The organism is Actinophytocola sp. NPDC049390, from assembly GCF_044466355.1.
Classification (GTDB): domain Bacteria; phylum Actinomycetota; class Actinomycetes; order Mycobacteriales; family Pseudonocardiaceae; genus Actinophytocola.
Genome location: NZ_JBITMQ010000010.1, coordinates 113,045 through 227,348, shown reverse-complemented (window position 1 = coordinate 227,348; position 114,304 = coordinate 113,045). Strand labels below are relative to the sequence as shown.

The window sequence follows — 114,304 nt, the reverse complement described above, 5'->3', positions numbered from 1 at the left end:
TTCGGTGAACCGGGCGACGGCCGCGGCGACCTGCTCGGGGTCGGTCACGTCGGCCCGCTCGTACTGGCACACCACCCCGGCCGCGGTCATCCTGGCCAGGTTGGCCGAGATCTCCTCGTCGTCGGCGGGGGCGTCCCGGCCGACGAGCGCGAGCTTCGCACCCGAGTCCAGCGCCATGACCAGCGCGCACTCCGCGGTGATGCCCTTGGCGCCGCCGGTGACCAGCAGCACGTCGGAGCTGTCCAGCGGCGTGCCGGCGACCTCCTCGGCGGGCGGCTGGAGCACGGTCAGCACCGGCGTCGTCCGCTGCCCCTCCTCGGTGTAGCGGACCTCGCTGAACGTCGTCGTCGCGGCGGCCTCGGTGATCACACGGCGCACCGCGTCGTCGATCTCGGCGGCCGTCGACGGGGCGAGGTCGGGCAGCGACACGATGGTCGTCGGGGCCTCGGCCGCCTCCAGGAACGCGGTCCTGACCAGGCCGGACGCGCCGTAGCGGTTCTGCACGGCCACGAACCGGGTGCCGGGCGCCGCGGCGACGGCCGCCTTGCCCGCCGCCAGGATCAGGTCGACGTGCTGCTCACCGCTGTCCGGCAGGACCAGCAGCACACCGTCGCCGATGCCCGCCTCCTCGATCGCGACCCGCAGCCGCTCGGCGAGCGGGTGACCCGCAGGGGCGTACACCTCCCAGGAGCCCGCCGGGCCGGTGCCGACGTCGACCCTCGGCGTCCTCGCGGGCACGTAGTCGACCGAGAACGGCCGCACCCACTGGCCGACCCCGGCCACCTCGTTGCCGCCGCCCGACTCCGAGCCGTCGGCGGACGCGCCCATCTCGTCGATCAGCTCGGCCAGCTCGCCGAGCGTGACGGTCGCGAAGTTGGTCGTCGCCTCCAGCGTCGGCAGGCCGAGCTGGCGGGTGACGTCGTTGACGAGCTGGCCGACCGTGATCGAGCTGAGGTGCAGGTCGTCCAGCGGGTGGGTGGCCGCGGTGACGGTCTCCAGCGGCAGCTCGACGCGCTCGGCGGCGAGCTTGCGCAGCAGGTCCAGCGTGGACGGGCCGTCGCCGTCGGACTGCTCGGACTGCTCGGCCGAGGCTGAGACCGGGGATGCCTCCAGGGCGCCGAACTCGCTGATCCCGACCGACAGGTCCGGTGCCGCCTCGCACGGGCTCGCCAGGAACGTGAACCCGCCGTCCAGCGGCAGCGGGCGCACGACCCGGTCGGTGAACAGCGCGGCGGTGTCGACCTTCGCGCCGAGCGCGAACGCGGCGCCGACCACCGACAGCAGCGGGGTGAGCGAGGCGTTGTCGGTGTCGACCGACAGCACCGGCGTGCCGGGTGCGATGTCGCGCAGCAGGCCGGCGAGCACCCGGCCCGGCCCGACCTCCACCGCGAGGTCCGCGCCCTCGGCGGCCTTGGCGGCCGCCTCGTGGAACCGCACCGGGAACAGCACCTGGTCGCGCAGCAGCACGCGCAGGTCGGTCGCTGGGTCCAGCAGGTCGCCCGTCACCGTCGACGCCACCGCGCGGGAGGGCGGGGTGAAGTCGAACTCGGCCAGCCGTTCGGTCATCGCGATGGACGCGGGCTCGACCAGGGGCGAGTGGAAGGCGTGCGAGACGTTCAGCCGGTTCGCGGTGATGCCCGCGGCCCTGGCCCGCTCGCACACGCGGTCCACCGCGCCGGCGTCACCGGCGATGACCGTCTGCTTCGGCCCGTTGTACCCGGCGATGACCACCGGGTCGTCGCCGAACAGCTCCTCGGCCTTGGCGGGCGTGGTGGCGAGTCCCGCCATCGCGCCGCCGCCCTGGCTCGCGTTGGCCATGACCTCGCCGCGTGCCTTTGCCAGCCGCAGCACGTCCTCGTCGGACAGCGCGCCCGCCCACGACAGGGCGGTCAGCTCGCCGAGGCTGTGCCCGACCGCGACGTCCGCGTCGACGCCGAGCGTGCGCAGCACCCGCAGCGCGGCGACGGACCCGGCGACGATGCGTGGCTGCGCCACCTGGGTCGCGACCTGGTCGCCGCCGACGGGCACGCCCGCCGTCGCGAACACGTCCTCCGCGGCGGGGAACCGGCGGCGGATCGCGCCGATGGCGCCCCGCCCGGAACCCTGGCCGGGGAACAGGTAGGCGATCTTCGGCGCGGTGGTCCCCTGGTCCAGGTACACCCCGTCCGCGGTGGCCAGCTTCTCCTCGCCGTCGTCGATCGCCGCGACCAGCCGCTCCAGCTTCGCGACGGCGTCCTCCGGGCTGGTGGTCACGACCGCGGCGCGGACCGGACCGCCGGACAGCTGCCCGGACAGTTCCGCCGCCAGGTCGGCGACCTCGGCGAACGACACCTTGGCCACCACGTCGGCAAGGTCCGCGACCCGCTCGCGCAGCGCGGCGTGGTCGACGGCGTCGAACAGCAGCAGCTCGGCGTCCTGCCGCCCGCTGTGCAGCGTCCCGGCCTCGGCGGGCAGCGCGGTGCGCCGCTTCGTGCCCGGTGCCTGCTCCAGCGCGATGTGGGTGTTGATGCCACCGAAGCCCATCGCGGACACACCCGCGCGGACGGGAGCGTCGGTGGGCCACAGCTCCGGGGAGCTCGGCACGTACAACGCCGGGTCCTCGCCGGTCAGCTTCGGGTGCGGGTCGTAGTGCCCGGTGCCCGGCGGGATCACCTGGTGGTGCACCGCCAGCGCGGCCTTGATCAGGCCGCCGACGCCCGCCGCGGCCTTGGTGTGGCCGATGTTGCCCTTCAGCGAGCTGATCGCGGCGGCGGGAGCCTGCGGGTCGGAGTTGCGGCGGGCCGAGCCGATCGCCTCCAACTCGGTGGCGTCGCCGAGCGCGGTGCCGGTCCCGTGGCCCTCGAAGTAGCCGACGGTCTCCACGCCGTAGCCCGCACGCGTGTAGGCGCGGCTGATCGCGAGCCGGTGGCCGGCGGCCTCCGGGCGGGTGATGCCGCCCTTGCCGTCCGACGACATGCCCCAGCCGGTGATCGACGCGTAGATCCGCAGACCGCGGGCGATCGCGTCCTCCTCGCGCATCAGCACGACCACGCCGGAGCCCTCACCGGGCCAGAAGCCGTTGGAGTCGGCGTCGTAGACCTTCATCTCGCCCGACGCCAGCGCCCCGGTCTTCGCGAACCCGATCACCTCGAACGGGTCGATCGACAGGTCGACGCCACCGGCGAGGCAGACGTCGAGGTCGCCGCCGGTCAGCGCCTTGGCCGCGGTCGCGATGGAGATCAGCGAGGACGAGCACGCGCCGTCCACGGTGTAGCCACCGCCGCCGAGGTCGAAGTAGTTGCAGATGCGGCCCGCGATGGTGTTCGCGAGCCCGCCCGCGAGGGTGTCCTCGTCGATCGCCGGGAACGGCGCCTTGTACACCGGTTCCAGGTCACGGAGGAACGCGCTGGTCTCGTCGTCGTCCCAGCCCTTGGCGGCCAGCGCCGCGGCGAGCGTGCGCCGCACGTACGGCCAGCGCAGCCGCATGAGGTTCGCCCTGGAGAACTCGCCGGTGAGGCTGTTGCCGAAGACCACACCCGTGGACTGGCGGGGCAGCCCCTCCGCCTCCGGGAAGCCCGCGTCGGCCAGTGCCGTCGCGGCGACGTCCAGCGCGAGCCAGTGCGTGAGGTCGGTCGACCGGTAGGTGCTGCCCGCCACCTTGTACTTGAGCCGGTCGAACTCGAAGTCCCGCAGCACCGCCGCCTTCTTGGAATAGAAGCGATCCGGTGCTTTCTGGTCCGGCGAATAGTAGTCAGCCTGGTTCATCCGCTGGTCGGGCAGCCTGCGGAAGGCGCGGCGCCCGGCCAGGACGTTCTCCCAGAGATCTTCCGTACTGGAGGCGTCGGGGTAACGAAGTCCGATGCCAACGATCGCGATCCGCTCGGTGCTCAACCTGTACCGCCTATTCTCGACGACCACTCGACCCGAATCGGCGCGAAAAATTGCGCCGCGCCGCACACGCGGCAATGAAGCCGAGTTCGGCGACAGTCCTCGACACGCGTTCATATGCCTTGTCAAGGTTGCCAAAGTGGTGTGCTGCCTGCCATCTCCTCGTGTGCCGTCCACGAGTGCCGGAAAAGCGTGACAGCGCATCGGCGGAGATGCGCGGTGCCGACAGCGCGCCCGACTCTGGTTGACAGAGAAATCACGGCATCGTTTTGCTGATGGTTAGGGGATGGCACTTGAGCAGTTCATGGCGGGCGCTGCGGCGGCGCCTTCTCACACCCAACGTCGTCGAGACGAGTCTCGACAAGCGCGGCTTCCACAAGAAATCTCCTGCCGCGCAGGAACGACTGGAGACCGTCGGCAAGACATTTCTCACCGGTTACGCCCACGCCGTGGAGGCACGCACGCCCGCCGACGCGGAGGCGCGGATCGAGCAGCTGCCGGGCTGGCTGCGCGGCTTCGCCTACGAGGGCGCGGGCATGGGCCTCGCGATGCTCGACGGCCTGCCCTTCGGCCGGTCGGACAACGCGCGCCGGTTCTTCGAGACCGAGAAGGGCGAGACGTACAAATACCTCGCCTACGTCGGGATCGGCTGGGCGATGGCACGGCTGCCGCGGTTCCGCTGGCCGAAGCCGTCCGCCCTGGACCCGGTGCTGGTGCCGCTGGTGCTCGACGGCTACGGCTTCCACCAGGCGTACTTCCACACCGCCCGCTACATCGACGGCAAGTACCAGAACCCGGACTTCCCCTGGCCCGGCGGCCCGCACGGGTACTACGCGAACAACGCCATCGACCAGGGCATCGGGCGCGCGTCGTGGTTCGTCCGCGGCACCGACCCGGTCCTGGTCGCCGACCTGCTCGACACGTTCCCGGAGCGGCGGCGCCCGGACCTGTGGGCGGGCGTCGGCCTCGCGGCCACCTACGCGGGCGGCGGTGCCGACCCGGCCACGGCGGAGCAGGAGCTGCGGACCCTAGCGACCCGTGCCGGTGACTACCGCGGCAACCTCGCGCAGGGCAGCGCGTTCGCCGCGAACGCACGGGTGCGCGCCGGCATCGTCCCGGCCCACTCCGAACTCGCCACCCAGGTGCTCTGCGGCACCACCCCACAGGAGGCGGCACGGCTCGCCGACGAGCTCCGCCCCGAACACCAGGCGGCCGGCGACAAGCCGGCGTACGAGGTCTGGCGGCAGCGGATCGCCGACGCATTCGTTTCCCTTGGAGGTGTGAACACATGACCCGGGTATTCGGCATGCTGCGCAGGCAGCTCACCGGTGTCATCGCGCTCGTGGTCGTCGTCGCTTTCTACTTCGTGGTCACGCTGCCGCAGAGCTCGGCGGACACCAGGAACGCGATGGCGGACGACTACGCGTTCGCCGAGCACAGCGTCGCGCTGCCCGCGTCGGACAAGCAGCAGTCGATCCGCCAGGTCAACCAGGCGTACAAGCACATCGACGCGTGGATGTCCTCGGTGGGCGCCGCGGTCGCGATGAACGACCTGGACGGCGACGGCCTGCCCAACGACCTGTGCGTGGTGGACCCGCGCACCGACCAGGTGATCGTCACGCCGGTGCCGGACGCACGCGGTGACCGGTACCAGCCGTTCGAGCTGACGCCGGACCCGTTGCCCGTCAACGACGTGATGGCGCCGATGGGCTGTGTGCCCGCCGACCTGAACGAGGACGGCAGACTGGACCTGCTGATCTACATGTGGGGCCGGACCCCGGTGATCCACCTGCAGACCGCCGACCACGACGGGTTCTCGGCGGCCGCGTTCGTCGCGGCCGAGGCCGTGCCCGGCGACAACGCCGACGGCGACGGGAAGTACGACGGTCCACAGTGGAACTCCAACGCGGCGACCGTCGCGGACTTCGACGGTGACGGCCACGACGACGTGTTCGTCGGCAACTACTTCCCCGACAGCCCGATCCTCGACGCGAGCAAGGACGGGGGGGTGGAGATGAACCACTCCCTGTCGCACGCGCAGAACGGCGGCGGCAAGCACATCCTGCTGAACAAGGGTGCCACGGCGGGCGCGGACCCGACCGTCGACCTCGCCGCGGCGCCGGAGGACGCGCTGCCAGAGGAGGCCCGCCACGGCTGGACGCTCGCGGTCAGCGCCAACGACCTCGACGGCGACCTGCTGCCGGAGCTGTACATCGCCAACGACTTCGGCCAGGACCGGTTGCTGTACAACCGGTCCAAGCCGGGCAAGCCGAGCTTCAGCAACGTCGAGACGACCCGCACCCCCGGCACACCGAAGTCGAAGCGGATCGGCGAGGACTCGTTCAAGGGCATGGGCGTCGACTTCGGCGACACCAACCACGACGGCCTGTACGACGCGTTCGTGTCGAACCTGACCGTCACGTGGGGCATCGTCGAGAGCAACTTCCACTACGTCAACCAGGCCAAGGACAAGGCCGACCTGCGGGCGCAGCTGCGGGACGGCGAGGCGCCGTTCACCGACGTCAGCGGGCAGAACGGCACGGCGTGGTCCGGCTGGTCGTGGGACAACAAGCTCGCCGACTTCGCCAACCGGGGTGAGCTGGACATCGCCGTGACCAACGGGTTCATCCGTGGCTCGACGAACCGGTGGCCGCAGCTGCAGGAGCTGGCGATGGCCAACGACGCGCTCGTGTCCAACCCGTTCTTCTGGCCCAACGCCAACGCGGGCGACGACATCGCCGGCAGTGAGACGCTGCGGTTCTTCGCCAAGGGTGAGGACGGCCGCTACGTCGACCTGGCGCCCGAGCTGGGGCTCGCCGTGCCGATCCCGACCCGCGGCATCGCCACCGGTGACGCGGACGGCGACGGGCGGCTCGACTTCGCGGTGGCCCGCCAGTACGGCGAGCCGGTGTACTACCACAACGAGGCGCCGGACCCGGGTGGCTACCTGAACCTGGAGCTCGTCCACGAGCAGGCCGAGGTCGTCGGGGACGCGCCCGTCGCGGGCTCGCCCGCCACCGGTGCCCAGGTCACGGTCACCACGGCGGACGGCAAGAAGTACGTCCAGCGCGTCGACGGCGGCAGCGGCCACGGCGGCAAGCGCAGCACCGAGGTCCACATCGGACTCGGTGACGCGCGTGGGCCCGTGACGGTGTGGCTCGAGTGGCGTGACCGCCAGGGCGAGACCCACAAGCAGGAGTTCCAGCTGAGCCAGGGCAAGCACCAGTTCGTGCTCGGCGACACGGCCGAGGAGGAGTGACGGAAATGGTCGTCCAGGAAGCGAAGCCAGGTGGCGGGAACCCGCCCTCGGGTGAGCCGCCGAAGCTGCGTGAACCCAAGCACATCACCGCGCTGCGCAGGTTCGCCATCTCGATCACGCTCTTCAACATCGCCGGTTACATCTTCCTCGGGTTCGAGCAGCCGTGGATCTGGCCGTTCGTCGCCATCGCCACCGGCTACACGGTCGAGCTGGTGCTGGAGAAGATCGGCGCCCGGGTCGAGGGCCGCGAGCCCCGGTACGCGGGCAACGGGTTCAAGGGACTGATGGAGTTCCTGTTCCCCGCCCACATCACCAGCATCGCGCTGAACATGCTGATCTACGTCAACGACCGGATCTGGGTGATGATGTTCGCGGTCACCCTGGCGGTGGCGGCGAAGTGGATCCTGCGCGCTCCGGTGCGCGGCAAGCTGAAGCACTACATGAACCCCTCCAACTTCGGGATCCTCATGGTGCTCGTGCTGTTCCCGTGGGGCAGCATCGCACCGCCGTACCACTTCACCGAGGGCCTGAACGACTGGGGCAGCTGGATCCTGCCGGGAATCATCATCATCACCGGCACGATGCTGAACGCGAAGCTGACCGAACGGATGTGGCTGATCGCCGGCTGGCTGAGCTTCTTCGCGCTCCAGGCGATCCTGCGCGGCATCCTGTTCGACACGGCCATCCCCGGCGCGCTGGCGGTCATGACCGGTGTCGCCTTCATCCTCTACACCAACTACATGGTGACCGACCCGGGCACCACGCCGTCCAGGCCGGGCGCGCAGTTCGCGTTCGGCGCGGGCGTCGCGCTCTTCTACGGCCTGTTCATGGTCATGCACATCGCCTACGGCCTGTTCCTCGCCACGGCGATCGTGTGCCTGATCCGCGGCATGTTCCTGTGGAGCCTGCACTTCGTGAACAAGGCGGCCGCGCAGAAGGCCGAGGCCGAGAAGCAGAAGGCGGCCCCGCCGCTCGCGGCGGTCGCCGATGACGGCGGGCCGGCGGCCCGCCCGGCGGCGGCATGACCGCGAGCGGTGGCCGCGTACCCCCAGGGCCGCCCCGGCGGGCGGCCCTGGGGATCCTCCGCAAACTCCGTGCGGACCGCCTCGGCCTGATGGGCGAGGCGGTCCGGGAGTACGGCGACGCGGTACGGGTGGCGATCGGACCGAAGACGCTCTACATCTTCAACCACCCGGACCACGCGAAGCACGTGCTCGCCGACAACGCGGCCAACTACCACAAGGGCATCGGCTACACGGAGGCCAAACGCGCGCTCGGCGACGGGCTGCTGACCAGCGAGGGCGCGCTGTGGAAGGAACAGCGGCGCGCCATCCAGCCGGTGTTCCAGCACAAGCGCATCGCCGCGCAGGCGGACGTGATCATCGACGAGGCGCTCGGCCTGGTCGACCGGCTGCGCGCCCACACGGGCGCGGACGCGCCCGCCGACGTGCTGACCGAGGTCACCGCACTGACCCTCGGCGTGCTCGGTGCCACCCTGCTGGACATCGACCTCGGTGCGTACGACGGGGTCGGGCACTCCTTCGAGGCCGTGCAGGACCAGGCCATGTTCGAGATGGAGACGCTCGGGCTGGTGCCGAGGTGGCTGCCGCTGAAGGGGCAGCGGGCGTTTCGTTCCGCGCGGTCCCACCTCCAGGAGGTCGTCGGCATCCTCGTGGAGTACCGGAAGGCCAACCCGTCCTCGGCGGGCGACGACGTGCTGACCCGGCTCATCGCGTCCACCGCCAAGGAGGACGACAAGCGGGTCGCCGACCGCCGCATGCGCGACGAGCTGGTGACGCTGCTGCTCGCCGGGCACGAGACGACGGCGAGCACGGTCGGGTGGACCCTTGACCTCGTCAGCAAGCACCCGGAGGTCCGGGCCCGGCTGCACGAGGAGGCGGTGGCCGTCTACGGCGACCGTCGTCCGGCCTACGAGGACCTGACCCGGCTCCGGTACACGCACATGGTGCTGCAGGAGGCGATGCGGCTGCACCCTCCCGTGTGGATCCTGCCGCGCCGCGCCGTCGCCGAGGACGAGGTCGGCGGCTACCACGTGCCCGCCGGCGCCGAGGTCCTGATCTGTCCGTACACCCTGCACCGGCACCCGAGGTACTGGCCGGAGCCGGACAGCTTCGACCCGGAGCGGTTCGACCCGGACACCCCGGTGAAGCGGCCCCGTTACGCGCACATCCCGTTCGGCGCCGGACCCCGGTTCTGCGTCGGCAACCACCTCGGGATGATGGAGGCCACCTTCATCATCTCCACGCTGATGCGTGACCTGGAGCTCGCGCGAGTGCCCGGTTTCCGGGTCAAACCCGAGCCGATGATGTCGCTGCGGCTCGGCGGCGGCCTCCCCATGTTCGTCCGCGACTGGTCCACTCCGGCCCGCCGCGCGGCCTGATCGTTTCCGAAAGTCGGTGAACGCCATGTCCAACCTCGATCACCCCAAGGCGGCGGAGTTCGCAGAACTGCGTGCCGCCATCGCCGACGAGCGGGTCCGAGAGCTGTTCCCGTACCGCTTCCTGGCGGCGAACGACACGTTCGCGCGGCTCGTGGACGCGACCGCGCACGGCATCCTGGACTCGATCGGCGCACTGCCGACGAACGCGGGAACCTCCGTCCAGCTCGCCAAACGACAGCTGTCGATCCCGTGGCGCCGCACCATCCCGCTGACCTTCCTCTACGAACGGCTGTCGGACTCCGGGATCCTCGAACGGGAGAACGGCAAGTACTATCCCGGCCCCGCCCGCCCGGACGACTTCGCCGCGGTGGCGGCGGAGCTGGCGTCCCGTGAACCGGGCGCGGCGGTCGCCGCGGACATTCTGCGCACGCTCGTCGACGAGGCGAAGCGGTTCTTCTCCGGCGAGGCGACGGGCGACGAGATCCTGTTCGCGCCGGACAAGCTGCCGCTGTGGCTGAAGTACTTCCACAACGACAACCCGCTGTACGCCATCAACAACACCGTCGGCGCGGAGGCGTTGTCCCGGCTCGTGCCCGAGGACGGCGGTCCGTTCGAGATCCTGGAGATCGGCGGCGGGTGCGGGAGCGCCGCGGAGTACGCGCTGCGCAAGCTCGGCCCCGCCGTCACCCGCTACCGGTTCACCGAGGTGGCGGAGACCTTCGCGCGCCACGGGGACAAGGCGGCGCGGGCCGCGGCGGCACCGTCGACGGTCGTGGAGACGGCACGGCTGGACATGACCCTGCCGTGGGAGGAACAGGGCGTCGAGCCGGGCACGTTCGACGCGGTCTACTCGGTGAACTGCTTCCACGTGGCACCCGAACTCGACTTCGTCATCGGCGAGGCGGTCCGGGCGCTCAAGCCAGGCGGCACGGTCGTGGTGTCGGAGTGCGTGCGGCCGACGAAGCTGGCGCGGCCCATCCACGCCGAGATCATCTTCGACTTCCTCGACAGCTTCACCGACGTCGCCACCGACCCGGTGAAGCGCCCGACGCACGGCTTCCTCACGCCGGCGGCGTGGCGGGCCACGTTCGAGGCGGCCGGTCTCGACGAGGTGACGATCCTGCCCGACGTGGACGCGATCGCCGAGAAGTACCCGGACTTCGTGGTGGGTGCCGTGCTGGCCCGCGCGACCCCGTCGACCTGAGGAGCGCCGGATGGTTGCGAAGCTCGTCCGGTTCGCGGTGCGCCGGTCGCTGAACGACACCCGCCACGTGCGGGTCGTCAAGCGCAGGCACGCCACGGGACTGGTGGCCGAGGTGTACCGGCAGGTGGAGCGGGACTTCAAGATGCTCGCACCACCGGTCGCACTGCACTCCGCGGCACCGGACACGCTCGCCGCGGCGTGGATGGTGCTGCGGGAAACCCTGCTGGCACAAGGGGTCGCCGACCGTGCCGCCAAGGAGGCGGTGGCCACCGGCGTCTCGTTGGCGAACGCGTGCCCGTACTGCGCCGACGTCCACGGGATGACGCTCGCCGCCATCCCGGACGCCGGTGACCGGACCGGCTACGAGGAGTGGGCCCGTGCGTCGGCCACGGGTCCGGTGCCCGCACCGTTCCCGGCCCCGCAGGCCGCGGAGCTGGTCGGGGTGGCGGTGGCGTTCCACCACTACAACCGCATGGTGAACGTGTTCCTGAGCGAGTCGCCGTTCCCGTCACACGTGCCGGAGTCGGCGAAACCCAAGGCACGGCAGGTGCTCGGCGGCGTGCTGCGGCCGGGGCCGGACGGTGCCGCACCGGGCACGTCGGTGGACCTGCTGCCCGCCGTGCCGGTGCCGGACGAGCTCGCGTGGGCGCGGGGGAACCCGGTCGTCGCCGACGCGTTCGCCCGCGCCTACGCGGCGGTCGACGCGGCCGGGGCCCGGTCGGTGCCGCCGAACGTGCGTGGCGTCGTCCGCGCCCGGCTGTCCACGTGGGACGGCCGTCCGCCGGGGCTGAGCCGGTCGTGGGTGGAGGACGAGGTGGCCGGTCTCCCTTCGGAGGACCGGCCCGCGGGGCGACTCGCGCTGGTGATCGCGTTGTCGAGCTTCCAGCTCGACGACAGCCTGGTCGAGGACTACCGGCGGACCGCACCCGGCGACGACACGCTCGTCGAGCTGGCGGCATGGTCGAGCATGACCGCCGCCCGGCGGATCAGCACGTGGCTCGCCGCCCCCGGGGAGTCGTCCGCCGCGGCCTGACTCACACCGTCCGCACCGTCGCCATCATCGCCATGTCCTCGTGTTCCAGGTTGTGGCAGTGCATGACGAAACGGCCGGTGTAGTCGGTGAAGCGGACCGCGATGTCGACCACCTCCGCGGGCTGGATGTCCACTGTGTCCTTCCAGCCGACGTCCAGTGCGCCCGGCGGCTTGCCGTCGCGGCGCAGCACCTGGAACGGGTCGAGGTGGACGTGCACGGGGTGGTGCACGTCGGTGACCAGCCGCCAGATCTCCACCTCGCCCAGCCGGGTGTCGGCCAGTGAGTCGCCGGGCGCGAAGGACCGGCCGTTGATGGTCCAGCCGCGGTGGTCGCCGGTGCTGCCCCGGCTGAACTGGAACGTGCGCGTCCGTGCCCCGGTGGGCGGGACCAGCGGCTCGACCTCCGCGAGCCGGTCGGGGACGCGGCTGTCGTCGCGGGCACGGCGGACGACGTGGAACCGCATGACGTCCGCCGTGCCGCCGCTGCCCAGGCCGTTGACCATGGTGACCTTCGTGCCCACCGGCACCCGTGAGAAGTCCACGACCACGTCGAACCGTTCGCCGGGCGCGATCTCGATCGCCTGGTGCGGCACGGGTTTCTCGAGCAGGCCGCCGTCGGAGCCGATCTGCGTCAGTGGCAGGTCCGGTCCGGTCGGGACGGTCAGCGCGAGCCGGTACCTGCGGGCGTTGGAGGCGTTGAGCAGGCGCAGCCGGTAGCGGGCCGCGTCGACCTCGTGCTCCGGCCACGGCGCGCCGTTGACCAGGACCACGTCGCCCAGCACGCCTTCCATCCACTCGTCCCGCACCCCGGCGACCGACCGCATCTCCTGGTCCAGTCCCGGATACGCGAACGCACCGTCCTCGTCGAACGACCGGTCGCAGATCATCAGCGGCAGCTCACGGTCGCCGCGTGGCAGGGGGAGCGCGTCCTCCTCGTCGTCGCGGACCAGGTGGAAGCCCGCCAGCCCGCGGTACACGGCCGGGCCGGTGAAGTCCATGCGGTGGTCGTGGTACCAGAGCGTGGCCGCGCGCTGGTTCATGGGGTAGCGGTAGTCCCGCTCGCCGTCGCTGGTGTCGCCGGTGCCGTGGTGGCCGGTCCACTCGCGACGGTCACCGACCGGCAGCACCAGGTCCAGCGGCCACCCGTCGTGTTCGTGCGGGGTGTGCCCGCCGTGCAGGTGCACGACCGTGGGCACGGTCAGCTCGTTGCGGTGCCGGACGGTCACCGGCCTGCCCCGCCGGGTCTCGATCGTGGGGCCGGGGAAGATCCCGTCGTAGCCCAGGATCGGGGTGCGCAGGCCCGGCAGGATCTCCATCTCCGCCATGCGCTGGGTGATCCGGTACAGGTCGGTGCCGACGGGCCGGGCCACCGGCGGTACCGGCAGCGGCACGCGGAACGGCTTCGGCAGCCGTGCCGTGCTGACGAGCCGTTCACCGGTCTGCCCGGTGCCCGACAGCCCGCACCCGGCGAGGGCCGCGCCCGCGGCGACGCCGGACAGCAGCCCGAGGAACGACCGCCGCCTCACCGCGCACCCCCGCGCGGGCGGGCGGCGGACGGGGACCACACCCAGACGGCGATCAGCACCGAGGCCGTCACGATCGCGACGCCGAGGGGGATGTGCGCGCCGAGCGAGCGGGAGTGCCCCAGCCCGATCTGGAACCCGACGGCGAGGAACAGCGCCACCATCACCGGCAGCACCCACAGCCTGCCGCGGCGCAGCACGTAGAGGAGGGTCGTCCCGATCAGGGCGAGCGAGACCGCGGCCAGGACGGACCCGATGAGGCCGTGCATGGTGATCGCGTCGACGTTCCCGGTGAGGAACATGCCCGCGAGCACGGGCTGTGCCAGCACCATCACGAGGTGCACCGTGGCCACCACACGCAGCAGCCACAACGAGAGACGGGGCCTGCGGTCTGTCCCCGCCGGCCGGACAAGAGTGTTCACGTGCCGGACGCTATGTGTAGGCAGACTACTGATACATCGGGGATGTCCCTGATTGTGACCCGGGCCGCGTTACGTAGAATCCCTACCTGTGCGACCCGCAGCCGTACGTGGCCACCTCGACGCCCTGATCCTCGCCGTGCTCGAGGACGGCCCCAGGCACGGCTACGCGATCATCGAGGCGCTGCAGGCCCGCAGCGGCGGCGCGCTGGACCTGCCGACGGGCACCGTGTACCCGGCCCTGCGCAGGCTGGAGCGGGCCGCGCTGCTGTCCGGTTCGTGGAGCAGCGTGGGCGGCCGCGACCGGCGCACGTACACGTTGACCCGCGCGGGCAGGCACATGCTCGCGCGCCAGCGGGCGGAGTGGGCCGAGTTCACGACGGTCGTCGACGCGGTGCTGCGACCCGCGGGCGGTGCCGCATGACCACCGCCGACCGCACCACCGACCCAATCGCCGAGTACGTCGTCGCGCTCGGCCGCGCGCTCCACGGCCCGCGCCGCACCCGCCGCAGCATGGTCGCGGAGGCCCGCGAGGGTCTGGTCGACGCGGCGGAGGCCTACCGCGCCAGAGGTATGCCCCCCGAACGCGCCGCGGTGCTGGCGGTACGGGACTTCGGCGCGGTGCCCGAGGTCGCACCGTCCTACCAGGACGAACTGACCGCGCGGCAGGGCCGCTGGTCGGCGGTGCTGTTCACGCTGGTGTTCCCCGCGATGCTGCTGGGCTGGAACCTGCTGTGGCAGAGCGGTGCGGTGCGCCGGATGCCGGGCCCGGCGCCTGAGCTGGTGCGGGAGCTCGCCCTGGTGCAGGACGTGCTGACCGTGGTGGTCGCCGTGGCCGCGCTGGTGCTGCTCGTGACGACGTTCCGCCGCACGGTGTCGCCCCGGCGCCTGACGAACGCGATCGGGCTGACGGGTGCCGTTGGCGCGGTGCTGTGCGGTGGCACGTCGGTGGCGATGAACGTCGCGGGCGGACGGTCCACCGTGGACCTGCTCGCCGCCAACCCGGCCGCGGTCGCGGCGTTCGCCGTCAGCGCGGCGGTGATGGCCCTGCTCATCTGGCAGGGGATCCGTACGCTGGCCATCGCCCGCGCCGCGGACTGAGCCGCCGCCGGTTTCAGCGTCGGTTTCAGCGTCGGTTTCATCGCCGTGAAAGGGCCGGGAAAGCGCGGCACGGCAACATCTGCTCCACCACGCAGGGGATGAAAGGGGAGCAGTATGAGACGGTTGTTCGTCACGCTCGCGGTCGCCGCCGCGATGCTGACCGGGGGAGTCGCCTTCACCACCGCGACGGCGTCGGCGGCGACGTCCGTCGGCTGGTGCGACGGGGTGAAGGCGGTCAAGGTCAGCACGTCGGGCCACTACGTCCGGCAGCCCTACCACAGGGCCACGGGCAGCAGGAACTGCACGCTCGCCGAGGGGGCGTCCGGCGGCGCGGTCGTTCAGCTCCAGACGGCGTTGAAGTCGTGCAACTACGCGACCAACCTCGACATCGACGGCGACTTCGGGCCGGCCACCAAGAAGGCCGTGGCGTACGCCCAGTACCGGCGCGGCATCTCCTCGGACGGCATCTACGGCCCGGACAGCCGCCAGGCGTTCTACTGGCCGGCGTACTACTCGTCCGGCAACCCGACCGGGAAGTGCGTGCGTACCAACTGATCGCGCGGGTCACGGCCGCGGCGGGGTGAGCCACCTCGTCGCGGCCGTGACCGCCGTCGCCGTCCACTCGCGACTGGCCGCCACCGCCTTCTCCGATGATCGCAGGGGGATCGTCGGGGTCGGCGGAGCCGTGGACGAACGGCACCGGCAGCGCGGCGCCCGCGCACTCGAGGGCTACCCGGTGGTCACCCAACCGGGCAAGGAGATCACCTGGGGCGAACTGAACGTCGGCGCCCGGCAGGTCTTCGAAGAGGCAGGGGTCACCGAGGTCAGCCACCCCACGCCGCGTCGTCATGCGCGTCGACTTCGAGGCCGCTCGGCGCGGGCCCGACGTCCGCGGGTGAGCAGCACCCCGCCCGCCACCAGCACGACAAGCACGACGACGAGAGGCAGCGGGCCGATCGCGTCCACCCACTCCACGAGCGTCGACTGGACCGCACGCGCCGCGCCGACCACCGGGTCGGCCGCGTCGCCGCCGCCGTGGAACAGGCGCAGTTCGTAGAAACCGTAGTAGCCCACGTACGCGCCGGTCGCCAGCAGGAGCACGCCGCCGATCCTCGGCACGTACGGCAGCACGCGCCGGACACCGCTCGCCACCGCGGTGCTCGCCAGCGCGGCCGCGACGGCCAGCACCGCGACCACGAGGCCCATACCCAGCGCGTACGCGACGAACGTGGTGAGCCCCGTGGTGAGGTCGCCGCCGCGAAGCGCGATGCCGGTCGCGGCGAGGAACGGGCCGATCGTGCACGACAGCGACGCGATCGCGAACGCCACGCCGTACCCGGCCATCGACACGAGCCGGGTCGACGGCGCCCCACGCGCCGGTTTCGGCAGGAGCAGGGTGAGCTGTCGGCCCGCGAGCAGCAGCACCCCGACGACGACCATGACGACCCCGATCACCATCGTCACGATCGGCAGGTACTGCTGCAGCACGCCCCGCAGCGGGAGGCTGAGCAGCCCGAAGATCCCGAACACGGCGACGAACCCGGCGGTCATCAGCGCGCCCGCCGCGAGCGCCCGGCCGACACGCGCGACGCGGGTCGCGTCGTCGTTCCCCGCGACCACCATCGTCAGGTAGCCGGGCAGCATCGCGAAGCCGCACGGGTTGACCGTGGCGAGCATCCCCGCGGTGAGCGCGAAGAGCAGGTCGTCCATCAGCTCAGGGCGTCGACGCGGGCGAGCAGCTCGTCCTTCTCGAGCTGGCTCGTCTCCGTCTCGACCGTGCCGTCCGCGCTGACGAACGCGTACGCGGGCTGGTAGGTGACACCGAACCGCTGCCACACCGCCGCGTCGGTGTCGGCGATGTGCGTGAACGAGCCGAGGTCGTACTTCCGCACGAAGTCCCGCATCGCGCCCACCTCGTCCTGCGCGGCGACCCCCACGAACTCGACGTCACCGGCGGATCGCGCCGCCTCCGCGATGGTCGGCGCCTCGGCCTGGCAGTTCGGGCACCACGGCGCCCAGAACCACAGGACGGCGGCCTTCCCGGCGAGCGACTCACCGGAGAAGTCCTCGCCGTCGACCGTCTTGGCCGTGAACCGCAGCTGCTCCGGCACGGCCGGCTTCGCCTCCGGTGCCTCGGTCGTGGCGGCCGTGGCGCTCACCGGCGTGGTGGTCGCAGTGGTCGCAGTGGTCGGTGTGCCGCCACTGCGCGCCGCCTGGTCGGCACCGCAACCAGCCAGCACGAGTCCCGCACCGATCGCCAGCACCGACACCGCACGCAACCGTGCCATCAAGGTCCTCCTGTCCGTTTCGTCCACCGCATCATGCCGTGTGGACGAGCCGGAAAACCCTTACGAACCGGTGACGTGTGCCTCCCGCGCCGCCTCGACGACCGCCGCGGGCTTGCCGGCCAGGGAACGGCCGACGAGCCGGTCCACGCCGGGCACCCCGGACAGCGCCAGGACCGCGCGCCGGACCCGCAGCTGCGCGGGGGAGCGGGGAAGGAACCAGCGTGCCCCCTTGCGTGCGGTCAGCTGCTTCTCCGCCACCACCGGACGCCACCGCCGCTCGTAGGCGTCGAGTCCGGCGAGCCCGGACCGGTGCAGTTCCTCGGCGAGCAGCCAGGCGCCCGCGATGCCCAGCGACGCGCCCTGCCCGGCGAGCAGGGAGACGGCCGCGCACGCGTCTCCCGCGAGCACCACCCGGCCGCGGTGCCAGCTCGGCGCCTCGACCTGCGCGACGTGGTCGTAGTACACCGAGTCGCCGGGTGGGCACTGCGCCAGCACGTCCGGCACGACCCAGCCCAGCGAGCCGTACTCGGCACGCAACGCGGCCCTGGTGTCGGCGGGCAGCACGCGGTCGGTGGTGCGGTGGACCGCGAACGCGGCGACCCGGCCGTTCCGCAGCCCGTACAGGCCGATCTGCCGGTCCACCGAGTCGGTGAGGCAGAACCGGTCGCCGATCCGCGCGCGGATGGCCGGGTCGTGGAACGTCCACGCGGCGGTGTGGAAACCGAGGTGCCGCAGGAACGCGCGCTCCTCGCCGAACACCATCCCGCGCACCGCCGAGTGGATGCCGTCCGCGCCGACGAGCACGTCGGCGTCGAGCACCTCGCCGCCGGTCAACGTGATCCGCACGCGGTCGGCGCCGTTCTCGACGTGCGCCGGGCGGGTCGAGAACCGCAGGTCCACGTCGGCGGGCAGGCTCTCCCGCAGTGCCGTCTCCAGGTCGGGGCGCATGATGCTGATCAGCCGGCCGTGCACCGTGCTGGCGAACCGCTTGAAGCCCAGGCGCGCCCGGGCCCTGCCGTCGGTGTCGACGAACCGGGCCTCCTCCAGCACGTACCCGAGTTCGCGCAGCCGGGGCAGGAGCCCCATCGCCTCGGCGGCGTCGTAGCCGGCGCCGAAGAAGTCGATCATGTAGCCCTGGGCGCGCGGGCCGGGCGCCTTCTCCAGCACCACGACCTCCCAGCCGAGCACCGACAGCCGCTGCGCCAGCGCCAACCCGGTGATCCCGGCCCCGCAGATCACGACCTTCATCACTGTCCTCCCATCAAACGCGTCAGTACGGGGGTGATCGCCGCGGACGTCAACCCGGGGTCGAGCGCGCGTTGCAGCACCAGACCGTCGACGGCCGCGCCGACCACCGCGGCCGTCGCCTCGGGCGCGGCCACGCCGTGGGCCCCGAGCCAGGCGGCGAGCCGGGCCCGGAAGTCCACGATCACCTCGGCGACCGCGGCCCGCAGTGCCGGGTCGCGCGTGGCGGCCAGGTAGGTCTCGGTGAACAGCAGCGACGTCGGGTCGTCGCCCGTGTAGGGGTCGAGTGCCGACGCCAGCGCGGCCATCGCCTCCGCCGGGGTGCCCGCCCGCGCCAGCGCGGGTTCGAGCACCGCGCCGACCTCGCGCATCGCACCGACCGCGGCCTCGGACAGCAGCGCCTGGACCGACGAGAAGTGGTAGTGCACGAGGCCGGGCGCGACCCCGGCCCGTTCCGCCACCACCCGGGTGCTCACCGCACCCCACCCGCGTTCGCTGATCAGCGCCACCGCCGCGTCGAGCAGCTTGCGCCGCACCTCCCTGCCCCGCTCCGCCGCTGTCGGCGACATGTCCACCCCGTGTTGGTCGATTGCCTTGGACGATCGCCCAACTGTAGCACGGCGCGGATCAGCCGATCGCGAAGCTCGGGTGCGGGGGCTGGTTGTAGCCGGAGTTCTGCCACGCGACGGCCAGCCGGTACTGCCGGTCCTGCATGAGCGACGGGCGGCTGATGCTCGTCGGGTCCGTGGTCGAGTAGATCCGCAGCGCCCGGTTGTCGCTCGTGCGCCAGACGACCTCCTCGCGCCAGTCGCCGAGGATGTCGGCCTGCAGCGCCGGGGTGGCCTTCGTGCCGTTGTTCGACGAGACGCCCGACCCGGTCAGCAGCCGGGTGTCGCCGCCGGTGCCGTACTCGTCGATGTGCGTGCCGTCGAGCAGTTCGCGCTGCGCGTCCCCGTCCCACCAGATCACGAAGTTCGTCGAGCCCGGTTTGCGGGACGCGACCTGGTTCCCGGTGCTGCCACCGCGCAGGCCGGCGACCGCCGACGACCACGCCTCCGCGCCCGGGCTGCCCGACCAGATGTCCGCCGCCACGCCGCGGCCGTTGTCGCAGCCGCACGGCGGGGCGCTCCAGATGATCTGGCCGGTGCGCGCGTCACCCATCCAGTGCGCGGGGTCGCCGCCCGACTCGGACGGCTTGAACACCTCGAGGCCCGCGCGGGACGGGATCAGGTCGCCGACGTGGTAGGCGTCGCCGTGGTGGGTGTTGTTCTGCCACAGGCCGTAGCCGTTGTCGTCGATCGCCATCGAGCCGTACATGATCTCGTCACGGCCGTCGCCGTCCACGTCGGCCACCGACAGCTGGTGGTTGCCCTTGCCGGTCCACGCGGAGCCGTTCGTGGACGAGCTGGAGTCGAACGTCCACCGCCGGGTCAGCGCGCCGTTGCGGAAGTCCCACGCGGACACGACCGAGCGCGTGTAGTAGCCGCGGGCCATGACGATGCTGGGCCGCGCACCGTCCACATAGGCCGTCCCGGCGAGGAACCGGTCGACGCGGTTGCCGTAGCTGTCGCCCCAGGACGGGACGTTGCCGCGCGGGGGCACGTAGTTCTCCGTGTCGAGCACGGCGCCGTCGGTACCGCGGAACACCGACAGGAACTCGGGGCCCGCCAGCACGTAGCCCGACGAGTTGCGGTGGTCGGCACTCGCGCTGCCGATGACCTGGCCGGTGCCCGACCGGGTGCCGTCGGCGGTCTTCACCGCGACCTCGGCACGGCCGTCGCCGTCGTAGTCGAACACCTGGAACTGCGTGTAGTGCGCGCCGGAACGGATGTTGCGGCCCATGTCGACGCGCCACAGGCGGGTACCGTTCAGCCGGTACGCGTCCAGGTAGGTGTTGCCGGTGTAGCCGGACTGCGAGTTGTCCTTGGCGTTGGACGGTTCCCACTTCAGCACGATCTCGTACTGCCCGTCGCCGTCCAGGTCGCCGACGCTCGCGTCGTTGGCGTTGTAGGTGTACCGCTCGCCGGACGGCGTCGTGCCGCCGGGCGGGATCTGCAGCGGCACGTCCGTCGAGGTCGCGAGGAACGACATCGACTCGCGCGAGGCCCGTCCTTCCACGCCGCCCCGCACCGGGCGCACCGTGTACGTCGCGCCCGCCGGTGCGTCCGCGTCGACGAAGTTCGTGCCCACCGGGGCGGCGTTGACCTTCCGGCCGTCGCGGTAGACGTTGAACCGCAGACCGTCCGCGTCGCCCGCGAGCTGGCGCCAGCTGACGAAGTTCCCGTCGCCGGACCGGACGCTCACCACTCCTCGCGGTTCCGTCGCGTCCGCGTCGGCGGCCGCCTGGGGCAGGTGTGCGGGTGCGCCGACGACGACGGCGCCGAGCAGGGCGACAACCGCGCCGAACGCGACCGTCCTGGCTGTTCTGGGCATGGCACAACTCCGAGTCCGTCGAGAGGGTGATGGTTTTGGGAGCGCTCCAGTGTGCCCGTCCAAAATTCGTAGCACCGATCCCGGGGAAGTGTCAACGCAGGTCGGAAGCGGTGTCGACGGCTCAGGGTTTCCTTGCGACCGACTCCGCGTGGTGGGCCGTGGACGTGGTGGTGAGTTCGAGGTGCACCCGGTCGTGCACCGTCTCGGGGTCCGGGGACGGCGATGACGTCGAGCGAGACGGGTTCACCTGGACCGGTCGCAACGCCACGCGCCGACCCCTACCGAGGTCAGCCGTCCGTCGCGGCCGCCTTGATCTGTTCGAAGTGGGCGCCCATCTGGCGGGCCACCGCCTCCGCGGCGCGCAGAGGTCGCACCATCACCATCAGCTCGACGATCTTCCCGTCGGCGTCGTAGCGCAGGAAGTCCGCGCCGGTGACGTCGAGGCCCTCCACCGTCGCCTCGAAGACCAGCACGTGGTCGGCGCCGTCGTGGAGTTCACGCACGTACCGGAAACCCTCGAACACCTCGACCACGGCGCGCAGGATCGCGGCGGTGATCGCCTTGCCTGCGTACGGCCGGTGCGCGACGGGGCTGCGGAACACCACGTCGTCGGCCAGCATCGCCTCGATCGCGGTCAGGTCGCGCGCGTCGACGGCCTCGCGGAACGTGGTCACGCCTCAGGCCTCCGGTCGCATGATCAGACACGTGGTGGTGCCGTGGGCGACCAGCTTGCCCTGCTCGTCGAGGACCCTGCCCTCCGCGGTCGCGGTGCGGCGGCCCGCGTGGACCACGGTGCCCTCGGCGGTCAGGGTGCGCCCGTCGGTCCGCGCGGTGCGGATGTAGTTCACCTTCAGTTCCAGGGTCGTGTAGCCGACACCCGCGGGCAGGGTCGTGTGCACGGCACAGCCCATCACCGAGTCGAGCATGGTCGCGGCGATGCCGCCGTGGACGGTGCCCATCGGGTTGGCGAAGTCGGCGCGGGTCTCGAGCGACACGACCACCCGGCCGTGCTCGACCTCGTCGAACCGCATGCCCAGCAACCTGCCGATGGTGGGGAAGTCGGCGGGCAGCTCGGCCTGCACCCAGCGGATCTGTTCCAGCCCCGACATGGTGGCGAATTCGACGGTCGACACGTTTCCTCACTTCCGCGGCGTGTGTGCGAGCAACTCGGTGATCTCCTCGGCCGCGGCGTCCAGCGGGGCGAGGCTCGCCTCCGCGCGGCACATGACCACCGCGCCCTCGACGGCGGCGATCACGAACACGGCCAGCCTGCGTGCCCGTGCCTCGGGCACCCCGTGCCCGGTGAGCGACGCGGCCAGCCCGTCGGTCCAGCGGGTGAACACGCCCGCGGCGAGGTGCGGGGTCTCGCCCGTCACGGTCACCGACACGATGGGGCACCCGGCCTGGAAGTCGCTGTCGACGAGCCACCGCCGCCACAGCGAGAAGAACCTGTCGACCACCGCCCGGGGTTCTGCCGCGTCGATCAGGCCCGCGATGAAGTCCCCGGACAGCGCCACGGCTTCCTCGATCAGCTGGGTCCGCCCGCCGGGGAAGTGGTGGTAGACCGACCCGCGCGGGGCGCCGCTGTGCGCCAGGACCCGGTCGATGCTCGTCGCGGCCGCGCCGTGCTCACGCAGCAACTCGGCGGCGCTGCGCACCATCCGCTCGCGTGTGTCCGTCCTGCGTGGCATCGCCCTCACCGCTTCTATGGTCTATGGCATATTACATAGACCAGCGACCCTGTGGGCGAAGTCTTTCCGGCGTGACTCGCGACCAGGTTGTGCGGCACTCGTCGCGCGAACGAGATCCTCGCTGGAGGCGCACCTGACCGTCGCGCGAGCGATGCTCATGGCCCGCTGGATATCGTTGTCACGTACCGCTGATCCCGTGTCACGCAGCGGGCGCCGTTTGTCGCAGACCTTGCGTCCGACGGCGGCCGTCAGGAGTGGCCAGGCTCGCTTTTTGTAGGGTTCCGACAACACAACAGCCACGGCATGCGCGATGCGGGACATCGGTGTACCCGGCGGTAATCGAGCAGGGTAGAGACAGGTGCAGGCGACGCTCCGGACCCCGGACGTCGCCTGCGGTGCGCGGGGTACTTGGGAGGCTCAGCCGGTGTTCAGTCGTGTCGCCATCGTCAACCGTGGTGAGGCCGCGATGCGGCTCATCCACGCCGTTCGGGACCTCTCGGCGCAGACCGGAACACGGATCGAGACGGTCGCGCTCTACACCGACGCCGACCGCACGGCGACGTTCGTCCGCGAAGCCGACATCGCCTACTCGCTGGGGCCCGCGTCGGCGCGGCCCTACCTCGACCACGCCGTCCTGGAGCAGGCGCTCCTGGCGACCGGGGCCGACGCCGCGTGGGTCGGCTGGGGCTTCGTCGCCGAGGACCCGGCGTTCGCCGAGGTGTGCGAGAAGATCGGCGTCACCTTCATCGGCCCGAGTGCCGAGGCCATGCGCAAGCTCGGCGACAAGATCGGCGCGAAGCTGATCGCCGAGGAGGTCGGCGTCCCGGTCGCGCCGTGGAGCCGCGGCGAGGTCGCGACGCTCGAGGACGCGCTGCGGGCCGGTGACTCGATCGGCTACCCGCTGATGCTCAAGGCGACCGCCGGTGGCGGCGGCCGCGGCATCCGCAAGGTGTCGTCCGCCGACGAGCTCGCCGACGCCTACGAGCGCACCAGCGCCGAGGCCCTGCGCGCGTTCGGCTCCGGCGTCGTGTTCCTGGAGCGCCTGGTCACCGGCGCCCGGCACGTCGAGGTCCAGGTGATCTCCGACGGGGACACCGCGTGGGCGCTCGGCGTCCGCGACTGCTCCGTGCAGCGGCGCAACCAGAAGATCATCGAGGAGTCCGCGTCCCCGGTGCTGGCCGACGAGCAGACCGCCGAGCTGAAGGCGTCCGCCGAACGGCTCGCCGTCGCCGTCGGCTACCGCGGCGCGTGCACCGTCGAGTTCCTGTACCACCCCGGCGAGAAGCTGTTCGCGTTCCTCGAGGTCAACACCCGCCTGCAGGTCGAGCACCCGATCACCGAGATCACCACCGGCACCGACCTGGTGAAGCTGCAGCTGCACGTCGCGGACGGCGGCAAGCTCGAGGGCACGCAGCCCGCCGAGCTGGGCCACGCGATCGAGGCCCGGCTCAACGCCGAGGACCCGGACCGCGACTTCGCGCCCGCTCCCGGCCGCATCGCGCGCCTGCTGCTGCCCGCGGGTCCCGGCATCCGGGTCGACACCGGAGTCAGCGAGGGCGACACGATCCCCGCCGACTTCGACTCGATGATCGCGAAGATCATCGCCTACGGCCGCGACCGCGACGAGGCGCTCGGCCGCCTGCGCCGCGCGATGGCCGAGACCACCGTGATCATCGAGGGCGGCGCGACCAACAAGAGCTTCGTCCTCGACCTGCTCGACCAGCCCGAGGTGATCGACGCGACCGCCGACACCGGCTGGATCGACCGCGTCCGCGAGCAGGGCCGCCTGGTCAGCCACCGCCACTCGGCCGTCGCGCTGGCCGCCGCGGCCATCGAGGCCTACCAGGACGAGGAAGAGGTCACCGTTCAGCGCCTGCTGTCCACCGCGCACGGCGGGCGGCCGCAGGTGCAGCACGAGAGCGGTCGTCCGCTGGACCTGAAGCTCCGCGGCGTCGGCTACCGCGTCAGCGTGGCCCGCATCGGCCAGACCCGGTTCCGTGTCGGCGTCTCCGGCGGCGGTGACATGCACACCGCCGACGTCGAGGTCGAGCGGTTCGACGCGCACAGCGGCCAGATCCTGGTCAATGGGCACCGCTTCCGCCTGGTCTCCGCCACCCACGGCCCGATCCACCTCGTCGAGGTCGACGGCGTCACCCACCGCATCAGCCGCGACGAGGGCGGCGTCGTCCGCTCGCCCGCGCCCGCGCTGGTGGTGGCGACCCCGCTGTCGGTCGGCGACGAGGTCGAGGCCGGCGCGCCGATCCTCGTGCTGGAGAGCATGAAGATGGAGACGGTGCTGCGTGCGCCGTTCCGCGCCAAGGTCCGGGAGTGCCCGGTGTCGGTGGGCAGCCAGGTCGAGACCGGCGCCCCGCTGATGCGGCTCGAGCCACTCGCCGAGGAGGGCGCTGAGGCGGAGGCCGCCGGGCCGGCGGAGACCGTCGAGATCGACCTGCCCGCCGAGCAGGTCGACGTGGCAGCAGACGAGCGGGTCGAGCGTGGCCTGCAGGACCTGCGCAGCCTCCTGCTCGGCTTCGACGTCGACCCGCACGACAGCAAGCGGGCGCTGGTGGACTACCTCGCGGCACGCACCGAAATCGGCGGGCGCCCGCTGGAGGGCGAGCTGGACCTGCTGACCGTGTTCGCGGACCTGTCGGAGCTGTCGCGCAACAAGCCGGCCGGCGAGATCGAGGTCGAGCCGGGCAGCCCCGTGCACAGCCCGCGGGAGTACTTCCACAGCTACCTGCAGAGCCTCGACGTCGAGCGCGCCGGGGTCACCGAGGCGTTCCAGAACCGGTTGAAGCGCGTGCTCGGCTACTACGGCGTCGCCGACCTGGACCGCACGCCGGAGCTGGAAGCCGCCGTCTTCCGCATCTTCCTCGCCCAGCAGCGGATGTCGGCCAACATGGCCATCGTGTCGGAACTGCTGCGGCAGTGGCTTTCCGGTGCGCAGCCGGAGAACGGGCTGCGGGAGGCGGCCGGGCTCACCCTGGAGCACCTGGTCGAGGCCACGCAGGTGCGTTTCCCCGCGGTGTCGGACCTGGCCCGCGGCGTGGTGTTCCGCTGGTTCGCCCAGCCGCTGCTGCGCCGCAACCGCGCGACGGTCTACGCCGCGGTGCGCGCCGACCTGCGCTACCTGGACCTCAACCCGGACGCGCCGGACCGTGCCGAACACATCCAGGCCATGCTGGCCGGTGCCCAGCCGCTGGTGCGGCTGATCGGTCAGCGCATCGGCCGGGCGGGCCGGGACCACGCGCCGCTGCTCGAAGTGCTGACCCGCCGCTACTACGGCAACCGCAGGCTGTCGGGCGTCGCCGTCCACGACGTCGCGGGCCACCGGTTGCTCACCGCCGAGCACAACGGGACCGACGGCGTGACCCCGCTGGTCACCACCGCGGTCGACATCAGCGCCCTGCCCGACGCCGTCGCCGCGCTCGGCACGTTCGCCGCCGACCGCGACGTGGACGGGCTGGTCGCCGACCTGTACGTGCGGTGGGAGGGCCAGCCGGACGTGGACGCGATGGCGGTGCGGATCGGCGAGATCCTGGCCGGTCAGCCGCTGCCCGCGAACGTCGAGCGGGTCGTCATCACCGTCGCCGGCACCGGCGGCGCTGTGATGCACCACCACTTCACCTTCGAGCGCGACCGCTCCGCCGGTGGCACCGGTCTGGCGGAGGACCGCGTGATCCGCGGCCTGCACCCGCAGACCGCGCAGCGCCTGCAACTGCAGCGGCTGCGCGAGTTCGACCTCACCCGGCTGCCGTCGGCCGACGAGGAGATCTACCTGTTCAAGGCCGTCGCGAAGAGCAACCCGGCCGACGAGCGGCTCATCGCGATGGGCCAGGTCCGCGACATGACCGCGCTGCGGGAGGCGGACGGCAGGCTGGTCGCGCTGCCCGCGCTGGAGGACGCGGTCACCACGACCATCGACGCGATCCGCAACATCCAGGCGCAGCGGCCGCAGAACAAGCGGTTCGACACCAACCGAATCATGATGTACGTCTGGCCGCCGACGGACCTGACGCACGACGAGCTGCAGATGCTGCTCCAGCGCATCCAGCCGACCACCGCGGGGGCCGGGCTGGAGGAGGTCCAGTTCCTGGTCCGTGTGCGCGGCGAGGCCGGCAAGCTCACCGAGGTCGCCGTGCGGATCACCCTCGACCCGGGGCACGGCGCGCGCCTGCACGTCGGCCCGCCGTCGACGGACCCGGTCGAGCCGGTCGACGACTACCGCCAGAAGGTGCTGCGGGCGGCCCGGCGCGGGAACGTCTACCCGTACGAGCTGACCGGCATGCTCGCCGGGCCGGACGGCGGGTTCGTCGAGCACGACCTGGACGAGTCCGGCGCGCTCGTGCCCGTGGACCGGCCGAAGGGCAGGAACACCGCGGGGATCGTCGCCGGTGTGGTGACCACGCCGACCGAGCGGCACCCCGAGGGCGTCACCCGCGTGGTGCTGCTCGGCGACCCGACGAAGGCGCTGGGTGCGCTCGCGGAACCGGAGTGCGCACGCGTGATCGCGGGCCTCGACCTCGCAGAGCGGATGAACGTGCCGCTGGAGTGGTTCGCGTTGTCGGCGGGCGCGAAGATCTCGATGTCGTCCGGTGTGGAGAACATGGACTGGGTCGCGGCCGCGCTCAAGCGGATCGTCGAGTTCACCCAGGCAGGCGGCGAGATCAACATCGTGGTCGCCGGCATCACGGTCGGCGCGCAGCCGTACTGGAACGCCGAGGCCACGATGCTCATGCACACCAAGGGCATCCTGGTGATGACGCCGGACTCGGCGATGGTGCTCACCGGCAAGCAGTCGCTGGACTTCTCCGGTGGCGTGTCGGCGGAGGACAACTTCGGCATCGGCGGCTACGACCGGGTCATGGGCCCCAACGGCCAGGCGCAGTACTGGGCGCCGAACCTGCCCGCGGCCCGCGAAGTGCTGATGTCGCACTACGACCACACGTACGTCGTGCCGGGCGAGACGGCGCCGAGGAAGGCGACCACGACCGACCCGGCCCACCGGGACGTGTCGGAGTACCCGCACACGTTCGGTGACTTCACCACGGTCGGCCAGATCTTCTCCGCCGAGCACAACCCGGACCGCAAGAAGCCGTTCGACATCCGCACCGTCATGCGCGCGCTGTCCGACCAGGACCACCCGGTGCTGGAACGCTGGGCGGGCATGGCCGACGCGGACACCGCCGCGGTGCAGGACGTGCACATCGGCGGCTGGCCGGTCTGCCTGGTCGGCATCGAGTCCCGTTCCGTGTCGCGCCGCGGGTTCCCGCCCACGGACGGCCCGGACACCTACACCGCGGGCACGCTGTTCCCGAGGTCGTCGAAGAAGACCGCACGTGCGATCAACTCGGCGTCCGGCAACCGGCCGCTGGTGGTGCTCGCGAACCTGTCCGGCTTCGACGGCTCCCCGGAGTCGATGCGCAAGCTGCAGCTGGAGTACGGCGCGGAGATCGGCAGGGCGATCGTCAACTTCGAAGGTCCGATCGTGTTCTGCGTGATCTCCCGCTACCACGGTGGCGCGTTCGTGGTGTTCTCCAAGGCGCTCAACCCGAACATGACGGTGCTGGCGTTGGAAGGCTCGTTCGCGTCCGTCCTGGGCGGCGCCCCGGCCGCGGCCGTGGTGTTCACCGGCGAGGTCAACAACCGCACCACGAACGACCCGCGGGTCACCGACTTGCAGGCCCGGGTGGCGACGGCCAGCGGCGCCGAGCGCGCGGCGCTGAACGCACAGCTCGCGGAGGTGCAGTCCTCGGTCCGGGCGGAGAAACTGGGCGAGGTCGCCGCCGAGTTCGACCGGGTGCACAGCATCCAGCGCGCGGTCGAGGTCGGCTCCGTGGACGCGATCATCAGCGCGGCGGAACTGCGCCCGAGGATCATCGAGGCCATCGAACACGGCATGAAGAACTGATCGTCCGCGGTGTGACCCCGGCGGACCGCCGGGGTCACACCGCCTCGACGAGCTTCGTGTCCTCGGGTGCCGTCCGGTGGCACGCGGCCGCCCAGTGGCCCAGCTGTTTGCAGCGCTCATCGACCATGCGGTCGAGGAAGCCGTCCGGGTTGTGCGTGCCGGTCGCGGCCGCGGCTTCGAGATCGGTGATCATCACCGTCCGGTTGCCCTGCATGAAGTCGGTGTAGCCGAGCCTGCGAAGTGCGGGGAGCGCCGAGCTGATGAGTCTCCCGATGCACCCCCGCATCTGCAGCTCCCGGTCGCCTTCCCAGATCCCGTAGAGCCGCACCGCCAGCGAACGAAGCGCGCCTTCGGTGACCGGGCGGGCCACCGTCATCCGAAGGAGCGCGTCGGTGAGCAGCATCTTGGTCTTCGGACCGAACTTGGCGCTCCAGTAACCGTCGATGACGCTCGGCCAGTGCAGTGAATGGCAGGAGCTGAGCCGCTGAGCGTTGCGGCACAACAGCTCGGCGGCCACCAGCCGCGCGTTCGGACTGCTCGACCGCAACGCGGCGTCGATGACGAGCACCGCCGTCTCGTGCGAGACCCGGTTGGCGTCCGGCGTGTCCGACCACAGGTCCACCAGCAGCGCGACGGCCAGGTCGGCGTGGTCGAGCCGGGTGAGCGCGAGCAACCCGGAGGCGACCGCAGCCGGGTTCGCGGGACGCTGGTCCGTGCCGGAGAACAGTGCACCAGCCCGCATGGCCGCGTCGAGCCTCAGCCGGGCGTTCTCGTCCTGGTGCTCTCGCCGCGACCGCCGGTCGGCCTGGTGGTTCATGAAACAGCCGAGCGCGGCCACCGCCGCGGTGATCAACGCCGCTTCCATCGCGGAGGATCCGATGGCGTGACGGCCGTCAGTGGTCGCGTTGCTGTTCTGCCAGGAAGCGTTCCAGTTCTGCGGCCAGTTCGTCGGCGCTCGGCACCTCTTCGCCCTCGGCGATCAGCAGGTTCTGCGAGGAGCTCATGAACGCGTCGTACTGCCGCTCCAGCGCCTCCACGACCTGCGCCACCTCGTCGGACTCGGCGACCTGCTTGGCGATCTCGGCGTCGGTGCGCTTCGCGGCCTCCGGCAGGTCGCCCGTCTTCACGGCCAGGCCGGTCGCCTTCATCACCGCGTCCAGGATGCCCAGCGCGGCGGTCGGGTAGACGCCCTGTGCGAGGTAGTGGGGGACGTACGCGGCGAACCCCATGGCGTCGTGACCGGCTTCGCCGAGGCGCAGCTCGATCAGCGCCGACAGGTGGCCCGGCACCTGCACGGTGTTGAACGGGGACTTGTCGGTGACCAGCTCGGGCCTCGTGGCGTGGGAGATCACCGACAGCTTCCTGGTGTGGGGCACCCCCATCGGGATGCCGTGGAAGCCGACCGTGAGCCGTACGCCCCACCGCTCGACGAGCGAGCGCACGGCGGCCGCGACGGCCTCCCAGCGCCGGTCCGGTTCGGGACCGGTCAGCAGCAGGAACGGCGTGCCGATCGCGTCGTACAGCAGGTGCACCACCAGTTCCGGAGCGTCGTAGTGCTCCCAGCGGTCGGTGGCGTAGGTCATCGTGGGACGGCGTGCCCGGTAGTCGATCAGGTCGTCGACGTCGAACCGTGCCACCACCCGGTGCTCGTGCGTGGCCAGCAGGTGCTCGACCAGCGCCGAACCGGCCGAACCGGCGTCCATGAAGCCGTCGAAGTAGTGCAGCAGCACCGCTCCGGTCAGGTCCGGGACATCCGAGTCGACCTCGTACAGATCCTCGGGGTCCAACGACACGTCGTGCCTCCCAATCGATCGTCCTTCTGCGTGACAACGTAGGTGGGCCGCCGGGAATTCCCGTGCTGGGCGGGCGGCCCTCGTCGAGGACGGTTGTTGCCGGTATGGTTCCGGCGGTCAGTACCCAGCAGGATCCGTACGGTCGGGGGATGGTCGGATGCGGTACAGGCGTGTGGTGTCGTTCGTCGCGCTCGCGGTGCTCGCCGGGTTGACGAGCGTGCCCGCGAGCGCGGCGGAGCAGCCCGCGAAGGACCGGCAACTGCTCTACCCCGAAGGGGCGAGCTACCCGCGCGTCATCCGGCTCGAACACAACGGCGCGGCGAACGGCCGTGTGCTGGCCTCGGTGGGCACCGTCGACGGCAGCGCGCGGGGCATCGTCATGGAAAGCACCGACGGTGGCGCCACCTTCGAGCACGTGGGCACCGTCACCGACCCGGAGGGTGCGAACGGCCGGGGCATGTGCTGCGGCACGCTGTTCGAGCTGCCCACGCGAGTGGGCGACATGCCGCCGGGCACGCTGCTGTGGGGTGCCACCGTGGGGTACAAGGCACCGGAAGCGCAGCGGCACACCACGCAGCGGCTGTGGATCAGCCGGGATCTGGGCCGCACGTGGACGTTCCGGTCCGACATCCACACGTCACCGAACCAGTACAACGCCTGGGAGCCCGACTTCTCCGTGTCAGCCGACGGCCATCTGGTCGCGCACTTCTCGGACGAGTCGGACAAACCCGCGCACGACCAGAAGCTGGTCCGGGTCCGGTCGGTGGACGGGGTCACGTGGACCGACCAGACGGAGACGGTGAAGCACCCGGACTTCTACGTGCGGCCGGGGATGGCCGGGGTGCGGAAACTGCCCGACGGCAGGTACTTCCTCGTGTACGAGGTCTGCAACCTCGACGAGCCGATGTGCAGCGTCTACTTCCGGACCTCGGCCGACGGTTGGGACTACGGTGACCCGCTCGACCTGGGGACCAGCGTGCGCACCGCGGACGGGAAATGGGTGCGGCACACGCCGACCATCACGGTGTCGCCGCGGGGGACGATCGTGCTGGTCGCCGAGATGCTGGTGAACGCCGACGGCAGCAAGGCCGAGGGCAACGGGAAGACGTTGCTGGTCAACGAGAACGCGGGAGCGGGACCGTGGCGGGAGATCCCGGCACCGGTCGAGGTGCCCGCGCCGGACAACCACGGGTGCATGAACTTCAGCCCGTCGTTGCTGGCTTCCCGTGACGGGAGGAGCGTGCTGGAGGTGGCGACGGACGTCGTGGACGGCGTCTGCCACGCTTTCTACGCGACCGGCCCCATCCCGCCCGCGTGACCAGACCGCGTTTCGTTTTCCGGACGATGTGGCGGTTGGGCGGGGCGAGTCGATGTTCGTCTGCTGTGCTGACCGCCGACCGTCCCCGGCCCACACTGTTCTGGTGCTCGGCGGGTGCCTCTGCACCGGCGACCAAGACCCCGTCGCCGCCCGGAGGCAGGCTTCCGACGGTCCCCCCCACAGCCGTCCGGGAGCCTGCTCCAGGGAACGTCAGAGGGCGTCCCTGAGCAAGGTCTGGTACGGCGAACAGCCGTACGTCTCCCGGTAGTACCTGGCGAAACGCCCCGGGTGGAAGAACCCCCACCGCGCGGCCACCTCGGTGACGGTCACCCTGGTCGTCGGATCCGCGGCCAGCAGGTCCTGGTGGGCCTGCCGCAACCGGACCAGGCGCAGGTACCCCATCGGCGTGGTGGCCCGATGACGGCGGAACGCGTGCTGCAGCGCGCGGGCCGTCACGTTGGCCGCCGCGGCGATGTCGGCGACGGTGATCTCCTCGTGCGCGTTGTCGTCGATGAACGCGATCGCCCGGCGCAGGGTGCGGGGATGGGAGTCGTGGCGGTCCTCGATCGTCGGTTCGCGCAGCGCGGTGTTGGGGAACGCCGTCAGCACGGCCGCGCACAGCATCTGCCCGGACGTGCTGGCGACGAGCGGTTGGGCCATCACCTCCGGGTACCTCCGCAGCGCCTCGATGAGGTGGTCGGTCGTGGCGGCGAGGTGCCTGGCCGCCTGCTCGTCGTGTGGCCGCAGGTCCGTGAACCGCACCGGCTCCCCGTCGACCGCGGCCACCTGGTCCAGTAGCGGGAACGGCAGCGCGGTCGCCTCGATGACGCCGTTGGTCCAGCGCACGCGGTAGGGCGAGCCGTCCTGACCCGTCGACGCGATGTACAGCTCCGCGGGACCGATCCGGTGGTCGGCCTGCGCGGACCGGTAGTCCACCACCGTTCCCCTCGGCCGCAGCAGGTACAGGCTCGCGGGCGGCTCCACGATGTCGATCGACATGTCGTCGGTCTGCCCGGCCGTGCCGACGGAGAACGCCGACGTCGTCATCTGGGTGAAGCGGAACGCGTAGCCGACCCGGCGGCCCGTCATCCGCATGGTGGTGCCGTAGACCTCGGTCAGGAACTCGGCGGCGCGGTCGTAGTCGGTGGTCTCGAACCGCACGTGCCGGGGAGGCGCGGACGAAGAAGTGCTCATCGGCGAAGCTCCTGGACAACGGGGCACCCGCGCCGGCAGTGCCCATGCCGGCAACGGTTCGGCAGGTAGCGTGCGCCCGCCGGCCGCGAAACGGGAGCGCTTCCGGCGCACAACCACCCGGCTGGAGCAGGGCGTCCGGCGAGGATCACACCATCGGGTGAGTAGCGGCGGATCGCGCGGCGGCAGTGGGTACGCCATCGAACCGAGCCGCATGGGAAGGGGACCGTGATGCGGGAGCAGGAGATCGTGACGGCCGTCCGCGACCTCTCCGGGCCGGACGAGCGGCGGTGACAGCGGCGGTGACACCGTCACCGGAACGGGAAACCCGGTGCCCGGTAGCCCGCGCTCCAGTACGGGAGCATGCCGTAGTGGTCGTACAGCCCGGCCACGGTGTCCTGCCGGAGCACCAGGTCCGGGTCGTACACCGGCCCTGACGCGACGTGGTCGCGGTCGGTGTCGACGTGCACCACCTCGTCGACCGAGGTCACCGCGTCGACCGGCACCAGCAGCTGCTGCTTGCCGAGCCCGAGGAACCCGCCCGAGCCGACCTGCAGTAGCCGGACGCGGCGTTCCGCCTCGTCGATGACCAGGTCGTCGACCGTGCCGATCTCCACGCCGTCCCGGTCGACCACGGTCCTGCCGCGCACGTCGTCGGCCGCGTCGGCAAGCGTCAGGTCGGTGTCGGCGAGCCGGATCAGCGCGACGCTCGCACCCATGACAACTCCTCTCCGCGTGGGGACACCGGGCGGGTACCACCTCGCCGGGCGTGCGGAAACTTCCGCCTCTGGCCGCCGGCGCCAGGCCCTAGGGTGGGCGGACGCGACGCGAGGAGGTACGGCGATGGCCCTGTTCCGCCGGAAGCGACAGGAGATCCGACTGACCACGGCGGGTGCCGCCCTCGCTGAGGGCTGGAACGGGTTCCCGTGGGGTGCGTCCCTCTCGTCGTTCCGGGACCGGTACCCGAGCGCGCACCTCACGGACAGCGGCTGGTGGCAGACGGGGGAGGCGCCGGAGCCGTTCTGCGGGGTGCCGATGTCGATCAGCCAGTACGCCTTCAACGACCGCGACGAGCTGAGCACGGTCGCGTTCATCCCGGAACCGGAGAACCGGGCGCGGCTGTCCGTCGCCGCCGTGAACGAGCTGGGCGCCCCGGACGGCATGGACCTGCTGTGGACCTTCGGCGACGCCGTCGCGGAGGTCAAGCTGGCGGGCGTGGTCGCCACCCTGACCCACCCGGCCTACGCCGACCGGTGACGTGTCTCAGCGTCCCGTGGCGGCGAGGACGGCGTCGGCGATGACCTCGTGGCCCTCGGGGGTCGGGTGCACGTCGGTGAGTTCGCAGAAGTACGTCAGCGCGCACACCCGCGCCACCGGGGCGGGCACCGGTCCGTGGTCGGGGTCCTGGACGAGTTCGGTGAGCGGTCCGTAGCCGCCGGTCGTCGCGGTGACGTCGACGAACTCCGCGCCGACCTTCGCGTACTCGGCTTTCAGCGCGGTGTTGAAGAAGTCCCGGAACAGCGGCACGGACATGCGGGCGAGGTCCTGGCCGTTGGGGAAGTCGGGGGAGACCCACGCGCCGAGGAACACGTCGGGATAGGTCAGGCCGACGATGGGTGCGTCCCCGGCCGCCTCCCGCAGGACCGGCAGGATCGCCGCCAGGTTGGCCGCCACGTCCCGTACTGCCTCCGATGCGCACGCGAGCGCCGCCGACGCCGTGTCCCGCACGCAGGGCGCGAGGTCGTTGCCACCGATCACCACCGTCACCAGGCCCACCCGGCCTTCGTGTTCGCGCAGTGCGGCGACCGCGGCGTCGAGCTGGGTCCGCCCGGCCGGGTCGGGTGCGCCCGCGGCGCGGTTGGGCGGCGGGCACCCGGTCGAGGTGCGCAGCTGGCCGGAGGTGGCGCCGCTGCACGCGACGTTGATCAACCGCAGCCCGGACCGCGCCGCGACCAGGTCGGCGAAACCGTCCCGGGCGGCACCCGCCGGCGTGCCGCCGGTCGCGGGCCGGTACCCGGTGGCGTAGGAGTCGCCGAGCGACAGGTACACCTGGTCGGCGGGCGGCGCGGTGCTCGTCGTGGTCGTCGTGGTCGTGGGCGCGGGAGGGGGAGCCGGTGCGGGTTCCGCCGTGCACGCCGTGAGGACCACCAGCAGCGCCACGAGCGGCATCGGTCTGCGGACGGTCACGCGTCGTCTCCCGCGGGTTTCGTCGCCGCCAGCCGCTCCACCGTGCCCGCCTTGAGCCGTTCCCGCCGCCGGATCACGAACCCGGCCCGCTCGACCACCGGCAGCGGCCTGCGGGTCTGGTAGTCGCCGAGCATACGCACGGTCACCCGCTCCGCCAGCCATTGTCCAAAGTAGACAAGGCGGCGGTGGCTGCCGACGTGGTCGAGCAGCAGCAGTGTCCCTTGTGGACGGAGCACGCGGTACATCTCGTCGATCGCGGCACGCTCGTCGGGGATGCCGCACAGCCCGAGCGTGCACACGACGGTGTCGAACGAGGCGTCCGCGAACGGCAGCGCCTGCGCGTCGCCTTCGAGCAGGTCGATCTCGCGGCCGACCTCCGCCGCCCTGGCGCGGGCCTGCGCGAGCATGACCGGGCTGAAGTCGAGCCCCGTCAGATGGATCCCGGCCGGGTAGAACGGCAGGTTCCGCCCGGTGCCGACGGCCACCTCGAGCACGTCGCCGACGGCCTGCGAGCACACCCACTGCCGCCCGTCACCGAACTGGACCCGTTCGAAGAACCCGATGTCCTTGTCGTACCGCGGCGCGTACCGGTCCCACTTCGCACGCAACCGGTCACTGTCCGTGTCGCCACTCATCGCGTTCTCTCCCTCCTCGGCGGGTTCGGCCACCATCGCACCGGAAGCGCGCCCGGTCCACCGGACGATCGAAGCCGACTCGTGACCGTTCGCCGGACAACGGGTGCTTCGCCGTCGTCCGTCCTCCGGTCACCAACGACTTGGGGAGGACACATGAAGCACAGACTCGTCGGCGCCGCCGCCATGTTAGGCATCGCCGCCGCACTGGTCACGGCGTGCACGGCCGGTTCCGGCAGCACGGCGGACGGTGCGGCGGCCCCAGCGCCGTACGAGGCGGAGAGCGCGGGCGGGGCCGGTGAGCCGCGGTCGACCGGCGCTGGCGAGAAACCCGCCGCCACCGCGAAGAAGGAGATCAGCCAGCCCGGCGTGGACCGGAAGCTGGTGCGCACCGCGACGATGGAGCTGGTGGCCACCGATGTCGTCGCGACCGTCGACCGCGCGCGGGACGTCGCCGTGCGCGAGAACGGCTACGCGGGCCGTGAACAGGTGCGGGACACCTCGGCGACGCTCACCCTGCACATCCCGTCGGACCGCTTCGACCAGGCGCTGGACGCGTTGTCGGGGCTGGGCAAGGTCGTCGCCCGCGAACAGTCCGCGGAGGACGTGACCGAGCAGGTGGTCGACCTCGACAGCCGCATCGCCACCCAGCGCGCCAGCGTGGACCGCGTCCGCGCCCTGCTGGCCAGGGCGAACACCGTGGACGAGATCGTCCGGATCGAGCAGGAGGTCACCGCCCGCGAGGCCGAGCTCGAGTCGCTGCAGCAACGAAGTCAGGCGCTGGCCGGCCAGGTGGCCATGTCGACGGTGACGATCCGGATCGGAAGGACCGCCGCCCCGCCCGCCCCCGAGCCGGAGAAGGCGAGCGGGTTCCTCGCGGGCCTGTCGGCGGGCTGGGACGCCTTCCGCGGCGCCGGTGCCGTCACGTTGGAGGTGATCGGCGCGGTGCTGCCGTTCGTGCTCGCACTCGCGATCCCCGTCGTGGCGGCGCTGCGCTGGTGGCGCAGGCGCCACCCGGCCACACCGGCGGCGCCGGTGGCAGGGCAGCCGTAGCCGGCGGTCAGCGGCCACCGTCCAGTTCCTGGGCGATCTCGTACAGCTGCGCCACCTCCCCGGACAGGGCTTCGCGGAGGTGGGCGATGCGGTCGCCCACCTCCGCGACGGCCGCGGCCAGTTCGCGGTCGCGGTCGTCGCCGAGCTGAGCGGGGCCGACACCGACGATCTGCCGGGACGCGTTGGCCACCAGGCGGAACGCCTCCGCGCGTGCCTCCGCCACCACCCGCTGCGCGGCCGCGCGGGCACCGTCGACGATCTCGTCCGCGCGGCGGCGGGCGTCGGCGACGACCTGGTCGGCCAGGGCGCGGTGTTCGCCCGTGGTCACGAGCCGGCCGGCCGGCTCGGTGCGCATCGCGTAGGAGTCCAGTAACTGCTGGTTCTCGGCCGCGGCGCGGTGGAGGGCGATCATGGCTTCCTCGACGCGATCGAGGAACTCGTCGACCTGTGTCTCGTCGTAACCGCGGCGGAACACCGGCGCGTGATCGAAGACGACGTCGCGAACTTCGTCTGGCGTCAGCTGGCTCATGCCTCGCACTGCTCCGTTCACCGTCGGACGTGTGCGGATCGCACGACCCGCGGGTCGCGGCAACGATACGGCGACCGGCCCCCGCGTCCCAGAGGTTCCCGCGCGTGTCGCCGCCCTGATAGTCCGCTGAGAACCGCCGCCGCCGTGGTGCTGACGGGACGCTCTCGTGCGTTGAGGAGTCATGGAGCTCATCGGAACCCTGCTCGGGTACGTCCTGACCCTGTTCATCGTGGTGTTGCTCGTCCGGCTGGTGCTCGACTGGGCCGGGCTGGTGACCCGCGGCCCGACATGGACGGGCCGGGCACGCGCGCTCAGTCACGCCGCTACGGAACCGGTCATCGCGCCGGTGCGGCGGGTCCTGCGTCCCATCCGGGCCGGCGGCGTGTCCATCGACCTCGCGTTCACCGCGGTGTTCGTCGCCGCGCTGATCCTGCGCTCGGTCGCCTTCAGCCTGGGCTGACGGCGCGGCGACCCTTCCGCCCTTTCGGAACGTTGCTGCGCACTGAAGGACCCCTTCGGTGCGTGTGCTGATCGGGCCCTTCGGTGCGGTCCGATCGGGTTCTTCGGCAGCCGGGCGATCTAGGCTGACCGCCATGCGCGAGTTCCACCAGGTCGACGTGTTCACCGACACCCCGTACCTCGGCAACCCGGTCGCCGTCGTGCTCGACGGGCGCGGGCTGTCCACGGCGGAGATGCAGCGGTTCGCGCGGTGGACGAACCTGTCGGAGACGACGTTCGTGCTGCCGCCGACCGCACCCGGCGCCGACTACGCGGTCCGCATCTTCACCCCGACGACCGAGCTGCCGTTCGCGGGCCACCCGACGCTCGGCACCTGCCACGCCTGGCTGACCGGAACGGGCCGGGACCGCGACAACGGCCCCGACAACGGCCCCGACAACGGCCCCGACAACGGCCCCGACAACGGCCCCGACAACGGCCCCGACAACGACGCCGGCACGATCGTCCAGGAGTGCGGCGCCGGGCTGGTGCCCATCCGGCGCGCCGACGACGGCAGGCTCGCGTTCGCCGCGCCGCCGCTCGTCCGTTCGGGTCCGGTCGACGAGCCGCTCGCGGCGCGCATCGCCGACGTGCTGGGCGTCGGCCGCGACGAGATCGTCGACATGCGGTGGGCCGACAACGGTCCCGGCTGGATCGCCGTGCTGCTGGCCGACGCCGACGCCGTGCTGGCCGTGCGACCGGGCCACGCGGACGACCTGTACCTCGGCGTCGCCGGGCCGCACCCGCCCGGCTCGCCGGAGGCGCTCGAGGTGCGCGCGTTCTTCCCGGTCAACGGCACGACCGTCGAGGACCCGGTGACCGGCAGCCTCAACGCGTCGCTCGCCCAGTGGCTGCTCGGCACCGGCCGGGTGACCGCACCGTACGTGGCGCGCCAGGGCACCGCGCTGGGCCGCGCGGGCCGCATCCACGTGTCGGCCGCCGCCGACGGGACGGTCTGGGTCGGCGGCGACACCGTCACCTGCGTCACCGGAACCGTGCGCCTCTGACGCGCGCGCCACGGTTTTGCTGACCCCTCAGCAGCAAAACCCGGCACGCGCCAACCTACGTCGACCACCGCCGCCGTCGTGTCGGGTGAACGCCTGACAGCTCCGGCGGGCGCGCGGTGGTCGACTGGTGCCGGACGGTTCCGGCGACACCAGTGTGCTCAGGCGACTTTCGCCGGACTTTCATCGTCGGGAAAGACCGGGGGGCGGGTGTCGGTGGAGTTCGCGGTTCTGGGGCCGGTGACCGTGGTGCGTGGGGAGCGGTCCGAGGTGCTGTCCGGGCGGTTGCAGCGGATCCTCCTGGGCGTCCTGCTGGCGCGGGCGGACCAGCCGGTGCCCGTGGACGTGCTGACCGACGCGTTGTGGGACGGCCGGGCCGACCCCAGGGCGGCGCAGAAGCTGCAGCTGCACATCCACCGCCTGCGGGGGTTGATCGGCGAGCCGGACCGGCTGTCCTACGGCGACGCGGGCTACCGGCTGCGGGTGACGCGCGACGAGGTCGACGCCGACCGGTTCGAGGCGCTGGTCACGGCAGGCGAGGCGGTGGTCGAACGGGAACCGCAGCTGGCGGTCGAGTCGTTGCGGTCCGCGCTCGCGCTGTGGCGGGGCGAGCCGTTCGCGGACCTGGACAACCCGCTGCTCGCCGACTGGTCGCGGCGCCTGTCCGAACGCAGGCTCACCGCGCTCGAGACGCTCTACCAGGCCGAACTGGCCTGCGGGCTGCACGCGCCGGTGATCGGTGACCTCACCGACCTCGTGGCGGAGCACCCCCTGCGGGAGCGGCTGCACGAGTTGCTGATGACCGCGCTGCACCAGGCCGGGCGCCAGTCCGACGCCCTGGCGGTCTACCAGCGGGCCAGGGAGACCCTCGTGTCCGAGCTCGGCCTGGAACCGGGGCCCGGGCTGCGTGCGCTGCACGCCCGCGTGCTGGCGGGAGAAGCGCCGCCCGCGCCGCCCGTGCCGCTGCGGCACGACACCCCGGCGCAGGTGCCCATGGACGTGCGCGGGTTCGTCGGCCGCGACGCCGAGCTGGCGGAGCTGGACGGGTTGCTGTCCGCCGGGACGTCGGCCGCGATCGCCGTGGTGACCGGCACGGCGGGCGTGGGCAAGACCGCGCTCGCCGTGCGCTGGGCGCACCGGACGCGGGACCGGTTCCCCGACGGCAGGCTCTACGTCGACCTGCGCGGCTACGGTCCCGACGAACCGATCTCGGCCGCCGACGCCCTCGCGGGCTTCCTGCGCGCGCTCGGGCTGGACGGCGCCGCCATCCCCGAGGACCTCGAGGAGCGGGCGGCCCGGTTCCGCACGATGGTCGACCAGCGCCGGATGCTGGTGCTGCTCGACAACGCGCGCACCGTCGAGCAGGTCCGGCCGCTGCTGCCCGCGGGCCCGACCTGCTTCACGCTGGTCACCAGCCGCGACGCGCTCGCCGGGCTGGTCGCCCGCTACGGCGCGCACCGGCTCGGGCTGGAGCGGCTCCCGCCCGCCGACGCCGTGGTGCTGCTGCGCGAGCTGCTCGGCACGCGGGCCGAGGTCGAGCCGTCCGCGGTCGAGGCGCTGGTCGAGCGGTGCGCACGGCTGCCGCTCGCGCTGCGGATCAGCGCGGAACTGGTCAGGGCCCGCCCGGCGCATGCCATCGGCGACCTCGTCCGCGACCTGGCGGAGGCGCAGGACGCGCTGGACCTGCTCGACGCCGCGGGCGACCCGTACACCGCGGTGCGCGCGGTGTTCTCCTGGTCCTACCGGCACCTCGAGCCCGCGGTCGCCCGCGTCTTCCGCCTGCTCGGCAGCCACCCCGGCCACGAGCTGGACGTCCACGCCCTCGCCGCGATGGCCGGCGCCGGGTTGCGGGACACGCGCCGTGCGCTCGGCGTGCTGGTGCGCGCCCACCTGGTCGACGAGTCCGTCGACGGGCGCTACCAGTCGCACGACCTGTTGCGCGCCTACGCCGCGGAACTGGGCGAGGCCACCGACGCCGCCGCCGACCGTGCCGCCGCGACCGACCGGCTGTTCGCCTACTACCTCGCGACCGCGTCCGCCGCCATGGACGTGATCGCGCCGCACGAGGCGGAACGCAGGCCGAAGGTCGCCGCGTCGTCCGCCGAGCTCCCGGTGTTCGAGACCTACGACGCGGCGTTCGGCTGGCTGGACGCCGAACGCGCCAACCTGCTCGCCGCGGCAGAGCACGCCCCGCCCGAGTACCTGGTGGCGCTGTCGGACACCGTGTGGCGCTACCTCAACACCGGCGGGTACCACGACGACGCGGTCACACTGCACACCAAGGCCCTGCACGCCGCCCAGTCGCTCGGCGACATCGCGGGCGAGGCCAACGCACGGCGCGTGCTCGGCGGTGCGGCGGCGCGGCTGGGTGCCATCAGCCTCGCCGTCGAGCACCTGCGGCCCGCGCTCGCGCTGTACGAGCGGGTCGGCGACCGCTCGCTGCAGGCCGCCACGCTGAACAACATCGGGGTCGCGTACTGGCGCCTCGGTGACCTGACCTCGGCGGGGGACAGCTTCCGCCAGGCGCTGGCGCGCTACCGGGAACTCGGCAACGTGCGCATGTGCGCGCCGGCCACCAACAACCTCGCGCGCATCCGGTACACCCTCGGCGAGGCAGCGGAGGCGTACGAGCTGTTCGAGGAATCGCTGGCGATCTCCCGTGCGGTGGGGAACCGGACCAGCGAGACGAACGCGCTGTGCGGTCTCGCGGAGGTGTGCGCGGGCGATGGACGTGCCGGGCAGGCCATGGAGTACGCCCGCCTCGCACTGGGGACCGCGCTGGACACCGGGCACCGCAGCCTCGAAGGCACCGCGTTGCGCCTGATCGGGATCGCGCACAGCGTGCGGGGCGAGCACCAGGAGGCCGCGCACCACCTGGACGTGGCCCTGCGGATCGCACGGGGAGTCGGCGACACCGACCAGCTCGTCGCCGCACTGCTCGCGCGTGCCGCCGCGAGCGCGGCGGCGGGTGACGCGGACGCGGCGCTGTCGTGGTACCGGGAGGTGCTGGCCTCGGAGCGGGGCCAGGCGCACCGGGACGACTACGCGCACGCGCTCGCGGGCGCCGCTGACGTCCTCGCCGACCGCGGTGACCACGAGGAGGCGAACGAGCACTGGCAGCGGGCGCTCGCGATCTACCGCGAGCTGGGCATGCGGCGGGCGGACGCCGTCGCGGCACGGCTCGGGCGCCTCACCACGTCGGCTGGTTGAGCTCGTGGAGCGTGATGACACCGTCGTCCAGCGCCCGGGAGACCAGCTCGCTCTTCGTGCGGGCGGCCCGGCCGACGTTGGCGTACTTCGCCCGCACCCGCGAGATGTGCGTGTCCACGGTCTTGACGGTGATGTGCAGCTTCGCGGCCACGAGCTCCTTGGACAGCGCGGCGAACCAGGCCCGCAGCACCTCGACCTCGCGGGGCGACAGGCGGGGCCTGCCGGGGTTCTCGTCGGCGATCAGCGCGCCCGACAGCGACGGCGTGGTGTAGTCGCCGCCCCGCGCGGCGGCCCTGATCGCGGGCACGAGGTGCTCCGGGCCCTCGCGCTTGGTCAGGTACGCGAGCGCGCCGAGGTCGATGCACTTGATGGCCGTGGCGTCGTCGGCGTGCTGGGAGTACACGACGACCCGGCGCCCGCTGTCCACCAGCCTGCGCAGCTCGCCGAACTCGGGCCTGCCCGGCACCAGCTCCAGGTCGAAGATCACCACGTCGGCGTCGGCGCCCGGACCGGTCCACACGTCGGCGAGCCGGTCGCCCGCGTCGACGAGCGCGATCGGCGGGGTCGCCTGCGCGCACCAGTACCGGACGCCCGCCGCGATCGCCGCGTGGTCGTCCACGATCACCGCCGTGATCAGGTCGGCATCGGCTGCCACGTCGCCTCCGTCCAGATCTTCCCGGTGCCGCCGAAGGTCTCGACCCGCACGTCCGGCGTCGTGTGCACGGGCTCGGCGGGTTCGTCGCAGTCGGCGACCACGTTGACCGAGACCTCCTCGGCGCTGCCGACCACGGTCACCCGCGCCCACGAGCTCGCGGTGGCGAGCGCGGTGAGCGCGGCGTCGGTCAGGGCACGCCGGACCGGCACTGGCGGTACCGGCCAGGTGCCCCTGGCGTCGAACTCGACCTCGACGCCCTTGCGGTCCGCGATGTCGGCGCAGTGCCGCAGTTCGTGCAGCAGCGGGTTCGCCACCGCGTCGGTCTCGGCGAACAGTCTGCGCATCCTGGCCGCCTCGATCGAGCAGCGTTGCCGCACCTCGGGTGTCGACGGGTCGAGCGAGGCGGCGGCGAGCCCTTCGAGCAGCGGCACGGTCGTGGTGGAGAGTTCGGCGAACCGCTGCGCCCTGCGGCGGTGCGCGGTGACCGCGACGGCCTCGGCCGTGCGCACGCGCTCCAGTTCGCGGGTGGCTGCCGCGGCCTCGGTGCCGATCCGCCGCAGCACGGCGGCGACCACGGCGATGCACAGCGGAAGGCCGAACACGGTCACCGAGCCGGTGGCGAACCGGGCCAGCGACCCGCGGCTGACGTCGTGGAACAGCAGCAGGTTCGCCAGCGCGAGGACCTCGTGCGTGACGAGGAAGGCCATCTGGGTCCGGAACGGGCGGTCGAGCAGGACGACGAGGCCGATCCAGTTGGCCACGCCGAACACCCAGTCGACGCCGGTCGACGTGCGGTTGTGCGGCAGGTCCGTGTACGAGAGCACGGTCGCCGCGAGCACGACGGCGATCGCGAGCCACCTGGCGCGCCGCCACGGCCTGCGCCGCGCGACCAGCACGGCCTCCGCGGCGAGCACCGCGGCCAGCGCGCCGAACGCCACGACCTGGAGGGCCGGGACGTCGAACCGGCCCAGGTTCCGCAGGACCGCGGGCAGGCCGAGCGCGAACGTGGTCGCGGCGGTGACCAGCAGCACCGCGATCCGCAGCCCGCGCCGCAGCTGTGCCCTGGTCTGCTCGTCGGCCTCGTCGTCGCTCATGCCGGGGCCCGCCACTTCAGCCGTACCACCGTGCCCGCACCCTCGGCGGAGGTGACCGTGGCGGTGCCGCCGATCCGCGCCATCCGGCCGTGCACGGACTCCCGCAGGCCGCGCCCGGCCGGTCGGCCGCCGTTGGCCGCGAAGCCCGTCCCGTCGTCGGCGACCTCGACCGACACCTCCGACTCGTTCCCGGTGACGCGGACCGTCGCGCGGTCGGTCCCGGCGTGGCGGCGGACGTTGTTGAGCGCCTCGCCCGCCGCGCCCGCGACCGCGCCCGCCACGTCGAACGGCAGTGACAGCCGGGGCGGTGCGTCGACGTCGACGGTCAGGTGGCCGGCGTCGAGATCGGCGCGCAGCAGGTCGACGAGGTCGGCCCGTTCCGGTGCCTGCCCGCCGTGCGACCGCATCCGCTCCAGGTCCCGCCGTGCCTGCGGGGCGAGCCACGCCGTGCCGGGCGGGACCTGCCCGACCCCCACCATCAGCAGGGTGGTCGCCGCGGTGTCGTGCAGCGAGGTCACCAGCTCCCGTTCCTCGGCACGCACGGCCGCCGCGACCGCGGCCTCCCGGCCGGCCCGCGCCGCCTCGGCCGCGATCCGGTCGGCGCGCCGCGCGGCACGGGTGACGAGCACCAGCGCGAGCCGGGACAGCGCGGCCACCACCAGCACCCACACGGCCGCGCGTTCGAGGTCGGCGGGCGCGTCGGCCGCGATGAGGATGGCCAGCCACCCGCCCGCGGTCACGACCACCGCGACGGCACCGGTGAGCGGCGGGGTGTACCACTGCCAGGTCAGGCAGGCGAAGGTGATCAGCAACCGAAGCCACCCCGTGTTGCCGCCGTCGACCGCGTCGGTCCACAGCACGCTCGTGGCGAGGCCGAGCAGCACCGCCACGTCGAGGGCGACCACCACCGGTCCGACGCGTTCCGTCCGGCGCAACCACCACGCCTGACCTGCCGTCCACAGCACCGCCGCGGCCATCACCAGCACGGTGGCGGTGAACACGTCGTCGTCGGCCCGGAGCGGGGCGATCGCGGCGATGGGCACCACGGTCGCGACGCGCACGGTCGCGGCGTAGCGGCGGCAGAACCGCCCCAGCAGCCGCTCGGCCTCGCCCGCCACGTGTACCTCGCCCGGCCCCTCGAACTCGGTCGAACCTCGCGCGGCAGAACTTACCGGACCCGCTGACCGCGTCCCGTTTGTACGCCTCTTGTACGCGGGGTTGTGAGCATGCCCACGAACCCCGGGCGAACGGAGCACGTGGATGAACCAGTCACCGGACACCTACTCGAGGCGCTGGCTGCTGACCCGCGGGATGGCCGCGGGCGCGGCGGTGGCGGTGCCCACCCTCGCGGCCACGCAGACCGCGTCGGCCGTCGGCGCGCTGGCGGTCGTCGACATGGAGCTGGTGCTCCTCGCCTGCCAGGTCGACCCGCCGAAGGCGGGCACGGGCCTCACCGCGGGCTGCGGCCCGCACGTCCTCCCCGTCGAACAGGCGTTGCGGGCCGAGGGCCTTCTCGCGTCCGGGAACGTCGACGGGCACTACGGCACGGCCACACTCGACGCGTACGCCGCGTGGCAGCGCAGGCTCGGCTTCTCCGGCATCGACGCGAACGGCGTTCCGGGCCGCACGTCGCTGACACAGCTCGGGTCGGGCCGGTTCGACGTGACCAGGGTGGTGACGACCGGCTCGCGCACCGACTCCTACGGCGGGCGGCGGGTCAACACCCGGACCGCGAACATGCTGCGGGCGGCCGACGCCAGGTTGTCCTGGGGCCTGACGCTGACGCAGGGCTCCTACACGTCGAGCAACCCCGACTCGGCCGGTACCCACGACGGCGGCGGCGTGGTCGACATCAGCGTCAGCGGCCTGACCAGCACCCAGCGCTGGCAGACGATCAGGGCGCTGCGCACCGTCGGCTTCGCCGCGTGGCTGCGCACCCCGTCGGACGGGTTCGCCTACCACATCCACGCCAACGGCATCTCCGACCCGGACATGTCGCGGCCCGCGCGCAACCAGGTCCACGACTACTACTACGGCAGGAACGGCCTGGCGAACCACGCCGCCGACAACACCCCAGAGGCGTACCGCGTGGCGTTCACGTGGTGGGAGAAGTACAAGCGCGGCTGACGGACCTGCACACCGTTACCGGGAGAAGCGAGGGAACAATGGCAAGGAAACGGGCATCCTGGCTCGTGAAGGGCCTGGCGGCGGCCGTCTCGGCCGTGGCCGCGGTCGGCCTCACGGCCACCGCGTCGCAGGCGCAGACCGACCCCACCACCGGGGACGTCGGCATCATGGCGTCCCACAAGAGCCCCTTCAACTGCGGCAAGACCTTCTACGCCAACAACTGGTACCCGGGGCACAACCCGTCGGGCTCGATCGACTGGCAGAGCTACGGCGGCGACGCGATCGGCGGCGAGACCGTGCGCGCCACCGCGGGCGGCACCGCGCGGTTCTACTCCACGCTCGCCATGGGCGACGAGGTCGGCATCATGGCGTACGGGAACTACGTGGTCGTCACGCACGGCGACGGCACGAGGACCCGGTACGCACACCTGGCGACCATGGTGCGCGGCCCCGGCTCGTCGATGTCGGTCGGCCAGGGCACCGCGATCGGCACCGTCGGCGGGACCGGCGGCAACTACGCGCCGCACCTGCACTACGAGCAGATCACGTCGGGTGGGTCCATCGACACCAGCCCCACCGTCGAGGGCGTCACCGTGTCGCTCGGCCAGAAGAAGGCCATCAAGAGCACGAACGCCTGCAGCAGTGGCGGCAACCCGTACACGCCGGGCGAGGTGTGCGGCAGCGGCTACAGCACCATCGACCGGGCCGGCCTGACCGGTGGCACCGTGTACCTGATGTACAACTCGGGGAACGGCTACAACTGCGTCGTCACGCTCAAGTCGACGAACCTGGGCAGGGCGACGTCGGTGTCGGCGTTCCTCGAACCGCAGGGCGGCACCAGGACGACCGACTCGGGCAGCTACGGCTACTACGCGGGCCCGGTCCGCAAGTACGCACCCGGCACATGTGTGCGGTGGGGCGGTTCGGTCGGCAGCAGCTCCTACACCAGCCCGTTCGAGCACTGCGGCTGACGGAGTGACTCGCGAAGGGGTGTGACGGGCGGGATCACACCCCTTCGCGTCCGCGCTACATCGGTTCAGACGACGAGTGGCCGTACCGGGATCCGTTGTCGCGGCGTAACTTGCTCGGATGGTCGCCCCAACGACGACGGTGCCCGTCGTGCCCCTGCCCGCCGAGCTGGTCGAGATCGTGCGCGGACAGCTGCACCGGTTGCCGGAGCTGGCCGACCAGCTGGCCAGCCTCCTCGGCGAGAAGGACGAGTTCTACCGCAGGCTCGACGCCACGTCCCCGCGCGAGCTGCGCAAGGTCTGCGAGGTCAACCTCGCCCGCGCGTTCGACGCGTTCATCGAGGCCCGCGAGGTCGACCTCGAGACGGTCCGCAAGACCGGCCGGGCACAGGCACGGCTCGGCATCCCGCTCTCCGCCGTGCTGCGGGCGTTCCGCATCGCCGGCACGTTCGCCTACGAGGGCATCATCGACCGCGTCGCGCCGCCCCGGGTGCTCACCCCGGAACAGCTGATCCCGGTCAACGCCATGGTGTGGCAGATCATCGACGCGTTCTCCGACGTGATCGCCGACGCCTACACCGAGGTCGCCACCGAGTCCGCGCGGTACGACGAGAAGGCACGGCTCGCCGTCGTCGACGGGCTCATCGAGGGCCGGTTCACCAAGCCGGAGGAGTTCGAGGACGCCGCCCGCGTGCTCCAGCTCCCGACGACCGGGCCGTTCGTGGTCGTGTACGCCGATCTCGACGCGGACCCGGGGCCTTCGCACGTGGTGGCGTCGGGGACGTTGCGGTCGGTGTGGCGGCGGCTGCCAGACGGTGAGGTCGGGGTGGTCGCCGTGGGACGCAGCGCCGATCTGCGGGCCTTGCGGAAGGCGCTGGAGAGCACGGCTGTCGCGGTCGGTGTCAGTCCGCCGGTGTCCGGGTTGCCGTTGGTCCCCGCTGCGTTGAGCCGGGCGCGGATCGCTCGGGCCTGTCTCGCTGCCGGGGAGACCGGGGTGATCGGGTTCGGGGAGCGGCCGGTCAGCACTCTGGTCGCCGGGGCGCCGAAGCTGGCTCGTGAGTTGGCCACCGATGTGCTCGCCGAGCTGCTCGGGTTGCCGGTCGCCGAGCGGGACGTGTTGCTGTGCACGTTGCACGCGTGGTTTGCCGAGCACGGGTCGGCTCGGGATGCCGCCGAGCGGCTGTTCGTGCATCCCAACACGGTTCGGTACCGGATTCGGCGTGTGCAGGAGCTGACTGGGCGTGATCTTGGGGATCCCAAGGGGATCGCTGAGCTTTATCTCGCTGTGGAGAGTGTTCGGTTGTGTGAGTGAGCTTTGGGGTTTCCCTTCGCGGTACGCAATCCGGGTTGGGCTGGTTGTGCCGGCGGACAAGGTTGTTTGTCCTGGTGAGCCGTCGATAGGCATGGGGGTTACTCCGACCAGTCGCACCTGCTAGGCCTCACACCGGCAACTCCGCGTCCGGGGTTCGGGCGTCGTCCTGCCGGTCGGTGCTGGTGATCTACGGTGGCAATCCTTCAGGCCCGGGTGACCTGTGTCCAGCGTTGGAGGCTCGTTGATGCGCCGTGCGGGTGTGGAGCTGTCCGTCGTTGTGCCCGTCTACAACGAGGAACGGCGTCTGCCCGGCAGCCTGGTCGGGCTCGGCCTCGCCCTGCGCGGGTTGGCCGCCGAGGTCATCGTCGTGGACAACGGGAGTACCGACCGGACGGCGGACGTCGTGCGCGACCAACGGTTTCCCGTGACACTCCTGCACTGCCCCGACCGCGGCAAGGGCGCCGCCGTGCGTGCCGGTGTGCTCGCCGCGCGCGGGCGCTTCGTCGGGTTCTGCGACGCCGACCTCGCGGCCAGCGTCGACGCGTTGCCGTCCGTGTTGCGGCTCCTGCGGCACGGTTCGGACGTGGTACTCGGGTCGCGTGCCCACCCCGGGTCGCAGGTGCGGGCCCGGCACAGCCTGCTGCGGCGGTTGGGGGCGTGGGCGTTTCGGCGTGCCGCCCGTTCCATCGTGCCGGGGGTCGGCGACACCCAGTGCGGGTTCAAGTTCTTCACCCGGGAGCTCGCGGTGGCCGCGTTCGAGCCGCTGCGCACCAAGGGGTTCACCTTCGACGTCGAGGTGCTCGCCCGCCTCCAGCGGCTGGGCGCGGTCGTGGAGGAGGTGCCCGTGCGGTGGATCGACGTCGCCGGTTCCTCGTTCGCTCCGCTGCGGCACGGCCTGCGCAGTTTCGCCGACCTGCAGCGGATCCGCGCCGTTCTCGACACCGAACCGCGTCCCGTGCCCGATCTCGTCCCGGAGGCCGCGTAGATGCGTGTCGTCGTGGTGAACTGGCGCGACCTCGGGCACCGGCACGCGGGCGGTGCCGAGACCTACGCGACCCGTGTCGCGCACGAGCTTGCCCGGCGTGGGCACGACGTCACGTACCTGACCGCGCGTGACACCGGGCAGCGGGCCACGGGCTCCGACGGTCCGGTGTCGGTCCACCGCCGTGGCGGGCGCTGGACCGTTTACCCGTTGGCGCTGCTGTGGTTGCTGGTTCGACGGCGGCGGATCGACGCCGTGGTGGACTGCCAGAACGGCATCCCGTTCTTCACCCCGCTCGCCGTCGGCGGCGCCCGGGTCGTCCAGGTGGTGCACCACGTGCACACCGACCAGTTCGGTGTGCACTTCCCGGCGTGGCTGGCCGCGGTCGGGCGGTGGCTGGAGGGTCCGGTCGCCGGCCGGGTGTACCGGCGCGCGGTGTCCGTCGCCGTCTCGCCGTCCACAGTGGAGGCCATGCGTGCGCGGTTGCGCTGGCGTGGCCCGGTGTACGTCGTACCCAACGGGAACAGCGCCGCGCCCGCCGAACTGCCGGCGCGTGCCGCCAACCCCACGATCGTGTGCCTGGGGCGGCTCGTGCCGCAGAAGCGGGTCGACCGGCTCGTCGACGCGGTGGCGGAGCTGCGGAATCGCGTTCCCGACCTGCGGCTGCACGTGATCGGTGGCGGGCCGGAGGAGGCGGCGCTGCGTGCTCTCGCGGCCGTGCACGGCGACGCCGTCACCGTGCACGGCCGCGTCAGCGAGGCCGTGAAATCGGAGCTGCTCGGCCGCGCGTGGCTCAACGTCACGTTGTCCGACGGTGAGGGCTGGGGCCTCGCCGTGCTGGAGGCGGCGGCCCACGGCGTGCCGACGGTGTGCCGGGACGTGCCAGGTCTGCGTGACTCGGTGCGTCACGGCGAGACCGGCTGGCACATGCCGTCCGGTACGCCCGTGGCCGACGTCCTCCACCGGGCACTGGCGGACCTCGCCGACCCGGTGCACGCGGCACGCACCGCCACCCGCTGCCGCGACTGGGCGGCGTGTTTCGACTGGACCGACACCGGCGCGCGGTTCACGGCCGTGGTCGAGCGGCACGTCGCGGGCGAGGAGCGCGGTGACTGGCTGCCCGGCATGCCGGAGGCTACCGTCGCCGAGGGCGTGCCGGGCGGACCGTTACTCGTGGAGCAGTGCGCACCGGCCGACCTGCTCGACGCACTGCGTGCCCGCGCACAGGCGGACGTCGCCGTGCGCGCGGCGAGCACAACCGAACGCCTGCTGGGCCGAGCCGTCCCGGCCGGTGCGAACCTTCGACCGCGGTCGCGGTCGTGACACTTGGAGGACAACCGTGCGTCGCTACGTCACCTTCATCATCCTCGGACTGGGGGTGTTCGCGGTGGCCGCAGGCCTGCTGCTGCGCTTCTGGGCGTACCCGAGCCTCGCCAAGATCCCGCACGACGTCGACAAGATCTCGGTGGCGCACGGGGACGGCATCACGGCGCTGGTGTACGTGCCGAACGGGGACACGTCGACGCCCGAGATCCGCGAGAACCTGAGCCTGACGTCCACCACCAAGGTCACGGGCAACCTGCGTGCCGAGGAGGTTGTCGAGGACGGCGACGTCACGGTGTGGCGGGAGGCGTCGGAGGTCAGGACGGACGACGCCGACGGCCTGGTGGTCAACGCGAGCCTGCGCTCATTGTGCCTCGACCGGTTCACGGGCGAGGCTGTCGCACCGTGTGAGAACCAGTTCTACGAGGACACCGAGGGTGAGCGCGTCGTCGGCGAGCGGGGCACGGTGCAGCAGCCGGGGCTGAACTTCAAGTTCCCGTTCGACACCCAGAAGCGCGACTACCAGTGGTTCGACACGACGCTGAAGAAGGCGGTCCCGGCCAACTTCGTCGGCGAGGAGGAGGTCAAGGGACTGCCGGTGTACAAGTTCGTCCAGACCATCCCGCCGACCATGGTCGACGAACTGGACGTGCCGGGCTCGCTCGTCGGGCAGCCGGACGTGCCGACGGTGCGTGCCGAGCTGTACTACGAAGCCGTGCGGACGGTGTACGTCGAGCCCGTCACCGGTGCGGTCGTCGCCGGGAACGAGGACGGCAAGCAGGAACTACGCGCGGACGGCCGGTCGACGGCCGTGTTCGACGGCAAGCTCACCATCACCGACGAGACGGTGGAGGGCTATGTCGCCGACGCGAAGGGCAACATCTCGAGCCTGTGGGTCATGACGGGACTGCCGGTGATCCTGTGGATCGTGGGTGGCGTGCTGATCCTGCTGTCGATCGCGTTGCTGGCACTCGGCAGGCGCGGCAAGCACAGCAGGACCGCGGGCGCACCCACGAAGGTCGCCGAACCGGTCTGACCACAAAGGACGGCCCGGCCAGCGCACTGAAGGACCCCTTCGGTGCGTTGGGTGTGCTGAAGGGCCCTTTGGTGCGGTCGGGGTGTGCTGAAGGGGTCCTTCAGTGCGAGCGCGGACTGCGTGGGTTACGGGACCTTCGGGGCTCGTCCACGGTCAGCTGTTCTTGCGTAGCACGAGGACCGCGTTCCAGCTCGCCACCTCCCGCAGCGCGGGGACCCGCATGACCCAGTTCGCCCACCGCGGGTGGTAGCGCGGGAACGCGTGCACGAGCGTGGCGTCCTCGCACGCGGTCACCCACCGCAGCACCGCGCCGACGGAGTACGAGAAAAGGCTTGTGCCGTAACGGTTCTTCGGTTCGTGACCGTTCCGTTCGGCGTACCGGCGGGCCGCGTAGTCCCCGCCGAGGAAGTGCCACGGCGACGTCTCGTGCCCGCCCCACGGTGACCACCACGGCGTGAACGACAGGAACACCGTGCCACCGGGCCGGGTCACCCGCACCATCTCCGCGAGCATCGCCCGCGGTTGCGACACGTGCTCCAGCACGTTGGACGAGTAGCAGACGTCGATCGAGCCGGTGCGGACCGGGAGCCGGGTGCCGCAGCCGCGCACCATGTTGTGCCCGATGGCGCCGACCTGCGGGTCGACACCGATGTACGTGGCGCCGTGGGCGCGGAACGCGTCGGCGAAGTAGCCGGGGCCGCCGCCGACGTCGAGCAGCACCCGGTCGCGCAGTGGGGCGTACGCCGCGACCTGTTCGGCGGAGTCCGCCGCCAGCACCCGGTAGAAGGTGTCCCCGTCGGTGTGTTCCTGGCGGAACGCCCGGAACAGCCGCACCGAACGGGACAGCGTGGCTGCTTTGTGCACTGTGGAGGATTACCGGCCGGACGTGCCGTAGTCGACGGGGCCGTCCTCACCGTTCGCGGCCGGTGCGTTCTCGAGGTTCACGCCCCGGTCGGGACCCGCGAGACTGACGAGCGTCGCGGTGCCACCGACGGCGAGCGCGATGCCCCCGACGACGGCGACCAGTGCTGCGATGAACTTGCTCACGGAGAGACTCCTCGCCTTCGGTTTCGGATGAATCTACCGGCCGGTATCGCTTGCCACAACAGGCATCCGGCCACCAAAAGCACCGCGACGACATCAGCCGCGACCACCGGCGCGGCGGGCACGGAGCCGGGTGGCGCCGCGATCGGGCCCGGCACGCGGTACAGGTCGAGCCACCGCCCCCGGCGCACCGGTTCGAGGCTCGCGGGCAGGTCGAGCGCGCCGGGCGTGCCGTGTTCGACGAGCACCCACCCGATCCCGAGCGCCGCGAGCCCGGTGCCGTCCCGCAACGCGGTCCGGATCGCGGGGAGACGCGTGTCCTCACCGGGGATCGCTCGCCCGTCGACGTACACGGTGTCGTCGACGACCACGGTGCGTGGCAGCCAGCGCGGCGCGGGGTCCAGCTGCGTGCGATCGTCGTTCCACGCGAAGCGGCGGAACGCGCCGAGCGGCAGGGACAGCACGTCACCGGGACGCTCGTCGCGGGCGAGGATCTCGGCCACCGCCGCCCAGTCCCGTGGGTACTCGACCGTGTCGAGGCGCCCCCATCCGCCCCACGCCAGGTCGGGTGCCATCACGAGCGGCACCAGCGCGGCCACCACCACGACGGTACGCCGCCGTGCCGCCTCGACGGCGAGCGCGAACCCGAGCGCGAGCGGCAACGCCCACCACGCCACCCACTTCTGCGCGTCCCGCAACAACGCCGCACCCGGCACCTCGCTCACCAGCCAGCGCGTCGCGGCCGCGCCGAACGGCAGGTGCGCGGCCAGTGCGAGCACCAGCCCGGCAGCGCCCAGCCACAGCAGCCGGTTCGCCTCGGGCAGGCGGCGCACGAGCACCGGCCACCCGATCGCGGCGATCGCGACGACCAGCAGGGTCAACACCGGGACGACCGGCACCTCCCGGCTCACCGGGGTGACGTCCGCGTTCCAGAACCCGCCGGTGCCCAGCACGGAAACCACGGTGCCGCCCCAGTTCTCGGCGCGGGCGGCGAACCAGTCCACGGCGTCCGGCGCCGACAGCACCGCACCCGGCCGCAGCACCGACGGCACCCACCACGGCGCGTTCAGCAGCGCCAGCGCGGGCAGCACCCGCCACCCGGCCGTCGCCAGCGCGGTCCCCGCCGCGAGCAGGCCGCCGGTCGGCGTGAGTGCCGCGGGTACCGACCACAACACCAGGCGTGCCACCGACCTCGGCTCGCCACGCCGGTGCGCGAGCCCGGCCGCGGCGAGCCACGGCAGGCACGCGTACGCGAGCAGGTACGGCCAGTGCCCCATGAACAGCCGCTCGGCGACGAACGGTGTCCACGCGTACGCGGTCGCCGCGACCAGCCGTGGGCCGAGAGATTTCGCGGGGACCAGCCGTCCCGCGCCCCACGCCGCCAGCGCGATCGCCGCGAACAGCACGAGCTTCTGCACGACCGAACCGGGCAGCACCCAGCTCAGCATCGCGACGACGGCGTCGGCGGGCACCGAGCGCGGTGGCGTCGTGCCCATGCCGAGCGACTCCGGCAAAAGCGGCTGATCCGGCGTGAACACCATGTCGTGGACCAGGGTGAAGCCCGGGGTGAGGACAGGCGCCAGCACCGCGAGTGCCAATCCGGCGGAGACCGCGGGAAGGACGAACTCCTTGGCGCTCAAGGGTTTCATCGGCATCCCGCCCCGGTTACAGTGCGGGGAAACGACCCTGGAGGAGCGCGATGCCGGTCCAGCAGCGCACCGGGTGGCACGCGCTCGCCGTGACCGCCGGGGTCATGGCGGCCAACGCGTCCGGCTACCTGCTCACCGTGATCGCCGCGCGGGTGCTCGCGCCCGCCGCGTTCGGTGAGCTGAGCGCGCTGCTCGCGGTGCTGCTGGTCGGCGTGGTGCCCGCGATGGGGGTGCAGACCGCGGTGGCGTTGCGGGTCGCCGCACACCCCGGTGAGCCGAACGCACCGTTGGCAGGCCTCGGGTTCGTGGTCGCCGCGGTGGTGGCGGCACTCGCCGGTGTCGCCGTGCCGCTGGTCGCGCACCTGCTGCACGTGCGTGACACCGGCGCGGTGGTGTGGCTCGCGGCGGCGCTCGCGCCGCTCACCCTCAACGGTCTGTGGCAGGGCCTGCTGCAGGGTGCGCAACGGTTCGCGCGGTACGGCGCGTTCGTGAGCGGTGACGCCGTGACGCGCGTCGGGGGCGCGCTCGCCGGTCTCGTCGCGACCGGCACGAGCGGTGGTGCGATGACCGGGGTGGCGCTCGGCGCGACCGTGTCCACGTGCGCGGGCTGGGCCGTGTGCGGCAGGCCGATGCCCGCCTGGTTCAGCGGGCAACGCCTCGGCGAGGCCGTGCACGCCGCGCAGGCCATGCTCGCCGTCGTGGTGCTGATCAACCTCGACCTCGTGCTGGCCCGCCACGTGCTGCCCGCCGCGTCGGGGGAGTACGCGGTCGGTGCCGTGCTCGCCAAGATCGCCTACTGGCTGCCGCACGCCGTCGCCGTGCTGGTGCTGCCGCGGCTCACGGGTGCCGACCGGAAACGCGCGATGGTCGCCGGGCTCGCCGTGTGCGCCGCGCTCGACGGTGTCGTGGTGCTCTCGGCCGTCCTGTTCGGCCCCGAGCTCTTCGTGCTCGTCGGTGGACAGTCGTATGTGGACAGTGTGCTGCCGCTGTGGCCGTTCGCGGTCACCGGGTCGCTGCTGGCGCCCGCGCAGATCCTGCTGTTCGGCCGGATCGCCGACGGCGACCGGCGCGCGACGCTGCTCACGTGGTTCGCGGTCGCGGCCGAGACCGTGCTCGTGCTCGGCTGGCTCAACGACTCGCCCGGGCAGGTCATCGGGGCCGCCGTGGCAGCCACCGGCCTGCTCGTGGCGGCGGGGGTGCTCGTGGAGATCAGGCACGGTCGAACCACCTGACCCGCACCGACACCACGGCCGCGAGCGCCACCAGCACGGCGGCCTGCGCGGCCGTGCCGTACGCCCACTCCTGTCCGTGGCCGAGCAGGCGACCGGTCACGCTGATCGTCGTCGCGCACGCCATCCCGCCGAACGCGACCACCATCGACACCATCCGCCGGTACCTCGGCACGAGGCTGCGCAGGAACAGGACGGCCAGCAGCGCGACGAGTCCCGCCATCCCGCCCAGCAGCACGAGCAGCGCGGCCAGCACCCACGGCACCCACCCGCCCCGGCCGGGTTCGGTGGCCGGTCCGGGACGTCGTCGCCCCGGCACGATCGCGGCGAGGACCACCAGCAGCGCGGCCGCGGCGCCGATGAGCAGCCGGGTCCGGTAGGTGCCGTCCGGGACGAAGTCGAGGACGACCGTCGTCGCGCCCGCTGGCACCAGCCACGCCTGCTGCCAGCCGTCCACCCTGGTGCGTGCCAGGGGCTTGCCGTTCGCGGTCGCCACCCAGCCGTCGTTCGCGTTCTCCCGCACGGCCAGCACCGCGGCGGGCCCGTCGGCCACCCGCAGCTCGCGGTGCACCGCGCCCCACGCCACCGGTGTGACCGCCCGCTCGCGCGGTCGCACGGGCGCCGCGTCCGCGGGGCGCAGCCACACGTCCTGCACGACGAAGTCAGCGGTCCGCGTCGTGCGCAGCTCGTGGTCGCCCGCGCCGAGGTCGAGCCCCTCGGCCAGGTCGTCGCACGTGGTCAGCGGCAGCGCCCGGTGCTCGGTGACGTCCGCGACCGTGCCCGAGACCGCGGTGTCGTACTCCCGCCCGTCGACCACGACGACGGGACCGGCGCCGCACGGCACGCGCACCGGCGTGTCCGGCCGAACCCGAGGGAACGGCGCACCGCGCACCTCGAGCCCGCTGATCCCGGGCGGTCCCATCACCCCGGGCGCGACACGGAGAACGGTGATCTCGAGGCGGTCCGTGCGCCCGGAGAACTCGACCGTGCCGTCCGGCGCGACCGGACGCCGCACGGTGCCCGCCGAGGACGTCAGCTGCACCTCGGCGGGCGTGCTCGCCCCCGATCCGGCCGTGGTCGCCAGCTGCAGGCCACGCACGTGCCGCGGGGTGTCCCAGGCCAGCCGCAGCACCGGCCGCTGGTCGGTCTCGTCGGCGATCCACGTGGTGGCGGGGTCGCCGTCGATCGCGGCGAGCGGTGCGGCACCCGGGTCGCCCGCGAGCTGTGTGGACGCCGAGACGGTCAGTCCGCGCAGGTCCACCGGCGGCACGGCGCCGCTCGCGGGCAGGACCGTCCCGCCGACCTCGTAGGTGGCGCGTGCGGTGGTGGTGAACAGCCTGTGCACGCCTTCGGGTTCCTCACCGAACCGGGTAAGCCCCGCGTCGCACCGCACCGCCTCCGGCTGCCGCAGGCACGCGTACCGGGGCTGCGGTCCCCGGGTGAACGCGTACGTGCCGCGTTGTCCCTCGGCCGGGCGCGCGTCGGCGGGAACCCGCAGCGCGCGCTGTGCCGCCACGCCCGGGATTTCCAGCTCGGCGATGCCCACGTTGCCCGTGTCCCGCCCGGCGGCCATCGCCGCGGCCGTCACCCGCACGGTGCCGGTGAGCCCGGTGGCGACGGGGAACCGCTGCTCCTGCGCCCCGCGCGCGACCTCGTGCTCGACCGTGCCCGCGTCCGTGGTGATCCGCACCCGGGTCACCGGCCAGCCCACGCGGCGGTCGTCCACGACCCGCAGCGTGACCTCGGACAGCACGCGCGGGGTGTCGAGCGTGACCTCCAGCCACTGGCCCGCGGGCTCGCGGTAGGACGAGGACTGCCACGCCGTGTACGGGTCGCCGTCGAGCGCGGCGAACGGCATGGCCGTCAGGTCCGTACCGCGGACGGAGTCGGCGAAGCTCGCGGCACTCGACGCGGTCACCGCGCGGATCCCCTGGTAGGCCGCCACGGTCCGGTGTTCCCGCGAGTCGAACGGCAGCAGGTCCAGCGCCGGCCGGTCCTGCCTCGGACGCTCGTCGGCCGTGAGGGTCTGGCTGAGGTTGTCCCGCATCCGGCCGACGTGGCGTTCCCGGTTCCGCAGCCCGTCGGTGACGTACCAGTCCCGCGCACCCGGGGCGCCGCCGTCCCCGGCGAGCACGGCGGGCCGGTCCGGGTCGAGCAGCCCGGCGTCCAGCAGCGGCAGCAACGACTCCGGGCCGCCGCTCACGGTCGCGAGGTCGTCGGTCGCGACGGCCACCGCCCGCGGCACGTCCCGGTCCACCCGGTACACCTCGAGCGACGGCACCGGGCCGAGCCCGGCGTCCATGGTGCCCGTCAGCCGGATGTCCGGTCCGAACGTGGCGACCCGTTCGATGCCGGGGGAGCGGGCCAGGGCCGCACGCACCACCGCGGCCGGTGGTGCGGTGGTGCCTGCCGAGCCTCGCTGGATGTCGTTGCGCAGCAACAGGAACCGGTGCCCGGAGCGGGCCAGGAAGTCGGCGAGCCCCGGTGCGCCCCGGCCGTCGGCCAGCGCGTCCTCGACGGCGTCCATCAGCCGCGTGTTGCCCTCGGAGCCGAGCGGGATCTGGCTGCGCACCGCCCACGGGGCCTGTGCCAGCGGCTGGAACGGCTCGTCGATCGGCCGTCCCCACGTGTACTCGGCGAACCCGCTCCCCGGCACCATCAGCGTCCGTGCCGTGGCGTCCTGCTTCGCGAGCCACGCGGTCGCCTCGTGCCAGTAGTCCGGGATCGTGTCCCAGCCCGGTCCCGGCCGCAGCGTCAGCAGCCACGCCGGTGCCGCGGCCACGACCACCAGCGCGGTCGCGACGACGAACCGGGGCGCGGACACCGGCGACCTGATCGACCGGGCGGACGCCCTGGCGGGTGCCCACGGCCGCACGGTGATCGCGTGGGTCAGCGCGAGCGCGAGCGGCAGTCGCAGACCCGGCTCGAACTTGTGCACGTTCCGGAACGGCGCGAGCGGCCCGTCCAGCAGCCCGCGCACCACCGCCGACAGAGGGCTGTCCAGCGCACCCACGTACCCGATGGTCAGCAGCACGGCGCCGGTCACCACGCCGAGGGTGAGGAAGAGCCGTTCCGGCAGCCCGGAACGCGCGAGGCCCGCCAGCGCCACCGCCGCCACGAGCCCGGTCGCGAGCATCAGCACCGGGTGGTCGACCAGCAGGAAACCCGACGGCCACCACGACGTGCCGGACACGACGTAGGCCACCCACTGGTTGGTGCCGCGCAACACCTGGAACAGCGACGTCGGCGAGGTGGTGTTGGTGGCCGACTCGACGTAGTCGACGAACGGCAGGCTGTACCGGCCCAGGAGCAGGAGCGGCAGCACCCACCACACGACGGCCGCCGCGACCGAGGCGCACCACCACGCCACGAACCGGGCGTGCGCCCACGTCCACACCCTGGTCGCGAGCCACAGGACCGGCAGCACCATCGCCATCAGGACCACGGCGCCGTTGATGCCGCCCATGCACAGCACGGCGACCCCGGACAACGCGGCGGCCCGCCGCGCGCCCAGTTCCTTCACGCGTACCAACGGGAGCAGGACCCACGGCAGCATCACCGCCGCGATCGCCTCGGCGGACACCGGGCCGATCTCGGTCAGCATCCTCGGCGCGAGCGCGTACGCGACCGCGCCGACGTGCCGCGCCGGTTCCGAGCCGATCGGCAGCGCCCGCGCCAGCAGCAGCGCACCGGTGTAGGCCAAGCCCAGCAGCAGCGCGCACCACAGCCGTTGTGTCACCCACGGCGGCAGCCCGGCCACGTCGCCCGCGACGAAGAACGGCCCCATCGGGAACAGGTAGCCGTACGCCTGGTTCTGCAACTCGCCCGCGCTCGACTCGGGGTTCCACAGGTGCAGCGCCCGGTCGAGGAACGCGAGCGGATCGGTGACGAGGTCCAGCTTGGTGTCGAACGTGGTGCGGCCGGGCAGCTGGAGGAACGACAGGACCGCGAGCGCGGCGACGATCCAGGTGGTCGGGGAGCGGAAAAGCTTGATGTCAGCTCTCCCGGTCTGGCTTGCGGAGCACGTACCGCGCCGACACCCAGTGCGTCTCCGGTTCCCGCACGGTCGTGCTGTCCACCACGACCCCGCCGTGCGCCTCGACGACCGCGCACAGCCACGCGGGCGGCACCGGCGTCATCAGCATGGGCGCCGGGTAGCCGAGCACCACGCGCTGCGCCACGCGGACCAGACGCGCGGGCGCGACCCGCCACACCATCCCCTTGAACGTCCACAGAGGACGGACGGTGCACTGCACGAGCGCGATCGCACCGGGTGCCAGCACGCGCACGAACTCGGCGAGGTAGTCCGCGACGACGCGTTTCGGCAGGTGCTGCAACACCAGTTCGGAGAAGACGAGGTCGAAGCTGCCGCTGGGGAACACGTGCAGGTCGGGCGCGTCGTTCAGCACGAACCGGCACCGCCCGTCGCTGCGGTCCAGCGCCCGGGCCGTCGCCAGCATCGGTGCCGAGACGTCCACGCCCACCACCTCGTCGGCGTGTTCGGCGAGCGCCTGCGACAACCGGCCCGCGCCACACCCGAAGTCGAGCACCCGCTCCCAGGTCGTCGGCAGCCCGAGGTCCGCGAGCCACGCACGGGCCCGGTCCACGTCGCGCCTGCCCAGCGCGAGGAACTCGTCGACCTCCCACCGGCCGCCGCGTTTGTCCGCGGCCACGCTCACCGCCCACAGGGGGTCGCGTGCGCCGAGGGTCGTCCAGTCCCGGCGTACCTGCTCGAAGTCCACTCGGCTCTCCAGTGGCAGTTGTGGGCGCGACCATAGCCGGGAAACCGTTGGCACTGGTCACAGAAGGTTTTGTGCGTGGGAACAACGAGCGGCGGGCTAGTCTCGCCCGCATGCTCCGCCGGCCACCGGTCGTGCTCGGCACGCTGCTCGTGCTCGCCACCGCGCTGTGGATCGGCTACCCGCACATCTCCTTCTCCTCCGCCGACTGCACGAGGACGCTGCGCGTCACGGCCACGCCCGAGATCGTCCCCGTGATCGAGGCGGCGGCCGACCGCATGGGCGACGCGTGCGCCCGTGTCGTGGTGCGGGCCGAGGAGTCCGCCACCACCGGCGCGGTGCTCGCCGAGGCGCGCGCCGACCAGCCCGACGTGTGGGTGCCCGAGTCGACCGTGTGGTTGCAGCGCACACAGGCGGAGCGGGCGTGGGAGCTGCCGGTCGGTGGCACGTCGGTGGCCACGTCGCCGGTCGTGCTGGGGGTGACCCGGCAGGCGGCGGACCGGCTCGGCACGCCGCTGACGTGGGCACGTGTCCTCGGCTCGGACGTGCGTGCCGGTCTCCCCGACCCGGTCGGTGACCCGGTGGGGTTGTCGGCGCTGCTCGGCGCACGTGCGCTGCCCGACGCGACGAAGGTGCTGCGCGGGCTGTCCCAGCACACGGAGAAGCGGGCGGCCGACCTGTTCGACCGGTTGACGGGCCCGTCGCCGCTGGCCGCGTTCCCGTTGTCGGAACACGACTTCCGCACCCACACCGGGGTCCCGCTGGTCGCGGTCGCACCGGACCGGCCGGTGCCGTCGCTGGACTACCCGTACGCGGTGATGCCCCGCTCGGGGGAACGCGCGCTGGCGCAGCGGCTGCTGGCCACGCTTCTGGACGGCTCGTCGTCGGTGCTCGCCGCGCACCACCTGCGGCCGCCGAGCCGGGTCGTCCCGGTGCCGGACACGGACGTCAGCGACGAGCTGCTGAACCAGTGGGCGGCGATCAACCTGTCCGGGCGGCTGAGCATCCTGATGGACGTGTCGGGGTCGATGGCCCAGTCGGTGCCCGGCACCGGGCTGGACCGGATGGGCGTGACACTGGCCGCGACCGAGGCGGGCTTCGGCCTGCTGAAGCCGACCACCGAGATCGGGCTGACGCTGTTCTCCACGCGTCTCGACGGGGACCGTGACCATCGTGAGTTGCTGCCCATGCGTTCGGTCGCCGCGCACCGGGCGGCGGGGTCGCTGGAGCGGCTGCGTGCGGTGCGCGCGATCCCCGACGGTGCGACCGGTTTGTACGACAGCGTCGCGGCGGTGTACGCGAGGGCGCGGGCGGAGTGGGAGCCCGGACGGTTGAACGTGGTCGTGGTGCTGACCGACGGGCGCAACGAGGACGGTGACGGGATCGATCTGCCGACGCTGCTCGCGCGGCTCGGCCCGCTCCAGGACGCGCGTCGGCCGTTGCCGTTGATCGCGATCGGTATCGGGCCGGACGCGTCGTTGGCCGAGTTGACGACGATGGCTTCGGCGACCGGTGGGCGTGCGTTCGTTGCTCCTGATCCGACTGCTTTGTCCGGGATCTTTTACACGGCGTTGAGCGGCATGCTGTGCCAGCCGCCTTTGTGCGAACCGTGACTCTGGGGGTCGCCGGGTGGGTTTCCCTCCGGGGGCCTCGCCGGACGGGCTGATCTCGGGGAGGGGCTCACGATTCGGGCTCGGGGTTCTTTGGCATGGAGGGCAGGCAGGCCGTCTTTGTGGGCTGGCGCCCGGCTTTCTGTGGTGGCCGGGTGCTGAAGGGGTCCTTCGGTGCGGCGGTCTGGCGCTTTCGGGGGTGGGTCAGTCCTCGAACCACTCCGGGCGGGTGGTGGCGCCGGGGTCCAGGCGGGTGAGGATGCGTTCGTAGGCGGTTCGCAGTTGTTCCAGTTGTGCGGGTTCCAGTGCGTCCACGATCAGCTCCCGCACCGTTGTCACGTGGCCCGGTGCCGCCTGCTCCACCAGTGCCATGCCCTCTTCCGTCAGCGCCGCCCGGGTGGCGCGGCGGTCCTCCGGGTCCGGTTCGCGGCGTACCAGGCCCCGCCCCTCCAACCGTTTGACCACGTTGGACAGCCGGGACAGCGAGGCACTGGTCAGCTGTGCGAGGCGGCTCATCCGCAGTGTGTGGCCCGGTACCTCGGACAGCATCGACAGCACGTGGTACTCGAAGAAGCCCACCCCCGCGTCCCGCTCCAGCTGCGTGTCCAGGGTCGCGGGCAGTCTCGTGAGCACGCGCACCATGTCCAGCCAGGCCAGGCGTTGGTCCGGGGTCAGCCAGCGGACGTCTGAGGGCGGGGTCACACTCCCAACTTACTTGACGCTTGAAGTATTCGCATCTATCTTAAGTTCAAGGTTGAAGTAAATGAGAGGAGCTTCGAGATGCGTATCGCGATCATCGGTGTGGGGAACGTCGGTGGGGGCCTCGCCGCGGCGGCCAAGACTGCCGGGCACGACGTGACCGTCACCGCACGGAACGCCGACAACGTCGCCAAGGTCGCCGAGCACACCGGCGCCACCGCGGCGGCCACGGTCGCCGACGCCGCCCAGAACGCCGACGTGGTGGTTCTCGCGGTGCCCGCGGGTGCGGCGGACGACGTGCTGGGGCAGCTCGGCGACACCACCGCGGTCGTCGTCGACGCGACCAACCCGCTCAACGACACCTTCAGCGACCTCACCACGACCGACGCCAGCCACGCCGAGCGGCTCGCCGCCGCCAAGCCCGGCGTCAAGCTGGTCAAGGCCTTCAACACGGTCTTCGCCTCGCGGCTCGGCAACGCGACCGAGGGGGAGCGGGCCCTGGACGGCTTCTACGCCGGTGACGACGACGCCGCCAAGGAGACCGTCGCGAGCCTGCTGACCTCGCTGGGTTTCCGGCCCGTCGACGCGGGCAGCCTGCGCATGGCCCGCTCGCTCGAGGAGCTGGCCTTCCTGAACATCAGCCTCAACGCCCGCAACGGCTGGTCCTGGCAGAGCGGTTGGCAGCTCGCCGGGCCGACCGCCTGAAAGGACCGATCATGAGCGTCGCACCGGTTCGGCTCAACCACGCGGTGCTGTTCGTCGCGGACCTCGACCGTGCCGTGCGCTTCTACACCGAGGTGTTCGGCATGGCGGTGGTCTCGCGTGAAGCGGAGCTGGGCGCGGTGTTCCTGCGCTCGCCACGCTCCGGCAACCACCACGACCTCGGACTGTTCGGCGTCGAGCAGGCAGGGCCCCGGCAGCGCGGGGTGGGGCTCTACCACCTCGCGTGGCAGCTGGACACCATCGACGAACTCGCGGACTTCCGGCAGCGGCTGGTCGACGCGGGCGCCCGCACCGGCGAGTCCAGCCACGGCGCCACCAAGAGCGTCTACGGCGTGGACCCCGACGGCAACGAGTTCGAGATCATGTGGATGCTCCCCCGGGACGAGTGGGGCGCCTACGCCGACGCCTCCATCGTGGCGCCGCTCGACCTCGACGCCGAGATCGCCCGGTGGTCGGGTGTGCGCACCGCCGGACGGATGGTCACCGCCGCCTGACACGGCGTTCCCGGCGGACACCAACGGGTCCACTACTTCGGGTGATGACCTTGTTCACACCCCCGCGATAACCTCGAAACCGCAGGTCAGGTGCGGGGAGGACACGTGGTGGTGGAGTTCGCCGTGCTCGGCGAGGTCCGCGTCCGGGTCGGGGGCGAGGACCTCGACGTCGGGCCCGCGCGCCAGCGGTCCGTGCTCGCCGTGTTGCTCGTCGAGGCCGGCCGGACCGTGACCGCCGACCAGCTCGTCGACCGGGTGTGGGGTGAGCGGGCGCCCGTGCGGGCCCGGCACGCGCTCTACAGCTACCTGTGCCGCCTGCGTGCCGCGCTCGCCGACGTCGCCGGGTGCGGCATCGACCGCCGCGGCGGCGGGTACGTGCTGCGTGTCGACGCCGACACGGTCGACCTGCACCTGTTCCGCGACCTGCTCGACAAGGCGCGGGCGGCGGACGGAGGGCAGGCGCTCGCGCTGTACGACCGGGCGCTCGGGCTGTGGCGCGGTGAGCCGTTCGCCGAGCTGGACAGCCCGTGGCTGGCGTCCGTGCGCGACCGGGTGACCGAGGAGCGGTTCACCGCCGAGGTCCAGCGGCACGAGGTGGCCCTCGACCTCGGGATGCACGCCGAGCTGCTGGCCGAGCTGGCCACCGCGACCGAGGCGCGCCCGTTCGACGAACGGCTCGCGGGCCAGCACGTGCTCGCGCTCCACCGCTGCGGGCGGCGGGCCGAGGCGCTCACGCGGTACCGCCAGTTCCGCGCCCGGCTCGTCGCCGAGATCGGGGTCGAGCCAGGGGAGCCGCTGCAGCGCCTGCACCAGCGGATGCTCGCCGAGCAGGTACCGCAGCCCACGACTGCCGTGCGCATCCCCCCGCCGCGTCAGCTACCCGCCGCGTCCCCGTGGTTCGTCCCGCGCACCCGTGAGCTGGGCCTGCTCGACGACGCGCTCGCGGGCGTGGTCGTCGTGACCGGCGCCGGCGGCACGGGCAAGACGTCGCTCGCGCTGGGCTGGGCGCACCGCCAGGACGACCGTTTCCCGGACGGCCAGCTGTACGTGGACCTCCGCGGCTTCGACCCGGTCGGCAGGCCGCTGTGCCCCAGCGCCGCCCTGCACGGTCTCCTGGAGGCGCTCGGGGTGCCGCCCGATCAGGTCCCCGCGGGCCGGGAGGCGCGGGCCGCGCGCTACCGCGGACTGCTGGCGGGCAAACGGGTGCTGGTGGTGCTGGACAACGCCTACGACGCCGACCAGGTGCGGCCGCTCCTGCCCGGCGACCCGCGCTGCCTCACGCTGGTCACCAGCCGCGACCGGCTCGCCGACCTGGTCGCCCGCGAAGGCGCCGTACCGGTCCCGCTGGCCGTGCTCGACGAGGACGAGGCCGTGTCGCTGCTCGAACGGCGGCTCGGACACGGCCGGGTGGCCGACGAACCGGACGCCGTCACCGCGCTCGTCGCGCACTCCGCCCGGCTCCCGCTGGCACTGGCCGTGGTGGCGGGCCGTGCGGTGAGCAACCCGGCGTTCCCGCTGCGTGCGCTGGCCGCCGAGCTGCGCGACGAGTGCACCCGGCTGGACGCGCTGGAGGCGGACGGTACGTCGGCGGGCGTGCGCACGGTGTTCTCCTGGTCGTACCGCACGCTGAGCGCGGACGCGGCCCGCCTGTTCCGGCTGCTGGGCACCCACCCCGGCCCCGACGCGGACCGGTTCGCCATCGCCTCCCTCGCCGGTGTCGAGGTGCCGCAGGCCCGTGCGCTGCTGAGCGAGCTGACCAGGACACACCTGGTGGACGAGCACCGCCCCGGCCGCTTCCGCTCGCACGACCTGCTCCGCGCGTACGCCGCCGAGCTGGCCGAGGCGACCGACAGCGCGGAGGACCGGCGCGCGGCACTGCGCCGCTGTCTCGACTTCTACCTGCACACGGGGTTCGCGGCGGAACGACACCTCGCGCCGCACTGGCCGCCGATCACGCTCGACCCGCCGCAGGACCACGTCGCCCGGTTCCCCGTCACCGACTACCGCGAGGCCGTCACGTGGTTCACCGCCGAGCACCACACGCTGCTGGCCGCGACGGAGGAGGCCGCCCGCGCCCGCATGGACGTGCACGCCTGGCAGCTGCCGTGGGTGCTCAGCACGTACCTGAGCAGGCACGGACACTGGGGGCACCGCGCCGACACCCAGCGCACGGCGCTCGCGGCCGCCGACCGGCTCGGCGACGACGCCGCCCGCGCCACCGGCCACCACCTGCTCGGCAGGGCGGAGGTCCTGCGCGGCAACCAGCGTGAGGCGCTCGACCACCTGCACCGCGCGCTCGGCCACTACGCGCACGCGGGCGACACCACCGGCATGGCCGTCACGCACTTCTCCCTCAGCGAGGCCCACGGCACCCGCCGGCACCACGCGAAGGCACTGCTGCATGCGCGCAAGGCGCTGCGGTTGTTCCGGGGCGCGGGCGACCGGGTCTGGGAGGCGTTCACACTGACCGCGATCGGCCTCTGCCACGCCGAGGCGGGCGAGTACGTGCAGGCGCTCGCGCACTGCGCCGAGGCGCGACCGCTGCTGGACCGGTTCGGTGACCGGGACGGCATCGCCCACAACCTGCACTGCCTCGGGCGGGCGCACCACGCGCTTGGCCAGCACACCGAGGCCGCCGCGTGCCACCGGGACGCGCTCGCGCTGTTCCGCGAGCTGGGCAGCGTTTATCTGGAGGCGAAGTGCCTCGACCACCTCGGGGACGCACTGCAGGCCGCGGGTGAGCGCCATGCGGCCTTCGACGCGTGGCGGCGGGCGGTTGAGGTGCTCGAACGGCTGACCCACCCGGACGCACTCGAGATCGAGGCGAAGCTTCTTGGTGCGGTGGTGCCTGGGTAGGTCGGGTTTGTCTTGTGGTGGGTGGTGTCCTCGCCGGACGGGCCTCCTCGCCGGAGGGGCTGATCTCGGGAAGGGGGCCTTCCGATTTGGGCTTGTTGTGGTTTGGCATGGATGGGTGGCCTGCCCTCCCGTCGACCGGGCTTCGCCAGGTCGACGGGAGGGCAGGCAGGCCGTCTTTGTGGGCTTGCGCCCGGCTTGTGCGCGGGGTGGGGCCCGCTTCGCGGGCGGTTCAGTGCCTTGAAGCGGGCCTGATCACCGAAAAGGGAGATCCTTGCTCATATGCGGGCGTGAAGTTCCCAAAGTGACGATCATGGTCCGGCCACCTTGTGGTTCGGCGGGGGCAATGCCCTGAAAGACGCTTTCGGGACACTCAACGTCTCGTACGCGGCTTTCGTGGCGGTGAAGCCCGGATCCGCCGGATGATCGGGCTCGGCCGTGTGCGACCGGGGGCCCCGGTCAGAAGAAGCTCGAACCGCCGAAGGCGCGCACGCCGTCGTGGACGAGGCTCGCCGCCGGACGGGCCGTGGGTGTCGAAGCACATCCTGCCGGGCCAGCAGGCGGCTCGTGTTGCGCGTGCCGGTCTCGCGGCTCGCCAGGGTGAGCGCCGATCCACTTTGGACGGCCGCGCGGTGCAGCAGCCCCTTCGCCGACGGCATGGCGAGCAGTGTGGAGGTCTTCGCGCCGCCACCGGACTGGCCGAACACCATGACCCGGTTCGGATCACCCCCGAACGCGGCGATGTTCCGGTTCACCCACCGCAGGGCGGCGACGGCGTCGAGCATGCCGTTGACCCGCTGGAGAAGCCGCCGCCGTGGAAGGACACCAGGACCGGCCTGCGCGCACCGTCGGGGCGGGGCGTCCACACGTTGAGGACGAGACAGTCCTCGCTCTGCCCGCCGGGCTGGTCGAGCCACCCGATCAGTCGCGTGTAGTCGAGCCGCGCGCCGGGAATCGGCTGCGGGGCGATGTGACCGTGTTCCGTCGCGTCCCGGACTCCGCGCCACGGCGCGGGCTCCGCAGGCGGCCGGAACCGTTCGGCGTGCCCGTACGGGATGCCGAGGAAGGCGCTGACCCCGGACGTGCGGGTGCCGCGCACCCACCCCGCCGACGTCTCGACCAGGTCGTCCCGGCGCCGTGCGGGCGCGGCCGTGGCGGGTGTGGCCAGGAGCGTGGCGGCGCCGAGCGTCGAGGTGGCCGCGAGCAGCCCGCGGCGGGTGATGGTGCGGGGGAGGTCTGCGGTCATGGGGCCATTGTTGGGCTGACAGACGGCTCCCGTAACGGCCGCGGCGCAAGACCGGCGATTTCACCGATAGGGCGTTAGTTGAGGAATCAATCAGTGTGGGTGGGTGTTGGACCAGGCGTGAAGAACATCGGATTCCTCTCCTTCGGGCACTGGTCGGACAGCCCGCACTCGCGGACCAGGACGGCGTCGGACGCGTTGCTGCAGGCCGTCGACCTGGCGGTGGCCGCCGAGGAGCTGGGTGCCGACGGCGCCTGGTTCCGGGTGCACCACTTCGCCAGGCAGCTGGCCTCGCCGTTCCCGCTGCTCGCCGCGATCGGCGCCAGGACCGAACGCATCGAGATCGGCACCGGCGTGATCGACATGCGGTACGAGAACCCGATGTACATGGCCGAGGACGCGGGCGCCGCCGACCTCATCGCGGGCGGCAGGCTGCAGCTCGGCATCTCCCGCGGCTCACCCGAGCAGGTGATCGACGGGTGGCGCTACTTCGGTTACCAGCCCAGTGAGGGCGACACCGACGCCGACATGGCGCGCAAGCACGCCGAGGTGGTCCTGAAAGTGCTGGAGGGCAAGGGCTTCGCCCAGCCCAACCCGCGCCCGATGTTCCCCAACCCGCCTGGCCTCCTGCGCGTCGAACCGCACTCGCCGGGCCTGCGCGAGCGGATCTGGTGGGGCGCGGGCTCCAACGCGACCGCCGTCTGGGCCGCCGAGCAGGGCATGCACCTGATGAGCTCGACGCTGAAGAACGACGAGGGCGGTGCGCCGTTCCACGTGCAGCAGGCCGAGCAGATCCGCGCCTACCGCAAGGCGTGGGCCGAGGCCGGGTGGCAGCGCGAGCCACGTGTGTCGATCTCACGCAGCGTCTTCGCGCTCACCACCGACCTCGACCGCGCGTACTTCGGTGCCGACGGCGAGAGCCGTGACCAGGTCGGCCTCATCGACGCGAACACGCGGGCGATCTTCGGCCGCTCCTACGCCGCCGAGCCGGACGTGCTCGTGACGCAGCTGGCCGAGGACGAGGCGATCGCCGAGGCGGACACGCTGCTGTTCACCGTGCCCAACCAACTCGGCGTCGACTACAACGCGCACCTGCTTGAGGACATCCTCACGCACGTCGCCCCCGCCCTCGGCTGGCGCTGACCTACTGGCAGCAGATGTTGTAGCCGCGTGCCATCCAGAACGAGGTCGGGATCGGGTTGCTCAGCGTCGGGTCGCCGACGCTGGGCGCCGCCAGCTCCCTGCGGCCGGGGCGCATCTCGACGTGCGTGTGCGCGGCGCTCGCGCCCCGGGCCGCCTCGGTCGCGATCCGCTGGCCCCTGCTCACCGACTGACCGACGCGGAGCCCGTCGAGCGGGTTGGTGTGCAGGTAGATGACGGTCCGGTCGAGGCGCGCGTTGTAGATGGACAGTGTGGACAGTCCGCCGCCGCCCTCGTTCTTGTAGATCACGGTGCCCGACAGCAGCGAGTACACCGAGGAGCCGGAACCACGCGCGAAGTCGATGCCCTCGTGACGGCCCGAGGTGTTCAGGTAGCCGTCGAAGTAGGCGGTGATGCCGCCGGTGTTGCTGTGGTACACGCCGTACTCGAGGCGCTGGTTGTCACCCTGCCCGACGACGTGGCCCGCGTTCTCGTTCTTCAGTCCGGCCCGCAGGTTGCCCTTGGTGCCGGCGACGAACGAGTCGATGGCACCGGACCAGCCGCTCTTGTAGAAGACCGTCACCGGCACCGACTTGCGGTTCCACACCGAGGCCGCGTTGTTCTTCACGCACTGGCCGCGGCCGTTGCCGGAGCCGACGAACTTCACGCAGTCCGCGCCGGTGCCGTAGTTCTTGACCGAACCGGTGAAGTCCACAAGGGACCCCTGGTTGTCACTGTTGTAGTAGAGGCAGACCTCGCCGGACTCGCACACGCCGTTCCGCGCCGCGGCCTGTGCCGACGGCGGGGACACGATCGTCGCGGCGAGCAACGCGACACCAAACCCGGCTAACGCAATCTTCTTCCGCAATGGACCACTCCTCGACCCTCGCGCGCACGATGCGCCATCGATGTGACAGTCACGTTAGTGATGTCACGCGGGTTGGGGAATGAATTCGAGGAGAAAATTCGCCGTCACGACGGCCAGCGGCGGAACTGGTACTCGTCGAGCCGTTCGGTCAGCTGGGTCAGCGTGACCGGGTCGGCGGGCGGGTAGGTCGCGGCGGCCACCTTGTCCAGCATCCGCCAGCAGACGCGGCGTTGCGGCCACGTGGTCTCCAACAGCCAGCGGCGCAGCACGTAGAGCCGCAGGAGCACCCGCAGCGCCGGCTCTTCGAGCGCGGTGTCGTGCAGTGACGCGGCACCGAGCGCGGCGGACGTGAACGAGGGAAGTTCGGCGGTCAGCGCGTTGCGGGCGGTCCGCGCGTGCTGGTAGGCCTCCTTCGCCGAGCGGCGCGGCGGGGCCATCCGCAACGCCGTGCAGACGAGACCGATCGCCGAGGGCGCCAGGTCACGTGACGGCGCCGCGGTCGCGGTGGCCGAGATGGCCGAGACGGCGAGGGCGACCGCGCCGATCAGGCCCGCGTGCTCCTCGGGGGCGGCGCGCAGTTCGTCGACGCGCGCGAGGGCGGCGTCCTGGTCGAGGTCGGGCTCGGTGACGTCCGGCAGGTCCAGCATCGCCAGCAGTTCCGGGCGCGGGTCGAAGACCGGCTCGACGTCGTGCACGGCGGTCGCGACGTGGTCGAGCAGCGCGTCGTGGTCGACGGGTTCGTCGGCCACGATCTTGCGCAGCAACGGCAGGATCGGCCCGCCGCCGCCCGCACGCCCGTCGGCAGCGACCTCCCTCGGCACGACCGGCGCGGGCCGCGACTGGTCGAGCCGCGTCCACCTCGGGTCCGGCGACGAGTAGCTCATGGCACGACCGTACTGCTCTACGCTGGCGGACCGTCGGTGGAGTCTCACGGAGGAGTACGGCCGGTGGCGTTGTCCGCACGCAAGCTGTTGGAGTCCGTCCGCGCCGAGTTGGCGCCCGCGGAGAGCGAGAACCGCCTCGTGCCGCTGATCGAACGGGGTGACGCCCCGCGCACGGTGTTCGGGACGCTCGCGGCCGAGGAGTCGCACATCGTCCGCAGCGACTGGCGCAGCCTGCACCTGCTGGCGTCGCGGGCGGGTGAGCAGACGGCGCGGGAGTTCTTCGCGGGCCTCGCGCAGGGCGAGGGCCTGGCGTTGGGCAAGCTGCCCGCACTCGCGGCGGCGGGCGGGATGGACGAGAAGGACGTGGCGGCGTACGAGCCGATGGCGGGTTGCCAGGCGTACCCGGCCTACTTCTCGTGGCTCGCGCTGAACGGCGAGGCGGCCGACGTGATCGTCGGGGTCGTCGCGAACTTCGCCGCGTGGGGCGACTACTGCGGTCGGATCGCGATGGCCATGCGGGAGAAGTACGGTCTCGACGACGAGGCGTGCGGGTTCTTCGACTTCTTCGCCACGCCCGTCCCGGACGCGATCGAGCAGGCGGTGGCCGCGGTGCAGGCGGGCATCGACGCGGGCCGCTGCGACGAACGGACCGCCCGCCGCTACGGCAGGCTCTTCCAGGCCTACGAACTGATGTTCTGGAACACGATCGCCGACGCCCAGACACCCTGAACGACCCCTGCGGCGCGTTGGGCGTGCTGAAGGGGTCGTTCAGCACACCCCGCCGGGGGCGCGACTGCCTAGCCGATGGGGCGCGCTGTCATGGGCAGGCGGGCCAGCGTGCCGAGGCGGCCGGTGGTGTGCAGGTGGAGGAACGCGTCCACCACCTCCGGGTCCAGTTGGCTGCCGCGGCAGCGGACCAGCTCCCCGCGCGCCTGGTCCTCGGTCATCGGCATCTGGTACGGCCTGCAGGCGAGCATCGCGGCCCACGCGTCGCACACCGCGACGATCCGTGCCTCGCGGCGGATCTGTTCGCCCGCGAGCCCGGCCGGGTAGCCGTTGCCGTCGAAGCGTTCGTGGTGTTGCAGCACCACCACGGCCGTGTCGGCGAGGCCGGGCACCACGCACAGCATGCGGTAACCGTCCTCCGGGTGCCGCCGGATCAGCTGCCAGTCCGCGTCGGACAGCGGGGTGGTCTTGGTCCAGATCTCCTTCGGCACCAGGATCTTGCCGACGTCGTGCAGGTGCCCGGCCAGCGACGCGTGGCGCACGGCCGCGCTGTCGAGGCCCAGTTCGACGGCCGTCAACCCGGCCCACCTGCTGACCGCGCGGCCGTGTTCGTGGTCCGACAGCCAGCCGTCCACCACGTCGGCGGCGTGCTCCAGGTAGGCGAGCGTGCCGCCCGCCGACTCGGTCGCGCTGCACGGGCCGATGTCGATCCTGTTGCGGCCCTTGCACTTCGCCGCGTACAGCGCGCGGTCCGCGGCGGTCACGAGCTCGTCCTGCGTGCTGCCGTGGAGCGGGAAGGTGGCGGTGCCGACGGAAATGGTGACCTCGACCGCCATGCCGTCGCCCACGACGACCGGGCTGCTGCTCACCGTGTGCCGCAACCGTTCCGCGATCCGCACCGGCTCGTCCGCGGTCGCGCCGCGCAGCAGGACCGCGAACTCCTCCCCGCCGTACCGGGAGATGACGTCCTCGTGCCGCAGCCCGTGCCGCAGCCGGGTGGCGATCTCGACCAGCACTCGGTCACCACCGGGGTGGCCGTAGGCGTCGTTGATCGACTTGAAGTGGTCGACGTCGGCGATCAGCACCGCGAGCGGTGTGCCGGTGCGGCGGGCGTGCGCCAGCTCGGTGGTGAGCCTGTTCTCGAAGTATCTTCGTGTCCGCAACCCGGTCAGCACGTCGGTGATCGCGAGCTGTCGCTGCTGCGCCACGAGCACCGCGAGCCGGGCGATGGTCAGCAGGAACAGCAGCCCGCACGCCACGGCGATCACCGGGATGTCGTCGTAGGCGTCGCGTGCGTACTCGACCAGCAGGGTCGCGGGCGCGACGAGCGCGGCGGCACACAACGCAACGATGCGCACCGGCCCCGGCCCGGGGTCGCCGACCGGGGTCGCGTCGCCGACCTGCCGCATCGTCGGGTGCAGCGCCGCCGCGCCGAGCGCCAGGTTGCCGGTCAGCCAGATCGCGTCGATGAAGTTCCCGGCGACGTAGGTGCCGGACAGCTGCTGGAGCACGTAGATGGTGTCGGCGGTGAAGAACGCCAGCAGGTTCGCACAGAGCAACAGGAACGCCGTCGGGCGGCGGCCGGAGCCGAGGATGAGCCGCAGCGCCACCGCGAACATCGCGAGGTCCATCATCGGGTAGGCGAGGGACGCCGCCTTGGCGAGCGTCGGCACCTGCGTCTGCGCGGTCGGCGCCAGCACGTAGAGCCACGACAGCATGCCCGCGACCACGGCCACCAGGGTCGCGTCCAGCAGCGCGGGGAGGTCGCGGCCGGGCGTGCGCAACCGGATCAGCAGCACCAGTCCGGCGACCACCAGCGGGTAGTGCGACAGGTAGAACACGTCGGCGAGCGCCGGGTAGCCGAGGTCGCCGACGATGTAGTGGGACACGTAGAAGCTGGTGTCGGCCGCCGCGTAGATCACCTCGGCGAAACCGAGCAACAGCCACGGCAGCAACGGCTTCGGCCGGAACCGGTAACAGGCGTACAGCACCGCGATCGCGGACGACGTGCTGACCACGCTGTACAGCAGCACCCTGGCGAGCGGGGGCGCGTCGAACGCGAGTGCCAGGTAGTAGCCGGCCATCACGACCAGCCCGGATGCGAGGTAGATCCACGCCAACCGGCCCGTCCACACGGCAGTCCGCGTCCCTTCGTCCGTGATCCTTGTCACCCATGACACTAGCGATGACGCTGCGTGCCCGCGCACGCGCCCGGCTCGGTAGGCTCCGCCGTCATGCAGGTGGTGTACGCGCCGGAACGCGACGGCGACCCCGATCCCGGTGAGGTCGTCTGGGGCTGGGTGCCCTACGAGGACGACCCCACGATGGGCAAGGACCGCCCGGTGCTGGTCATCGGGTACGCCGACGACGCACGCGAGCGCCTCCTCGCCGTGCCGTTGAGCAGCAAGAACCCCGAGCACAAGCGGGACGCCCACGAGTGGGTGGCGGTGGGTGTCGGCGGCTGGGACCGCGACCAGCGCGAGAGCTATGCCAACGCCGACCGGCTGCTGCGGTACGACCCGGACGAGGTCCGCCGCGAGGGGTCCGCGCTGGACCGGCACCGGTTCGACGCGGTCGTCGCCAAGCTGCGCGACCTGGGCAACCTGCCGCTCGTCTGATCAGGTCGCGGTGCCCCGCGCCCTGACGACGAGCCAGAGCATCAGCAGCACCTCGCCGACGAACGTGACGGCCGCGAGATTCAGCGCGTAGTCCGCGACGAGCACGGTCGCGGCGCCGTCCACCACGTAGCCGAGCCCGGCGACGGCCACCAGCGCGGCCAGCACCGTGGGCAGGTTCCGCGACCGGTGCGCCAGGTACCCGACCAGCAGCAGGTGCACGCCGAACAGCACCAGGCCGAGGTCCCAGACATCGCGGAACGCCGCGATCCGTGCGAGTGCCCCCGGCGAGCCGACGGCCGCGAACAACTCGGCGATCGCGATGAGGAACACCGCCGCGTACGTCAGCCGGAACCACGCCGCGAGGGTGGCCGTCGCGTGGTGCACGGGGGCGAAGAACTCCCGGAGCGCCCACGCCACCAGCACGTCGAGCGCCACCACCAGGACCAGTGCGAGCACGGCGACGCGGAACAGAGCCGTCGTCGTGTCGTCGGGTGTGGACACCCGCTCGACGACGCCGAAGTTGGCGAACCCCGCGAGCACGGACATCGCCAGCAGCCCGAGCCCGGCGACCAACCCCGCCCTGACAGGAACAGTCGTTCTCATGCGCGCTCTCCCTTACAATGTAAGCTTACGTTGTAAGTAGTACACTTACGGTGTAAGTGTCGTCAAGGTGCACGAGGATTGGCGGATGAACGAGGCACGCGGCCGGCTGAACCGCGACGAGGTGCTGCGGGCCGCCGTGGCGCTCGCCGACGCCGACGGGATCGAGTCGCTCACCATGCGCAAGCTCGGTGTCGAGCTGGGGATCGAGGCGATGTCGCTCTACAACCACGTCGCCAACAAGGTCGACCTGCTCGACGGCATGGTCGACCGCGTGTTCGCCGAGATCGAGCTGCCGGACCGGAGCCCGGACTGGAAGTCCGCCGCGCGGCGGCGTGCGATCTCCGCCCGCGCGGCCCTGTCGCGCCACCGCTGGGCCACCGCGCTCATGGAGTCGCGGACCTCACCGGGCCCGGCGACGCTGCGCCACCACGACGCCATGCTGGGGATGCTGCGCGCCGCGGGCTTCTCGATCGAGATGGCCGCGCACGCCTACTCCGTGATGGACAGCTACATCTACGGGTTCGCGCTGCAGGAGACGAGCCTGCCGTTCGACTCGCCGGAGTCGGCGTCGAAGACCGCGCAGGCGATCACGGCGCGTTTCGCCGCGGGCGAGTACCCGCACCTGTCCGAGCTGGCCGCCGAGCACGTGCTCAAACCCGGCTACGACTACGGCGCCGAGTTCGAGTACGGCCTCGACCTGATCCTCGACGGGCTCGAACGGGCGATCAGCTGACCGAGCGGTGCAGCCCGTCCAGCAGCCACGTGTGCGTGACACCGACCGGCGCGGCCCCGCCGGTGATCTCACCCGCCAGCCGCCAGTAGCGCCGCATCCCCGGGTGCCGGTCGGCGGCGGCCCGCCGGTTCAGCGCGCGCCGGAAGGCCGGGCTGTCGGCGACGCCGGTCGCGGCGGCGTGTGCCGCGACGAACCGGTCGAGCGGCAGGCCGGGTCCGGGCGGCGCCCCGGCCGCCACCATGGGAGACGCGAGCGCGCAGGCCGCGCCGACCTCCGCGTGCAGCGCGCCGAGGTCGGCGACGCGGTCGTCGCCGACGAGCATGCTGGCCCGCACCCCGTCCGCGAGCACCCGGTCGGCGGTCAGCAGCACCAGCTCCGCGTACGCGACGACCTGGCCGGGCGTCGGCAGTTCCGGTGGCGGCGGAGCGCTGACGTCGAGGAACATCGCGACCGTGTCCGGTGGGAGGGCGCCGTTGGTCACGGGGCGCCAGAAGCGGACGAGCGTGTCGTGCGCGGAGAACCCGTCCGCCACCGCGGACAGCAGGTCGAGCCGGTCCGCGCGCTCGGTTGGCGGCGCCTCCTCGACCGCGCGGAGCACCGAACGGCGCCACGCCAGCGTCGCCACCTCGCGGTCGAGCGCGGACCGCTCCGCGGCCACCGCGTCGGCGAGTGAGCGGCGGCCGTCGAGGACGTCGGCGATCGACCGCAGGCCGAGACCGAGCCCGCGCAGCCGTCGCACGAGGGTCAGCCGGTCGACCGCGGCCGCGTCGAACCGGCGGTGCCCACCCGTGCTGCGCGCGGGCGTGAGCAGCCCTTCGTCGCAGTAGAAGCGGATCGTGCGCACGGGCAGACCGGTAAGTCGCGCCAGGTCGCCGATGCCGAGTGTGCCGCCGGTCACGATCGGTGGAACCTCCAGCCGGGTGGAGTTCCTACGGTACGGCCATGGATGTCACACGACTTGCCGAGGGACTGCACGAACACACCACGGGGTTCGCGAAGGCGGTGGCGGGCGCCGATCCGGCCGCCGTCGTGCCGACGTGCCCGGACTGGCCGCTGCGGGTGCTGGTCGGGCACATCGGCCAGGAGCACCGCTGGGCGGCGGGCATCGTCCGGTCCGGTCCCGCGCCGGTGCCCGACCCGTTCGACGCGGACCCCGGCGGTCCGGGGGAGTGGGCGGACTGGCTGCGGGAGGGCGCCGAGGAACTCGCCGACGCGGTGCTCGCCGCCGGGGAGAGTCCCGTGTGGACGTTCGTGGGGACCCGGCCCGCGACGTTCTGGCTGCGCCGGATGCTGCACGACACCACCGTGCACCACGCGGACGCCGCACTGGCGACGGGCACCGCGTTCACGGTGGCGCCCGACCACGCGGCCGACGCGGTCAGCGAGTGGCTGGAACTGCTGTCCGACCCGGCGGCGGCCGCGGTCCGGCCCGCGTTCGCCGAACTGCGCGGCACCGGCCAGTCGCTCCTGCTCCGCCCGGACACCGGCACGGGCTGGCTGATCACCCGGACACCGGACGGCGTGCGGTGGGCACGCGGGAACGGGACCGCGGACGCGACGCTGGCCGGTCCGGTCGCGGACCTGGTGCTGGTGATCAGCCGCAGACAGCCGCCCGAGTCGGTCACGATCACCGGTGACCGCGGGCTGGTCGACCACTGGCTGGCGCACACGGCCGCCTAACCTGCTGACCATGCGTGTGGTCGTCGCGGCCGGGTGTGCGCTCGTCGCTCTCCTGCTCGGGCTCCTGTTCGCCGGTGACCGCGGCCCCGGCGACGTCGACGCGGCGGCCCAGTCGGTGGTCGCCGGGTGGCCGCGCGAGGTGTTGGTGGCGCTGGTGTTCCCGACGGAGCCGTACGTGGTGTGGGCGGTGGTGCCGGCGGCGGCGGTGTGGTGCCTGCGGACCGCGCGGCCGCGGGACGCGTTGTTCGCCGCGCTCGCTCCGGCCCTCGCCGTCGCGGTGAACACGTGGGTGCTGAAGCCGTTGTTCGACCGGTGGAAGAACGACACCCTGGTCTACCCGAGCGGCCACACGGTCATCATGGTCGCGACCCTCGTCGTGGTGTTCGTCCTCGTCGGCCGGCGGGCGCGGGCGATCGTCGCCGTCGTGGGCCCGGTGCTGCTGGTCTGCGTCGCGTTGGGGATGGCGGGGCTTGGCTACCACTACGTCACCGACGTGGCGGGCGGCGCCGCGTTCGCCACGTCGGCGGTCCTCGCCCTGCGCGGCCTGATACCGCTTGACAGGCGTGCCGACGTCGGTGTTCGTGAGTGAGAGCCGGAGGGCACGCACCGGTCCCGGCGCCCGCGTCGTTCGCCGGGCCGGTGCGGAACTGGGGTCGGACGCCGGCGGTCAGCCCTGCGCGACCGCCTGCTGGTCGGACTCGTAGCTGCCGTCGGGGTTGAGGTGTCCCTCGTCGACGACGGTCCACTCGTCCTCGCCGGTGTGGGCGGCGATCGTGACGTCACCGTCGGAGGTGACCACCGCCGCCTCGTCGGCCTGGCCGTCGCCGTCGGTGTCGGTGAACACGTACGTCGTGCCGTCGGTGTCGTTGACCACCGCGGTGTCGTTCTCGCCGTCGCCGTCGGTGTCGTAGGTGGCCGGGCCCGCGTCGACGTCCTCGCCGGGCAGGTCGACGGTCATGTCGTCCTCGCCGGCTTCGTAGTCGGTGTCCTCGGCGACGGGGGTGCTCTCGCCGGAGTCGTCGGAGTCCGTGTCCGAGTCCGTGTCCGTGTCGGAGTCCGAGCCGCCGGCCGAGTCGTCCGCGCCGTCGCCGGTCGGGGTGGGGAGGTACTCGGCGTCCTCTTCGTGCCACTCGCCGCTGGTCTCGTCGTACTCGGCGCCGACGACGATGTCGCCGTTCGCGTCGTACTCCACGGCCACGTCCGCCACACCGTCGCCGTCGGTGTCGGCGAACGCGATCGCGCCGCCGTCCTCGGTGGCGACCACCGCGGTGTCGTTGGCGCCGTCGCCGTCGAAGTCGACGTTCTCCTCGACGACGTACTCCTCGCCGTCGATCTCGACGGTCAGCTCGTCGTCAGCGGTCGCGCCGTCGGCGAAGTCCTCGATGTGGTCGTAAGGCACGTCCACGGCCTGCCCCCTCCATGAAAAGGTGATGTGGTGCGTGTTGGAGGGGGTCCGGCACCGATCGGTTCCACAGAGGACACCCGGAATGTTCCGGCGCCGCGGCCGGTCAGCGGGTCCGGTCGCGGGTCGAGTCGAAGACCAGGGCGGTGACGAGCCCGTACGCGAGGTGCGGCACGAGGTCGGACAGCCACGACGTGGCCGACCAGGTCCTCGGGTCGGTGACGCCCAGCGCCGCCATCGGTGCCGCGGTGCTCGCGGTCGCGGCCAGGCCGGCGCCGACGCCGAGCAGCGGGGCAGGCGGGCGCGGCAGCCGAGACCGCACGACGCCGTAGAGCGCGCCGAGGGCGACGCCGGTCGTGATGCCGACGAGCGCACCGAGCCCGGCGCGCCGGTTCCGCGCCGCGTCGCTGTCCGGGCCCCGCGCGGACAGGCTCGTGTGGGTCAGCGCCTCCACCTTGCGGACCGTGTCCTCCGGGGTCGTGCTCGACGCCCGGGCCCGCAGCGCCATGTCGAGGTAGGTGACCGCGTTGAGCGCCGTCGTGCCGGCGGCGCCCGCGACGATTCCACGGACGATGGGATGCCTCATGACCAGGGACGTTCCCGCTGCGACCCCGGGTACACCTCGTTTGACCCCACCGTGCGCGGGTATCGCGGGAGGATGACGACGACACCGTTCGAGCCGCACGAGGAGCCGCACGACGAGGTCGCGGCGGCCGACCCGGGGCGCGGTGCACCCGAGCAGGCCCCCGGTTTCGGGGTGGCGGGTGAGGAACCCGACGAGACTCCGGAGCAGGCCGCGAAGAAGGGCGAGGCGGTCGAACCCCCGGACTGACCGCCGGGGAAGCCCGGTCCCGCGACGCCGCGGGACCGGGCTCCACCTGCCTACCGGACGCCTACCGGTTCGGCCACCACCAGTTCGTCCGCGTTGGCGACGGAGATCTCGCCGCCCGCGAACGTGTCGGTGACCGTGTAGGTGCCGGGTGCGCGCAGCAGCAGCGACATCCGCCACGTGCGGGCCTCGCCCGCGGCCACCGCCGCGTCGGCCACGACCGTGCCGGTCAGTGCGTCGCCGTCACGGGTGAGCGTGACGCGTTGCCACGTGTCGCCGACCCGCAGCCGCAGGACCACGTCCTTCGGCGCCAGCGCGCGGTCGGCGGCGATGCGCACCGTCCAGGTCATCGGCCCGGAGTCGGCCGTGCCGGTGTTGTCCGCGCGCACGTCGAACTGGGTGTGCACACCCGGCGCGAACGTGCCCCGCGTGTCCGTCACGGTCACCTTCGCCACCGGTTCCGGTCCGACCCGCAGCTTCGCCTCGCCGGTCAGCCTGCCCGAGTAGCCGCCGGTGTCCACGTCCAGCGCCAGCCGGTAGGCCCCGTCCGGGGTGTCCGGCGCCAGCGTGAACGTGAACGGACGCGCGTTCCAGTCGACCGAACCGGCCCGCACCGGGGTGCCGTCCGGCGCGAACAGGCGCAGCACCGGCTTCAGCTCGTTCGGCACCGCCGCACGCACCAGCCCCTCGACGTCCTCGAGCGCTGACCGCTCCGGCAGCGTCAGGAACGGCCGCACGTCCGACGCCATCACCGTCGCGAACGGCAGGCCGTGCGCGTCGGTCACCGACCAGTCCACCGTGGCCTGACCGTCCTCGCCCGCGACGACGTCGCCGACGGTGACCTCCGCGGGACCGCCGAAGGCGAACGACACGTCGTACGGGTCGATCCAGTTCAGACCGCCGACGACCGTGCTCGGCAGGAACCAGTCCTGTTCGAGGTGCTGCACCGAGTGCACGGTGACCGCCTCGTACCGGTCCAGTGTCGCCACCAGCGTGCCCGGTTCGTAGCGGTAGCCGTGCGGTGCCGTGCCCTCCGGGCGCAGGAACACCGAGCCGGTGTGCCGCGCGTCGGCGGCGTCCAGCTCGATGGTGGCCCGCACCGCGAAGTCCTCCCCGATCGAGGCGGCGGCCGCGCCACCGCTCGCGAGGACCCGCGGCGCGAACGAGATCGCGTCGTCGTCGATCACGGTGATCTCGCGGTGCAGCAGGTAGGCGTCGCCGCCGTCGGACGGCGTCGGCTTGCGCACCACGAGGGTGTACCGGCCGACCGGGTCCGGGATCTCGAACGACAGCTTGCCCGCCGCGTCCGTGGTCCCGAGCGGACGGACCTGACCGTTGGTGATCAGCTCCACCGTCGCGCCGGCGAGCCCGCCGACCGCGGCGGCACCCGGAGCATCCACAGTGGACACGGCGAGGTCGACCCGTGGCGCCCGCACCCGGAACGAGCCGCTCAGGTACTGCACCTGGACGGCGAACGTGCCGAGCCGGTCGGGGTCGACGGTCCACGTGACGGTCTTCGACTGGCCCGCCGACAGCTGCACCGGCGTCGTCGCCTCGACCGCGCCGCCGACCTTCAGCTCCGCGTTGTAGGTGCCCGCCGACTTGCCGACGTTCTTCACCTGCACCGACACCGTGACGTTCTCGCTCGCCTTCACCACACCGGGCGAGACCCGCAGGTCCGACAGCGCGTAGTACGGCTGGTCCGGGTCCGGTGCGGGCGAGGCCCACGCGATCGAGTTCAGGAACAGCTCGGTCGCCTCCGGCGTCCAGTCCGCCGGACCGCGGGTGGCCGACACGCCGTGCAGGGACAGCAGCACGTGCCGGTTGTTCGCCCGCTGGTCGACACCGATGCCGCCGCCGAGCACGCCGTCCACCGTGCGGCCGAAGCCCGCGATGGTCTGGCGGCCCTCACCCTCGTAGCCGGTGAACCACGCGGCCCACTTCGCCTGGCTGCTGGTGTCGATCGGGATCCGGTCACCGACCGCGTAGCCCGCGAGCAGCGGGTGTGCCACGGTGACCTCGTAGAACGACTCGGCCGACGTGCTGCCGCCGGTGTTGGACCCGGTCGCCGCCGGCTGTCCGGTGTGGCGGGACAGCTGCCGGATGCCGTTGCCCGTGGTGTAGGCGTGGTCGGTGAAGATCACGCCCGCGCCCGCGGCGTCGGTGGCGTCCAGGAACGCCTGGAACCGGACCGCGTCGTAGTGCGACGTCATGACGCCGTACCCGAGCACCACGGTCGCGTGCCGTGCCGCCTGGTCGAGCTGGTCCCACGTGTAGATCGCGGTGTCGATGCCACGCGGGGCGAACACGACGTCCCGGTACTCGGCGGCCCGCGACGCGGAGCTGTCCACGATCGCGACCGTGCGCGGCGGCACCCCGAACGTGAAGTCCGCGGTGGCCGACTGGCCGGCCGTGACGGTCACCTCGACCTCGGCGGGCGCCCGGAACGTCGGGTGCGTCGCCGCGAGCCGGTAGGTGCCCTCCGGGACCCCGGCGATCGTGTACGTGCCGTCGGTGCCGGTCGTGCCGGACAGGGTGGCCGGCACGCCGAGCACCTTCACCGTGGCACCGGGCAGCCCGGCGCCGGACGCGTCCAGCACCGCCTTGCCGGTGATCTGCCCGTTCGGGAGTGCCGTGAGCCCGACGTCCACGGTGGCGAAGGAGTCCGCGGCGACCGTGGCGTCCACTGTGGTCTCCGTGTAACCGAACGCCGACGTGGTGACGGTGTAGTCACCCGGTTCGAGCCTGGTCGTGAACGTGCCGTCCGCGGCGGTGGTCAGCGACCGGCCGCCCGGCGTGACCGTGAGGGTCGCACCGGAGATCGGCGCACCGCTCGCGGCGTTGGTGACGGTGCCCTGGATCCCGGAGTCGAGCGCGACGAACCGCACCGCCTCGTAGGCGTTGATCCGGCCGCGGCCGAACCGGGTGTCCGGCGGGGCGTCGGAGTAGCGGTCGTCCCAGAACCCGGTGTCGGCGAGCACGTCGAGCACCTCGGACACGGGCAGCTGACCCGCGGCCGACAGCATCAGCGCGACGGTGCCGGACGTGTGCGGGGTCGCCATGGAGGTGCCGGACAGGGTCCGGTAACCGCCGCCCGGCGACGCCGAGTAGACGTCGACACCCGGGGCGGAGATGTCCGGCTTCACCCAGCTCGTCGGCCAGTCGGCGGGCGCGCCCGTCCACTGGTCCTTGCGCACCACGCCGCCGCAGGAGAACGACGCGACGTTGTCGCCGCTGTCGGTGGCGCCGACGCCGACCGCCTCGAACACGTTGCCGGGGCTGGCGGTGCCGAGCGAGCCGCAGTTGTTGCCGATGGCGAAGGCGGGGAACGAGCCGAGCGCGCGGATCGCCCGCGTCGGCTGGATCATCTCCTCGTGGAAACCGTTGCCGCCCAACGACATGCTGACGACGTCGGCGGGCCGCCCGGCGGGGTTGCCGTCGGCGTCGGTCGGCGCGACGGCCCACTGCATGCCTGCGGCCACCTGCGCGAAGGAGCCGCCACCACCCGGGATCACCAGGCCGTGCATCATCTCCGCGCCGGGGGCGACGCCGATCGCGGTGCCCGAGGTGGCGCCGCCGTGGATCGTGCCCGAGACGTGCGTGCCGTGGTAGGCCGAGTCGTGCGGGTTGGACGCGACCAGGTTGCCCGACGCGTCGAACTCCATCCAGCCGCCGGGATGGCTGGGGTCGCTCGCGTCGTCGGTGACCATCTTGCCCGCGAGGTCGGGGTGGCTGATGTCCACGCCGGTGTCGAGCGTGGCGATGCGGACGCCGCTGCCGTCCACACCCAGCTCCTGCCAGACGCGGGCGGCCTCGATCTTCTGCAGACCCCAGGTCAGCTCGGCGGCGGGGGAGATGTCGGCCGTGCCGGGAACCGGTTCGGGAGCGGTGACGGCGAAGTTCGGGACGAGCCGGTCCACGCCCGGCACGGCGGCCAGTGACGTGAGGGTGTCGGTGTCGGCGGGGAACTCGACGAGCAGCATGTTGGTGAGCCAGAAGCGGTTCACCACGGTCGCGGTGTCCCCGAGCGCGCTGACGACGTCGGCCTGTGTCTCGGCGGCGTGGTCGCGGAGGGTGGCGAGGACCTCGGCCCGCTCGCCGGACAGGTCGGCCGCGTTCGGGAGCACCATGAGCGCCTGAACGGGCTCACCTTCGCTCGCGGCGGCGACCTCGGCGGCGAGTTCGGGGGCGATGGGGGCGGGAATGCTGGGTTGTTGCTGGTGGGCGGGGGCGAGAGCGGCGAACAGGCCGACCGCGGTCGCGAGCGCGAGCCACGGTCTGGCCCGGCCTCTCAGCCGGTGACGGTGTCTCGGTAAGGGGAGTCGGGGCATGTGCGCCTCCTCGGAGTGCGAGATTTTCGCTCCTTTGAGAATGGCCGAAATTGACACACCGTCAATGCGCCGCATGGTCTACCCGTGCACACCTTTTGCCCGATGTGCAACGAGGCCTGGCGGCCGCGACGTACCCCAACAAGCCCGAATCGGAAGGCCCCTCCCCGAGATCAGCCCGTCCGGCGAGGACACCACCCAACCAGTCAGACGACGCGGCAGAGCAACGCGTCCGGTGTCTTGCGGGAACCGATCCGCCCGGTGTAAGCGACACCGGCGACGTACTCGCCCGCCGTGCACTGGCCCTTGTAGTGACCGGACGCGAAGTCACCACCCGGACCGCCCGCCGGCCGGTTGTCGCCGCGGTCGAACCAGACCGTGCGCCCGGTGCGGCCGAGCGCGGTGGGGGACTTCCCGCACAGCGCGGCCGAGAACGCCGCACCCGTCACGCTGTAGCCGACGACGTAGTGGTCCGGCGGGCACTGGACCTTCGTGTACCCGGACGCCCAGTCGGTGTCCACATGGGACTCGTCGCGCACCACGACGTACCCGGTGGCGGCAGGCCAGGAGCCCGTGCACAGCCCGCGGTTGCCGGTGTGGGCGAGGCCGATGACGCGCTGCCCGTCCGGGCAGACTCCCTTGCGGGCGCCGGGATTCCAGTCCGGCATCACCCGCACCGCGCGGGACTGCTGGAAGTCCGCGTAGTCCAGGTTGAGCATCGACCAGCGCGCCGTCGGCGGGATCTGGCCGGTGCGGCCCGGTGCGCCGACGAGCCGGGTCCACGCCGCCGCGCGTCGACGATGTACCGGCCGCGCGTGCTCAACGGTCCGGTCCAGTCCGCGGCCGCGGCGTGCGCCTCGGTCGCGGCGGGCACCACAGCGGTTCCCGAGGCCAGCAGGACGGCGAGTACGGCGCGGGCGACCCTCACCTCTCGACCGTAACGAGCCCGGCGCGAGACCGGCCACCCGTGACGTTTACCGGTATTGCTACCGATCCGGCGTGGTCGCCCGGTCGAGCCAGGCCTGCCGTTCGGCACGGTCCGGGTGGTCGTCGGGGGTGGCGGCCAGAGCGTCGCGACCGAGCGCTACGGCCTCCTCGTGGTCGGCGGGCGTCCCGGTGCGTGCGAACCGGTGCAGCAGTGCCGTCGCGAGGTGGAACGCGCTGTCGGCCCGCTGTTCCAGCACGTCCTGCCGGAAGAGGGAGATCGCGCGTGCCAGGTGGTCGGGGCTGCCGGTCCGCTCGTACTCGCGCAGCAGCGCGACGCCCCGCTCCTTCGGCGCCGCGAACCCGAAGAGCTCCCGCACCTCCGGCGGCACCAGCCGCGGGTCGACCCGGTGCAGTGTCGTGTAGATGGCGTGTGCCATCCGCAGGTCGGTGTCGGCGTGCTCGCGTGGCAGTGCCTCGTACCGGCACAGGTGCAGCGCGGCCACCCGCGCCAGGCTGCCCGCGTCCGGTTCGCCCAGCGCGGTCAGCTCCTTGACGATGCCGAGGGCGTTCGAGTCGAGCACGCCGGAGGAGTCGCCGTGCACGTGCCGCTCGACGCGGGCGTCGAGCTCGGCGAGTAGCCGCTCCTTCATGGCACGAGCTGTTCCTGCCTGCGCACGATCTCGTTGATCCACGTCGGCGCGAACGGGGACGTGCAGTTCGGTGGGGTCGGGTAGTCCTTGAGGACTTCGAGGCGTTCGCCGATGTCGACGGCACGGGCGCGGTGCTCGGCGTGGTCGATCCCGATCTGGGCGAGGCAGTGGTTCATCGCCCACTGCAGGCGGTCCGGGGCGTCCTTCATCTCCGCCTCGATGACGTCGAGCAGCGCGGGAAGGTCGAGGCCCTCGGGTTTCCTGGCCACGCGGTCGGTGGTCAGCGCCCAGCCCGCGCTCGCGACCACCGGGTCCCGGTCGGCGGTCCAGGCCAGGCGCAGGTCCTCGGCGTGCGGGCTCTTCTTCACGACGTAGTTCACGAGCCAGTCGTGCACCTTCGGGGTGCGGGCCGCGCGCAGCATGGCGTCCAGCTCGTCGCGCTCGAACGCCTTCGGGCGGCAGACGAGCAGCGCCAGCAGCCGTGCCGCGGTGTCGCCGGTGTCCCAGAGTTCCCGCGCGAGTTCCTGTTGTGTCTTCAGGCGCTTCGCGATGGCACGCAGCTTGCCGAGGTTCACGCCGTGGTCGTCACCGTGCCGCTCGTTCACCTCGCGCGCCTTCGGGTCCTCGAGCGCGGCCAGCTCGGCCAGCAGCTCGGCCACCACCGTCTTCTCGGCCACGTCAGCCTCCCTGTCCGTCGCGTGGGGAGCCAGCCTACTTCGGCGGTCCGACAGGCGCGCGTCGAACGTTTGTTTGATAGACTCGGGTCATGAAGGGTGACCGGGTCGAGATCGTGGTCGATGCCGGTGACACCGTGCGCACCTACGAGGTGGCGGCCACGCGGGCCGGGCGGCGGGTGGAGGTCAGCATCGGCCGCGGTGTGGTCGAGGTCGTGGAGGTCACGCGTACGGGCAGTCCCGTGCGCACGGCGCGTTTCATGGCGGGCAAGGTGCTCGCGCTGGTCGAGCACCCGGTGGCCACCGCGCCGCTCGATGACGAACGGATTCCCGCCCCGCGTTAGGTTGGTGGGGTGGGACGCAGCCGAAGGGGCGACGAGACCGTGACGCAGGAGGTCGACTCCGGCGTCGTCGAGCTCGTGCCGGATCCGGACGTGCCGGACTCGTGGACGCTGCTGCTGAACGGCACGCCCCAGTCACACGTCGACCTCGTCGATCCCACGCGGCTCGAGTTCGAGTACGTGCGCAGGCTCGCGCACGTGCTGGACGTCGTCGCACCCGCCGGTGCGCCGTTGCGGGCCCTGCACCTCGGGGGCGGGGCGCTGACGCTGCCGCGCTACCTCGCCACCACGCGCCCCCGGTCCAGCCAGCAGGTGGTCGAGGTCGACGCGGCGCTGGTCGCGCTGGTGCGTGCCCACCTGCCGCTCGACCGCACGTGGCGGCTGCGGATCCGCCACGGCGACGCCCGCGCGGTGCTCGCCAAGGCGCCCGAGGCGGCGTTCGACCTGGTCGTGGCCGACGTGTTCGCGGGGGCGCGCACCCCGGCGCACCTCACGTCGGTGGAGTACGTGTCGCTGGTGGCCCGTGCGCTGGGGCCGGACGGGGTCTACGCGGCCAACATCGCCGACGGCGGGCAGCTGCCGTTCGCGCGGGCGCAGGTCGCGACCGCGCTCGCGGTGTTCCCGCACGTCTGCGTCCTCGCCGAACCCACGGTGCTGCGCGGACGGCGCTTCGGGAACTTCATCCTCGCCGCGTCCCGGACCGAGCTGCCCACCGCGGAACTGACCCGCAGGCTCGCCGGTGACCCTTTTCCCGGCCGGGTCGAGCACGGCGCCGCGCTCGTCCGCTTCACCGGCGGCGCCCGGCCCACCACGGACGCCACCGCGACGCGGTCACCGACCCCGCCGAAGGGGACGTGGGGCCTGAGCGAGGTCTCCTGATTGTCGGTGGTCCGTGCGATGCTGCCGCCGTGGTCATCGACTTCGACGCCGAGCTGTGGGTGTGGGACGCCAGGCGCACCGAAACCTGGACGTTCGTGCGATTACCCGAGGACGCCTCCGAGGACATCCGGGAGGTGGCGGGCGGATCCGGCCGCGGCTTCGGTTCCGTGCGGGTGCGGGTGGTGCTGGGCGGCAGCGTCTGGACCACGTCGGTCTTCCCGGAAAGCGGCAGCGGCTGTTACGTGCTGCCGGTGAAACGCGCCGTCCGCACCGCGGAGGGCCTCGAACCCGGCGACGTCGCGAGCGTGTCGGTCGAGCTCATCGATCTGTGACGCCGCCGCGCGGCGTGACCAGCCCCGACTCGTAGGCGAGGACGACGAGCTGCGCGCGGTCACGGGCGTGGAGTTTGGTCATCGCCCGGTTGACGTGCGTCTTCGCGGTCAGCGGGCTGATCACCATGCGGTCGGCGATCTCGTCGTTGGACAGGCCCTGCGCGACCAGCGCGACCGCCTCCCGTTCGCGGTTGGTCAGCTCGTCGAGGCCCGTGCCGGTGCCGGTGTCGGGCGGCAGGGTGACGTACCGGTCGATCAGCTTGCGCGTGATCGACGGGGCGAGCAACGCGTCGCCCCGGGCGGCGACGCGCACGGCGTGCAGGAAGTCCTCCGGCTCGATGTCCTTGACCAGGAACCCGGCGGCACCGGCCCGCAGCGCGTTGAACACGTACTCGTCGAGGCCGTAGTTGGTCAGGATCACCACGTGCACGCCGGCCAGGTCCGGGTCCGCCGCGATGCGCCGGGTCGCCTCGATGCCGTCGACGAAGGGCATCTGGACGTCGACGAGCGCGATGTCGGGCCGGTGCTGTTTCGCCAGCGCCACGCCCTGCGCGCCGTTCGCCGCCTCGGCGACGACCTCGATGTCGTCCTCGCCGTCGAGCAGCGCGCGGAACCCGCTGCGGATGAGCGGCTGGTCGTCCACCAGCAGCACCCGGATCACGGCGTCCGGTCCACGGGGAGTTCCGCGTGGACGGTGAAACCGCCTTCGCCGCGGGGTTCCGCGCGCAGGCGGCCACCGAGCGCGGTGACCCGTTCGCGCATGCCGAGCAGCCCGACGCCGGGCACCGGCGCGTGCTCCGGCGTCGCGGTGCCGTCGTCGTCGACGCGGATGACCAGCGCGCCCGGGCGGTGGTCGATCAGCACGGACGCGGTCGCGGCCCCGGAGTGCCGGGTGATGTTCGTCAGCGACTCCTGCACGATCCGGTAGCCGGTCCTCGCGACCGCGGCGGGCACGTCGACGGGTTCGCCGTCGACGGTCAGGCTCGCGTCCAGGCCGGTCCCGCGGACCCGCCGCACCAGCTCGGCGACGTCGTCGAGCCCGTGCGGCGGGTACTTGTCGTCGCTGCGCAGGGCTTCGAGCGTGGCGCGCAGTTCCCGCGCGGCCTCCCGGCCGGCGTCGCGGATCGCCACCAGCGCGTCGGGCACGTCCTCGCCCCGCTTCCTGGCGAGGTGGACCGCGACCTCGGCCTGCACCTTGATCACCGAGATCTGGTGGGTGAGCGAGTCGTGCAGCTCCCGCGCGATGTGCAGCCGTTCCTCGTCGGCCCGGCGCCGCGCGGTCTCCTCGCGGGTGCGTTCCGCCTCGTCCGCGCGCCGCTCGGCCTGCCGCACCGCCTCACCCGCCGCCGCGGCGGCGACCAGCCAGGCCAGCTGGAGCACGTCGCGGGAGTGCGCCACCGCGTCACCGGCCGCCCAGCCCGCCACCATGAGCGAGAGCGGGATCGCGACCAGCATGAGCAGCGTGGCGACGAGCGCGGCGATCCGGTGGCCCGCCCGGACGGTGGCGTAGACGCCGAAGAGGAACGCGAGCGCGGGCACGTCGAAGCCGATCGCCTGGTGCGCCGTCGCGCACACCCCGGCCACGGCCGTCACGACGAGCGGCGCCCGCCGGTGCGCGACGAGGACCAGCCCACTGGCGACGAGCAACACGTAGCCGACCGGGCTGTCCAGGTCGCGCGACAGCCCGGTCCCGACCAGAACCGCGGTCGTCCCGGCGGCGATCGCCCAGTCGCCGATCCCTGCCCTGCGCATGCGTCGCACCCTAGCCGCGCTGACGCCTCCGGCGACTCCTGCACGGGGACGATCAACCGGCTACCGCGGACGTGGTAGTCCGGCCGTTTCCACTGCGTCCGCGGCAGCACGAAGTGACCACGTCCGCACGACGCCCGGAGCCGGTGGTTCGGCGACGCTCTGTGGCATCGCATTCGTGGAAGGAGCAGTCATGTACTCGCAGGAACTGATCGTCGCCGCCACCACCTACGGCTTCACCTCCGCCCGCCTGGTGGCGACGGTGGCCGCGCTGGTCGGGCTGGCGGGGGTGATCGTCGGGGCGTTGGCGAGGTCCCGGTCCCGTCGCGGCGGCGCCCTGTTCGCCGTGGCCACGGGCGCGCTCGCGGCGGCCGGTGGAGTGCTGACGCTGGTGGTCGCCGACGGCGGCCCCGGCACCGGCAACGGCGTGGTCGCCGGGTGGGCGGCGGTGGTGCTGGGGCCGGTGGCGATCGCGCTCGGCGGCCTGGTCCTGGCCCGCGTCCGCACGCGGGCGTGAGACGACCCCGCCGCGGCGGGGACTCGACCGGGGCTACGGAGTTCCCGCGAGTTCCCGCCTCAGGCGCGGAGGTGCGTCACGACGCCGACAACGCCGCCACCCCGGCGACGACCAGTGCCGCGACCTTCACGACCTCGGCCGCCACGTACGCCAGGTGCGCGTGGGACCGGGGCGCGTCCTCGCCCGCGAGCACGCGGTCGGAGCGCCGGTTGAGCACCGGCCGGATCGCGGCCAGCTGCACCACCAGCACACCGGCGACGACCACCCCGGACACCAGGGCCGCGGTCGGCACGTCACCCCACACGATCACGACCGCGAGTGCCGCGGCCAGCAGCACCTCGACCGTGTTCAGCGCGCGGAACACGATGCGCCCGATCCCGAGCCCGATCCGCGGCGTCACGTCCGGTGCCCGGAACTTCAGCGGCGCCTCGAGGAACGAGATCCCCAGCACCATGCCCAGCCACGTGAACGCGACGCCCGCGGCCACCGCCGTCCCTGCCACGGCACACCACCTCCGGCCCGGACGATAACCCCGTCCCGTGAGCGAAGGTCGCGGGGATCGCGGGGATCACTGCCCGGACGGAACGGTGGCCTCGCGCTCCTCGGCGCGGCTGGCGCGGTACTGGCGGATCGAGTAGGCCAGCGCCGCGGCCCACACCACGTAGATCACGGCGTAGACGACGAAGCGGACCGTGTCGCTCGCGTCGACCCAGTCGCTGCGCAGCAGCGTGCGCGTGTTGGTGAGGATGATGATGCCGCCGACGGCCGAACCGAGCACGCGGGGCGGGATGTGGCGGACGAGCCAGGCCGCGATCGGTGCGGCGATCACGCCACCGAGGAGCAGTGCGAGGACCCACGTGAAGTCGATGCCCGCCGACCCGATGCCGACGAGGAACCCGAGGCTCGCGGCCACGGCGACGAGGAACTCGCTGGTGTCGATGGACCCGATCGTCTTGCGGGGTTCGAGGCGCCCGCTGGCCAGGATGGCGGGCGTGCCGACCGGACCCCAGCCGCCACCGCCGGTGGAGTCGACGAAACCGGCGAGCAGCCCGAGCGGGCCGAGGAACCGCTTGCGCAGCGGTTTGCCGAGGTTGTGCCGGGAGATGCCGAACGTGGTGAACCGCACCAGGATGTAGACGCCGAGAGTGAGCAGCAGCAGCGACATGACCGGTGCCGCGGCCTCCGTCGACAGGCTGGACAGGAACGTGGCTCCCGCGAACGCCCCGACCGCGCCGGGGATGCCGATCTTCGCGACGACCTTCCAGTCCACGTTGCCGAACCGCCAGTGCGCGAGCCCGGACACCAGTGTGGTGCCGATCTCCGCGAGGTGGACCGTCGCGGACGCGGCGGCGGGGTTGGTGCCGATGGCGAGGAGCAACGTCGTGGACGTCACGCCGTAAGCCATGCCCAGACTGCCGTCGACGAGCTGAGCGCCGAGGCCGACCAGGGCCAGAAGGACCAGTTGTCGCATGGTCTCCGTCCATTCCCCTGTAGTTCGGTTCGCCGCTCATGATCCTGGAGGGACGATCGACGGCCAACGGGTTCCAGATCCCGGGACGTTCCGGCGGTACCCGGCTTGCCGGCCTTGCCTATCACGCCGTCGGACGCTAACGCGAACCTCCGATGGTCGTGACGTGTGTGGGAAGGCGCACACTGTCCGCGTGACCAGTGACAACGGGGAGGGGCCACCGGACACGCCCCGGGGGCGCAGCCGCAGGGGCGAACTGCGGATCTACCTCGGCGCCGCGCCCGGCGTCGGCAAGACCTACGCCATGCTCGGCGAGGCCCACCGGCGCGCGGAACGCGGCACCGACGTCGTCGTCGGACTGGTGGAGACACACGACCGGGCCAGGACCGCCGCGCTGCTGACGGGCCTCGAGGTGGTGGCGCGCAGGCAGGTCAGCCATCGGGGCCGCGAGTTCACCGAGGTGGATCTCGACGCGATCCTCGCCCGCGGACCCGAGGTCGCGGTCGTCGACGAGCTGGCGCACACGAACGTTCCCGGGTCACGCAACGAGAAGCGCTGGCAGGACATCGAGGAACTGCTCGACGCGGGCATCGACGTGCTGTCGACGGTGAACATCCAGCACCTGGAGAGCCTCAACGACGTCGTCGAGCGGATCACCGGCGCCCGCCAGCAGGAGACCGTCCCGGACGACGTGGTCCGCCGCGCCGAACAGCTGGAGCTGGTCGACATCACCCCGGAGGCGCTGCGGCGGCGGCTCGCGCACGGCAACGTCTACCCGGCGCACCGGATCGACGCCGCGCTCGCCAACTACTTCCAGCCGGGCAACCTCACCGCGCTGCGCGAGCTGGCGCTGCTGTGGGTGGCCGACCAGGTGGACGTCGCGCTGCGGCGGTACCGCAGCGAGCAGGCGATCACCGACACGTGGGAGGCGCGCGAACGGGTCGTCGTCGCCGTCACCGGCGGCCCGGAGAGCGAGACCCTCATGCGGCGTGCGAGCCGGATCGCCACCCGCGCGGGCGCGGAGCTGATGGTCCTCACCGTGCTGCGCGGCGACGGTCTCACGGGCGTCCACCCGGTCACCCTCGGCAAGCTGCGCAAGCTCGCCGAGGACGTCGGGGCCACCTTCCACACGGTGGTCGGCGACGACGTGCCCACCGCGCTGCTCGACTTCGCCCGCGGCGCCAACGCCACCCAGCTCGTCCTCGGCACGTCGCGGCGTTCCCGCGTCGCGCGGCTGTTCGACGAGGGCATCGGTGCCACCGTCGTGCAGGCGTCCGGGCCGATCGACGTGCACATGGTCACCCACGCCGAGGCGAACCCCGGTTGGCGCGGCAGGCTGCGTCTCGCCGGGCTCGTCTCCGACCGGGCCGGCAGCAGGCCGCGGCAGCTGCTCGTGTGGACGCTCGCGATCCTGCTGCCCACCGCGATGACCGTCGTCGGGACGGAGCTGCGCGACCACCTCAGCCTGTCCACCGACGTGGTCGGCTACTTCCTCGTCACCGTCCTCATCGGACTGCTCGGTCTCGGTCCCGCGCTGGTGACCGCGTTCCTGAGCGCGGGGCTGCTCAACTACTTCTTCAGCCCGCCCTACTACAGCCTCGCCGTCGCCAACCCCGACGACATCATCACGTTGGTGGCCATGGTGATCGTCGCGGTGACCGTGGCGGTCGTGGTCGGCCGCGCCTCCCGCCGCGCGGAACAGGCCGCGCACGCACGCACCGAGGCCGCGCTGCTCGCGTCCTACGCCCGCACCGTCCTCGGGCACGACCGGCCGCTGAACCGGCTGCTGGAGAAGGTCCGCGAGAACTTCAGCCTGACCTCGGTGGCGCTGCTGGAACGACGGGACGGGGTCTGGCAGCAGATCGCGTGCGCGGGCGCGGCGGGCTGCACGGACCCGGACGAGGCGGACGTGGACGTGCCGGTGACCCCCGACGTGCACCTGGCGCTGCGGGGCCGGACGCTGCCCGCCGCCGACCGCCGGGTGCTGGAAGCGGCGGCCGGGCAGGCGTTGCTGACGCTGCGCCAGCAACGTGCCGCGGCGGAGGCCGACGAGGCGCGGCGCCGTGCCGAGACGACGCAGCTGCGGACCGCGCTGCTGTCGGCGGTCGGGCACGACCTGCGCACCCCGCTCACCTCGATCAAGGCGGCGATCGGCAGTCTGCGCGCCGCCGACCTCGAACTGTCGGCCGCCGACGAGCAGGAGCTGCTCGCCACCGTGGAGGAGGCCGCCGACCAGCTCGCGGGCCTGGTCGACAACCTGCTCGACTCGTCCCGCCTGGCGACCGGCGCCGTCGAGCCGCAGCTGCGCCCGGTCACCTACGACGAGGTCGTCGCCCGCGCTCTCGCCAGCCTCGAAACCAGGGCGCGGCCGATCACCGACATCACCGTCGACGTCGCCGAGCACCTGCCCGCCGTCGTCGCCGACCCCGGCCTGCTGGAACGGGTGGTCGCGAACGTGGTGGACAACGCCCTGCGGCACGGCGTCCTGCCCACACCGCGCACGGTCGACGTGGACGGCGACGGCCGGATCACGCCGGACGAGCCGAAGATCGCCATCCGCGCGAGCACCCACGCGGACCGCGTCGAGCTGCGGGTCGTCGACCACGGCAAGGGGCTGCCGAAACGTGGCGCCGAGGCGGTCTTCACCCCGTTCCAGCGGCTCGGTGACCGGGACACCAGCAACGGTCTCGGTCTGGGCCTGTCGGTGGCCAGGGGTTTCACCGACGCGATGGGCGGCGCGATCCGCGCGGAGGACACCCCGGGCGGCGGACTCACGATCGTGATCTCACTACCCGTGAACTGACCCTCCACTGACGCGTATCCGGAGTGTCATGATCGAGGCACGTGCGCGTTACCTCGCTGCACGACGGTGAGATCCACCGACAACAGAAAACGGAGGGCGTCCGTGAAAACCCTGCACATCACCCGCCCGTTACGCGGCCTCATGATCGTGGTGGTCGCGCTGCTGGTGTTCGTCGTGACGGCGGTGGCCGTCGCGCCGAACGCGGCGGCGTTCCCACCGGACGTACCGTCGAAGTCCCAGGTGCAGTCCGAACTGAACGCGTTGCGGGTAGCCACCGAGGGCTCGATGACCGGCTACTCGCGAGACAAGTTCCCGCACTGGCACACCGTCTCCGGCACGTGCAACACGCGTGAGACCGTGCTCAAGCGGGACGGTTCGAACGTGGTCGTCGGCTCCGACTGCTACCCGGATTCCGGCCGCTGGTACTCCTACTACGACGGCGTGACCCGGTACGCGGCGTCCGACATCAGCATCGACCACGTCGTCGCGCTCGCCGAGGCGTGGCGGTCCGGTGCGAGCAGTTGGACCACGTCGCGGCGTGAGGCGTTCGCCAACGACATCAACGGCCCCCAGCTGATCGCGGTCACCACCGAGGTCAACAGCTCCAAGGGTGACCGGGACCCGTCGGACTGGAAGCCGCCGCGCACCAGTTCGTACTGCGGTTACTCGAAGTTCTGGATCCACACCAAGTACCGGTGGGGCCTGAGCCTGCAGTACGCGGAGAAGTCCGCACTGCAGAGCATGCTCAACACCTGCTCGTACTGACCGACCGCTCCGGCAGCCGCTCCCCGGCTGCCGGAGCCCCCGGCGGCCCTGCTGTGCCGCCACCGGCTCCCGTCCGCCGCCTTCTCATTCCGTGTGAGAGGGCCGGCGGTGTGCGGCGAAGAACTCGTTGGCGTCCCGGTTGCAGGCGAGCAAGCCGATCACCACCAGCGCGAGACCGATGGAGACCAGGGAACCGAGGTCGAACTCGATCAGCTCGAGCGCGCTGCTGATCGACAGCAACACGATCGCGGTGACCCTGGCGCTGTTGCTGCCGCCGAGGATCAGGGTCGCCACCGCGAGGAAGGCGATGACCAGCCCCAGCACGGCCAACGTGATGACGGTGCCTGTCCCGGTGGTCGTCGCGTCGGCGCCGTACAGGGTCATCACGCCGACGAGGCCGAACCCGGCGACGACGTAGAGCAGCACCGCCGCCGCGGTCACCACGCCCGGACGTCTCGGAGCGGACACGTCCTCGTTCATCGAACCCCCAGTGCTGACGGTCTGCGGTGGCGGTGAACCTACCGGTTCGGGCGGTGTCAGTTGCCTGCCCAGCGCACGTCGTTGGAGCGGACAGGGGTGTCGTCCAGGTACGCGTTGACGTGCACGGTCTCGCCGACACTCGCGTACGGGAACAGGTTGCCGACCGCGTTGCCCGCCGCGTCGGTGGTCAGCGTGGCGCCGTCGTTGCTGTAGCCCTCTTCCGTGGAGTCCGGGTCCACGAAGATGTCGGTGCGCGGCGGGAAACCGGACAGCTCCACGCGCATCCACGCGCAGCCCTGCCGTCCGCCGCATTCCGTGGCGGGTGCGGGCACCTGGCTCAGCACCACGCGCGCGGTGCCGCCGTCGGGCTGACCCGTGATGGTCGTCGCCGTCCCGCCGGGGACCTGGCGGCCGCCCGGATCGGTGGTGACCGTGGTGACCCTGACCGTGACCTCCCGGTCGACCTGGATGTCGTCGAACGACACCGACGTGCCGGTCACCGTCGTCTGCCGCAGGCCGACGACCTCGACCGCGTAGTGCACGAACGTGCCGGTGCCCATGTCGGCGGGCGCGGCCCAGCTCGCCGACACGGTGGAGCCGCCCGTGTCGTTGTCCGCGGTCAGGTTCCTCGGCGCCGACGCCGCGCGGAACGGCGCCGTCGGCGTCACCGCGTTGGACGACGCGCCCGGGCCGGTGCCTGCCGCGTTGGCCGCGGTCACGGTGAACACGTAGCGGGTGCCGTTGGTCAGGCTGCCGACGTCGACGGTGCGCGCGTTCGGTCCGGCGGTCGTCCGGCCGCCCGCCCAGGTGATCGTGTAGCCGGTGACGGGGGCGCGGTTGGCCGGCGCCGGGCCCCACCGGACCGTCGCGACCTGGTTGCCCGCGGTCGCCGTCACGCCCGTCGGCGCGCCCGGCGGTGTCGCCGGGACCCGCGGTGGCGGTGGCGGTTCCTCGGGGGGCGGCGGCCGGGTGTCCGTCGCGGGGGGTTGGCGTTGCTGCCGCGAGTCCGGGGGAGTCGCGGGCGGCGACGTCTCCTCCTCGCGCTCGGCCGGTGGCGTGCCCTCGTCCTGGCCCTCGCGGGGCGTGGCCTCCCGGTCGGTGTCCTCGTCCGTGTTCGCACCGCTGATCGGCACGTCGGTCAGGTCGCCGTCCTTGTCGACCACGACCACGTGCTCGCCCTCGGCGCCGTCGACGTAGATGCGGTCGTCCTCGCCGCGGCTGATGCGGGGATCGTCCTTCTCGGCGGGGAGCTTCCTGGTGTCCCGGCGGGTGCCGTCGCTGTCGAAGGTGGTGAGCGTGCCGGACTTCTTCTCGACGACCGCGACCACGCTGCCGGTGGACACCGGCCCCTCGTACTCGCCGTCGGGCAGCGTCACCTCGACCGGCTCGGCAGGCCGGTCCTCGGCCGTGTCGACCAGGTGCATGCGGGTGCCGTCGAGGATCACGACCCGGCCGGCGACGTCCGTGGACGCCAGCCGCGCGTTCTCGGACACGTCCACGCCGAGGTCGCGGCCCTCGCCGAGCCTGTCCGGTCCGACCGCGTGCAGCGTGTCGGTGCTGGTGTCGACGAACACGAGCCGGTCGCCGACCACGGTCAGCTCGCCCGCGTGCCCCTTCGGCAACGGGATCGGGCAGGACGGCGAGTTGGTCCCGGCCGTCAGCTTGCAGAGCAGCCCCGCGGTGGTCCTCGGGAGCCACAGCGTGCCGTCCTCGGTGGCGACCGGCGTGCCGACGGGACCGCCGAGCGACACCGCCAGCGCGGCGTCGCCGAGCCGCACGACCTTGCCTTCCAGCTGGTAGACGAGGTACGGGCCGCCCACGGTCTCGACGCCGACCGGCCTGCTCCGGGAGGCGGGCGTGCGGCTCTCCACGACCTCCAGGCTGGACTTGCCGAACTCGGTGACCCGCGAGCTGCCCACCACGTAACCACTGGTGTCGCCCTGCACCACCAGGTCGCCGGGACTGCCGGGGACCTGGGCCCGCGCGTCGACGTTGCCGGTCGACCCGTCGACGTGGAGCACCGACCCGAGCGCGTCGTTGTAGACCCAGTGGCCCGGCAGCAGGAACTGCACGGCCGACACCGGGTTCGACGCTCCGGTCACCGCGGCGATCACACCGGCGACGCACGCGACGACCACGGCGAGAACGGGCAGCCGGGCACGCCAGGTAGCGAGACGTGCCCCCGTGGTAGCCACGCGGTCACGATAGAGGTGCCGGCCGGGGACCGGTCCCGGCCGGCACCGCTGCGCGGCCGGTGGTGCCGTCGACGAGCTCGCGCAGGATGTCGGCGTGGCCCGCGTGCCGGGCGGTCTCCTCGATCATGTGGGTGAGGGTCCACCGCAGGGCGGGCGCCGGGCCGCGCCGGCCGCCCGGGCGGGGACCCGGCGCGGCGAGGTCGGGGCACGCGGCGACCACCTCGTTGGCGCGTGCCGTCGTGGTCCGGTAGGCGGCGACGATCTCCGCCGCGCTCTCGTCCGGGCCGGGGTGGAAGGTGGCCTGCCAGTCGGTGACCCGCTCGCCGAGCAGCCAGTGGCGTTCCACGTGCGTGAGGTGCTTGACGAGGCCCAGCAGGTTCGTGCCCGACGGCACCCCGGCCGTGCGGACCCGGGGTTCGGGCACCCCGTCCGCCTTGGCGACGACCGCCGCGCGCAGGTAGTCGAGAAAGCCCACCAGTACGTCCTTCTCCGCGGTCCCCGTCCGCGGCGGGCCCGCGTCCCGTCGGCCCATCACGGCACCGAACGCCGGACGACCAGCACGTTGTCGACGACCGTCGCCCGCTGTTCACCCGGGCCCGTCGCCTGCCTGCCGGGCATGTCCGCCCGTGCCACCCGCCACCCGGCCGGGTCCAGGGCCAGTTCGGCGTACACCTCGTCCGGCGTCGGGTAGTGGACGTCCGGGTCCTGGTTCCACGACCACGGCGCCGTCGAGCCGTGGTCGACCACCACGAGCCGCCCACCGGGCCGCAACGCGTGCGCGGCGGAACGCAGCACCTCGGCCCGCGCCAGTGCGAACGGAGTGTGGAAGTACTGCGCGGACACCAGGTCGAAGGTGCCGTCGGGGAAGTCCGTGCCCAGGTCGACACGGGCGGCGGTCACGGGCAGGCCGCGCGCGCCAGCGGTCTCGGCCAGGCGGCGCACGGCGTTGGCGGAGATGTCCACCGCCGTGACCCGCCAGCCGCGACCGGCGAGCCAGAGCGCGTCCCCGCCGCCTCCGCAGCCCAGGTCGAGCGCGGTGCCCGGCGGCAGGTCCGCGACGATCTCGGCCAGTCGCGCGTTCACCCGGGTGGGCCGGGGGAGCCGGTACTGCTCGTCCCAGAAACGGGTCTGTTCGTTGCTCACACCGACCACGATCACCGTGGCTGTCCGGGATGGCACGCGAACTTGCCGGATCGGCAAGACTGGGCGGCATGCGTGCGGAGATCGAGGGCGTGCTGGACGAGGTGGGACCGAGGCTGCGGGCGATACGGCGGCAGCGCGGTGTCACCCTGGCCGCGGTCGCCGAGGAGACCGGGATTTCCGAGAGCACCCTGTCCCGGCTGGAAAGCGGCGGGCGGCGACCGAACCTGGAGCTGCTGCTGCCGCTGGCCACCGTCTACGACGTGCCGCTCGACGACCTCGTCGGCGCGCCACGCGTCGGCGACCCACGGGTCCACCTGCGCCCGATCCACCGCCACGGCATGACGTTCATCCCGCTTTCGCGGCGGCCCGGCGGTGTGCAGGCGTACAAGATGCTGATCCCGAGCCGCGACGCGCCGGCGGAACCCACCCCGCAGACCCACAGCGGCTACGAGTGGCTCTACGTCCTCAATGGACGGTTACGGCTCGTGGCAGGCGACCAGGACGTGGTCCTCCCGGCCGGTGAGGCCGCGGAGTTCGACACCACGCGGCCGCACTGGCTGGGTTCCGCCGACGGCCGTGCGGTCGAGTTGCTGATCCTCTTCGGTCTCCACGGCGAACGCGTCCACGTCCGGCCGCGCGCCAGGTGATCTCACGGTTCGATGAGGCCGGCGCGGATCGCGTAGCGGGTGAGTGCCAGCCGGTCCTTGAGCCCGAGCTTGGCCAACAGGTTCGCGCGGTGCCGCTCGACGGTCTTGACGCTGATCACCAGCAGGTCCGCGATCTCCCTGGACGAGTGGCCCTCGGCGACGAGCTTGAGGATCTCCTCCTCCCGGTCGGTGATCGCCTTGGCCGGGAGGTCGGCGCCGTCGCGGGCGCGCGCGAGGTAGTCGCGGATGAGGGCGGTGACCGCGCCGGGGTAGAGGAACGGTTCGCCGCGCATGGCCGCCCGGCAGGCTTCCAGGAGGTCCCGGTCGGCGACGGACTTGAGCACGTACCCGGACGCCCCGGCCTTGAGCGCCTCGAAGAAGAACTGCTCGTTGTCGTACATCGTCAGGATGAGGATCCGCAGGTCCGGCTGGAGCCGCGACAGCTCCCGCGCTGCCTGCAGGCCGGTCATCCTGGGCATGGCGATGTCGAGGATCGCCAGGTCGGGCCGCTCGGCACGGGCCTTCTCGATCGCCTCCGCGCCGTCCCCGGCCTCGGCGACGACCGTCAGGTCGGGCTCGCCGTCGAGGATGAGGCGGACGCCGCGGCGCACCAGCGCGTGGTCGTCGGCCAGCAGCACCCGGGTGATCGGCGACATGTCAGCGGCTCCCGTCGTGGTGCGGCACGCTCAGCCGGACCTCGGTGCCGCCCGCCGGACCGGGGCCGAGGCGCACCTCGGCGCCGATGAGCAGGGCGCGTTCCCGCATGCCCAGGATGCCCGCGCCCTCGGTGGTGCCGTGCAGGCCACGGCCGTCGTCGCGGATCCGCAGGTCCACCCCGGACGGGGTGCGGAGGAGCGCGAGTTCGAGGTGCCGCGCGCCGGCGTGGCGGGCGGTGTTGGTGATGGCCTCCTGGGCGACGCGGTAGAGCACCAGCTCGGCCTCGTCACCGAGGTCGGGCAGGTCGGGGTCGAACCGCCTGCGCACGGACAGCCCGCTGTGGTCGGCGATCTCGGTGGTCAACGAGGTGAGCGCGCTGGTGAGGCCCAGCTCCTCCAGCACCCCGGGACGCAGCCGCCGCGCGATGCGCCGGATCTCGTCCAGGCTGCCCCTGGTGGTCTCCTGCACCTGCAGCACCTCGTCGCGCACGGGCTGCGGTGCGTGGTCGGCGACCCGCTTCAGTTCGAGCAGCACCGCCGTCAGCGTCTGACCGACCTCGTCGTGCAGCTCCTGGGCGATGCGGCGGCGTTCGTCCTCCTGCGCGGACAGGGCCCGCGCGGCGCTGTGGCCGCGTTCGGTCTCCAGCCGGTCCAGCATGCTGTTGAACGCCGTGATCAGCTCGGCGATCCCACCGTGCCCGGCGACCGCGGGCCGTGGGCCGGGGCGCAGCAGGTCGGTCGTGGTCATGGCGCGGGTGAGGCGGTCGAGCGGGGCCAGCCCGATCCGCAGCAGCACCGCGTTGGCGACCAGCATCGCCGCGAGCCCGCCCGCCAGGATCACCGCCTCGGTCGCGAGCACGGGCGTGGAGACGGTGACCGGCCCGAGCACCAGCAGCATCGTGGCCGCGAGCAGCACGACGGCGTTGAGCAGGAAGATCCGCCAGAACAGGGACACGATGTCCCAGGCTGCCCCCGGCGGCGCGTCCTGTCCATCCGGGGTGACACCCATCTCGGGCGTACATGCCGCTCCCGGCCGGAAATGGGTGGCGCACCCGATGGTCACGGCGGCAGGCGCCGGACAGACTCGACACCGACGGACCGCGACACCGAGCGCGACACCGAGGAGGACGAGGTGACCGACGTTGCCGACCAGCCGACGGACACCGCCCACGCCGCGGCCGTCGACGAACACCGTCTCCACCACGTCGAACAGGTTGGTGCCATGCGGGCGAGTGACATCGCGATCGGCGTACCGACGGTCACCCTGGACGACCCGGTCACGAAGGCGGTCCAGGTGATGGCGGTCAGCCGCCTGCCCGGTCTCGTCGTCGTCGACGAGCGGTCCCGGCCCAGGCTGGTGCTGCCGGGCTCCCAGGTGCTGCGCCTCGCCGTGCCGGAGTCCTACCAGGACGATCCGGCGCTCGCCCGTGCCGTCGACGAGGAGCACGCGGACCGGTTCTGGCTGGAGCTGGGTGACCTGACCGTGCGCGACTGCGCCCCCGACCGGTTCGTGAAGCCGGTGAAGGTGCTCGCCGACGCCACCCTGCTGGAGGTCGCGGCGCTCATGGCCCGCCAGCACAGCCCGCTCGTCGCGGTCGTCGACGGCGACGGCGTGCTGGTCGGCGCGGTCACCCTGGAACGGTTGATCACCAGCCTCGCGGTGTTCGGCACGCCCGACTGACGGGCCCACCGCCCAGCCACCCACACCCCACGCCCGGTCGCCGCCGACCGGGCGTGCCGTGGCCTGCCCATGTCTCGGAGGTCCTTCCCGTGCGCCCGCTCATCACAGTCAGCAGTACCGCCGTCACCGGCCACGCCGGACCGCCGGGACGTGGCCGGTGACCGCGGTCCTCGCCCTCGCGGTCTTCGTCGTGGCGTTCTTCTTCATAGCGACGGAGAAGGCCGACAAGGTCAAGGTGGTGCTGGTCGCCTCGGCGCTGATGGCCGTGCTGCGGCTCGTGCCCGGCAACGAGGTGTTCTTCTCCGAACACGCGGGCATCGACTGGAACGTCATCTTCCTGCTGTTCGGCATGATGATCATCGTCGGGATCGTCAAGCAGACCGGCATCTTCGACTACCTCGCCATCTGGGCGGCGAAGAAGGCCAGGGGCCGGCCGTACCGGCTGATGGTGATGCTGATGGGGATCACCGCCATCGCGTCGCCGGTGCTGGACAACGTCACGACCATCATGCTCGTCGCGCCGGTCACGATCGTGGTGTGCAACCGGCTGCGCATCCCGGCCCAGCCCTACCTGATCGCGGAGGTGCTGGCGTCCAACATCGGTGGCGCGGCCACGCTCATCGGCGACCCACCCAACATCATCATCGGCAGCCGCGCCGGCCTGACCTTCACCGACTTCCTGGTGCACATGGCACCCGTCGTGGTGGTCGTGTTCGCCCTGTTCGTGCTGTTCACCAGGGTGCTGTTCCGGTCGTCGTTCCGGTACCACCCCGAGCACGTCGCCTCGGTGATGGCGTTGCAGGAACGCCGTGCCATCACCGACCCCGCGATGCTGCGCCGCTGCATGGCCGTGTTCGTGGTCGTCGTCGCCGGGTTCAGCATGCACACCGTGCTGCACCTGGACCCGGCGATCGTCGCGATGGTCGGCGCGGGCCTCATGCTCATGGTCACCGGGGCCGACGTCGGCGACGTGCTGCGCGAGGTCGAGTGGCGCACGCTGGTGTTCTTCATGGGCCTGTTCGTGATGGTCGCCGGCCTGGTCCACACCGGCGTCATCGAGACCATCGGCACCTGGGCCGTGCAGGGGTTCGCCGACAACTACTTCCTCGCCGCCACCGCGCTGCTGTTCGGGTCCAGCGCGCTGGGCGCGTTCTTCGACAACATCCCGTACGTGGCGACGATGAGCCCGGTCGTCGAGGGCATGGTCGCGGAGGCGCCGGACGCGGGCACGGGCCAGGCGCTGTGGTGGGCGTTCGCGCTGGGCGCCGACTTCGGCGGCAACGGCACGGCGGTGGCCGCGAGCGCGAACGTGGTCGCGATCGGCATCGCCGCACGGTCGGGTCACCGCATCTCGTTCTGGCAGTTCACCCGGTACGGCATCGTGGTCACGCTGCTCACGACGGCGTTGGCGTGGGTGTACGTCTGGCTGCGCTACTTCACCTGACCCGCGGTTGATCCACTACTCGCCGACTTCCCGGGCGGATGTGTTACGTTCCCGCCGATTCGGCCAGCGGAAAGCAGGGGGCGGGCATGACCGACCGCATCGCGGAGTTGATCGACAGAGCCGACGTCGGCGAGGTGGTGACGAAGCTGTTCGTCTACACCGACCAGGCACGGTGGGACGACCTCGTGACCGAGGTGTTCGCGGCGGAGGTCCACTTCGACGGCGGCTTCGGCGAGCCGGCCGCGACCGTGGCGGCACGGACCATCGCGGACGGCTGGCGGGACGGCCTGTCCGATCTGGACAGCGTGCACCACCAGGCGGGCAACCAGCTGATCACCCTCGACGGCGACCGCGCGGGCGTGCACGCCGACGCGATCGCCGTCCACTCGAAGGAGTCCGCCACCAACGGACGCACGCGCACGTTCGTCGGCAGCTATGACATCGGCGTCCGCCGCGGCGACGACGGGTGGCGCATCGACCGGTTCGTGTACCACCTCAAGGTCGTCGACGGCAACGCCGACCTCAGCTGAACAGCGCCGCGCGGCCGGGCCACGCGTCCGCGCGGCAGTAGACCGGGACCACCTCCAGCGGGACCGGCCTCGTCACCGTGCCCGACACCTGCTCACCGGTCCACACGTCCACCCACTCGCCGGTGGGCAGGTGCGTCGTCCACTCCGTCGCGCCCGGTTCGGTGACCGGGTTGACCAGCAGGTCGTCGCCCAGTTGGTACTGCAGCGGATGCGCCCAGACCTCGGGGTCGGCGTGGTCGAAGAACAGCGGGCGCATCAGCGGGCGGTCCGTCGTGACGGCGACCCCCGCCTGTTCCGCCAGGTACGGCAGCAGCTTCTCGCGCAGCACGGCGAACCGGCGGAACACCGGCACCACGCGCTCGTCACCCGTGGTTTCCGCCACGTGCCACGGGGTCCGGTCACGCAGCGGGGTGCGGTGGTGGTTGAACTCCGAGTGGTACTGCATGATCGGCATGAACGTCGAAGCCGCCGTGGCGCGCAGGTACAGCTCCGCGTCCGGCACCGGGCCCGAGAACCCGGCCAGGTCCCAGCCCCAGTACACGATGCCGCACGACGCCGCGGTCAGGCCCGCCGTGACCGACGAGCGGAACGCCTCCCACGTCGAGTCCTCGTCGCCCGCCCAGAACACGCCGTGCGCCTGCGACCCCGTGAACCCCGCGCGGGAGAACGTGACCGGGGCCTTTCCGTGTGCCCGCAACAGGTCGCCGAACGTCCTCGCGTAGTGCACCGGGAACAGGTTGTTGCCCTCGTCGCCGCGCCTGCCGTCGGCGTAACGCAGGTCGTGGCCCCACGCGTGCTCGCCGCCGTCGGTCTTGAAGCCGTCCACGTCCAGGTCCTCGACCAGGTAGCGGCGTTTCGCGGTCCACCACTCGCGGGTCCGCGTCACCGACAGGTCCGGCATCAGCGCCTTCGGGAACCACCAGCCGCGGTTGTGGTACGGCGTGCCGTCCGCCTCCAGCACGGCGTGCCCGTCCCGCACCATCGCCGCCGCGTCCGCGCGGACCTGCGCGCCGAGGCCGGGATCCGTCTTGAGCAACGGGATCTGCCACAGGATCACCTTGACGCCCCGCGAATGCAGCTCCGCGACCATCGCCTTGGGGTCCGGCCACGCGCCGGTGAAGGTGAAGTCGGACGCCCGGTGCGGCCCGCCGTCCTCCGTTACCGCGTACTCGGCGTCGCGGAAGATCATGATGCCTTCCTCGTCGCTCCACGCCTCGATCACGACCGCGCCGACGGGGATGCCCAGGTCCCGGTGACTGTCCATCCTGGACATCACCAGCTCCTGGGTGTTCCACTCGTTGCCCGAAGCCCACAGCCGCAGCACCCACTCGGGCAGCTCCTCCGCGCGGCCGACCTCGTCCAGGAACGCGGTCAGCACCTGCGTCGGGGTGCCGCGGTAGACGGCGAGGTCGACCTCCGGCTTGTCGCCCAGCGCCACCTCGACCGTCATCGTGTCCGGTGTGGACACCCCGACGTCGTACCACGTGCGGCGGGCCGTGCGGACGTGGAAGCCCCAGCCCGCGCCGCCGACCACGTGCGCGAACGGCATCGGCAGGTACGTGCGCGCGTGCTTGCCCTGCGCCTTGTACTGCTCGAACACCACCGCGTCGAGCCGCTTGCCGCGCTGGTCCACCGCGTCGTACCGCTCGCCGAAGCCGACCACGTGCTCGCCGTCGGCGAGCGGCAGCCCGAACCGGGCCCGGTGCACGCCGCCCGCCGACACCAGCCACTCCACATCGGACACCAGCTCGCCGGTGACCGAGCCGACCGGTTCGCTCGTCCACCGCGCGGGCGCGACCTCGAACCAGTCCGTGACCTCCGCACCGGCGTGGAACCGGTAGCGGTAGTGGCGGTCCTCGGTGAGCGGCGGCGTGGTGACCGCCCAGCCGCCCTCGCCGCCGAGCGCACCCGCCTGCGCGGCGGACAGGTGCCCGTCGCCGCCCGCGAGCGCCGCCGCGTCCTCCGCGGGTGCGACGGCACGCGTCATCGTGAGCGCGACACCGTCGAACTCGCAGGTGACCGCGTCGGCGTCGGACAGCACGCCGATGCGCACCGGCTCACCGAGCAGCGGCAGCACCGGCACCCGCTGGTCCGGTGAGGTGGCGTACGGGTGCTCGACACCGTGCGGGCGGTGGGTGATCATGCTGAGTCTTCCTCCAACAGGCCCAGTTCGTCGGCCAGGATCAGGTACATGCCGTGCGACCACAGCAGCGGCGTCGCGACCGGGCCCCAGCGCGCCACCCACTCGTCGCGGGTGGCCGGGTGGCACAGGTGGTGTGGCACCTGCTCCGGCAGCTCACCGTCCGCGGTGACCTGCGCGGCGGTCCACCGCAGGTACCGCATGGCCCCCTCGCGGTCGCCGCGGGCGGCGAGGTTCCAGCCGAGCAGCGCCGACAGCAGCGGCCACTGGCCACCGCCGTAGAACACGTCGGCGGCGAACCGGTGCACGCCGCCGTCGACGTCCAGGTCGGCCGCCACCGCGGCCAGGGTCGCGTCGGCCAGTTCGCCGTCCACCAGTCCGAACGGCACCACGCACGACGGGAGCGAACCGTCCACCGCGGACGAGCCGAACCACTTGGCGAGGTGGCCGTCGGTCACGCCCTCCGCGAGCACGAGTGCCTTGATCTCCGCCGCGGTCCGCAGCGCGGCGGCCCGCCGGTCCGGGTCGAGCACGTCCGCGACCGCGACGAGCCCGCCGTGGATCGCGCCGAGCGTGGAGGTGTGCCGCTGTTCGACGTGCTCCTCCCACCAGTCGTAGCAGGGCCGGTCCCAGCTGGACAGCAGGTAGTCGACCGCCACCTCGAAACCGGTGCGCCAGCGCGCCGGGTCGATGCCGTGGCGCCGTGCGTGGGTGACCGCCGACCACAGCCACATGCCGTAGCCGTCGGTCTGGAAGTCCCACCACGGGTCGGAGCCGTTCTCGCCGGTGAACGTGAACCGGGTCGGCAGCATCTTCTCGACCGGCGGCAGCACACCGGACGCGCGCTCGGCCACCAGCGCGTCCACTTCGGACCGGCGGCGGGCGAGCACGCCCGCCGCCCAGTCGTGGAACCGGTTCGCCGAGCCGACGTCGCCGTACCGGGAGATGCCCTCCGCGGTGAACGACCCGTCCCGCAGCCACGCGAAGCCGCGGTACGCCGAGAACGTCGGCGACGCCGGGTAGGCGCCGCCCTCGTCCTGGTACCGGGTGATCACCTCGTGGCTGCGGCGGGCGAGGTCGGTGAGGGTGGCCGGTTCCGAGAGTTCCATCGACATCAGCCGAGCAGCCCGTTGACGGCGGCCTGCGCGTCCTTCAGCGCCTGCGCGACGGGCTTGCGCCCGGCGGCCGCCTCGGTGAGCTCCTTGGTCACGGCGTCCTGCATCTCCTGCTGGCGCTCGATCACCGGCGGCAGCACGCTCGCGTCCAGGGAGTCGAACACGGCCTGCCGGTTAGCGGGCTTGGGCTGGTCGAGGTAGGGCGTCAGCTTGCTCTGGTCGGCGATCGTGGGCAGCTCCCACGACGTGTCGAGCCGGGTCTTCGTCGTGGTGTCCGACGAGGTCAGGAACGTCAGCCACTTCTGGGCCGCGTCCTTGTTCTTCGTGGCGGCCGACGCCACGACGCCGTTGACGAACATCGCCGACGCCTTGGTGGTGTCACCCGGCTCCACGACCACGTCCCACTCGAACTTCGCGTCGGCCAGCGCGCCGAACATCCAGATGCCGTTGTGCCACATGGCGAGCTTGCCGTCGGCGAACAGCTTCGAGTCGAAGTCCGGGGTGCCCGCGCCGTCGGCCTCCGTCGGCATGGTGGTGCCGTTCTTGCCGACGAGCCAGTTCGCGGCCTTCACGCCCTCCGGCGAGTCGAAGGTGGCCTTCGTACCGTCCTCGGACAGGAACTCGCCGCCGGTCTGCGCGAGCGCCTTGTAGAACTCGTTGTACGTGATGGGCTGGTAGTCGCCCCACACACCGGCCTTCTTGTCGGTGAGCCTCTGCGCCGCTGCCTGCTCGTCCGCCCACGTCCAGTCGGCGGTCGGCAACTCGACGCCCTTCTGCTCGAACAGCGTCTTGTTGTAGAACAGGACGACGTTCGAGAACGACTCCGGCAGGCCGTACTGCTTGCCGTCCGAGGCGTACGCGTCCACGAGCGCCTGCTGGTAGGCCGACTTGTCCACACCGGACAGCTCGGCCAGCGAGCCGTTCTTCGCGTAGGTCACGAAGTTCTCGTAGTTCAGCTCGAACGTGTCCGGTGCGGTGCCGCCCGCGACCGCGGTCTGCAGCTTGGTGAAGTAGTCCGCGTACGGCACGGTCTCGACCTGCACGTCGATGTCGCCGTTCTCCTTCTCGAACGCGGCGACGATCGCGTCGAGGTCGGACTCGTGGCCGTCGTTGGCCGAGAAGTTCATGTACCGCACGACGGTCTTGCCGTCCTCGGAGGTGCCCGGGTTGGTCGCCGAGCCCTGCGAGCACGCGGACAGTGCGAGTGCGAGCACGCCGACGCCGGCGGCGGCGGTCCGAAGTCTCATGATCGGGTGGGTCCTTTCACTTGATGCCGGTGTGTGCGATGCCGGCGATGATGTGGCGTTGGGCGAGGAGGTAGACCACGGCGATCGGGACGATCGACAGGACGGAGCCCGCCATGACGACGTCCCACTGCGTGGTGAACTGCCCGTGCAGGGTCGACAGGCCGAGCGGCAGCGTCATGAACTCCGGCGAGCGGATCACGACCAGCGGCCACAGGAAGCTGTTCCAGCTCGCCATGAACGCGAACACCGCGACCGTGGCGAGCGTGGGCCGGATCAGCGGCAGCACGATCAGCGTGAAGATACGCAGGTGCCCGGCGCCGTCGAGGGTGGCCGCCTCGTCCAGTTCGGTCGGCACGCCCGCGACGGCCTGGCGCAGCAGGAACACCCCGAACGCCGAGGCGATGCCCGGGGCCAGCAGCGAGAAGTACGTGTCCTGGAGGCCGAAGGTCTTCATCTCGATGAACAGCGGCACCACCAGCACCTGCAGCGGCACCATGAGCGTCGCGAGGTACAGGCCGAACACGGCGTTCTTGCCGGGGAACGCGAGGCGGGCGAACGCGTACGCGGCCATCGCACCGGTGACCAGCTGCAACACCGTGGCGGCGATCGCGATGCCGAACGAGTTCAGCATGATCCGCCACATGGGCACCGAGTCGAGCAGCGTCCGGTAGGCGTCGAGTGTCGGGTCGTCGACGAGCAGCGTGGGCCCGTCGGCGAGCGAGCCCTCCGGCGTGATCGACGTGATGACCGTCCACAGGAACGGGAACAGCATCACGGCGGCGCCCGCGAACACCGAGAAGTACAGAAGCGCCCTACGCATAGTGCACCCACCTGCGCTGCCCGCGGATCTGGACGACGGTGATCACGAGGATGACGGCGAACAGCAGCCACGACAGCGCCGACGCCTCACCCGCACGGCCGTACCGGAACGTGAGGTCGTAGATCTGGCCGACCACCACCTGGCTCGCGCCGCCGGGTCCGCCTCCGGTCATGACGTACACCTGGTCGAACACCTGGAACCCGTTGATCAGCGAGATGACCACGACGAAGAACGTCGACGGGGTCAGCAGCGGCAGCGTGATCCGCCAGAACCGCTGCCACGCGGACGCGCCGTCCACCACCGCGGCCTCCAGGAGGTCCTTCGGGATCGCCTGCAGCCCGGCCAGCAGGATCACCATGACGAACCCGAGGTCCTTCCACGCGGACGCGAGGATCACCGAGACCAGCGCCCAGTCCGGGTCGGTCCACCAGCCCGGCTGGCCGAGGCCGAAGAACCCGAGGATCTTGTTGACCAGGCCGTTCGACGGGTTGAGCAGCCACTTCCACACCAGCGCCACGACCACCCAGGAGGTGACGACCGGCAGGAAGTACGTGGCGCGCAGGAACGCGCGGCCGGGGAGCTTCCGGTTGAGCGCCAGCGCGAGGCCGAGCCCGCCGACGTACACCAGCGGCAGGTAGCCCGCCACGTAGAGCAGCGTGTGCAGGAAGACCTTGCCGGTGGCCGGGTCGGTGAGCAGCGAGACGTAGTTGTCGACCCCGACGAAACGCATCGGCGAGATCAGGTTCCACTCGTGCAGGCTCACCCAGACCGACGAGACCATCGGCGCGATCGTGAACAGCACCAGCGGCACCGCGCTGGGCAGCAGGAAGAACAGCACCCACCCGTAGTGCCGCCACGGCCTGCGGCGGGGCTTCGCGCGGCGGGCTGCCGGGGGAGTGGCCGCGACGGGCCTGGTCTGGACGACGGTCATCGGGCACCGTTCCCGAGCCGGTCGCGGACCATGCGGCTCTGCTCGCCGCCCGCGGAGTCGAACAGCGACGCCAGCACCAGCGACGCGGCACCGCGTGCCCACTGGTCCTCGGTCCACGGCTCGACCACGACCGGCAGTTCCCGGCGTGCGGGGAGCAGGCAGTCCCGCAGCGCGGGCTCGAACCCGGGCCGCCAGAACTCCCACTCGTCGACGCCCTCTCCCATCAGCACCACCACCTCGGGGTCGACCGTGTGCACGATCCCGGCGAGCGCGCGGCCGAGCAGTCTGCCCGCCTCCGCGTAGACGGCCTGGGCGACCGGGTCGCCGTCGTGGGCCGCCTTCGGCAGGGTCGCCAGCCGACCCCGGGTGCCGACCACGCCCTGTGCGCGGGCGGCACGCAGCAGACCGGCGGAGCCGATGTGCGCCTCCAGGCAGCCGATCGCGCCGCAGCCACAGCGGGGACCGTCCTCACTGATCGGGATGTGGCCGATCTCCCCGGCGCCACCCGCGGCGCCCCGGTAGATCGAGCCGTCGATGACGATGCCGCAGCCGACGCCCCGGCCGATCGTCACGACCAGGTACGAGGAGTGCTCGCGGCCCACCCCGTAGAGGCGTTCGGCCGCGGCGAGCGTGTTCACGTCGTTGTCCACCAGCACCGGCACGCCGAGCCGGGTGCGCAGCGCGTGCCCGAGCTTGGCGTCCCGCCAGCCGAGCGTCGGCGCGTCGACCACCCCGGACGCCTGCGCGTCCACCGAGCCCGGCACGCCGACCCCGACACCGAGGACGGTGTCGTCGAGCGAGGCGGAGAGGATGTCGCCGATCGCGTCCCGGTCGCGCGGGTCGAAGGGGTGCGTGGTCGCGCTGCGGACCGAGCCGTCCAGCTCCACGGCCACGAGCGCGACGTGGTCGGCCGTGACCTTCGCGCCAAGCGCGACGCCGGTCCGCTCGACCAGGCCGAGCAGCGTCGCGGGCCGCCCGCCCCGGGACGGTACCGAGGCCAGCTCCTCGACCAGCCCGCGCGCCAGCAGGTCCTTGGTCACCTGCGTGACGGTCGCGGGGGACAGGCCGAGTGACCGTGCGATCGCCGCGCGTGACGTCGGGCCCTGGGTGCCGAGCAACCCGAGGATCCCGGACGGCACGAGTTCGCCGCGAGGGGTCACACTCACCACTGAGTCCCGCCTTAGTTCAGCACTAAAATTAGTGGCAAACTAAGCCGCCGTCGGACCGATGTCAAGCGCCGCCGTTCGGTCGATTGTCCGGCGTCCAGGTGCGGGTTAGTCTCGATGAAACGTACTTTCTTCGGTGACCTTAGTAAGGGTGCCCATGGTCGTGGCCCGCGCTGGGAGCAAGGCGTTGATCCGCGAGATCAACGCCGCGCTCGTGCTGGGCGAGCTGCGGACCACGCCCCTGCAGTCCCGCACTGACCTGGCCAAACGCACCGGGCTGAGCCTGCCGACGATCTCCGAGATCGTGGCGGAGCTGCTCGCGAGCGGGGTCGTGGAGGAACGCGCCACGGGCCGTTCCGGCGGTGGGCGGCGCCCGGTGCTGCTGGCGCTGCGGCCCGACGCGGGGTACGCGGTGGGCGTCAAGCTCACCGAGACCCGCGTGGTCGCGGTGCTCACCAACCTCGACGCGACCATCGTGGCCCACGACGTCACGACGGTCGCCGACACCTCAGTGGACACCGTCGTCGCGGCCGTACGCGACGCGGTCGGCAGGCTGCGGGACGCGGCGGGCGGACGCCCCGTGCACGGCGCGGGCGTCGGTCTCGCCGGTGTCGTGGACCGGACCAGCGGGGTGGTCCGGCACGCGACCTACGCGGACTGGCACGACGTCGACCTGGCAGTGCTCTTGAGCACGGCCACCGGGCTGCCGGTGGTGGTCGACAACGACGTGAACACGTTGGTGGCCAACGAGAAGTGGTTCGGCGCCGCCCGTGGCGTCGACGACGTCGCGGTGGTCTCGATCGGTCGCGGTGTCGGCCTCGGGCTGGTGCTCGACGGCAGGCTCTACCGCGGCGCGGGCGGCGGCGCCGGCGAGTTCGGCCACACGAAGGTGGCCGACGGACCGGAGTGCGCGTGCGGCGGCCGCGGCTGTCTGGAAGCGCTGGTCGGCGAACCGGCACTGCTGGCGCAATCGGCCGAGGTGCTCGGCCGTGACGTCGACCTGGATGAGGCGGCGGACGCGGCACGCGCCGGGAACGCCGCTCTGGCAACGATCTTCGCGACCGCCGGGCGCCTGCTCGGCACGGCGGTCGGCAACCTGGTCAACCTCCTCAACCCCGCGCTGGTCGTCCTGGCCGGCGAGGGAACGCGGCACAGCGACCTCTTCCGGCCGGAGTTCGACCGGGCGTTGTCGCTGGCGGTGTTCGCGGGTCTCCGCCACGACCTGGAGACCATCGTGGACACCTGGGACGACGAGGCGTGGGCGCAGGGTGCGGCCGGCCTCTTCCTCGGTGAGCTGTTCCAGCCCAACCTGCGGCGCGACGAGGCAGGCCGCCCGTCGCTCGTCACGCGGGGCTGACGCGGAACCCGGCACCGGCCGGGAGAAATGCGGTCAATCATGGTGAAACGCTGGCGGGCCGGGGTGTTCCTGGCCGTCGCGGTCCTGGTGCTCGGCGTCGTCACCGCACCGGTGGCGTCGGCCGGGGTGCTGTCCGGTGTGTACCACGCGCCGTACGGGTTCGACGAGCTGTACGGCACGCAGCCGACCGAACGCGCGCCGCGCGACCCGATGGCGGGGCAGAACGTCGTGCTGAAGACGACCACCTGGCCGGTCTCCACCGGGCAGACGGTGTGGATCACGTGGACGAAGAACGGCGTCAACCAGACACCGATCGGCGCCGCGTGGGACTACAACAGCGGCAACAACACGTACTGGACGCTCAACATGGGCAGCTTCGCGCGCGGTGACAAGATCACCTACACCGTGCGGGCCAATGTGGACGGTGCGGGCGAGCGGACGATCGGGCCGTTCTCCTTCACCGTCACGTCCTGGAGCGGGCCGTCCAACGTCACCGGTTTCGTCGACAACGGCACCTCCGTGGACGTGTCCACCGGCGACACCGCGGGCAGCTTCACCCCGAAGATCCGCTTCGCCTTCCCGGCTGCGGACCGGTTCCGCACCCAGATCGCGCCGTCGGGCAGCGGGCTGAACATCACCGGCTCGTCGTCGTACACGGTCACCGACAGCGCCTCGACGCTGACGCTCGCCACGTCCGGCGTGCAGGTGAAGATCCAGAAGAGCCCGTACCGGGTCGCGGTCTACAAGGCCGACGGCACCACGTTGATCGCGCGGCAGTACGACCCCGCCACGTTCCGCAACGTGGGCTGGGCGAGCGACGGCGCCACCACGGTCACCAAGATCGAGGACCACTGGTACACCCCGGCAGGCGAGCGGTTCGAGGGCTTCGGCGAACGCTACGACGGGCTCAACCAGCGCGGCCGGGACGTGCACAACTACGTCTACAACCAGTACCAGAACCAGGGGTCGACGCACCGGACGTACCTGTCGGTGCCGTTCTTCACCAACTCCGCGGGCTACGGCGTGTACCTGCCGAGCAACCGGTACTCGATCTTCAACCTGGCGACGCACCTGTCGGACATGGCCGGGTTCACCGTCGACACCTCGGGCGCGCTGAACTCGACCGCCGACTACTACTTCTACACCGGCAACCGTGCGGAGATCCTCGACGACTACACCGCCACCACCGCACGGCCGGAGCTGCCGCCGAAGTGGGCGTTCGGCCTGTGGATGTCCGCCAACGAGTGGAACACGCAGGCCGAGGTGATGGCGGAACTGAACAACGTCACCGCCAACGACATCCCGCACTCCGCGATGGTGCTCGAACAGTGGAGCGACGAGGCCACGTTCTACCTGTGGCACGGCGCGACCTACACACCGAAGCCGGGCGGCCAGGCACTGTCCTACGCGGACCTGACGTTCCCGCCGGGCACCGCGTGGACCGACCCGAAGGCCATGGTCACCGCCGCGCACAACCAGAACATCAAGGTGGTGCTGTGGCAGATCCCGGTGCTGAAGCAGAACTTCGACACCAACCCGCCGACCGCGCCGCAGCAGCACGTCAACGACCGCGACTACGCCACCGCGCAGGGCTACGTGCTCGGCGACGGCGCGGGCGCGCCGTACCGCGTGCCGACCGGGCAGTGGTTCGGCGACAGCACGGTGCCGGACTTCACCAGCACCGCCGCCACGAGCTGGTGGATGTCGAAGCGCGCGTACCTGTTCGACGACGTGGGCATCGACGGCTTCAAGACCGACGGCAGCGAGGCCGTGTTCGGCCGGGGCGTCACCGCGGCCGACGGCCGCGAGGGCGACGAGCTGCACAACCTCTACCCGAACCTGTACACCGGCGCGTACGACTCCTACATCGAGACCAAGACCGGCGGCACGGGCGTGCAGTTCAGCCGGGCGGGCACGTCCGGCGCGCAGGGCAACTCGATCTTCTGGGCGGGTGACCAGGCGTCGACGTTCGGCGCGTTCCAGGAGGCCGTCCGCGCGGGCCTGTCCGCGGGGCAGTCCGGCATCCCGTTCTGGGCGTGGGACCTCGCCGGGTTCACCGGCAGCTTCCCGAGCAGCGAGCTGTACCTGCGGTCGACCGCGATGGCCACGTTCTCGCCGATCATGCAGTACCACTCGGAGAAGGCCAGCCCGTCGCCGTCCGAGGCCCGCACGCCGTGGAACGTGCAGGCGCGGACCGGGGACACCAGCGTGATCCCGACGTTCCGCAAGTTCGCGAACGTCCGGATGAACCTGATCCCGTACCT

Annotated in this window: 100 protein-coding genes and 1 pseudogene (2 of these 101 cut by a window edge); 46 read left to right on the top strand and 55 right to left on the bottom strand. The window is 72.2% G+C overall.

Annotated elements, in window-relative coordinates:
- Positions 1-3,870, bottom strand: partial view of a type I polyketide synthase gene (locus tag ACIBVP_RS27210; RefSeq protein ID WP_396109179.1) — the 5' portion only. It extends 1,950 nt beyond the left edge of the window; only the first 3,870 of its 5,820 coding nucleotides appear in the window; its start codon is at positions 3,868-3,870; its stop codon lies beyond the left edge, outside the window.
- 290 nt (positions 3,871-4,160) lie between these two features.
- Here ACIBVP_RS27210 and ACIBVP_RS27205 point away from each other — a divergent pair, with 290 nt between their 5' ends.
- The 6 genes from ACIBVP_RS27205 to ACIBVP_RS27180 are packed head-to-tail and all read left to right on the top strand — an operon-like array spanning position 4,161 to position 11,764.
- Positions 4,161-5,159: a DUF1702 family protein gene (locus tag ACIBVP_RS27205; RefSeq protein WP_396109178.1), complete on the top strand. Its 999-nt coding sequence runs from the start codon at positions 4,161-4,163 to the stop codon at positions 5,157-5,159.
- A complete protein-coding gene (locus tag ACIBVP_RS27200; RefSeq protein WP_396109177.1) occupies positions 5,156-7,126 on the top strand; it encodes a CRTAC1 family protein in 1,971 nt (656 codons plus the stop codon). Before ACIBVP_RS27205 ends, ACIBVP_RS27200 begins: the two co-directional genes overlap by 4 nt.
- Before the next feature lie 5 nt (positions 7,127-7,131).
- Complete coding sequence (locus ACIBVP_RS27195) at positions 7,132-8,151, top strand: enediyne biosynthesis protein (RefSeq protein WP_396109176.1); 1,020 nt, start codon at positions 7,132-7,134, stop codon at positions 8,149-8,151.
- Positions 8,148-9,527, top strand: a complete 1,380-nt coding sequence (locus tag ACIBVP_RS27190; protein ID WP_396109175.1) for a cytochrome P450 — start codon at positions 8,148-8,150, stop codon at positions 9,525-9,527. The genes ACIBVP_RS27195 and ACIBVP_RS27190 overlap by 4 nt, the downstream gene beginning before the upstream one ends.
- A 25-nt stretch (positions 9,528-9,552) precedes the next feature.
- A complete protein-coding gene (locus ACIBVP_RS27185) occupies positions 9,553-10,731 on the top strand; it encodes a methyltransferase (protein ID WP_396109174.1) in 1,179 nt (392 codons plus the stop codon).
- Between the two features lie 10 nt (positions 10,732-10,741).
- The gene (locus tag ACIBVP_RS27180) at positions 10,742-11,764 is read left to right on the top strand and encodes a carboxymuconolactone decarboxylase family protein (protein WP_396109173.1); all 1,023 of its coding nucleotides are present in this window, start codon (positions 10,742-10,744) and stop codon (positions 11,762-11,764) included.
- A 1-nt stretch (position 11,765) separates the two neighbouring features.
- Here the strand turns inward: ACIBVP_RS27180 and ACIBVP_RS27175 are convergent, their stop codons facing one another.
- Entirely contained in the window at positions 11,766-13,289 is a 1,524-nt protein-coding gene (locus tag ACIBVP_RS27175; RefSeq protein ID WP_396109172.1) for a multicopper oxidase family protein, read from the bottom strand.
- Positions 13,286-13,708: a hypothetical protein gene (locus ACIBVP_RS27170; protein ID WP_396109171.1), complete on the bottom strand. Its 423-nt coding sequence runs from the start codon at positions 13,706-13,708 to the stop codon at positions 13,286-13,288. The genes ACIBVP_RS27175 and ACIBVP_RS27170 overlap by 4 nt, the downstream gene beginning before the upstream one ends.
- Before the next feature lie 88 nt (positions 13,709-13,796).
- Here ACIBVP_RS27170 and ACIBVP_RS27165 point away from each other — a divergent pair, with 88 nt between their 5' ends.
- The 3 genes from ACIBVP_RS27165 to ACIBVP_RS27155 all read left to right on the top strand — a co-directional run bounded on the left by ACIBVP_RS27165 (position 13,797) and on the right by ACIBVP_RS27155 (position 15,361).
- Positions 13,797-14,129 carry a PadR family transcriptional regulator gene (locus ACIBVP_RS27165; RefSeq protein WP_396109170.1) on the top strand — a complete coding sequence of 111 codons (333 nt, stop codon included), beginning with the start codon at positions 13,797-13,799 and terminating at the stop codon, positions 14,127-14,129.
- On the top strand, positions 14,126-14,806 hold the full coding sequence (locus tag ACIBVP_RS27160) for a permease prefix domain 1-containing protein (protein WP_396109169.1): 681 nt from the start codon (positions 14,126-14,128) through the stop codon (positions 14,804-14,806). Before ACIBVP_RS27165 ends, ACIBVP_RS27160 begins: the two co-directional genes overlap by 4 nt.
- A 114-nt stretch (positions 14,807-14,920) precedes the next feature.
- Entirely contained in the window at positions 14,921-15,361 is a 441-nt protein-coding gene (locus ACIBVP_RS27155; protein ID WP_396109168.1) for a peptidoglycan-binding protein, read from the top strand.
- Between the two features lie 291 nt (positions 15,362-15,652).
- Here ACIBVP_RS27155 and ACIBVP_RS27150 read toward each other — a convergent pair whose 3' ends face one another.
- The 8 genes from ACIBVP_RS27150 to ACIBVP_RS27115 all read right to left on the bottom strand — a co-directional run bounded on the left by ACIBVP_RS27150 (position 15,653) and on the right by ACIBVP_RS27115 (position 22,463).
- The gene (locus ACIBVP_RS27150) at positions 15,653-16,516 is read right to left on the bottom strand and encodes a cytochrome c biogenesis CcdA family protein (RefSeq protein ID WP_396109167.1); all 864 of its coding nucleotides are present in this window, start codon (positions 16,514-16,516) and stop codon (positions 15,653-15,655) included.
- Positions 16,516-17,094, bottom strand: coding sequence for a protein disulfide oxidoreductase (locus ACIBVP_RS27145; protein ID WP_396109166.1), 579 nt, complete (start codon positions 17,092-17,094; stop codon positions 16,516-16,518). The genes ACIBVP_RS27150 and ACIBVP_RS27145 overlap by 1 nt, the downstream gene beginning before the upstream one ends.
- Before the next feature lie 60 nt (positions 17,095-17,154).
- Complete coding sequence (locus ACIBVP_RS27140) at positions 17,155-18,342, bottom strand: FAD-dependent oxidoreductase (protein ID WP_396109165.1); 1,188 nt, start codon at positions 18,340-18,342, stop codon at positions 17,155-17,157.
- Entirely contained in the window at positions 18,342-18,908 is a 567-nt protein-coding gene (locus tag ACIBVP_RS27135) for a TetR/AcrR family transcriptional regulator (RefSeq protein ID WP_396109164.1), read from the bottom strand. Before ACIBVP_RS27135 ends, ACIBVP_RS27140 begins: the two co-directional genes overlap by 1 nt.
- Positions 18,909-18,966: 58 nt before the next feature.
- Entirely contained in the window at positions 18,967-20,772 is a 1,806-nt protein-coding gene (locus tag ACIBVP_RS27130; protein ID WP_396109163.1) for a rhamnogalacturonan lyase, read from the bottom strand.
- A gap of 287 nt (positions 20,773-21,059) precedes the next feature.
- On the bottom strand, positions 21,060-21,446 hold the full coding sequence (locus ACIBVP_RS27125; RefSeq protein ID WP_396109162.1) for a nuclear transport factor 2 family protein: 387 nt from the start codon (positions 21,444-21,446) through the stop codon (positions 21,060-21,062).
- Between the two features lie 3 nt (positions 21,447-21,449).
- The gene (locus tag ACIBVP_RS27120; RefSeq protein WP_396109161.1) at positions 21,450-21,905 is read right to left on the bottom strand and encodes a PaaI family thioesterase; all 456 of its coding nucleotides are present in this window, start codon (positions 21,903-21,905) and stop codon (positions 21,450-21,452) included.
- A gap of 6 nt (positions 21,906-21,911) precedes the next feature.
- Positions 21,912-22,463: a TetR/AcrR family transcriptional regulator gene (locus tag ACIBVP_RS27115; RefSeq protein ID WP_396109160.1), complete on the bottom strand. Its 552-nt coding sequence runs from the start codon at positions 22,461-22,463 to the stop codon at positions 21,912-21,914.
- A 424-nt stretch (positions 22,464-22,887) separates the two neighbouring features.
- Between ACIBVP_RS27115 and ACIBVP_RS27110 the strand changes: the two genes are divergently transcribed.
- Entirely contained in the window at positions 22,888-28,377 is a 5,490-nt protein-coding gene (locus ACIBVP_RS27110; protein ID WP_396109159.1) for a biotin carboxylase N-terminal domain-containing protein, read from the top strand.
- A 34-nt stretch (positions 28,378-28,411) separates the two neighbouring features.
- On the opposite strand, the gene ACIBVP_RS27105 is transcribed toward ACIBVP_RS27110, so the two are convergent.
- Together ACIBVP_RS27105 and ACIBVP_RS27100 are read right to left on the bottom strand one after the other, a co-directional pair.
- Entirely contained in the window at positions 28,412-29,242 is an 831-nt protein-coding gene (locus ACIBVP_RS27105) for a hypothetical protein (protein ID WP_396109158.1), read from the bottom strand.
- A 28-nt stretch (positions 29,243-29,270) separates the two neighbouring features.
- Positions 29,271-30,170, bottom strand: a complete 900-nt coding sequence (locus ACIBVP_RS27100) for a proteasome assembly chaperone family protein (RefSeq protein ID WP_396109157.1) — start codon at positions 30,168-30,170, stop codon at positions 29,271-29,273.
- A gap of 157 nt (positions 30,171-30,327) precedes the next feature.
- Here ACIBVP_RS27100 and ACIBVP_RS27095 point away from each other — a divergent pair, with 157 nt between their 5' ends.
- Positions 30,328-31,488, top strand: a complete 1,161-nt coding sequence (locus ACIBVP_RS27095) for an exo-alpha-sialidase (protein ID WP_396109156.1) — start codon at positions 30,328-30,330, stop codon at positions 31,486-31,488.
- Positions 31,489-31,698: 210 nt separating this feature from the next.
- On the opposite strand, the gene ACIBVP_RS27090 is transcribed toward ACIBVP_RS27095, so the two are convergent.
- Positions 31,699-32,682 carry a helix-turn-helix transcriptional regulator gene (locus ACIBVP_RS27090; RefSeq protein WP_396109155.1) on the bottom strand — a complete coding sequence of 328 codons (984 nt, stop codon included), beginning with the start codon at positions 32,680-32,682 and terminating at the stop codon, positions 31,699-31,701.
- Positions 32,683-32,990: 308 nt separating this feature from the next.
- Positions 32,991-33,398, bottom strand: coding sequence for a PRC-barrel domain-containing protein (locus ACIBVP_RS27085; RefSeq protein ID WP_396109154.1), 408 nt, complete (start codon positions 33,396-33,398; stop codon positions 32,991-32,993).
- A gap of 124 nt (positions 33,399-33,522) precedes the next feature.
- Between ACIBVP_RS27085 and ACIBVP_RS27080 the strand changes: the two genes are divergently transcribed.
- On the top strand, positions 33,523-33,936 hold the full coding sequence (locus tag ACIBVP_RS27080) for a hypothetical protein (RefSeq protein WP_396109153.1): 414 nt from the start codon (positions 33,523-33,525) through the stop codon (positions 33,934-33,936).
- 6 nt (positions 33,937-33,942) lie between these two features.
- Here the strand turns inward: ACIBVP_RS27080 and ACIBVP_RS27075 are convergent, their stop codons facing one another.
- Both ACIBVP_RS27075 and ACIBVP_RS27070 read right to left on the bottom strand, forming a co-directional pair.
- Positions 33,943-34,866 carry a GDSL-type esterase/lipase family protein gene (locus ACIBVP_RS27075; RefSeq protein WP_396109152.1) on the bottom strand — a complete coding sequence of 308 codons (924 nt, stop codon included), beginning with the start codon at positions 34,864-34,866 and terminating at the stop codon, positions 33,943-33,945.
- The gene (locus ACIBVP_RS27070; RefSeq protein ID WP_396109151.1) at positions 34,863-35,501 is read right to left on the bottom strand and encodes a class I SAM-dependent methyltransferase; all 639 of its coding nucleotides are present in this window, start codon (positions 35,499-35,501) and stop codon (positions 34,863-34,865) included. The genes ACIBVP_RS27075 and ACIBVP_RS27070 overlap by 4 nt, the downstream gene beginning before the upstream one ends.
- Positions 35,502-35,654: 153 nt before the next feature.
- Between ACIBVP_RS27070 and ACIBVP_RS27065 the strand changes: the two genes are divergently transcribed.
- Positions 35,655-36,551 (top strand): DUF4349 domain-containing protein, encoded by an 897-nt coding sequence (locus tag ACIBVP_RS27065; RefSeq protein WP_396109150.1) that lies wholly within the window; start codon positions 35,655-35,657, stop codon positions 36,549-36,551.
- A gap of 7 nt (positions 36,552-36,558) precedes the next feature.
- On the opposite strand, the gene ACIBVP_RS27060 is transcribed toward ACIBVP_RS27065, so the two are convergent.
- The gene (locus ACIBVP_RS27060) at positions 36,559-37,080 is read right to left on the bottom strand and encodes a DivIVA domain-containing protein (protein ID WP_396109149.1); all 522 of its coding nucleotides are present in this window, start codon (positions 37,078-37,080) and stop codon (positions 36,559-36,561) included.
- Between the two features lie 181 nt (positions 37,081-37,261).
- Here ACIBVP_RS27060 and ACIBVP_RS27055 point away from each other — a divergent pair, with 181 nt between their 5' ends.
- The 3 genes from ACIBVP_RS27055 to ACIBVP_RS27045 all read left to right on the top strand — a co-directional run bounded on the left by ACIBVP_RS27055 (position 37,262) and on the right by ACIBVP_RS27045 (position 41,792).
- Positions 37,262-37,540 (top strand): YggT family protein, encoded by a 279-nt coding sequence (locus ACIBVP_RS27055; RefSeq protein ID WP_396109148.1) that lies wholly within the window; start codon positions 37,262-37,264, stop codon positions 37,538-37,540.
- A gap of 133 nt (positions 37,541-37,673) precedes the next feature.
- Positions 37,674-38,585 (top strand): PhzF family phenazine biosynthesis protein, encoded by a 912-nt coding sequence (locus tag ACIBVP_RS27050; protein ID WP_396109147.1) that lies wholly within the window; start codon positions 37,674-37,676, stop codon positions 38,583-38,585.
- A gap of 213 nt (positions 38,586-38,798) precedes the next feature.
- A complete protein-coding gene (locus ACIBVP_RS27045) occupies positions 38,799-41,792 on the top strand; it encodes a BTAD domain-containing putative transcriptional regulator (RefSeq protein ID WP_396109146.1) in 2,994 nt (997 codons plus the stop codon).
- Here ACIBVP_RS27045 and ACIBVP_RS27040 read toward each other — a convergent pair.
- The 3 genes from ACIBVP_RS27040 to ACIBVP_RS27030 are packed head-to-tail and all read right to left on the bottom strand — an operon-like array spanning position 41,773 to position 44,659.
- Positions 41,773-42,447, bottom strand: coding sequence for a response regulator (locus ACIBVP_RS27040; RefSeq protein ID WP_396109145.1), 675 nt, complete (start codon positions 42,445-42,447; stop codon positions 41,773-41,775). The two genes, ACIBVP_RS27045 and ACIBVP_RS27040, sit on opposite strands and share 20 nt — an antisense overlap.
- The gene (locus ACIBVP_RS27035; protein WP_396109144.1) at positions 42,426-43,541 is read right to left on the bottom strand and encodes a hypothetical protein; all 1,116 of its coding nucleotides are present in this window, start codon (positions 43,539-43,541) and stop codon (positions 42,426-42,428) included. Before ACIBVP_RS27035 ends, ACIBVP_RS27040 begins: the two co-directional genes overlap by 22 nt.
- Positions 43,538-44,659: a sensor histidine kinase gene (locus ACIBVP_RS27030; protein WP_396109143.1), complete on the bottom strand. Its 1,122-nt coding sequence runs from the start codon at positions 44,657-44,659 to the stop codon at positions 43,538-43,540. Before ACIBVP_RS27030 ends, ACIBVP_RS27035 begins: the two co-directional genes overlap by 4 nt.
- 142 nt (positions 44,660-44,801) lie before the next feature.
- Here ACIBVP_RS27030 and ACIBVP_RS27025 point away from each other — a divergent pair, with 142 nt between their 5' ends.
- The 6 genes from ACIBVP_RS27025 to ACIBVP_RS27000 all read left to right on the top strand — a co-directional run bounded on the left by ACIBVP_RS27025 (position 44,802) and on the right by ACIBVP_RS27000 (position 51,289).
- Positions 44,802-45,668, top strand: coding sequence for a peptidoglycan-binding protein (locus tag ACIBVP_RS27025; RefSeq protein ID WP_396109142.1), 867 nt, complete (start codon positions 44,802-44,804; stop codon positions 45,666-45,668).
- 38 nt (positions 45,669-45,706) lie between these two features.
- The gene (locus ACIBVP_RS27020; protein WP_396109141.1) at positions 45,707-46,639 is read left to right on the top strand and encodes a M23 family metallopeptidase; all 933 of its coding nucleotides are present in this window, start codon (positions 45,707-45,709) and stop codon (positions 46,637-46,639) included.
- Positions 46,640-46,757: 118 nt separating this feature from the next.
- Positions 46,758-47,948 carry a PucR family transcriptional regulator gene (locus tag ACIBVP_RS27015; RefSeq protein ID WP_396109140.1) on the top strand — a complete coding sequence of 397 codons (1,191 nt, stop codon included), beginning with the start codon at positions 46,758-46,760 and terminating at the stop codon, positions 47,946-47,948.
- Between the two features lie 244 nt (positions 47,949-48,192).
- Positions 48,193-48,933, top strand: coding sequence for a dolichyl-phosphate beta-glucosyltransferase (locus ACIBVP_RS27010; protein ID WP_396109139.1), 741 nt, complete (start codon positions 48,193-48,195; stop codon positions 48,931-48,933).
- Positions 48,934-50,253, top strand: a complete 1,320-nt coding sequence (locus tag ACIBVP_RS27005; protein WP_396109138.1) for a glycosyltransferase family 4 protein — start codon at positions 48,934-48,936, stop codon at positions 50,251-50,253.
- 16 nt (positions 50,254-50,269) lie between these two features.
- On the top strand, positions 50,270-51,289 hold the full coding sequence (locus tag ACIBVP_RS27000; RefSeq protein WP_396109137.1) for a DUF3068 domain-containing protein: 1,020 nt from the start codon (positions 50,270-50,272) through the stop codon (positions 51,287-51,289).
- Between the two features lie 153 nt (positions 51,290-51,442).
- On the opposite strand, the gene ACIBVP_RS26995 is transcribed toward ACIBVP_RS27000, so the two are convergent.
- Genes ACIBVP_RS26995 through ACIBVP_RS26985 form a run of 3 tightly spaced genes read right to left on the bottom strand, consistent with a single transcriptional unit; the run spans position 51,443 to position 53,982 of the window.
- On the bottom strand, positions 51,443-52,153 hold the full coding sequence (locus ACIBVP_RS26995) for a class I SAM-dependent methyltransferase (protein ID WP_396109136.1): 711 nt from the start codon (positions 52,151-52,153) through the stop codon (positions 51,443-51,445).
- Between the two features lie 9 nt (positions 52,154-52,162).
- Positions 52,163-52,336 carry a hypothetical protein gene (locus ACIBVP_RS26990; RefSeq protein ID WP_396109135.1) on the bottom strand — a complete coding sequence of 58 codons (174 nt, stop codon included), beginning with the start codon at positions 52,334-52,336 and terminating at the stop codon, positions 52,163-52,165.
- Positions 52,333-53,982 (bottom strand): hypothetical protein, encoded by a 1,650-nt coding sequence (locus ACIBVP_RS26985; protein ID WP_396109134.1) that lies wholly within the window; start codon positions 53,980-53,982, stop codon positions 52,333-52,335. The genes ACIBVP_RS26990 and ACIBVP_RS26985 overlap by 4 nt, the downstream gene beginning before the upstream one ends.
- Before the next feature lie 50 nt (positions 53,983-54,032).
- Here ACIBVP_RS26985 and ACIBVP_RS26980 point away from each other — a divergent pair, with 50 nt between their 5' ends.
- Positions 54,033-55,214, top strand: coding sequence for a lipopolysaccharide biosynthesis protein (locus ACIBVP_RS26980; protein WP_396109133.1), 1,182 nt, complete (start codon positions 54,033-54,035; stop codon positions 55,212-55,214).
- On the opposite strand, the gene ACIBVP_RS26975 is transcribed toward ACIBVP_RS26980, so the two are convergent.
- Complete coding sequence (locus ACIBVP_RS26975; RefSeq protein WP_396109311.1) at positions 55,192-59,175, bottom strand: alpha-(1->3)-arabinofuranosyltransferase family protein; 3,984 nt, start codon at positions 59,173-59,175, stop codon at positions 55,192-55,194. The genes ACIBVP_RS26980 and ACIBVP_RS26975 overlap by 23 nt on opposite strands.
- Positions 59,176-59,206: 31 nt before the next feature.
- A complete protein-coding gene (locus ACIBVP_RS26970; protein ID WP_396109132.1) occupies positions 59,207-59,953 on the bottom strand; it encodes a class I SAM-dependent methyltransferase in 747 nt (248 codons plus the stop codon).
- A 110-nt stretch (positions 59,954-60,063) separates the two neighbouring features.
- Between ACIBVP_RS26970 and ACIBVP_RS26965 the strand changes: the two genes are divergently transcribed.
- Entirely contained in the window at positions 60,064-61,563 is a 1,500-nt protein-coding gene (locus ACIBVP_RS26965) for a substrate-binding domain-containing protein (RefSeq protein WP_396109131.1), read from the top strand.
- Between the two features lie 201 nt (positions 61,564-61,764).
- Here ACIBVP_RS26965 and ACIBVP_RS26960 read toward each other — a convergent pair whose 3' ends face one another.
- Complete coding sequence (locus tag ACIBVP_RS26960; RefSeq protein WP_396109130.1) at positions 61,765-62,262, bottom strand: MarR family winged helix-turn-helix transcriptional regulator; 498 nt, start codon at positions 62,260-62,262, stop codon at positions 61,765-61,767.
- Positions 62,263-62,340: 78 nt separating this feature from the next.
- On the opposite strand from ACIBVP_RS26960, the gene ACIBVP_RS26955 reads away from it, so the two are divergent.
- The 3 genes from ACIBVP_RS26955 to ACIBVP_RS26945 all read left to right on the top strand — a co-directional run bounded on the left by ACIBVP_RS26955 (position 62,341) and on the right by ACIBVP_RS26945 (position 66,332).
- Positions 62,341-62,964, top strand: a complete 624-nt coding sequence (locus ACIBVP_RS26955; RefSeq protein WP_396109129.1) for an NADPH-dependent F420 reductase — start codon at positions 62,341-62,343, stop codon at positions 62,962-62,964.
- A gap of 11 nt (positions 62,965-62,975) precedes the next feature.
- Positions 62,976-63,476 (top strand): VOC family protein, encoded by a 501-nt coding sequence (locus tag ACIBVP_RS26950; RefSeq protein ID WP_396109128.1) that lies wholly within the window; start codon positions 62,976-62,978, stop codon positions 63,474-63,476.
- 105 nt (positions 63,477-63,581) lie between these two features.
- Entirely contained in the window at positions 63,582-66,332 is a 2,751-nt protein-coding gene (locus ACIBVP_RS26945) for a BTAD domain-containing putative transcriptional regulator (protein WP_396109127.1), read from the top strand.
- Between the two features lie 308 nt (positions 66,333-66,640).
- On the opposite strand, the pseudogene ACIBVP_RS26940 reads toward ACIBVP_RS26945, so the two are convergent.
- Positions 66,641-67,575 (bottom strand): annotated as a pseudogene (locus tag ACIBVP_RS26940) (carboxylesterase family protein).
- A gap of 117 nt (positions 67,576-67,692) precedes the next feature.
- Here ACIBVP_RS26940 and ACIBVP_RS26935 point away from each other — a divergent pair.
- Positions 67,693-68,715 (top strand): LLM class flavin-dependent oxidoreductase, encoded by a 1,023-nt coding sequence (locus ACIBVP_RS26935; RefSeq protein WP_396109126.1) that lies wholly within the window; start codon positions 67,693-67,695, stop codon positions 68,713-68,715.
- Between the two features lies 1 nt (position 68,716).
- Here ACIBVP_RS26935 and ACIBVP_RS26930 read toward each other — a convergent pair whose 3' ends face one another.
- Both ACIBVP_RS26930 and ACIBVP_RS26925 read right to left on the bottom strand, forming a co-directional pair.
- The gene (locus ACIBVP_RS26930; RefSeq protein ID WP_396109125.1) at positions 68,717-69,580 is read right to left on the bottom strand and encodes a peptidase inhibitor family I36 protein; all 864 of its coding nucleotides are present in this window, start codon (positions 69,578-69,580) and stop codon (positions 68,717-68,719) included.
- Between the two features lie 104 nt (positions 69,581-69,684).
- On the bottom strand, positions 69,685-70,464 hold the full coding sequence (locus tag ACIBVP_RS26925) for a hypothetical protein (RefSeq protein ID WP_396109124.1): 780 nt from the start codon (positions 70,462-70,464) through the stop codon (positions 69,685-69,687).
- 63 nt (positions 70,465-70,527) lie between these two features.
- Here ACIBVP_RS26925 and ACIBVP_RS26920 point away from each other — a divergent pair, with 63 nt between their 5' ends.
- On the top strand, positions 70,528-71,193 hold the full coding sequence (locus ACIBVP_RS26920) for a transcriptional regulator (RefSeq protein ID WP_396109123.1): 666 nt from the start codon (positions 70,528-70,530) through the stop codon (positions 71,191-71,193).
- A gap of 68 nt (positions 71,194-71,261) precedes the next feature.
- Here ACIBVP_RS26920 and ACIBVP_RS26915 read toward each other — a convergent pair whose 3' ends face one another.
- Positions 71,262-73,361, bottom strand: a complete 2,100-nt coding sequence (locus tag ACIBVP_RS26915) for a diguanylate cyclase (protein ID WP_396109122.1) — start codon at positions 73,359-73,361, stop codon at positions 71,262-71,264.
- Between the two features lie 63 nt (positions 73,362-73,424).
- Between ACIBVP_RS26915 and ACIBVP_RS26910 the strand changes: the two genes are divergently transcribed.
- Entirely contained in the window at positions 73,425-73,808 is a 384-nt protein-coding gene (locus ACIBVP_RS26910) for a type II toxin-antitoxin system PemK/MazF family toxin (RefSeq protein ID WP_396109121.1), read from the top strand.
- On the opposite strand, the gene ACIBVP_RS26905 is transcribed toward ACIBVP_RS26910, so the two are convergent.
- Positions 73,809-74,411, bottom strand: a complete 603-nt coding sequence (locus tag ACIBVP_RS26905; RefSeq protein WP_396109120.1) for a DUF4386 domain-containing protein — start codon at positions 74,409-74,411, stop codon at positions 73,809-73,811. It lies immediately after the preceding gene.
- An 85-nt stretch (positions 74,412-74,496) separates the two neighbouring features.
- On the opposite strand from ACIBVP_RS26905, the gene ACIBVP_RS26900 reads away from it, so the two are divergent.
- Positions 74,497-75,144, top strand: coding sequence for a TetR/AcrR family transcriptional regulator (locus tag ACIBVP_RS26900; protein WP_396109119.1), 648 nt, complete (start codon positions 74,497-74,499; stop codon positions 75,142-75,144).
- Here ACIBVP_RS26900 and ACIBVP_RS26895 read toward each other — a convergent pair.
- The gene (locus ACIBVP_RS26895) at positions 75,137-76,042 is read right to left on the bottom strand and encodes a MerR family transcriptional regulator (RefSeq protein ID WP_396109118.1); all 906 of its coding nucleotides are present in this window, start codon (positions 76,040-76,042) and stop codon (positions 75,137-75,139) included. The genes ACIBVP_RS26900 and ACIBVP_RS26895 overlap by 8 nt on opposite strands.
- A 44-nt stretch (positions 76,043-76,086) precedes the next feature.
- On the opposite strand from ACIBVP_RS26895, the gene ACIBVP_RS26890 reads away from it, so the two are divergent.
- Entirely contained in the window at positions 76,087-76,824 is a 738-nt protein-coding gene (locus tag ACIBVP_RS26890; RefSeq protein WP_396109117.1) for a maleylpyruvate isomerase family mycothiol-dependent enzyme, read from the top strand.
- Between the two features lie 10 nt (positions 76,825-76,834).
- Complete coding sequence (locus tag ACIBVP_RS26885; RefSeq protein WP_396109116.1) at positions 76,835-77,413, top strand: phosphatase PAP2 family protein; 579 nt, start codon at positions 76,835-76,837, stop codon at positions 77,411-77,413.
- A gap of 78 nt (positions 77,414-77,491) precedes the next feature.
- Here the strand turns inward: ACIBVP_RS26885 and ACIBVP_RS26880 are convergent, their stop codons facing one another.
- Positions 77,492-78,229 (bottom strand): DUF6802 family protein, encoded by a 738-nt coding sequence (locus tag ACIBVP_RS26880; RefSeq protein WP_396109115.1) that lies wholly within the window; start codon positions 78,227-78,229, stop codon positions 77,492-77,494.
- A gap of 103 nt (positions 78,230-78,332) precedes the next feature.
- Positions 78,333-78,812, bottom strand: a complete 480-nt coding sequence (locus ACIBVP_RS26875; protein WP_396109114.1) for a DUF6789 family protein — start codon at positions 78,810-78,812, stop codon at positions 78,333-78,335.
- A gap of 72 nt (positions 78,813-78,884) precedes the next feature.
- Here ACIBVP_RS26875 and ACIBVP_RS26870 point away from each other — a divergent pair, with 72 nt between their 5' ends.
- Complete coding sequence (locus tag ACIBVP_RS26870; protein ID WP_396109113.1) at positions 78,885-79,058, top strand: hypothetical protein; 174 nt, start codon at positions 78,885-78,887, stop codon at positions 79,056-79,058.
- Between the two features lie 50 nt (positions 79,059-79,108).
- Here ACIBVP_RS26870 and ACIBVP_RS26865 read toward each other — a convergent pair whose 3' ends face one another.
- From ACIBVP_RS26865 to ACIBVP_RS26850, 4 genes are all read right to left on the bottom strand, one after another.
- The gene (locus ACIBVP_RS26865; RefSeq protein ID WP_396109112.1) at positions 79,109-83,386 is read right to left on the bottom strand and encodes a S8 family serine peptidase; all 4,278 of its coding nucleotides are present in this window, start codon (positions 83,384-83,386) and stop codon (positions 79,109-79,111) included.
- 203 nt (positions 83,387-83,589) lie between these two features.
- Complete coding sequence (locus ACIBVP_RS26860; RefSeq protein ID WP_396109111.1) at positions 83,590-84,102, bottom strand: hypothetical protein; 513 nt, start codon at positions 84,100-84,102, stop codon at positions 83,590-83,592.
- Positions 84,103-84,369: 267 nt separating this feature from the next.
- A complete protein-coding gene (locus tag ACIBVP_RS26855; RefSeq protein WP_396109110.1) occupies positions 84,370-84,960 on the bottom strand; it encodes a hypothetical protein in 591 nt (196 codons plus the stop codon).
- Positions 84,957-85,637 (bottom strand): DNA alkylation repair protein, encoded by a 681-nt coding sequence (locus ACIBVP_RS26850; protein WP_396109109.1) that lies wholly within the window; start codon positions 85,635-85,637, stop codon positions 84,957-84,959. Before ACIBVP_RS26850 ends, ACIBVP_RS26855 begins: the two co-directional genes overlap by 4 nt.
- A gap of 89 nt (positions 85,638-85,726) precedes the next feature.
- On the opposite strand from ACIBVP_RS26850, the gene ACIBVP_RS26845 reads away from it, so the two are divergent.
- Genes ACIBVP_RS26845 through ACIBVP_RS26835 form a run of 3 tightly spaced genes read left to right on the top strand, consistent with a single transcriptional unit; the run spans position 85,727 to position 87,186 of the window.
- A complete protein-coding gene (locus ACIBVP_RS26845) occupies positions 85,727-85,978 on the top strand; it encodes a hypothetical protein (RefSeq protein WP_396109108.1) in 252 nt (83 codons plus the stop codon).
- 9 nt (positions 85,979-85,987) lie between these two features.
- Entirely contained in the window at positions 85,988-86,854 is an 867-nt protein-coding gene (locus tag ACIBVP_RS26840) for a spermidine synthase (RefSeq protein ID WP_396109107.1), read from the top strand.
- 29 nt (positions 86,855-86,883) lie between these two features.
- Complete coding sequence (locus ACIBVP_RS26835; RefSeq protein ID WP_396109106.1) at positions 86,884-87,186, top strand: DUF1905 domain-containing protein; 303 nt, start codon at positions 86,884-86,886, stop codon at positions 87,184-87,186.
- Here the strand turns inward: ACIBVP_RS26835 and ACIBVP_RS26830 are convergent.
- Positions 87,173-87,847, bottom strand: a complete 675-nt coding sequence (locus ACIBVP_RS26830) for a response regulator (RefSeq protein ID WP_396109105.1) — start codon at positions 87,845-87,847, stop codon at positions 87,173-87,175. The genes ACIBVP_RS26835 and ACIBVP_RS26830 overlap by 14 nt on opposite strands.
- The gene (locus tag ACIBVP_RS26825) at positions 87,844-88,938 is read right to left on the bottom strand and encodes a sensor histidine kinase (protein WP_396109104.1); all 1,095 of its coding nucleotides are present in this window, start codon (positions 88,936-88,938) and stop codon (positions 87,844-87,846) included. Before ACIBVP_RS26825 ends, ACIBVP_RS26830 begins: the two co-directional genes overlap by 4 nt.
- Before the next feature lie 190 nt (positions 88,939-89,128).
- On the opposite strand from ACIBVP_RS26825, the gene ACIBVP_RS26820 reads away from it, so the two are divergent.
- A complete protein-coding gene (locus ACIBVP_RS26820) occupies positions 89,129-89,452 on the top strand; it encodes a DUF6223 family protein (RefSeq protein WP_396109103.1) in 324 nt (107 codons plus the stop codon).
- 76 nt (positions 89,453-89,528) lie between these two features.
- Here the strand turns inward: ACIBVP_RS26820 and ACIBVP_RS26815 are convergent, their stop codons facing one another.
- Positions 89,529-89,906: a hypothetical protein gene (locus tag ACIBVP_RS26815; RefSeq protein WP_396109310.1), complete on the bottom strand. Its 378-nt coding sequence runs from the start codon at positions 89,904-89,906 to the stop codon at positions 89,529-89,531.
- 114 nt (positions 89,907-90,020) lie between these two features.
- Complete coding sequence (locus ACIBVP_RS26810; RefSeq protein WP_396109102.1) at positions 90,021-90,923, bottom strand: sulfite exporter TauE/SafE family protein; 903 nt, start codon at positions 90,921-90,923, stop codon at positions 90,021-90,023.
- A 190-nt stretch (positions 90,924-91,113) separates the two neighbouring features.
- Here ACIBVP_RS26810 and ACIBVP_RS26805 point away from each other — a divergent pair, with 190 nt between their 5' ends.
- Positions 91,114-93,723 (top strand): DUF4118 domain-containing protein, encoded by a 2,610-nt coding sequence (locus tag ACIBVP_RS26805; protein WP_396109101.1) that lies wholly within the window; start codon positions 91,114-91,116, stop codon positions 93,721-93,723.
- A 141-nt stretch (positions 93,724-93,864) separates the two neighbouring features.
- Positions 93,865-94,488: an HNH endonuclease family protein gene (locus ACIBVP_RS26800; RefSeq protein ID WP_396109309.1), complete on the top strand. Its 624-nt coding sequence runs from the start codon at positions 93,865-93,867 to the stop codon at positions 94,486-94,488.
- Between the two features lie 84 nt (positions 94,489-94,572).
- Here the strand turns inward: ACIBVP_RS26800 and ACIBVP_RS26795 are convergent, their stop codons facing one another.
- From ACIBVP_RS26795 to ACIBVP_RS26780, 4 genes are read right to left on the bottom strand one after another with little or no spacing between them, the layout of a single operon-like run.
- A complete protein-coding gene (locus ACIBVP_RS26795) occupies positions 94,573-94,968 on the bottom strand; it encodes a hypothetical protein (protein WP_396109100.1) in 396 nt (131 codons plus the stop codon).
- Between the two features lie 56 nt (positions 94,969-95,024).
- Complete coding sequence (locus ACIBVP_RS26790; protein WP_396109099.1) at positions 95,025-97,163, bottom strand: fibronectin type III domain-containing protein; 2,139 nt, start codon at positions 97,161-97,163, stop codon at positions 95,025-95,027.
- 4 nt (positions 97,164-97,167) lie between these two features.
- Positions 97,168-97,695, bottom strand: coding sequence for a DinB family protein (locus ACIBVP_RS26785; RefSeq protein WP_396109098.1), 528 nt, complete (start codon positions 97,693-97,695; stop codon positions 97,168-97,170).
- Positions 97,695-98,306: a class I SAM-dependent methyltransferase gene (locus ACIBVP_RS26780; RefSeq protein WP_396109097.1), complete on the bottom strand. Its 612-nt coding sequence runs from the start codon at positions 98,304-98,306 to the stop codon at positions 97,695-97,697. The genes ACIBVP_RS26785 and ACIBVP_RS26780 overlap by 1 nt, the downstream gene beginning before the upstream one ends.
- A 68-nt stretch (positions 98,307-98,374) precedes the next feature.
- Between ACIBVP_RS26780 and ACIBVP_RS26775 the strand changes: the two genes are divergently transcribed.
- Positions 98,375-98,953, top strand: coding sequence for a helix-turn-helix domain-containing protein (locus ACIBVP_RS26775; RefSeq protein ID WP_396109096.1), 579 nt, complete (start codon positions 98,375-98,377; stop codon positions 98,951-98,953).
- A gap of 2 nt (positions 98,954-98,955) precedes the next feature.
- Here the strand turns inward: ACIBVP_RS26775 and ACIBVP_RS26770 are convergent, their stop codons facing one another.
- Entirely contained in the window at positions 98,956-99,609 is a 654-nt protein-coding gene (locus tag ACIBVP_RS26770; protein WP_396109095.1) for a response regulator, read from the bottom strand.
- A 1-nt stretch (position 99,610) separates the two neighbouring features.
- On the bottom strand, positions 99,611-100,564 hold the full coding sequence (locus ACIBVP_RS26765) for a HAMP domain-containing sensor histidine kinase (RefSeq protein WP_396109094.1): 954 nt from the start codon (positions 100,562-100,564) through the stop codon (positions 99,611-99,613).
- Between the two features lie 177 nt (positions 100,565-100,741).
- Between ACIBVP_RS26765 and ACIBVP_RS26760 the strand changes: the two genes are divergently transcribed.
- From ACIBVP_RS26760 to ACIBVP_RS26750, 3 genes are all read left to right on the top strand, one after another.
- The gene (locus ACIBVP_RS26760; protein WP_396109093.1) at positions 100,742-101,290 is read left to right on the top strand and encodes a CBS domain-containing protein; all 549 of its coding nucleotides are present in this window, start codon (positions 100,742-100,744) and stop codon (positions 101,288-101,290) included.
- A 157-nt stretch (positions 101,291-101,447) separates the two neighbouring features.
- Positions 101,448-102,734, top strand: coding sequence for an SLC13 family permease (locus tag ACIBVP_RS26755; protein WP_396109092.1), 1,287 nt, complete (start codon positions 101,448-101,450; stop codon positions 102,732-102,734).
- Between the two features lie 86 nt (positions 102,735-102,820).
- Positions 102,821-103,264 carry a nuclear transport factor 2 family protein gene (locus tag ACIBVP_RS26750; RefSeq protein ID WP_396109091.1) on the top strand — a complete coding sequence of 148 codons (444 nt, stop codon included), beginning with the start codon at positions 102,821-102,823 and terminating at the stop codon, positions 103,262-103,264.
- Here ACIBVP_RS26750 and ACIBVP_RS26745 read toward each other — a convergent pair.
- From ACIBVP_RS26745 to ACIBVP_RS26720, 6 genes are read right to left on the bottom strand one after another with little or no spacing between them, the layout of a single operon-like run.
- Complete coding sequence (locus ACIBVP_RS26745) at positions 103,257-105,407, bottom strand: TIM-barrel domain-containing protein (RefSeq protein ID WP_396109090.1); 2,151 nt, start codon at positions 105,405-105,407, stop codon at positions 103,257-103,259. The two genes, ACIBVP_RS26750 and ACIBVP_RS26745, sit on opposite strands and share 8 nt — an antisense overlap.
- Positions 105,404-106,513, bottom strand: a complete 1,110-nt coding sequence (locus ACIBVP_RS26740) for a glycoside hydrolase family 15 protein (protein ID WP_396109089.1) — start codon at positions 106,511-106,513, stop codon at positions 105,404-105,406. Before ACIBVP_RS26740 ends, ACIBVP_RS26745 begins: the two co-directional genes overlap by 4 nt.
- 5 nt (positions 106,514-106,518) lie before the next feature.
- Positions 106,519-107,766, bottom strand: coding sequence for an ABC transporter substrate-binding protein (locus ACIBVP_RS26735; protein WP_396109088.1), 1,248 nt, complete (start codon positions 107,764-107,766; stop codon positions 106,519-106,521).
- 16 nt (positions 107,767-107,782) lie between these two features.
- Positions 107,783-108,586, bottom strand: coding sequence for a carbohydrate ABC transporter permease (locus ACIBVP_RS26730; RefSeq protein ID WP_396109087.1), 804 nt, complete (start codon positions 108,584-108,586; stop codon positions 107,783-107,785).
- Positions 108,579-109,517: a carbohydrate ABC transporter permease gene (locus tag ACIBVP_RS26725; RefSeq protein WP_396109086.1), complete on the bottom strand. Its 939-nt coding sequence runs from the start codon at positions 109,515-109,517 to the stop codon at positions 108,579-108,581. Before ACIBVP_RS26725 ends, ACIBVP_RS26730 begins: the two co-directional genes overlap by 8 nt.
- Positions 109,514-110,683, bottom strand: coding sequence for an ROK family protein (locus ACIBVP_RS26720; protein WP_396109085.1), 1,170 nt, complete (start codon positions 110,681-110,683; stop codon positions 109,514-109,516). Before ACIBVP_RS26720 ends, ACIBVP_RS26725 begins: the two co-directional genes overlap by 4 nt.
- A 157-nt stretch (positions 110,684-110,840) precedes the next feature.
- On the opposite strand from ACIBVP_RS26720, the gene ACIBVP_RS26715 reads away from it, so the two are divergent.
- Both ACIBVP_RS26715 and ACIBVP_RS26710 read left to right on the top strand, forming a co-directional pair.
- On the top strand, positions 110,841-112,040 hold the full coding sequence (locus tag ACIBVP_RS26715; protein ID WP_396109308.1) for an ROK family protein: 1,200 nt from the start codon (positions 110,841-110,843) through the stop codon (positions 112,038-112,040).
- A gap of 27 nt (positions 112,041-112,067) precedes the next feature.
- On the top strand, positions 112,068-114,304 hold the 5' portion of the coding sequence (locus ACIBVP_RS26710; RefSeq protein WP_396109084.1) for a TIM-barrel domain-containing protein. Its footprint extends 1,078 nt past the window's final position; the window shows 2,237 of its 3,315 coding nt (coding positions 1-2,237); the start codon lies at positions 112,068-112,070; its stop codon lies off the right edge, out of view.

Excerpts from the sequence above, each read along its gene's own strand:
- ACIBVP_RS26745 (WP_396109090.1), bottom strand. The coding sequence starts at position 105,407 with ATGATCACCCACCGCCCGCACGGTGTCGAGCACCCGTACGCCACCTCA.
- ACIBVP_RS26890 (WP_396109117.1), top strand. The coding sequence starts at position 76,087 with ATGGATGTCACACGACTTGCCGAGGGACTGCACGAACACACCACGGGG.
- ACIBVP_RS26795 (WP_396109100.1), bottom strand. The coding sequence starts at position 94,968 with ATGAACGAGGACGTGTCCGCTCCGAGACGTCCGGGCGTGGTGACCGCG.
- ACIBVP_RS27135 (WP_396109164.1), bottom strand. The coding sequence starts at position 18,908 with ATGTCGCCGACAGCGGCGGAGCGGGGCAGGGAGGTGCGGCGCAAGCTG.
- ACIBVP_RS27090 (WP_396109155.1), bottom strand. The coding sequence starts at position 32,682 with ATGAGCACTTCTTCGTCCGCGCCTCCCCGGCACGTGCGGTTCGAGACC.
- ACIBVP_RS27010 (WP_396109139.1), top strand. The coding sequence starts at position 48,193 with ATGCGCCGTGCGGGTGTGGAGCTGTCCGTCGTTGTGCCCGTCTACAAC.
- ACIBVP_RS27070 (WP_396109151.1), bottom strand. The coding sequence starts at position 35,501 with ATGAGTGGCGACACGGACAGTGACCGGTTGCGTGCGAAGTGGGACCGG.
- ACIBVP_RS27185 (WP_396109174.1), top strand. The coding sequence starts at position 9,553 with ATGTCCAACCTCGATCACCCCAAGGCGGCGGAGTTCGCAGAACTGCGT.
- ACIBVP_RS27005 (WP_396109138.1), top strand. The coding sequence starts at position 48,934 with ATGCGTGTCGTCGTGGTGAACTGGCGCGACCTCGGGCACCGGCACGCG.
- ACIBVP_RS26740 (WP_396109089.1), bottom strand. The coding sequence starts at position 106,513 with ATGGAACTCTCGGAACCGGCCACCCTCACCGACCTCGCCCGCCGCAGC.
- ACIBVP_RS27020 (WP_396109141.1), top strand. The coding sequence starts at position 45,707 with ATGGCAAGGAAACGGGCATCCTGGCTCGTGAAGGGCCTGGCGGCGGCC.
- ACIBVP_RS26965 (WP_396109131.1), top strand. The coding sequence starts at position 60,064 with ATGCTCCGCCGGCCACCGGTCGTGCTCGGCACGCTGCTCGTGCTCGCC.
- ACIBVP_RS26855 (WP_396109110.1), bottom strand. The coding sequence starts at position 84,960 with ATGAAGGAGCGGCTACTCGCCGAGCTCGACGCCCGCGTCGAGCGGCAC.
- ACIBVP_RS26885 (WP_396109116.1), top strand. The coding sequence starts at position 76,835 with ATGCGTGTGGTCGTCGCGGCCGGGTGTGCGCTCGTCGCTCTCCTGCTC.
- ACIBVP_RS26820 (WP_396109103.1), top strand. The coding sequence starts at position 89,129 with ATGTACTCGCAGGAACTGATCGTCGCCGCCACCACCTACGGCTTCACC.
- ACIBVP_RS27195 (WP_396109176.1), top strand. The coding sequence starts at position 7,132 with ATGGTCGTCCAGGAAGCGAAGCCAGGTGGCGGGAACCCGCCCTCGGGT.
- ACIBVP_RS27160 (WP_396109169.1), top strand. The coding sequence starts at position 14,126 with ATGACCACCGCCGACCGCACCACCGACCCAATCGCCGAGTACGTCGTC.
- ACIBVP_RS26905 (WP_396109120.1), bottom strand. The coding sequence starts at position 74,411 with ATGAGAACGACTGTTCCTGTCAGGGCGGGGTTGGTCGCCGGGCTCGGG.
- ACIBVP_RS27095 (WP_396109156.1), top strand. The coding sequence starts at position 30,328 with ATGCGGTACAGGCGTGTGGTGTCGTTCGTCGCGCTCGCGGTGCTCGCC.
- ACIBVP_RS26730 (WP_396109087.1), bottom strand. The coding sequence starts at position 108,586 with ATGCGTAGGGCGCTTCTGTACTTCTCGGTGTTCGCGGGCGCCGCCGTG.
- ACIBVP_RS26925 (WP_396109124.1), bottom strand. The coding sequence starts at position 70,464 with ATGAGCTACTCGTCGCCGGACCCGAGGTGGACGCGGCTCGACCAGTCG.
- ACIBVP_RS27105 (WP_396109158.1), bottom strand. The coding sequence starts at position 29,242 with ATGGAAGCGGCGTTGATCACCGCGGCGGTGGCCGCGCTCGGCTGTTTC.
- ACIBVP_RS26900 (WP_396109119.1), top strand. The coding sequence starts at position 74,497 with ATGAACGAGGCACGCGGCCGGCTGAACCGCGACGAGGTGCTGCGGGCC.
- ACIBVP_RS26770 (WP_396109095.1), bottom strand. The coding sequence starts at position 99,609 with ATGTCGCCGATCACCCGGGTGCTGCTGGCCGACGACCACGCGCTGGTG.
- ACIBVP_RS27035 (WP_396109144.1), bottom strand. The coding sequence starts at position 43,541 with ATGAGCGACGACGAGGCCGACGAGCAGACCAGGGCACAGCTGCGGCGC.
- ACIBVP_RS27180 (WP_396109173.1), top strand. The coding sequence starts at position 10,742 with ATGGTTGCGAAGCTCGTCCGGTTCGCGGTGCGCCGGTCGCTGAACGAC.
- ACIBVP_RS26870 (WP_396109113.1), top strand. The coding sequence starts at position 78,885 with ATGACGACGACACCGTTCGAGCCGCACGAGGAGCCGCACGACGAGGTC.
- ACIBVP_RS26775 (WP_396109096.1), top strand. The coding sequence starts at position 98,375 with ATGCGTGCGGAGATCGAGGGCGTGCTGGACGAGGTGGGACCGAGGCTG.
- ACIBVP_RS27085 (WP_396109154.1), bottom strand. The coding sequence starts at position 33,398 with ATGGGTGCGAGCGTCGCGCTGATCCGGCTCGCCGACACCGACCTGACG.
- ACIBVP_RS26825 (WP_396109104.1), bottom strand. The coding sequence starts at position 88,938 with ATGCGCAGGGCAGGGATCGGCGACTGGGCGATCGCCGCCGGGACGACC.
- ACIBVP_RS26845 (WP_396109108.1), top strand. The coding sequence starts at position 85,727 with ATGAAGGGTGACCGGGTCGAGATCGTGGTCGATGCCGGTGACACCGTG.
- ACIBVP_RS26875 (WP_396109114.1), bottom strand. The coding sequence starts at position 78,812 with ATGAGGCATCCCATCGTCCGTGGAATCGTCGCGGGCGCCGCCGGCACG.
- ACIBVP_RS26785 (WP_396109098.1), bottom strand. The coding sequence starts at position 97,695 with ATGGGCCGACGGGACGCGGGCCCGCCGCGGACGGGGACCGCGGAGAAG.
- ACIBVP_RS26980 (WP_396109133.1), top strand. The coding sequence starts at position 54,033 with ATGCCGGTCCAGCAGCGCACCGGGTGGCACGCGCTCGCCGTGACCGCC.
- ACIBVP_RS27065 (WP_396109150.1), top strand. The coding sequence starts at position 35,655 with ATGAAGCACAGACTCGTCGGCGCCGCCGCCATGTTAGGCATCGCCGCC.
- ACIBVP_RS26715 (WP_396109308.1), top strand. The coding sequence starts at position 110,841 with ATGGTCGTGGCCCGCGCTGGGAGCAAGGCGTTGATCCGCGAGATCAAC.
- ACIBVP_RS26815 (WP_396109310.1), bottom strand. The coding sequence starts at position 89,906 with ATGGTGCTGGGGATCTCGTTCCTCGAGGCGCCGCTGAAGTTCCGGGCA.
- ACIBVP_RS27055 (WP_396109148.1), top strand. The coding sequence starts at position 37,262 with ATGGAGCTCATCGGAACCCTGCTCGGGTACGTCCTGACCCTGTTCATC.
- ACIBVP_RS26860 (WP_396109111.1), bottom strand. The coding sequence starts at position 84,102 with ATGCTCAACCTGGACTACGCGGACTTCCAGCAGTCCCGCGCGGTGCGG.
- ACIBVP_RS26955 (WP_396109129.1), top strand. The coding sequence starts at position 62,341 with ATGCGTATCGCGATCATCGGTGTGGGGAACGTCGGTGGGGGCCTCGCC.
- ACIBVP_RS27150 (WP_396109167.1), bottom strand. The coding sequence starts at position 16,516 with ATGGACGACCTGCTCTTCGCGCTCACCGCGGGGATGCTCGCCACGGTC.
- ACIBVP_RS26950 (WP_396109128.1), top strand. The coding sequence starts at position 62,976 with ATGAGCGTCGCACCGGTTCGGCTCAACCACGCGGTGCTGTTCGTCGCG.
- ACIBVP_RS26750 (WP_396109091.1), top strand. The coding sequence starts at position 102,821 with ATGACCGACCGCATCGCGGAGTTGATCGACAGAGCCGACGTCGGCGAG.
- ACIBVP_RS27145 (WP_396109166.1), bottom strand. The coding sequence starts at position 17,094 with ATGGCACGGTTGCGTGCGGTGTCGGTGCTGGCGATCGGTGCGGGACTC.
- ACIBVP_RS26985 (WP_396109134.1), bottom strand. The coding sequence starts at position 53,982 with ATGAAACCCTTGAGCGCCAAGGAGTTCGTCCTTCCCGCGGTCTCCGCC.
- ACIBVP_RS27140 (WP_396109165.1), bottom strand. The coding sequence starts at position 18,342 with ATGAAGGTCGTGATCTGCGGGGCCGGGATCACCGGGTTGGCGCTGGCG.
- ACIBVP_RS27190 (WP_396109175.1), top strand. The coding sequence starts at position 8,148 with ATGACCGCGAGCGGTGGCCGCGTACCCCCAGGGCCGCCCCGGCGGGCG.
- ACIBVP_RS26800 (WP_396109309.1), top strand. The coding sequence starts at position 93,865 with ATGATCGTGGTGGTCGCGCTGCTGGTGTTCGTCGTGACGGCGGTGGCC.
- ACIBVP_RS26725 (WP_396109086.1), bottom strand. The coding sequence starts at position 109,517 with ATGACCGTCGTCCAGACCAGGCCCGTCGCGGCCACTCCCCCGGCAGCC.
- ACIBVP_RS26865 (WP_396109112.1), bottom strand. The coding sequence starts at position 83,386 with ATGCCCCGACTCCCCTTACCGAGACACCGTCACCGGCTGAGAGGCCGG.
- ACIBVP_RS27060 (WP_396109149.1), bottom strand. The coding sequence starts at position 37,080 with ATGAGCCAGCTGACGCCAGACGAAGTTCGCGACGTCGTCTTCGATCAC.
- ACIBVP_RS27050 (WP_396109147.1), top strand. The coding sequence starts at position 37,674 with ATGCGCGAGTTCCACCAGGTCGACGTGTTCACCGACACCCCGTACCTC.
- ACIBVP_RS26810 (WP_396109102.1), bottom strand. The coding sequence starts at position 90,923 with ATGCGACAACTGGTCCTTCTGGCCCTGGTCGGCCTCGGCGCTCAGCTC.
- ACIBVP_RS27200 (WP_396109177.1), top strand. The coding sequence starts at position 5,156 with ATGACCCGGGTATTCGGCATGCTGCGCAGGCAGCTCACCGGTGTCATC.
- ACIBVP_RS26735 (WP_396109088.1), bottom strand. The coding sequence starts at position 107,766 with ATGAGACTTCGGACCGCCGCCGCCGGCGTCGGCGTGCTCGCACTCGCA.
- ACIBVP_RS27015 (WP_396109140.1), top strand. The coding sequence starts at position 46,758 with ATGGTCGCCCCAACGACGACGGTGCCCGTCGTGCCCCTGCCCGCCGAG.
- ACIBVP_RS27080 (WP_396109153.1), top strand. The coding sequence starts at position 33,523 with ATGGCCCTGTTCCGCCGGAAGCGACAGGAGATCCGACTGACCACGGCG.
- ACIBVP_RS27130 (WP_396109163.1), bottom strand. The coding sequence starts at position 20,772 with ATGCCCAGAACAGCCAGGACGGTCGCGTTCGGCGCGGTTGTCGCCCTG.
- ACIBVP_RS26910 (WP_396109121.1), top strand. The coding sequence starts at position 73,425 with ATGCAGGTGGTGTACGCGCCGGAACGCGACGGCGACCCCGATCCCGGT.
- ACIBVP_RS27115 (WP_396109160.1), bottom strand. The coding sequence starts at position 22,463 with ATGCCACGCAGGACGGACACACGCGAGCGGATGGTGCGCAGCGCCGCC.
- ACIBVP_RS27025 (WP_396109142.1), top strand. The coding sequence starts at position 44,802 with ATGAACCAGTCACCGGACACCTACTCGAGGCGCTGGCTGCTGACCCGC.
- ACIBVP_RS27155 (WP_396109168.1), top strand. The coding sequence starts at position 14,921 with ATGAGACGGTTGTTCGTCACGCTCGCGGTCGCCGCCGCGATGCTGACC.